The sequence below is a fragment of the Streptomyces sp. NPDC096132 genome (assembly GCF_044763345.1).
Lineage (GTDB): Bacteria > Actinomycetota > Actinomycetes > Streptomycetales > Streptomycetaceae > Streptomyces.
Genome location: NZ_JBIWGA010000030.1, coordinates 1 through 105,762 on the forward strand (window position 1 = coordinate 1; position 105,762 = coordinate 105,762).

The 105,762-nt window shown below is 71.0% G+C and carries 92 protein-coding genes, 1 pseudogene and 1 riboswitch; of the genes and pseudogenes, 41 read left to right on the forward strand and 52 right to left on the reverse strand.

Annotated features, from left to right (window positions below):
- Positions 1-282 precede the first annotated feature (282 nt).
- From ACIRF9_RS43360 to ACIRF9_RS43375, 4 genes are all read left to right on the forward strand, one after another.
- Complete coding sequence (locus ACIRF9_RS43360; protein ID WP_403834395.1) at positions 283-1,137, forward strand: SDR family oxidoreductase; 855 nt, start codon at positions 283-285, stop codon at positions 1,135-1,137.
- Between the two features lie 144 nt (positions 1,138-1,281).
- Complete coding sequence (gene rarD, locus ACIRF9_RS43365; protein WP_403834398.1) at positions 1,282-2,232, forward strand: EamA family transporter RarD; 951 nt, start codon at positions 1,282-1,284, stop codon at positions 2,230-2,232.
- Between the two features lie 151 nt (positions 2,233-2,383).
- Positions 2,384-2,848, forward strand: a complete 465-nt coding sequence (locus ACIRF9_RS43370; RefSeq protein ID WP_403834400.1) for a VOC family protein — start codon at positions 2,384-2,386, stop codon at positions 2,846-2,848.
- Between the two features lie 181 nt (positions 2,849-3,029).
- Entirely contained in the window at positions 3,030-3,983 is a 954-nt protein-coding gene (locus ACIRF9_RS43375) for a M28 family metallopeptidase (RefSeq protein WP_403834402.1), read from the forward strand.
- A gap of 21 nt (positions 3,984-4,004) precedes the next feature.
- On the opposite strand, the gene ACIRF9_RS43380 is transcribed toward ACIRF9_RS43375, so the two are convergent.
- Positions 4,005-5,219 (reverse strand): tetratricopeptide repeat protein, encoded by a 1,215-nt coding sequence (locus ACIRF9_RS43380; RefSeq protein ID WP_403834405.1) that lies wholly within the window; start codon positions 5,217-5,219, stop codon positions 4,005-4,007.
- Between the two features lie 189 nt (positions 5,220-5,408).
- On the opposite strand from ACIRF9_RS43380, the gene ACIRF9_RS43385 reads away from it, so the two are divergent.
- From ACIRF9_RS43385 to ACIRF9_RS43395, 3 genes are read left to right on the forward strand one after another with little or no spacing between them, the layout of a single operon-like run.
- Positions 5,409-5,969 carry a DUF6668 family protein gene (locus ACIRF9_RS43385; protein WP_403834407.1) on the forward strand — a complete coding sequence of 187 codons (561 nt, stop codon included), beginning with the start codon at positions 5,409-5,411 and terminating at the stop codon, positions 5,967-5,969.
- A 5-nt stretch (positions 5,970-5,974) separates the two neighbouring features.
- A complete protein-coding gene (locus ACIRF9_RS43390; RefSeq protein ID WP_403834410.1) occupies positions 5,975-7,279 on the forward strand; it encodes an amidase in 1,305 nt (434 codons plus the stop codon).
- Between the two features lie 44 nt (positions 7,280-7,323).
- Entirely contained in the window at positions 7,324-7,908 is a 585-nt protein-coding gene (locus tag ACIRF9_RS43395; RefSeq protein ID WP_403834413.1) for a flavodoxin family protein, read from the forward strand.
- Positions 7,909-7,915: 7 nt separating this feature from the next.
- Here the strand turns inward: ACIRF9_RS43395 and ACIRF9_RS43400 are convergent, their stop codons facing one another.
- The 4 genes from ACIRF9_RS43400 to ACIRF9_RS43415 form a co-directional block, all read right to left on the reverse strand.
- The gene (locus ACIRF9_RS43400; protein ID WP_403834416.1) at positions 7,916-8,821 is read right to left on the reverse strand and encodes an ABC transporter permease; all 906 of its coding nucleotides are present in this window, start codon (positions 8,819-8,821) and stop codon (positions 7,916-7,918) included.
- Positions 8,808-9,746, reverse strand: a complete 939-nt coding sequence (locus ACIRF9_RS43405) for an ABC transporter ATP-binding protein (protein ID WP_403834418.1) — start codon at positions 9,744-9,746, stop codon at positions 8,808-8,810. Before ACIRF9_RS43405 ends, ACIRF9_RS43400 begins: the two co-directional genes overlap by 14 nt.
- A 41-nt stretch (positions 9,747-9,787) precedes the next feature.
- Positions 9,788-11,059 carry an outer membrane lipoprotein carrier protein LolA gene (locus ACIRF9_RS43410; protein WP_403834421.1) on the reverse strand — a complete coding sequence of 424 codons (1,272 nt, stop codon included), beginning with the start codon at positions 11,057-11,059 and terminating at the stop codon, positions 9,788-9,790.
- A 274-nt stretch (positions 11,060-11,333) separates the two neighbouring features.
- A complete protein-coding gene (locus ACIRF9_RS43415) occupies positions 11,334-12,344 on the reverse strand; it encodes a polyprenyl synthetase family protein (RefSeq protein ID WP_403834424.1) in 1,011 nt (336 codons plus the stop codon).
- A gap of 408 nt (positions 12,345-12,752) precedes the next feature.
- Positions 12,753-12,979, forward strand: a riboswitch (cyclic di-AMP (ydaO/yuaA leader).
- A 3-nt stretch (positions 12,980-12,982) separates the two neighbouring features.
- On the opposite strand from ACIRF9_RS43415, the gene ACIRF9_RS43420 reads away from it, so the two are divergent.
- A complete protein-coding gene (locus tag ACIRF9_RS43420) occupies positions 12,983-13,453 on the forward strand; it encodes a transglycosylase SLT domain-containing protein (RefSeq protein ID WP_403834427.1) in 471 nt (156 codons plus the stop codon).
- A 47-nt stretch (positions 13,454-13,500) separates the two neighbouring features.
- Here the strand turns inward: ACIRF9_RS43420 and ACIRF9_RS43425 are convergent, their stop codons facing one another.
- Complete coding sequence (locus ACIRF9_RS43425; RefSeq protein WP_403834430.1) at positions 13,501-14,325, reverse strand: HAD family hydrolase; 825 nt, start codon at positions 14,323-14,325, stop codon at positions 13,501-13,503.
- 326 nt (positions 14,326-14,651) lie between these two features.
- Here ACIRF9_RS43425 and ACIRF9_RS43430 point away from each other — a divergent pair, with 326 nt between their 5' ends.
- The 6 genes from ACIRF9_RS43430 (at position 14,652) to ACIRF9_RS43455 (ending at position 21,947) form a co-directional block, all read left to right on the forward strand.
- Positions 14,652-15,716, forward strand: a complete 1,065-nt coding sequence (locus ACIRF9_RS43430; protein WP_403834432.1) for a GNAT family N-acetyltransferase — start codon at positions 14,652-14,654, stop codon at positions 15,714-15,716.
- 241 nt (positions 15,717-15,957) lie between these two features.
- Positions 15,958-17,256 (forward strand): glycosyltransferase, encoded by a 1,299-nt coding sequence (locus ACIRF9_RS43435; RefSeq protein WP_403834435.1) that lies wholly within the window; start codon positions 15,958-15,960, stop codon positions 17,254-17,256.
- 65 nt (positions 17,257-17,321) lie between these two features.
- A complete protein-coding gene (locus ACIRF9_RS43440; RefSeq protein WP_403834437.1) occupies positions 17,322-18,077 on the forward strand; it encodes a polysaccharide deacetylase family protein in 756 nt (251 codons plus the stop codon).
- Positions 18,078-18,195: 118 nt separating this feature from the next.
- Positions 18,196-20,073 (forward strand): hypothetical protein, encoded by a 1,878-nt coding sequence (locus tag ACIRF9_RS43445; protein ID WP_403834439.1) that lies wholly within the window; start codon positions 18,196-18,198, stop codon positions 20,071-20,073.
- 33 nt (positions 20,074-20,106) lie between these two features.
- Positions 20,107-20,595: a hypothetical protein gene (locus ACIRF9_RS43450; RefSeq protein WP_403834441.1), complete on the forward strand. Its 489-nt coding sequence runs from the start codon at positions 20,107-20,109 to the stop codon at positions 20,593-20,595.
- Between the two features lie 248 nt (positions 20,596-20,843).
- Entirely contained in the window at positions 20,844-21,947 is a 1,104-nt protein-coding gene (locus tag ACIRF9_RS43455; RefSeq protein ID WP_403834443.1) for a glycoside hydrolase family 26 protein, read from the forward strand.
- Between the two features lie 130 nt (positions 21,948-22,077).
- Here the strand turns inward: ACIRF9_RS43455 and ACIRF9_RS43460 are convergent, their stop codons facing one another.
- Together ACIRF9_RS43460 and ACIRF9_RS43465 are read right to left on the reverse strand one after the other, a co-directional pair.
- Positions 22,078-24,204 carry a lipopolysaccharide biosynthesis protein gene (locus tag ACIRF9_RS43460; RefSeq protein WP_403834597.1) on the reverse strand — a complete coding sequence of 709 codons (2,127 nt, stop codon included), beginning with the start codon at positions 24,202-24,204 and terminating at the stop codon, positions 22,078-22,080.
- Between the two features lie 124 nt (positions 24,205-24,328).
- Entirely contained in the window at positions 24,329-25,567 is a 1,239-nt protein-coding gene (locus ACIRF9_RS43465; protein WP_403834446.1) for a DegT/DnrJ/EryC1/StrS family aminotransferase, read from the reverse strand.
- A 274-nt stretch (positions 25,568-25,841) separates the two neighbouring features.
- On the opposite strand from ACIRF9_RS43465, the gene fahA reads away from it, so the two are divergent.
- The 8 genes from fahA (at position 25,842) to ACIRF9_RS43505 (ending at position 35,287) form a co-directional block, all read left to right on the forward strand.
- Positions 25,842-27,053 (forward strand): fumarylacetoacetase, encoded by a 1,212-nt coding sequence (gene fahA / locus ACIRF9_RS43470; RefSeq protein WP_403834600.1) that lies wholly within the window; start codon positions 25,842-25,844, stop codon positions 27,051-27,053.
- A 199-nt stretch (positions 27,054-27,252) separates the two neighbouring features.
- Complete coding sequence (locus tag ACIRF9_RS43475) at positions 27,253-28,191, forward strand: M56 family metallopeptidase (protein WP_403834603.1); 939 nt, start codon at positions 27,253-27,255, stop codon at positions 28,189-28,191.
- A 132-nt stretch (positions 28,192-28,323) separates the two neighbouring features.
- A complete protein-coding gene (locus ACIRF9_RS43480) occupies positions 28,324-29,112 on the forward strand; it encodes a GntR family transcriptional regulator (protein ID WP_403834449.1) in 789 nt (262 codons plus the stop codon).
- A 113-nt stretch (positions 29,113-29,225) separates the two neighbouring features.
- Positions 29,226-29,453 carry a ferredoxin family protein gene (locus ACIRF9_RS43485; protein WP_030347217.1) on the forward strand — a complete coding sequence of 76 codons (228 nt, stop codon included), beginning with the start codon at positions 29,226-29,228 and terminating at the stop codon, positions 29,451-29,453.
- A gap of 15 nt (positions 29,454-29,468) precedes the next feature.
- On the forward strand, positions 29,469-30,800 hold the full coding sequence (locus ACIRF9_RS43490; RefSeq protein WP_403834452.1) for an ABC transporter substrate-binding protein: 1,332 nt from the start codon (positions 29,469-29,471) through the stop codon (positions 30,798-30,800).
- Positions 30,797-31,660: an ABC transporter permease gene (locus ACIRF9_RS43495; protein ID WP_403834454.1), complete on the forward strand. Its 864-nt coding sequence runs from the start codon at positions 30,797-30,799 to the stop codon at positions 31,658-31,660. The genes ACIRF9_RS43490 and ACIRF9_RS43495 overlap by 4 nt, the downstream gene beginning before the upstream one ends.
- The gene (locus tag ACIRF9_RS43500) at positions 31,644-32,423 is read left to right on the forward strand and encodes an ABC transporter ATP-binding protein (protein ID WP_403834456.1); all 780 of its coding nucleotides are present in this window, start codon (positions 31,644-31,646) and stop codon (positions 32,421-32,423) included. The genes ACIRF9_RS43495 and ACIRF9_RS43500 overlap by 17 nt, the downstream gene beginning before the upstream one ends.
- A 110-nt stretch (positions 32,424-32,533) precedes the next feature.
- Complete coding sequence (locus tag ACIRF9_RS43505; protein WP_403834459.1) at positions 32,534-35,287, forward strand: fumarate reductase/succinate dehydrogenase flavoprotein subunit; 2,754 nt, start codon at positions 32,534-32,536, stop codon at positions 35,285-35,287.
- A gap of 170 nt (positions 35,288-35,457) precedes the next feature.
- Here the strand turns inward: ACIRF9_RS43505 and recQ are convergent, their stop codons facing one another.
- The 15 genes from recQ to ACIRF9_RS43580 form a co-directional block, all read right to left on the reverse strand.
- Positions 35,458-37,482, reverse strand: a complete 2,025-nt coding sequence (gene recQ / locus ACIRF9_RS43510) for a DNA helicase RecQ (RefSeq protein WP_403834606.1) — start codon at positions 37,480-37,482, stop codon at positions 35,458-35,460.
- A gap of 182 nt (positions 37,483-37,664) precedes the next feature.
- Positions 37,665-39,314 (reverse strand): NADH-quinone oxidoreductase subunit NuoN, encoded by a 1,650-nt coding sequence (gene nuoN / locus ACIRF9_RS43515; RefSeq protein ID WP_403834462.1) that lies wholly within the window; start codon positions 39,312-39,314, stop codon positions 37,665-37,667.
- Positions 39,311-40,882, reverse strand: coding sequence for an NADH-quinone oxidoreductase subunit M (locus ACIRF9_RS43520; protein WP_403834464.1), 1,572 nt, complete (start codon positions 40,880-40,882; stop codon positions 39,311-39,313). The genes nuoN and ACIRF9_RS43520 overlap by 4 nt, the downstream gene beginning before the upstream one ends.
- 5 nt (positions 40,883-40,887) lie before the next feature.
- Entirely contained in the window at positions 40,888-42,825 is a 1,938-nt protein-coding gene (nuoL, locus tag ACIRF9_RS43525) for an NADH-quinone oxidoreductase subunit L (protein ID WP_403834467.1), read from the reverse strand.
- A gap of 15 nt (positions 42,826-42,840) precedes the next feature.
- Positions 42,841-43,140, reverse strand: coding sequence for an NADH-quinone oxidoreductase subunit NuoK (gene nuoK, locus ACIRF9_RS43530; RefSeq protein WP_003974374.1), 300 nt, complete (start codon positions 43,138-43,140; stop codon positions 42,841-42,843).
- Positions 43,137-43,988 (reverse strand): NADH-quinone oxidoreductase subunit J, encoded by an 852-nt coding sequence (locus ACIRF9_RS43535; protein WP_403834469.1) that lies wholly within the window; start codon positions 43,986-43,988, stop codon positions 43,137-43,139. The genes nuoK and ACIRF9_RS43535 overlap by 4 nt, the downstream gene beginning before the upstream one ends.
- The gene (gene nuoI / locus ACIRF9_RS43540; protein WP_403834471.1) at positions 43,985-44,587 is read right to left on the reverse strand and encodes an NADH-quinone oxidoreductase subunit NuoI; all 603 of its coding nucleotides are present in this window, start codon (positions 44,585-44,587) and stop codon (positions 43,985-43,987) included. The genes ACIRF9_RS43535 and nuoI overlap by 4 nt, the downstream gene beginning before the upstream one ends.
- Positions 44,580-45,941 (reverse strand): NADH-quinone oxidoreductase subunit NuoH, encoded by a 1,362-nt coding sequence (gene nuoH / locus ACIRF9_RS43545; protein ID WP_403834474.1) that lies wholly within the window; start codon positions 45,939-45,941, stop codon positions 44,580-44,582. Before nuoH ends, nuoI begins: the two co-directional genes overlap by 8 nt.
- Positions 45,938-48,442 (reverse strand): NADH-quinone oxidoreductase subunit G, encoded by a 2,505-nt coding sequence (locus ACIRF9_RS43550; RefSeq protein ID WP_403834477.1) that lies wholly within the window; start codon positions 48,440-48,442, stop codon positions 45,938-45,940. Before ACIRF9_RS43550 ends, nuoH begins: the two co-directional genes overlap by 4 nt.
- Positions 48,439-49,788 carry an NADH-quinone oxidoreductase subunit NuoF gene (nuoF, locus tag ACIRF9_RS43555; RefSeq protein WP_403834480.1) on the reverse strand — a complete coding sequence of 450 codons (1,350 nt, stop codon included), beginning with the start codon at positions 49,786-49,788 and terminating at the stop codon, positions 48,439-48,441. Before nuoF ends, ACIRF9_RS43550 begins: the two co-directional genes overlap by 4 nt.
- The gene (gene nuoE / locus ACIRF9_RS43560; RefSeq protein ID WP_403834483.1) at positions 49,785-50,696 is read right to left on the reverse strand and encodes an NADH-quinone oxidoreductase subunit NuoE; all 912 of its coding nucleotides are present in this window, start codon (positions 50,694-50,696) and stop codon (positions 49,785-49,787) included. The genes nuoF and nuoE overlap by 4 nt, the downstream gene beginning before the upstream one ends.
- On the reverse strand, positions 50,693-52,030 hold the full coding sequence (locus tag ACIRF9_RS43565) for an NADH-quinone oxidoreductase subunit D (protein WP_403834486.1): 1,338 nt from the start codon (positions 52,028-52,030) through the stop codon (positions 50,693-50,695). The genes nuoE and ACIRF9_RS43565 overlap by 4 nt, the downstream gene beginning before the upstream one ends.
- Positions 52,027-52,827 (reverse strand): NADH-quinone oxidoreductase subunit C, encoded by an 801-nt coding sequence (locus ACIRF9_RS43570; protein ID WP_403834488.1) that lies wholly within the window; start codon positions 52,825-52,827, stop codon positions 52,027-52,029. Before ACIRF9_RS43570 ends, ACIRF9_RS43565 begins: the two co-directional genes overlap by 4 nt.
- Positions 52,824-53,378, reverse strand: coding sequence for an NADH-quinone oxidoreductase subunit B family protein (locus ACIRF9_RS43575; protein ID WP_055635348.1), 555 nt, complete (start codon positions 53,376-53,378; stop codon positions 52,824-52,826). The genes ACIRF9_RS43570 and ACIRF9_RS43575 overlap by 4 nt, the downstream gene beginning before the upstream one ends.
- Before the next feature lie 13 nt (positions 53,379-53,391).
- On the reverse strand, positions 53,392-53,751 hold the full coding sequence (locus ACIRF9_RS43580) for an NADH-quinone oxidoreductase subunit A (RefSeq protein ID WP_007383963.1): 360 nt from the start codon (positions 53,749-53,751) through the stop codon (positions 53,392-53,394).
- A gap of 724 nt (positions 53,752-54,475) precedes the next feature.
- On the opposite strand from ACIRF9_RS43580, the gene ACIRF9_RS43585 reads away from it, so the two are divergent.
- Complete coding sequence (locus ACIRF9_RS43585; protein WP_403834490.1) at positions 54,476-55,294, forward strand: C40 family peptidase; 819 nt, start codon at positions 54,476-54,478, stop codon at positions 55,292-55,294.
- A 72-nt stretch (positions 55,295-55,366) separates the two neighbouring features.
- Here ACIRF9_RS43585 and ACIRF9_RS43590 read toward each other — a convergent pair whose 3' ends face one another.
- Positions 55,367-56,686, reverse strand: a complete 1,320-nt coding sequence (locus ACIRF9_RS43590; protein WP_403834491.1) for a geranylgeranyl reductase family protein — start codon at positions 56,684-56,686, stop codon at positions 55,367-55,369.
- 97 nt (positions 56,687-56,783) lie between these two features.
- Between ACIRF9_RS43590 and ACIRF9_RS43595 the strand changes: the two genes are divergently transcribed.
- Together ACIRF9_RS43595 and ACIRF9_RS43600 are read left to right on the forward strand one after the other, a co-directional pair.
- Positions 56,784-57,299, forward strand: coding sequence for a GNAT family N-acetyltransferase (locus ACIRF9_RS43595; protein ID WP_403834494.1), 516 nt, complete (start codon positions 56,784-56,786; stop codon positions 57,297-57,299).
- Positions 57,300-57,444: 145 nt separating this feature from the next.
- Positions 57,445-57,759: a PASTA domain-containing protein gene (locus tag ACIRF9_RS43600; RefSeq protein ID WP_403834496.1), complete on the forward strand. Its 315-nt coding sequence runs from the start codon at positions 57,445-57,447 to the stop codon at positions 57,757-57,759.
- A gap of 244 nt (positions 57,760-58,003) precedes the next feature.
- Here ACIRF9_RS43600 and ACIRF9_RS43605 read toward each other — a convergent pair whose 3' ends face one another.
- The 4 genes from ACIRF9_RS43605 to ACIRF9_RS43620 all read right to left on the reverse strand — a co-directional run bounded on the left by ACIRF9_RS43605 (position 58,004) and on the right by ACIRF9_RS43620 (position 62,806).
- Positions 58,004-58,699 carry a demethylmenaquinone methyltransferase gene (locus ACIRF9_RS43605; RefSeq protein ID WP_403834499.1) on the reverse strand — a complete coding sequence of 232 codons (696 nt, stop codon included), beginning with the start codon at positions 58,697-58,699 and terminating at the stop codon, positions 58,004-58,006.
- A 44-nt stretch (positions 58,700-58,743) separates the two neighbouring features.
- A complete protein-coding gene (locus tag ACIRF9_RS43610) occupies positions 58,744-59,919 on the reverse strand; it encodes an acyltransferase (RefSeq protein WP_403834502.1) in 1,176 nt (391 codons plus the stop codon).
- Positions 59,920-60,006: 87 nt separating this feature from the next.
- A complete protein-coding gene (locus ACIRF9_RS43615) occupies positions 60,007-62,394 on the reverse strand; it encodes a bifunctional polysaccharide deacetylase/glycosyltransferase family 2 protein (protein WP_403834505.1) in 2,388 nt (795 codons plus the stop codon).
- A 19-nt stretch (positions 62,395-62,413) separates the two neighbouring features.
- Positions 62,414-62,806 carry a hypothetical protein gene (locus ACIRF9_RS43620; protein WP_403834507.1) on the reverse strand — a complete coding sequence of 131 codons (393 nt, stop codon included), beginning with the start codon at positions 62,804-62,806 and terminating at the stop codon, positions 62,414-62,416.
- Between the two features lie 307 nt (positions 62,807-63,113).
- On the opposite strand from ACIRF9_RS43620, the gene ACIRF9_RS43625 reads away from it, so the two are divergent.
- Positions 63,114-64,151: a chitinase gene (locus tag ACIRF9_RS43625; RefSeq protein WP_403834510.1), complete on the forward strand. Its 1,038-nt coding sequence runs from the start codon at positions 63,114-63,116 to the stop codon at positions 64,149-64,151.
- Between the two features lie 80 nt (positions 64,152-64,231).
- Here ACIRF9_RS43625 and ACIRF9_RS43630 read toward each other — a convergent pair whose 3' ends face one another.
- The 4 genes from ACIRF9_RS43630 to ACIRF9_RS43645 all read right to left on the reverse strand — a co-directional run bounded on the left by ACIRF9_RS43630 (position 64,232) and on the right by ACIRF9_RS43645 (position 68,724).
- A complete protein-coding gene (locus ACIRF9_RS43630; RefSeq protein WP_403834513.1) occupies positions 64,232-64,837 on the reverse strand; it encodes a hypothetical protein in 606 nt (201 codons plus the stop codon).
- Between the two features lie 7 nt (positions 64,838-64,844).
- Complete coding sequence (gene mqnC / locus ACIRF9_RS43635; RefSeq protein ID WP_403834515.1) at positions 64,845-66,044, reverse strand: cyclic dehypoxanthinyl futalosine synthase; 1,200 nt, start codon at positions 66,042-66,044, stop codon at positions 64,845-64,847.
- A 126-nt stretch (positions 66,045-66,170) separates the two neighbouring features.
- Positions 66,171-66,992, reverse strand: a complete 822-nt coding sequence (locus tag ACIRF9_RS43640) for a prepilin peptidase (protein ID WP_403834608.1) — start codon at positions 66,990-66,992, stop codon at positions 66,171-66,173.
- A gap of 13 nt (positions 66,993-67,005) precedes the next feature.
- Positions 67,006-68,724 carry a serine/threonine-protein kinase gene (locus ACIRF9_RS43645; protein ID WP_403834518.1) on the reverse strand — a complete coding sequence of 573 codons (1,719 nt, stop codon included), beginning with the start codon at positions 68,722-68,724 and terminating at the stop codon, positions 67,006-67,008.
- 141 nt (positions 68,725-68,865) lie between these two features.
- Here ACIRF9_RS43645 and ACIRF9_RS43650 point away from each other — a divergent pair, with 141 nt between their 5' ends.
- Complete coding sequence (locus tag ACIRF9_RS43650; protein WP_403834521.1) at positions 68,866-70,053, forward strand: Kelch repeat-containing protein; 1,188 nt, start codon at positions 68,866-68,868, stop codon at positions 70,051-70,053.
- A gap of 19 nt (positions 70,054-70,072) precedes the next feature.
- Here ACIRF9_RS43650 and ACIRF9_RS43655 read toward each other — a convergent pair whose 3' ends face one another.
- The gene (locus ACIRF9_RS43655; RefSeq protein ID WP_403834523.1) at positions 70,073-70,921 is read right to left on the reverse strand and encodes a menaquinone biosynthetic enzyme MqnA/MqnD family protein; all 849 of its coding nucleotides are present in this window, start codon (positions 70,919-70,921) and stop codon (positions 70,073-70,075) included.
- 286 nt (positions 70,922-71,207) lie between these two features.
- On the opposite strand from ACIRF9_RS43655, the gene ACIRF9_RS43660 reads away from it, so the two are divergent.
- On the forward strand, positions 71,208-71,411 hold the full coding sequence (locus tag ACIRF9_RS43660) for a cold-shock protein (RefSeq protein WP_004984723.1): 204 nt from the start codon (positions 71,208-71,210) through the stop codon (positions 71,409-71,411).
- Positions 71,412-71,540: 129 nt separating this feature from the next.
- On the opposite strand, the gene ACIRF9_RS43665 is transcribed toward ACIRF9_RS43660, so the two are convergent.
- Entirely contained in the window at positions 71,541-72,113 is a 573-nt protein-coding gene (locus ACIRF9_RS43665) for a helix-turn-helix domain-containing protein (RefSeq protein WP_403834526.1), read from the reverse strand.
- 68 nt (positions 72,114-72,181) lie between these two features.
- Here ACIRF9_RS43665 and ACIRF9_RS43670 point away from each other — a divergent pair, with 68 nt between their 5' ends.
- The 3 genes from ACIRF9_RS43670 (at position 72,182) to ACIRF9_RS43680 (ending at position 73,911) form a co-directional block, all read left to right on the forward strand.
- Positions 72,182-72,889 carry an AzlC family ABC transporter permease gene (locus ACIRF9_RS43670; protein ID WP_403834528.1) on the forward strand — a complete coding sequence of 236 codons (708 nt, stop codon included), beginning with the start codon at positions 72,182-72,184 and terminating at the stop codon, positions 72,887-72,889.
- Entirely contained in the window at positions 72,886-73,200 is a 315-nt protein-coding gene (locus ACIRF9_RS43675; protein WP_403834530.1) for an AzlD domain-containing protein, read from the forward strand. The genes ACIRF9_RS43670 and ACIRF9_RS43675 overlap by 4 nt, the downstream gene beginning before the upstream one ends.
- A 66-nt stretch (positions 73,201-73,266) precedes the next feature.
- On the forward strand, positions 73,267-73,911 hold the full coding sequence (locus ACIRF9_RS43680) for a class I SAM-dependent methyltransferase (RefSeq protein ID WP_403834533.1): 645 nt from the start codon (positions 73,267-73,269) through the stop codon (positions 73,909-73,911).
- Here the strand turns inward: ACIRF9_RS43680 and kstD are convergent.
- The 3 genes from kstD to ACIRF9_RS43695 form a co-directional block, all read right to left on the reverse strand.
- Complete coding sequence (gene kstD / locus ACIRF9_RS43685) at positions 73,908-75,695, reverse strand: 3-oxosteroid 1-dehydrogenase (RefSeq protein WP_403834535.1); 1,788 nt, start codon at positions 75,693-75,695, stop codon at positions 73,908-73,910. The two genes, ACIRF9_RS43680 and kstD, sit on opposite strands and share 4 nt — an antisense overlap.
- Before the next feature lie 163 nt (positions 75,696-75,858).
- Positions 75,859-76,350: a peptidylprolyl isomerase gene (locus ACIRF9_RS43690; RefSeq protein WP_403834538.1), complete on the reverse strand. Its 492-nt coding sequence runs from the start codon at positions 76,348-76,350 to the stop codon at positions 75,859-75,861.
- An 89-nt stretch (positions 76,351-76,439) separates the two neighbouring features.
- Positions 76,440-77,000 carry a DUF6817 domain-containing protein gene (locus ACIRF9_RS43695; protein ID WP_403834541.1) on the reverse strand — a complete coding sequence of 187 codons (561 nt, stop codon included), beginning with the start codon at positions 76,998-77,000 and terminating at the stop codon, positions 76,440-76,442.
- Positions 77,001-77,004: 4 nt separating this feature from the next.
- Here ACIRF9_RS43695 and ACIRF9_RS43700 point away from each other — a divergent pair, with 4 nt between their 5' ends.
- On the forward strand, positions 77,005-77,157 hold the full coding sequence (locus tag ACIRF9_RS43700) for a hypothetical protein (protein ID WP_403834543.1): 153 nt from the start codon (positions 77,005-77,007) through the stop codon (positions 77,155-77,157).
- A gap of 48 nt (positions 77,158-77,205) precedes the next feature.
- Here the strand turns inward: ACIRF9_RS43700 and ACIRF9_RS43705 are convergent, their stop codons facing one another.
- A complete protein-coding gene (locus ACIRF9_RS43705; RefSeq protein ID WP_403834545.1) occupies positions 77,206-77,670 on the reverse strand; it encodes an ATP-binding protein in 465 nt (154 codons plus the stop codon).
- Positions 77,671-77,794: 124 nt separating this feature from the next.
- On the opposite strand from ACIRF9_RS43705, the gene ACIRF9_RS43710 reads away from it, so the two are divergent.
- Together ACIRF9_RS43710 and ACIRF9_RS43715 are read left to right on the forward strand one after the other, a co-directional pair.
- Positions 77,795-78,661: a helix-turn-helix domain-containing protein gene (locus tag ACIRF9_RS43710; protein ID WP_403834548.1), complete on the forward strand. Its 867-nt coding sequence runs from the start codon at positions 77,795-77,797 to the stop codon at positions 78,659-78,661.
- A complete protein-coding gene (locus tag ACIRF9_RS43715) occupies positions 78,658-78,903 on the forward strand; it encodes a DUF397 domain-containing protein (RefSeq protein WP_403834551.1) in 246 nt (81 codons plus the stop codon). Before ACIRF9_RS43710 ends, ACIRF9_RS43715 begins: the two co-directional genes overlap by 4 nt.
- A gap of 1,005 nt (positions 78,904-79,908) precedes the next feature.
- Here the strand turns inward: ACIRF9_RS43715 and ACIRF9_RS43720 are convergent.
- On the reverse strand, positions 79,909-85,992 hold the full coding sequence (locus tag ACIRF9_RS43720; protein ID WP_403834554.1) for a DNRLRE domain-containing protein: 6,084 nt from the start codon (positions 85,990-85,992) through the stop codon (positions 79,909-79,911).
- 371 nt (positions 85,993-86,363) lie between these two features.
- Here ACIRF9_RS43720 and ACIRF9_RS43725 point away from each other — a divergent pair.
- From ACIRF9_RS43725 to ACIRF9_RS43735, 3 genes and pseudogenes are all read left to right on the forward strand, one after another.
- A pseudogene (locus tag ACIRF9_RS43725) lies at positions 86,364-87,159 on the forward strand (aminoglycoside phosphotransferase family protein).
- Positions 87,160-87,253: 94 nt separating this feature from the next.
- On the forward strand, positions 87,254-87,850 hold the full coding sequence (locus tag ACIRF9_RS43730) for an RNA polymerase sigma factor (RefSeq protein ID WP_403834556.1): 597 nt from the start codon (positions 87,254-87,256) through the stop codon (positions 87,848-87,850).
- Positions 87,847-88,926, forward strand: coding sequence for a CU044_5270 family protein (locus tag ACIRF9_RS43735; protein ID WP_403834557.1), 1,080 nt, complete (start codon positions 87,847-87,849; stop codon positions 88,924-88,926). Before ACIRF9_RS43730 ends, ACIRF9_RS43735 begins: the two co-directional genes overlap by 4 nt.
- Here the strand turns inward: ACIRF9_RS43735 and ACIRF9_RS43740 are convergent.
- The 4 genes from ACIRF9_RS43740 to ACIRF9_RS43755 form a co-directional block, all read right to left on the reverse strand.
- The gene (locus ACIRF9_RS43740) at positions 88,916-89,713 is read right to left on the reverse strand and encodes a HEAT repeat domain-containing protein (protein ID WP_403834559.1); all 798 of its coding nucleotides are present in this window, start codon (positions 89,711-89,713) and stop codon (positions 88,916-88,918) included. The two genes, ACIRF9_RS43735 and ACIRF9_RS43740, sit on opposite strands and share 11 nt — an antisense overlap.
- 1 nt (position 89,714) lies before the next feature.
- A complete protein-coding gene (locus ACIRF9_RS43745; protein WP_403834561.1) occupies positions 89,715-90,203 on the reverse strand; it encodes a hypothetical protein in 489 nt (162 codons plus the stop codon).
- Between the two features lie 33 nt (positions 90,204-90,236).
- Positions 90,237-92,162: an AMP-dependent synthetase/ligase gene (locus tag ACIRF9_RS43750; protein WP_403834564.1), complete on the reverse strand. Its 1,926-nt coding sequence runs from the start codon at positions 92,160-92,162 to the stop codon at positions 90,237-90,239.
- A gap of 314 nt (positions 92,163-92,476) precedes the next feature.
- Positions 92,477-93,811 (reverse strand): acetyl-CoA C-acetyltransferase, encoded by a 1,335-nt coding sequence (locus ACIRF9_RS43755; RefSeq protein WP_403834566.1) that lies wholly within the window; start codon positions 93,809-93,811, stop codon positions 92,477-92,479.
- 101 nt (positions 93,812-93,912) lie between these two features.
- Here ACIRF9_RS43755 and ACIRF9_RS43760 point away from each other — a divergent pair, with 101 nt between their 5' ends.
- The 3 genes from ACIRF9_RS43760 to ACIRF9_RS43770 all read left to right on the forward strand — a co-directional run bounded on the left by ACIRF9_RS43760 (position 93,913) and on the right by ACIRF9_RS43770 (position 97,627).
- On the forward strand, positions 93,913-95,238 hold the full coding sequence (locus ACIRF9_RS43760; RefSeq protein ID WP_403834611.1) for a 3-oxoacyl-ACP reductase: 1,326 nt from the start codon (positions 93,913-93,915) through the stop codon (positions 95,236-95,238).
- A complete protein-coding gene (locus tag ACIRF9_RS43765; RefSeq protein ID WP_403834569.1) occupies positions 95,238-96,089 on the forward strand; it encodes a MaoC family dehydratase in 852 nt (283 codons plus the stop codon). Before ACIRF9_RS43760 ends, ACIRF9_RS43765 begins: the two co-directional genes overlap by 1 nt.
- 218 nt (positions 96,090-96,307) lie before the next feature.
- Positions 96,308-97,627 (forward strand): DUF6716 putative glycosyltransferase, encoded by a 1,320-nt coding sequence (locus ACIRF9_RS43770; protein ID WP_403834571.1) that lies wholly within the window; start codon positions 96,308-96,310, stop codon positions 97,625-97,627.
- 355 nt (positions 97,628-97,982) lie between these two features.
- Here ACIRF9_RS43770 and ACIRF9_RS43775 read toward each other — a convergent pair whose 3' ends face one another.
- The 9 genes from ACIRF9_RS43775 to ACIRF9_RS43815 all read right to left on the reverse strand — a co-directional run bounded on the left by ACIRF9_RS43775 (position 97,983) and on the right by ACIRF9_RS43815 (position 105,157).
- Positions 97,983-98,624 (reverse strand): TetR/AcrR family transcriptional regulator, encoded by a 642-nt coding sequence (locus ACIRF9_RS43775; RefSeq protein ID WP_403834573.1) that lies wholly within the window; start codon positions 98,622-98,624, stop codon positions 97,983-97,985.
- Positions 98,625-98,662: 38 nt separating this feature from the next.
- Positions 98,663-98,983 carry a DUF4229 domain-containing protein gene (locus ACIRF9_RS43780; protein WP_403834575.1) on the reverse strand — a complete coding sequence of 107 codons (321 nt, stop codon included), beginning with the start codon at positions 98,981-98,983 and terminating at the stop codon, positions 98,663-98,665.
- Positions 98,984-99,067: 84 nt separating this feature from the next.
- Positions 99,068-99,592, reverse strand: coding sequence for a GNAT family N-acetyltransferase (locus ACIRF9_RS43785; protein WP_403834578.1), 525 nt, complete (start codon positions 99,590-99,592; stop codon positions 99,068-99,070).
- A 16-nt stretch (positions 99,593-99,608) separates the two neighbouring features.
- Complete coding sequence (locus tag ACIRF9_RS43790; protein WP_403834581.1) at positions 99,609-100,262, reverse strand: UdgX family uracil-DNA binding protein; 654 nt, start codon at positions 100,260-100,262, stop codon at positions 99,609-99,611.
- A gap of 84 nt (positions 100,263-100,346) precedes the next feature.
- Positions 100,347-101,510, reverse strand: a complete 1,164-nt coding sequence (gene mqnE / locus ACIRF9_RS43795) for an aminofutalosine synthase MqnE (RefSeq protein ID WP_403834584.1) — start codon at positions 101,508-101,510, stop codon at positions 100,347-100,349.
- A gap of 42 nt (positions 101,511-101,552) precedes the next feature.
- Positions 101,553-102,008: an Lrp/AsnC family transcriptional regulator gene (locus tag ACIRF9_RS43800; RefSeq protein ID WP_403834586.1), complete on the reverse strand. Its 456-nt coding sequence runs from the start codon at positions 102,006-102,008 to the stop codon at positions 101,553-101,555.
- Between the two features lie 68 nt (positions 102,009-102,076).
- Positions 102,077-102,739 (reverse strand): UbiX family flavin prenyltransferase, encoded by a 663-nt coding sequence (locus ACIRF9_RS43805; protein ID WP_403834588.1) that lies wholly within the window; start codon positions 102,737-102,739, stop codon positions 102,077-102,079.
- Between the two features lie 67 nt (positions 102,740-102,806).
- A complete protein-coding gene (mqnP, locus tag ACIRF9_RS43810) occupies positions 102,807-103,709 on the reverse strand; it encodes a menaquinone biosynthesis prenyltransferase MqnP (RefSeq protein WP_403834590.1) in 903 nt (300 codons plus the stop codon).
- Entirely contained in the window at positions 103,706-105,157 is a 1,452-nt protein-coding gene (locus tag ACIRF9_RS43815) for a menaquinone biosynthesis decarboxylase (RefSeq protein WP_403834593.1), read from the reverse strand. The genes mqnP and ACIRF9_RS43815 overlap by 4 nt, the downstream gene beginning before the upstream one ends.
- 88 nt (positions 105,158-105,245) lie before the next feature.
- Between ACIRF9_RS43815 and ACIRF9_RS43820 the strand changes: the two genes are divergently transcribed.
- Positions 105,246-105,632 (forward strand): PLD nuclease N-terminal domain-containing protein, encoded by a 387-nt coding sequence (locus ACIRF9_RS43820; RefSeq protein ID WP_403834594.1) that lies wholly within the window; start codon positions 105,246-105,248, stop codon positions 105,630-105,632.
- The last annotated feature ends 130 nt before the right edge of the window (positions 105,633-105,762 follow it).

Sequence of the window (105,762 nt, forward strand, 5' to 3'; positions counted from 1 at the left end):
TGGCCGACCAACTCGACACCGCCGTCGAACAACAGGGCAAGGGCGACCTCGCCGCACTCCTGGCCGGAGGCGACACCTGGACCGTCCTCGGCTGAGCCGCCGAAGGCGACCCCAAGAGGCGAGGCCCGGGACCGTTCAGCACATGGGTCCCGGGCCTTGTCGCAGGTCCAGCCTTACTTACCTCTGCACCAGTACCTTACTTTGAAGTGGGTACTTTCGCTGAGTTAGCGCCACTCTTAGGGTTAGTGGAGACCCGCAACCCCCACTAGGAGTTCCTGAGCCATGAGCATCGTCGTCACCGGAGCCACCGGACACCTCGGCCGCCACGTCGTGGAGCAGCTGCTGGAGAAGGTCCCGGCGGACCAGATCACGGCGGTCGTGCGCGACGAGGCCAAGGCCGCCGACTTCGCCGCCCGCGGCGTGAAGATAGCGATCGCCGACTACAACGCCCCCGAGACCTTCGACGGCCTGTTCGCGGCCGGCGACAAGGTGCTGCTGATCTCGGGCAACGAGTTCGACAAGGGCCGGCCGGGGCAGCACCAGGTCGTCATCGACGCCGCGAAGGCGGCCGGAGTCGCGCTGCTGGCGTACACCAGCGCGCCGGGCACGCTGCAGGCCGCGCTGGCCGACGACCACCGCGCCACCGAGCAGGCGCTGACCTCGTCCGGCGTGCCGTACGCGCTGCTGCGCAACGGCTGGTACCACGAGAACTACACCGAGCAGCTCGCGCCGGTCCTGGAGCACAACGCCGTCGTCGCGGCCGCCGGTGAGGGCCGGGTGTCCTCCGCCTCCCGCGCCGACTACGCGGCCGCCGCGGTCGCCGTGCTGACCGGCGAGGGCCACGAGAACAAGACGTACGAGCTGGGCGGCGACGAGGCGTGGAGCTTCGCGGAGTACGCGGCCGAGCTGAGCAAGCAGACCGGCAAGGAGATCGCCTACAACTCCGTGCCCGCCGAGGTGCTCGTCGGCATCCTGACCGGCGCGGGGCTGCCCGAGCCGTTCGCCGCGATCCTCGCCGGTGTCGACGCGTCGATCGAGAAGGGCGAGCTGGTCGTCTCCAGTGGCGACCTGTCCCGGCTGGCGGGCCGCCCGACCACCCCGCTCGCGGAGGCGATCACGGCCGCGCTCAAGGGCTGACACCCTTCCAGAGGTCCCCGGACGACCCCACCCCCGGCTGTCATGACCGTATGCCGATACGGGCATGACAGCCGGGGGTGCTCGGCGTTACCTTCGTGCACGCGTGCGTGGACGCGTACGAGGACGTGAGAAGGAGGGGCGCCCGTGGCCGGGTCGTCGAGGGGTGAGGGCCGGATAGGCCTGCTGAACGGCTTCGCGGCGTACGGGATGTGGGGGCTCGTCCCCCTGTTCTGGCCCCTGCTCAAGCCCGCCGGGGCGGTGGAGATCCTCGCCCACCGCATGGTGTGGTCCCTCGCCTTCGTCGCCGCGGCCCTGGCCGTCATCCGGCGCTGGGCGTGGGCCGGGGAGCTGCTGCGGCAGCCGCGCCGGCTCGGGCTGGTGGTGATCGCGGCGGCCGTCATCACCGTGAACTGGGGCGTCTACATCTGGGCCGTGAACTCCGGGCACGTGGTGGAGGCCTCGCTCGGGTACTTCATCAACCCCCTCGTCACCATCGCGATCGGCGTGCTGATCCTGAAGGAGCGGCTGCGGCCCGTGCAGTGGGCGGCCGTCGGCGTCGGTGTCGCCGCGGTGCTCGTGCTGACCATCGGGTACGGCCGTCCGCCGTGGATCTCCCTCTGTCTCGCCTTCTCCTTCGCCATCTACGGCCTGGTGAAGAAGAAGGTCAACCTCGGCGGGGTGGAGTCGCTCACCGCCGAGACCGCGGTCCAGTTCCTGCCCGCGCTGGGCTATCTGCTGTGGCTGTCGGCGCACGGCGACTCCACCTTCACCACCGAGGGCACCGGCCACGCGGCCCTGCTCGCCTCGACCGGCATCGTCACCGCGCTGCCCCTGGTCTGCTTCGGTGCGGCGGCGATCCGGGTGCCGCTGTCCACGCTGGGGCTGCTGCAGTATCTGGCGCCGGTCTTCCAGTTCCTGCTGGGCGTTGTGTACTTCGGCGAGGAGATGCCGGCCGAGCGGTGGGCCGGGTTCGGGCTGGTGTGGTTGGCGCTGGTGCTGCTGACCGCCGATGCGTGGCGCTCCGCGCGTCGGCCGAAGGGGGGCGTCGAGGTACGACAGGTCACTCAGGCGCCGTCCGCTGCGGTGGACGCCTGACCTGGGGGCTCCGCCCCCAGACCCCCGTTCGGCCCTGAACGGGCCTCGTCCTCAAACTCCCCCAGAGGGGGCACCCCCAGACGGGCTGATGTTGCAGGGCTCGGCCCAGATGCTCGGCTGAGTGTCAGTGGCTGCTGGTTAAGTGGGCCGTATGACTGAGACACCCGCGCCCGTTCACTGGAAGCTCGTCATCGATGCCGCCGATCCGCATGCGCAGGCCGACTTCTGGGCCGGGGCGCTGCACTACGCGGTGGAGGACAACAGCGCGCTCATCGAGCAGCTGCTGGCGGCCGGTGCGCTGCCGGGGGCGGCGACCGTGGAGTTCCACGGCCGGCCCGCCTTCCGGGACCTGATCGCCGTACGGCATCCGGAGGATCCGTACGACACGGGCAGCGGGACCGGGCTGGGGCGGCGGCTGCTGTTCCAGCGGGTCCCGGAGGCGAAGACCGTCAAGAACCGGCTCCATCTGGATCTGCACCCCGGGGCGGGACAGCGAGCCGCCGAGGTCGAGCGGCTGACGGCGCTGGGGGCGAGTGTCCTGCGGGAGGTGAAGGAACCGTCCGGGGAGTGGGTGGTGATGGCGGACCCGGAGGGGAACGAGTTCTGCGTGCACTAGGGCCTGTCGTTTGGACCCGGCCCCAGGGGGCGCCGAAGAGGGTCCCGGTGTCCGGTATGTGAATCCGCTGTCCAGTTACCGCTCTTGACGTGCCGTCAGCGGGCAGTTCACCATCCTGGGACCCCATTCACTGTGGAATCGCTGTGATCCGGCGGTTCCCGAGGAATTCGGAGCCCCCCACATGAAGCTCCTCTTTTCCCGGCGTACGGCCGCCGTCGGCGCCGCTTCGATTGTCATGCTCCTGACTGGAGGATCCATAGCGGGCGCGGCGCCCGCGCCCGGGTCCGCCGCGCTCGCCGCCGCTCCGGACATCCCGGTGGCGAACGTCAAGGCCCATCTGGCCCAGCTGCAGTCCATCGCCACCGCCAACGGCGGCAACCGCGCCCACGGCCGGACCGGCTACAAGGCCTCGCTCGACTATGTGAAGGCCAAGCTGGACGCCGCCGGATACACCACCACCATCCAGCAGTTCACCTCCTCCGGCCGCACCGGCTACAACCTGATCGCCGACTGGCCCGGCGGAGACACCAACCAGGTCGTCATGGCCGGATCCCACCTCGACAGCGTCACGTCCGGGGCGGGCATCAACGACAACGGCTCCGGTTCGGCGGCCGTCCTGGAGACCGCCCTCGCCGTGGCCCGGGCGAGCTACCAGCCCACCAAGCACCTGCGGTTCGCCTGGTGGGGCGCCGAGGAGCTGGGCCTGGTCGGATCGCGGTACTACGTCAACAACCTCTCCTCGGCGAACCGCTCCCGCATCAGCGGGTACCTCAACTTCGACATGATCGGCTCGCCGAACCCCGGCTACTTCGTCTACGACGACGACCCGACCATCGAGAAGACCTTCAAGGACTACTTCGCCGGGCTCGGCGTCGCGACGGAGATCGAGACCGAGGGCGACGGCCGCTCCGACCACGCGCCCTTCAAGAACGTGGGCGTTCCGGTGGGCGGCCTGTTCAGCGGTGCCGACTACGTCAAGACGGCGGCGCAGGCGGCCAAGTGGGGCGGCACGGCCGGGCAGGCCTTCGACCGCTGCTACCACTCCTCCTGCGACACCACCGCCAACATCAACGACACGGCCCTGGACCGCAACGCGGACGCCGCTGCGTACGCGGTGTGGACGTTGTCCTCCTGACCCCGGCCCTGCAGGCCCGCCCTACAGGCCCGCCTTGCGGGCCCGTTCGGCGAGCCGGACCATACGGGCGCGGGCCGACTCCAGCTGCTCGACGTCGTCGGCGGCCGGTCCGACCTCGGTGGTCAGCTCCGTCCACAGGCCGAGGAGCTCGGTCCCCAGGTTCAGACCCTGCAGGGGATCGCGTACGGCACGCCAGGCCGCGGCCGCGCTCTGGACGTTGCCGTACGCGGCCTCTCCGTCCCGGGCGCGGCGGCGGATCCGGGCCAGGTCGAGGGAGACGTGGAAGGCGCGGAGCGGGTCGCCCGCCAAGTAGGCGATGTACGCGCTGAGTTCACGGAGCCGGAGCACCTCGGGGTGCTCCGGCCCCAGCGTTCCCGAGGCCTCCAGCACGGTCCGCTCGGCAAGTCCGGCGGCCACGTCGATCCGGCCCGACCGCACGGCCTCATTGATCTGCGCCATCGGCTCCCCGAGGAGGGCGGGACCTCCGCCGTCGCCGGGGAGGGTGCGGGGGTCGTCCCCGAGGACCGCCTCCGCCACGGCGTCGAAACCCCGGGCGGGGGTGGGCTTGGGGTCGGCGTCGGAGCCGGGGTTGACGTCGGCGTCGGCGTCGGCCTGCGGATCGGGGGCGTGGGTGAGGAGAGGCTTGAGCGCCGGCTCGGGGGCCGGGGCGCGGTGGTCGGTGGCGGGCTCCGGGGCCGCGGTCGGCTCGGGCTCCGGGTGCCCGTCCATCGTCGGGGGCGGGCCGAAGACTCCCGTGGGGGCTACGGCCGTGCCGGGGGCCGGGGCCGAGGTCTGCGCCGGGGGCACGGACGGGAGATGGGTGTCGTCCCACGAGATGTCGTGCTGCGGGATGTCGTCCCGCGGTTCCGGTGCGTGCACCTGCCGTAGGACGTGGGTGGGCTTGTCCCGCCGCTCCGTCGGCGGGGTCGGCGTGTTGCGCAGGGGCTCGGCCGTGAAGTGGCTGGAGCCGTCGGGGTCGACGCGGAGGGGGACGACATAGCCGATGCGTTCGTCGTGGACCGTGGCGAGGACGGAATGTCCGGTGGCGAGGGCGATGCGATGGAGGTGACCCAGGACGGCGTGCTGGATCTCCTCGCCGTCGGTCGCCGTGACCGGTACACCGCCTATGGTCGCGGGTCCGCCCGCACGGACGTGGACGTCGAGCGGTGCGACCACGGCGGCCGGCCGCCCGGCGTGGTTCTGTTCCCGCTTCTTCTCGCGGCTGAGTCGAGACATCGGTTCCTCACTCGGATGCGTCGTCACGCTCCGGTCGTCCAGGTGCGCGTACGCGTACACGTACTGTTGAGTTTCTCCGCTCGCTCCCGGCCGCGGCGTCACCACGACGTCACAGCATCGTTCCAGGAACCCACGCCCGGCGTCCCGGGGGCGCCCCGGAGGACGGCGAACAGGAGGAGGGCCACGGCCATGCGGACGACGGGGACGACGGAGACGACGGAGGGTCAGCGGGGGTCGGGGCCGGGCGGGTCGGGGCAGCGGGGTCCGGAGATCTGGCTCCGCGGGCCGGTTCCCGTACCGGAGCCGGTACCGGGACCGTACGCGTCCGCCGCCACCGCCGCTCCCCGGCGCTTCTCCTGGCTGGCCACCCACGGCGGGGCCGGCGCCTCCACGCTCGCGGCGGTCTACGGCGGCCACGACTGCGGACGGGGCTGGCCCGCCCCCGGCGATCCCCCGTCCGTCCTGCTCGTGGCGCGTACCCACGCGGCCGGGCTGGAGTCCGCCCTGCGGGCCCTGGAGGTCTTCCGGCGCGGGGAGGCCCCGCCGGGGCTCGACCTGGACGCGGTGGTCCTGGTCGCGGACGCGCCGGGGCGGCTGCCGCGGCCGCTGGTGCAGCGGATGCGGGTCATCGAGTCGGTCATCGACGTCTACCGCGTCCCGTGGGTGCCCGAGTGGCGCCTCGGCGAGCTGGGCGGGGGGCCGCCCCGGGAGACGGAGGCACTGGTCCGGCTGACGGGGGTGAGACGCTGAGCGGGGTGACGCCGGGGGCGCCGCCGTCCGCGGTGGAGATCGCCTCGGCCGTACGGCAGGGGCGGCTGCGGGCCGTGGACGTGGTCACGGAGGCACTGCGGCGGATCGCGCGGGTCGACCCGTCCCTGAGCGCCTTCGCCGAGGTGTGGGAGGGCGAGGCGGTCGAACGCGCGCGTGCGGTGGATGTGCGGGTCGGCGCGGGTGAGCGGCTGCCGCTGGCCGGGGTGCCGATCGGGGTCAAGGGGCGGCACGGGCTGCGGGCGGCGGGGCCGTTGCTGGCCGCGGGGTGCGTGCCCGTGGGGATGACGGCGGTGCCTGGGCCCGGGACACCCTGGCAGACCTGGGGCCTCGGCGCGCACGGCCGGACCGTCAACCCCTGGCGGGCCGACCGCACACCGGGCGGGTCCTCGGCCGGGTCCGCGGCGGCGGTGGCGGCCGGGCTGGTGCCGCTGGCCACCGGCAGCGACGGCGCGGGCTCGATACGGATCCCGGCGGCCTGGTGCGGGGTGATCGGTCTGAAGGCGACGAACGGACGGCTGCCGTCCCCCGACCGTACGGGTCTCGCCGCACCCGGGGTGCTCGTGCGGTGCGCGGCGGACGCGGAGGCGTACTGGCGGGCGATGACGGGCACGGGGGCCGCGGAAGCGGTGCGTTCTGCGACGGCCGCGGGAGCGGAGCTGTCGACGACGGCCGAGGAAACGGCGCGTCCGACGACGGCCGCGGAAACGGCGCGTCCCACGGCGGCCGAGGAAACGGCGCGTCCCACGGCGGCCGAGAAAGCGGTGCGCTTCCCCGTCACCGCCCTCTTCTCCCCCGGCCTCGGCTTCGCCTCCTCCGTCCCCGATCCCGAGCCCCTGGCCCTCGCTCGGGCCGCCGTCGGGCGCCTCGCCGGCGCCGGGGTCGTACGGCTGCTGCCGGGCGACCCGCCGCTGCGGCTGGAGGATCCCGCACCCGCCTGGCTCGCGCTGCGGGGGCGGGCGGTGGCCGACCCGGGTGAGGCGGGGCGGATCCGGGAGGTGAACGATCGGCGGCTGGCCGCTCTCTTCGCCCGGGCCGACCTGCTGCTGACGCCGACCACACCGAACGCGGCGCACGGTCACGAGGGCCCCGGGAAGCGCTACTCGACCGCGCTGACCTGGGCGTTCAACCTGAGTGGGCATCCGGCGGTCAGCCTTCCGGCGGGGGTCGGCGTCGATGGCTGTCCGGTGGGGGTCCAGGTCGTCGCCGCGCGGGGGCGGGAGGAACTGCTGCTGGTGGTGGCGCGGGCGGCCGAGACCACTCTTCCCGGAAATCATTGCGTGCGCATATAGTGCAGGAGCGCGTTATCGCCGCACGCCGACTGTCTGGGGGATCCATGGACCGCCGTTTTCTGTTCGTACTGGGCAGCAGCCGTACGGAGGGCAACACGGAGGCGCTGGCCCGCCGGGCCGCCGAGCAACTGGGCCCCGGTGTCGAGCAGACGTGGATCAGCCTGGCCGAGTATCCGCTGCCCGAGTTCGAGGACCTGCGGCACGACAGCGACCACGTCCGGCCCACGGAGGGGAACCTCGCGCTGCTGCTCGACGCGACCCTGGCCGCGACGGACGTCGTCATCGCCTCGCCGCTGTACTGGTACTCGGTCTCCACCCACGTCAAGCGCTATCTGGACCACTGGTCGGGCTGGCTGCGCACCCCCGGCGTCGACTTCAAGGCGACGATGGCCGGGCGCACGCTCTGGGGCGTGACCGTGCTCGCCGACCCGGAGCCCTCCGTCGCCGATCCGCTGATCGGCACGCTCAACAACTCGGCCGCGTATCTGGGGATGTACTTCGGCGGGGTCCTGCTCGGCAACGGCAGCAAGCCCGGTGACGTACTCGGCGACACGGAGGCGCTGGCGGGTGCGAAGTCGTTCTTCGCGCGGGAGGCACCGCTCGCCCGCTACTTCCACGAGGCCGTCTGAGCGCGGGTCAGGCCGTGATGTCCTTCACCGTGAACCGCGCCCAGGCCGCCGAGCCGAACACCGCCGCGTACAGGGCCTGGAGGCCGAGGTTCTTCACCAGGTCGTCCCAGTAGACCGGGTCGCGGACCAGGTCGGCGAAGGACAGCCAGTAGTGGGAGAAGAGGTACGGCTGGATCGCGTGGAGCTGGGGGATCTGGTCGAGGATCTGGACCGTGATCAGCAGGCCCACGGTGGTCGCCATCGCCGCGATGCCGCTGCTGGTCAGCGTGGAGACGAACAGGCCCAGCGCCGCCACGCCGACCAGTGACGCGGCGACGACCAGGGCGATCAGCAGGGCCCGGCCCAGACCGTCGGCGAAGCTGATCGTCGTACCGGAGATGGTGGTGAGGTCCCCCAGGGGGAACAGCACTGCTCCGACGGTCAGCGCCGAGACCGCCACGACGAGGGTGGCCACCAGGCAGAAGGTGAGCACGGTCGCGTACTTGGTGAGGAGGAGACGGGTGCGGCCGGCGGGGGCGACGAGGAGGTAGCGCAGGGTGCCGGCGTTCGCCTCGCCGGCGATCGCGTCGCCCGCGACGACGCCGATCGCCATCGGCAGGAAGAACGGCAGGGTCGCGGCCAGCGCGGTGAAGACCAGGAACAGGCCGTTGTTGGTGACCTGGGCGATGAAGGCCGGGCCGCCCTCGCCTCCGCCGCCGGGTCCGCCGGGCGAGCTGTCGCCGGTCTCGATCTTCACGGTGATGCCGACCAGGATCGGCACGGCCGCCAGGACGCCCAGCAGGGCGAGGGTGCGCCAGCGGCGGAAGGTGATGAGGAGTTCGCTGCGGAGGAGACCGAGGGTCCACAGCGGGCCGGGGGCGCGTGAGGCGGTTGCCGGTGCCTCCGGTACGGCGTCGGCTTCAGCCTGCGACATCGAACCCCTCCCCCGTGAGTGCCACGAACGCGTCCTCCAGGGAGGCCCGTTCGACGGTGAAGCCGCGGACGCGGACGCCGGCCGTCACCAGGGCGGCGTTCACCTCGGCGAGATCGCGCTCCGGGGGCTCGGCGGCGACCCGGTCCTCTCCGACGGTCACGTCCGCCGCGCCCTGTTCCTTCAGCACCCGCTCCGCCTCGGCGGTGTCCGGCGTGGTCACCACCAGCCGGCCGCGCGCGCCCGCCGCGAGCTCGGCCACCGCGCCCTGTGTGATCAGCCGGCCCTGCGCCATCACCGCGGCGTGGGTGCACACCTGCTCGATCTCGTCGAGGAGATGGGAGGAGAGGAACACGGTGGTGCCGTCCGAGGCCAGCTCCCGCACCAGGGAGCGGATCTCCCGCATGCCCTGCGGGTCGAGGCCGTTGGTCGGCTCGTCGAGGACGAGGAGCCGGCGCGGCTGGAGCAGGGCGGCGGCGAGGCCCAGCCGCTGCTTCATGCCGAGCGAGTACGCCTTCGCCTTCTTGCCGGCCGCGGCCGTCAGCCCGACCCGCTCCAGCGCCGCGGCGACACGGGTGCGCCGGGTGCGGGGGTCGGCGGTCGGGTCGGCGGCGTCGTAGCGCAGGAGGTTGTCGCGGCCGGAGAGGAAGCCGTACAGGGCAGGCCCTTCGATCAGCGCGCCGACCTGCGGAAGCACTCTGCGCGCGGCCCGGGGCACGGGCTGCCCCAGGACGCGCGCGGTGCCGGACGTGGGCTCGATCAGGCCCATCAGCATGCGGATCGTGGTGGTCTTGCCGGAGCCGTTCGGGCCGAGGAAGCCGAAGACGCTGCCCGCCGGGACGGTGAGGTCCAGGCGGTCCACGGCGAGCTGGCCGCCGCGGTAGCGCTTGGTGAGGGCGTGGGTGTGGATGACGGGTTCGTCGGTCATGGGCTCCCCCTTCATCCACCGTCCACCGGCTCCGTAGGTACTTACTTCGCCGAGTCCGCCGCCTTCACCAGGGCGTCCTTGGTGACGGCGCCGACGTAGACCTTGCCGTCGTCGGTGACCAGGGCGTTGATCAGGCGGGTGGAGAAGACGGTACCGGAGCCGAACTTGCCGCTCACCTTGTCGCCGAAGGAGCCGAGGAAGCCGCTCAGCGCGCCGCCGGCGTCCGAGCCGAGTTCGGAGTTGAGCTCGGAGTCCGAGGGGACGCCCTTGCCGCCGGTCTCCAGGACGGCGACGGAGGTCCAGCCCTCGCCGAGGACGTCGAAGCCCTCGGCCTCCTCGGCGGGGGTGAGGCCGTCGAGGCCTTCGAGGTCCTTGGCGAGGTCCTCGTCGGACGCGCCCGGCTTGCCGGAGTGCTCCGACGTCGCCCCGGCGTCGTCGGCCTCGGTGACCTTCGCGCCCTTGGGCGGGGTGAAGTCGAAGGTGGAGGCGGCCGGCTTGGCGAAGGTCACCTGGGTGAAGCCCGCGTCCACGACGGCGGCGCCGCCGCTCGCCGGGGTCAGCGTGAACTTCAGCGGCAGCCCGGTCTTCGCGTCCACCGCCACGCTGATCGCGCCGACCGTGGAACCGGACTGCTTCGGCTTGATCTGCAGCTTGTAGGCGTCGCGGCCCGCCACGTGCACGGTGCCGTCGACGGTGACGGACGTGGTGTCGTCGACCGCCTTGAGGGCGTCCTCGGTGAGGTCCTTGGGCGTGGCCGGTACGGGGGTCCGAGCCCCGTCCTTCGCGCTCTCGTCGGTGGTGGAGTGGTAGACCTCGTTGGAGGCGCTGTCGTAGCCCCAGACGTCCTTGCCGTTGTGGATGAGGCTGTACTCGGCGGCGTTCTCCAGCAGGGAGAGCTTCTGCCGGTCGGGGCCGTCGGCGGCGACGCGCAGGGTGTGGGTGCCGGAGGCGAGTTCGGTGAGCTTGGCCGAGGGGTCGGCGGACGATCCGTCACCGCCGTTGCCCGCGGCCCCGGAGAGCAGTCCGCTCTCCAGCCCGCCGAGGTCGGGCAGGCCCAGGTCGGTGCTGATCTTCACGGTGCCGGACAGCTGCTGCACGTCCGAAGCGGCGATCTTGTCGAGGAGCTGCTGGGCGGTGATCTTCGGCAGGTCCGGGTCGCCGGAGTCGGCGAGCGCCGGGACCAGGCCGATCGTCGCCGCGGCGACGCCGATCACGGTCACCGGGACGACGTACCGCACGGCCTTGCGCCGCCCGACGCGCAGGTCGTCCGTCTCCTCGGCGGTCATGCTGTCGTCGGATGCGTTCGGTGCCATGTGTGCCTTACCTCCGTCGTCGGCGGCGGCTGGTCATCTCACGTTGAACGTCCCCACCCCGTGCCGCCATTCTCACCCGAATCGGTGAGGAGTGGTGTTTTCCGTGATTCCCATCTGACCAAATGCCCCATGAGGAAGCGTCAACCCATGGACTCAACTCCGCGTACACCTGCGGTATGACACGGAGGACGACGGGGTCCCCCGACCCGTAGGGGTCGCCGCCCCGAGCGTGGCCGGCGACCGCGGGAGCGGGGGTGAGGTCGGCGTCGGCGGGTCAGCCGGCTCGGTGGACCACCGCGTCGCAGAGTCCCATGAGGGCCACCTTCGCGTCGCACTCCGTGAGCGGTGCCAGCGCGGCCCGTGCCTCCTCGGCGTAGCGCACCGTGTCGCGGCGGGCCTGCTCCAGCGCCGGGTGGGCGCGCAGGGCCGCGACCGCCTCGGCGAGCTTGGCGTCGTCGCTCAGGTCGGAGTCGAGGAGCTCGCACAGCGCGATGTCCTCGGGCAGCTTCTGCTGGGCCGCGCGCTCGCGCAGCCGCAGCACCGGAAGGGTGGGGACGCCCTCGCGCAGGTCCGTGCCCGGTGTCTTGCCCGACTCGTGGGAGTCGGAGGCGATGTCGAGGACGTCGTCGGCGAGCTGGAAGGCGACGCCGAGCCGCTCCCCGTACTGGGTCAGTACGTCCACCACCGTCTCGTCGGCGCCCGACATCATCGCGCCGAAGCGGCAGGACACCGCCACGAGGGAGCCGGTCTTGCCGCCGAGCACGTCGAGGTAGTGGTCGACCGGGTCACGGCCGTCGACCGGGCCCGCCGTCTCCAGGATCTGGCCGGTGACCAGCCGCTCGAACGCCTCCGCCTGCACCCGCACCGCCTCGGGGCCGAGGTCGGCCAGGATGTGCGAGGCGCGCGCGAAGAGGAAGTCGCCGGTGAGGACGGCGAGCGAGTTGCCCCAGTGGGCGTTCGCGCTGGGCACCCCGCGCCGCACCGCGGCCTCGTCCATCACGTCGTCGTGGTACAGAGTGGCCAGATGGGTGAGCTCGACCACGACGGCCGAGGGGACGATCCCCGGCGCGTACGGGTCACCGAACCGCGCCGCGAGCATCACGAGCAGCGGCCGGAACCGCTTCCCGCCGGCCCGCAGCAGGTGCTGGGCCGCCTCGGTGATGAACGGCACCTCACTCTTGGTGGCCTCGAGCAAGCCTTCCTCGACAGCCGCCAGTCCGGCCTGGACATCGGCTTCGAGAGCCTGGTCCCGCACGTTCAGCCCAAACGGCTCGACGACGGTCACGAGGGGTCTCCTGTCTGCTGGTGTCTACAAGCGACTACGCGGTTTGTCGATAGGTCTCTGCGCTCACTCAAGTCAGCGTATCCGGTCATGTTTCGATCACCGCGAGCCCCCACGGTGACAGCCCGGACAGGCCCTATGAGAAGGGGCACCCCTTAAGCCGCCATCTGGGTTTATTGCCCGATTCACCCCTCTTGTGATCGCTGGTGAGTTGGCTCACTCGCCCGGCCCAACCGCCCCCCTTCCGGTTCCCCTTCGCGGCGCCCCGACACCTCGTGCCGCTCAAGCGAGTTGACACTTTGCAGCAACAAAGGATCAAGCACCTCATAGAGCACAGATCAAGGTCAATAGGGGTGAACTGTGAATCCGCCACTTGTTCCGGACATGTGCTCTCGCATACGTTCCCGGCCTGTCGGGCGGACGCCGAATCCTGCCACCGCCCGGACACCCACCGAGAAGACCACGGCAGGAGCGGGGGAACCAGGTAAGTCGCCGCACCCGATGCGCCCGGCCATGTCTCTGGACATGTACCGGACACAACGGGACGGCTCGGGGTGAAGTCGTGTCCGCGAGGACACGGCCGGGCAGCTCCCGCCCGAACCCGACAGCTCACCTCGCAGGCGACGGAGAGGAACTTCGCCATGCCCGCTCAGCCCCGCCGCTCCCGCCGCCTCGCCCGCACGCTCGCCGTCGCCGCCACCGGCGTCACCGTGCTCGCCCTCCCGCTCTTCGGCGCGACCGCCGCCTCCGCGGCCACCCCGACCGTGACCACCGCCACCAGCCTCGGCTACGCCAACAACCTCGACGGCTGGATCCGCGCGTCGCTCCAGGTCATGGCGCAGCACGGGATCCCGGGCACCTACAACGGCATCTACCGCAACGTGATGCGGGAGTCCTCGGGCAACCCGTCCGCCGTCAACCTCTGGGACTCCAACGCGGCCGCCGGCACCCCGTCCAAGGGCCTGCTGCAGGTGATCGACCCGACCTTCAACGCGTACCACGTGTCCGGCACGTCGTGGGACCCCTACGAGCCGGTCGCGAACATCACCGCCGCCTGCAACTACGCGGCCGCGCGCTACGGCTCGATCGACAACGTGTTCGGCGCGTACTGAGCCGAGCCGCTACGGATAACGTGTTCGGCGCGTACTGAGCCGAGCCGCTACGGATAGAGACGTTCGAGGACGACGGCCACGCCGTCGTCCTCGTTCGGCGTCGTCACCTCGTCGGCCACCGCCTTCAGCTCCGGGTGGGCATTGGCCATCGCGACACCGCGGCCGGCCCAGTCGAACATCGGGATGTCGTTGGGCATGTCCCCGAAGGCCAGGGTGTCCTCGGGCCGCAGGCCCAGATGCTCGGCGGCCAGGGCCAGCCCCGTCGCCTTGGTGATCCCGCACGGCTGCAGCTCCACCGTGCCCGGCCCCGACATGGTGACGGTGGCGAGCGAGCCGACCACCGAACGGGCCGTCGCCGCCAGTTCGTCGTCGGACAGGCTGGGATGGCGCAGCAGCACCTTGCTGATCGGCTCGCACCACAGGTCGTCGCGCCGCTCCACGCGCAGGGCGGGCAGGGTCGGGTGCGGCATCCGGTAGCCCGGCTCGATCAGCGTCAGCCCGTCGACGCCGTCCTGGTCGACGGCCGCGTACACCTGCCCGACCTCGGCCTCGATCTTGCCCAGCGCGGTCTCCGCGAGTTCCCGGTCCAGGGTGACCGACCACAGCAGACGGTTCGCGCCGGCGTCGTACAACTGCGCGCCCTGTCCGCACACCGCGAGCCCCCTGCTGTGCAGGCGGTCGAGCAACGGGCGTACGCGGGGCGCGGGGCGGCCGGTCACCACCAGGTGGCGCGCCCCGGCGGCCGCCACCCGCGCGAGCGCGTCGAGCGACCGGTCGGAGAACGTGTCGTCGCCGCGCAGCAGCGTTCCGTCCAGGTCGGTGGCGATGAGGGAGTACGCGGTGCGCTCGGCGTATGCGATGGGTGCGGCCATGATCAGAGAATACGGATCCCGCACCCGCCGGACTCGACCTGAACCGGACCAGGACGGAGTCCGGCCCTCTTGTGTCAACTCCCCTTCTTTTGTTGACCGATCGCTGTTGATGCCCGGGATGGAGGGGATCGGCCGGGCGAGAAATGGCGAGAGTGGCGAGAAATGGCTTTCCACCGCATCGCCGGGTAGCGACCGGTTAAAGGCCTCTGTACCGGTTGGCAACAACATGCTTCGCTACCTACCGTGCGCCCGGTCTGGAGCGGTACCGTCCATGTGTCCAGGGGGGACTTGATCGGGGGGTCAGGTTGAGCAGTGGGCGTATCCGTGTGCTGAGGCCGGAGGATCTCGGCGAGGGGGAACGGGAGCGGTGGCGCGCGCTGCGCGCCATGTCGACCGCGCCGCGCAACCCCTTCATGGAACCGGAGTTCACCGACGCCGTGGGCCGCGTGCGGTCACGCGCGCGTGTGGCGGTGGTGTACGAGGGGCGCGAGCCGGTCGGCTTCCTGCCCCATGAGCGCGGCGGGCTCGGCCAGGGCCAGGCCCTCGCGTACGGCGTCTCGGACGCGCAGGGCGCCGTACTGGCGCCGGGCCTCGGGCTGAACGTCGACGAACTGATGCGGGGTTCTTCCCTGTCCAGCTTCGCCTTCGACAACCTCGAGGCGGAACAGGGGCTGTTCGTGCCGCACGCGGCCGCGGAGTACACCTCCTACGTCATCGACGTGGAGAAGGGCTACGAGACGTACGAGTCCGTCCTGCGGGCCCAGTCGCCGAAGTTCCTGAAGACGACCCTCGCCAAGGAGCGCAGGCTCGGCCGCCAGGTCGGCGAGCTGCGGTTCGTGTTCGACGAACGCGACCCGGCCGCGCTGCGCACCCTCATGGCGTGGAAGTCGGCGCAGTACCGCAGGACCGGGCGCCGGGACCGGTTCGCGCAGGACTGGATCACCCGTCTCGTGCACACGCTGCACGAGACGCGCGCGCCGGAGTGCTCCGGCACACTGTCCGTCCTCTACGCCGGCGGCGAGCCGATCGCCGCCCACTTCGGGCTGCGGTCGGCGACCGTCCTGGCCTGCTGGTTCCCGTCGTACGACACGGAGTTCTCGAAGTACTCGCCGGGTCTGGTGCTGCATCTGCGGATGGCCGAGGCGGCCGCCGCCGAGGGGATCGGCCTGCTCGACCTGGGGCGGGGGGCGGCCGAGTACAAGGACTCGCTGAAGACGGGGGAGATTCCCGTGTACGAGGGAGCGTGGACGCGTCCGGGGGTGGGCGCCGCGCTCCACTGGCTCAGCCGTGAGCCGTCCCGCCGCGCGCACCACTTCGTACGCGGCCGGCCGAGGCTCGCGGCCCTGGCCGCACGGACCTTGAAGGGCGCGGGGCGGCTGCGCCGTTCCTGACAGCCAACACGACCGGGACGGGCCACACGGCCGCGACGGCCACACAGCCGGGACGGCCGGACAGTCGGGACGGCCGGACAGTCGGGACGGCCGGACAGTCGGGACGGCTGGACAGTCGGGACGGCCGGACAGTCGGGACGGCCACACGGCCTGGACGGGCCGGACGGCCGGGACGGGCCGGACGGCCGGGACGGGCCGGACGGCCTGGACGGGCCAGACGGTCATGACACAAGGGGGGTTCATGTTCCGCGCGACACGTGCACAACAGGAGATCCAGGAGTTCCTCGGCATCAGACCGGTGCAGATCGCCGAGCTGGAGCTGGACGACGGGGGCGGGCCGAAACCCGGACCGGGCAGCCCGCCCGTCACGCACGGCGAGGTGTTCGTGCTGGTGAGGAGGGGTGGCCGGCCGGTGGGGACGCTTCTCGGGCACATACCCGAGGGCGCCGATCCGAGGACGGTCCTCGTCGGCCTGACGGCCCGCCTGGCGGCGGCACCCGCTCCCGCGGCGGCCGTGCCGGGCGTGGTGCCGGCCACCGTCGTCATCGCCACCCGGGAACGCTCCGAACAGCTCGCCCACGCCCTCGACTCCCTCCTCGCCCAGGACCACCCGGACTTCGAGATCGTCGTCGTCGACAACGCGCCGGTGACGGACGCGACCCGGGAGCTGGTCGAGCGCAAGTACGCCGAGCGCGTGCGGTACGTGACCGAGCCGGTGCCCGGTCTCGCCGTCGCGCACAACACGGGTGTCGCGGCCGCGCACGGCGAGGTGATCGCGTTCACCGACGACGACGTCGTGGCCGACCCGCGCTGGCTCACCGAACTCACCACGCCCTTCGCCGCCGACCCCGGCCTCGGCTGCGCCACCGGCCTGATCCTGCCGGCCCGGCTGCGCACCCCGGCCCAGGTCCTGCTGGAGAGCCACGGCGGCTTCGCGAAGGGCTTCGCGCCCCGCACGTACGACCCCGCCGACCCGCCCGCCGGCGAGCCGCTGTTCCCGTTCACCGCGGGCCGTTTCGGCTCCGGCGCCAACATGGCCTTCCGTACGGACGCCCTGCGCGCGGTCGGCGGCTTCGACCCGGCGACCGGCGCGGGCACGCTCGCGCGGGGCGGCGACGACCTCTACGGGTTCGTCCGCGTCCTCGCCGCGGGTCACCGGCTGCACTACACGCCGTACGCCCTGGTCTGGCACCACCACCGGGAGACCTGGCGCGACCTGGAGACCCAGGCGTACGGCTACGGCGCCGGCCTCACCGCCTACCTCACCGCGATCCTCGTCAACCGCCCCGGCCTGCTCCCGGCGTTCCTGGCCCGGCTGCCCCGGGGTCTGGCGTACGCGCGGACGCTGACCGCGAGCCGGGAGGCACTGACGACCGGGGCCGGCCCGGCTGGGACGGCAGCAGAAGGCGCGCCCGGTGGGCACGACGACCGCACGCATACCTGGCCCGGCCGGCTGTCCCGGCTCCAGCGGCGCGGCATGCTGTACGGCCCGGTCGGCTATCTGCGGGCCCGGCGCGCGCTGCGGGGGGCGGCGCGATGACGGCGGGGGCGCACAGAGACGGGCCCTGCACGGCCGCCATCCCGGTGTTCCTGTACCACGCCGTGATGGAGGAACCGCCGGACTGGATCGCCGAGTTCACCGTCAGTCCGAAGCAGTTCGGCGAGCATCTGGACGCCGTCGTCGACAGCGGCCGTACGCCCGTCACGATCAGCGCGCTCGCCGACCACCTCGCGGGCCGGGCGCCGCTGCCGCCCCGGCCGGTGCTGCTCACCTTCGACGACGGGTTCGCCGACCTGCCCGGTCCGACCGCCGAGGCGCTGGCCGGGCGCGGGCTGCCCGCCACGGCCTACCTCACCACCGGCGCCATCACGGCGGGCGGGCGGAGTCTGCTGCCGCCCGCGCCGATGATGACGCTGGAGCAGGCGGCGGGGCTGGAGCAGTACGGCATGGAGGTCGGCAGCCACACCGTCACCCACGCCCAGCTGGACACCCTCGCGCCCCGGGCGCTCGCGCGGGAACTGCGGGCGTCCCGCGCGGTGCTGGAGGACGCCCTCGGTCACCGCGTCCGCCATCTCGCCTATCCGCACGGCTACAACAGCGGCCGGGTGCGGCGGATGGCGGCCGCCGCCGGGTACGAGACGGCCACCGCCGTACGCCACGCGCTCAGTTCGGACCGCGACGAGCACTACCGCATCGCCCGGCTCATCGTGCGGCGGAGCCACACCGTCGCCGATGTCGAGGGCTGGCTGGCGGGACGCGGGGCGCGAGTGGCCCCGTACCGGGACGGGGCGAGGACGGTGGGCTGGCGGTGGTACCGGTGCGCCCGCGCCGTCGTACGAGGGCCGGTCTTCGCCGGCTGAGGCGCCGCCCCGGGGTCCCGCTGAGGTCCCTGAAGATCCCGTTGAAGATCGATCTGACTGTTTTGATGTGAAAAACAGACGTAATTCCTATAGTTGGCCTGGGGGAGGGAGCCTCGGCATGCAGCAACATGTGTCCGTACCGAGCACAGAGAGCAGCGTGCAGCCCCCTCCCGGCCTCGCCACCGGCGGTGACCGCGGGCCGTGGCGTCTCCCGCGCCGTGCGCCCGACGCCGGGCTGCTGACGCTGCTGCTGGCCAGCGGGCTGTGGGGGTACTCCCTGCCCCGCATCGGCTTCCGGGAGATGGGCGACTACGGCCTGCTGGACAAGCTCCCGGTCGCCTACTACCTGTCGCTGCTGGTCCTCACCGCGGGCTTCGTCCTCAGTCTGCGGCGCGCGGGCACCGCGCCCTGGTGGCCGGCCGCGCACTGTGCCGCGCTGCTGTTCGCGCTCAAGGCGCCACCGGCGATCCTCTACGACGCGATCCGCTACCCGTGGGCCTCCAAGCACGACGCCATCGTCGACACGCTGCTCGCCAACGGTGAGCTGCGGCCGGGCGCGGCACTGTCGGGCAACATGTCGGCGTACGACCAGTGGCCGGGCTTCTTCACGCTCAACGCGGGGCTGGTGCGCGCCTTCGGCGTGGAGAGCGCCGCCGCGTACGCGAACTGGGCGCCGATCGTCGTCGGTCTGCTGATGATGCCGGTGCTCGTGCTGATCTACCGCACGTTCTGCGAGGACTGGCGGCTGATCTGGACCGCCGTGTGGATCTTCCAGCTCGCCAACTGGGTGGGCCAGGACTACTTCGCCCCGCAGGCCCTCGCGTACCTGCTGCATCTGACGGTCCTCGCGGTGGTGCTGCGGCACTTCGTGCGGCCCGGTTCCGCCGGACGGCTGCGCGACCGCACCTTCCTCGACCCGGTGGCCGCTCCCGTGCCGCCGCCGACGGGGAACCGGCAGCGCGCGATCTGCGTGGTGATCCTCGCCCCGCTGATCGCCGCCATCAACGCCACGCACCAGCTCACCCCGGTGATGCTCACCATCTGTCTGCTCGCGCTCAGCTTCACCCGCCGCTACCGCAACTACGGGCTGCTGATCGTCGCCGCGCTGCTGATGCTCACCTGGGACCTGACCATGGGGCGGCCGCTGTTCGTCGAGACGCTCGCCACGATCAGGAAGTCGATCGGCGAGCTGACGCAGAACTCCCGCGCGGGCTACGCCGGCCAGCTCACCGGGCCCGGACCCGAACTCGCGGGCACCGCCAACGTGGTGATGGTGCTCCTGGTCGCCGTGCTCGCCGGGACCGCCGTCGTGCTGCGGCGCCGGCTGACCCGCAGCGCGCTGCCGCTGCTGCTGGTGTCCGTCGCCCCGGTACCGCTGTTCGCCGTCAACGACTACGGCGGCGAGATGCTCTTCCGGGTGTACCTGTTCGCCCTGCCCGGTGCGGCCTTCTTCGCCGCCGCCACGCTGGTGCCCGCGGTCGCGGGAAGCCTTCGCACCAAGGCGCGGGCACGGTGGCGCAAGACCTCGGCGTTCGTCCTGCCGGCCGTGCTGCTCGTACTGCTGGCCGGCTTCCTGCCGTCGTACTACGGCAAGGAGCGGATGTTCTACACGCCGCCCGAGGAGACGGCGCTGGTCACCAGAACCCTCGACCACGCCCCCGACGGCTCGCTGATCCTCGCCACCAGCGGCTCCTTCCCGCAGGCGCTCCACCGCTACGACCGGCTCGACCACTGGTTCTTCGCCGAACAGCCGCTGGCCGAGAACGAGAAGATGCTGAAGGACCCGGTCTCCTACCTCGCCGACGGCATCCCGCGGGGCGCCAGGGCGTACGTCGTCCTCACCCGCACGCAGGACATCTACGCCGCCGGGGAGGGCCTGCTGCCTGCCGGCGGCTTCGAGACCCTGCGGTCGAAGCTGTCCGCCTCACCGCTCTTCAGGACCGTCGAGAGCCATCCGTACGGCGTCGTCCTGGAGTACCGGCCGGCCGCCCGATGACTGACCACGATCCATGACCCCAAGGTGATCGAAGTGACGAGCACAGACTCCGCGGACATCGGCAACACCGGCGACCTCGCCGACCCCGGCAGCGGGGACACCGAGGGGACCAAGGGCATCCGGGTCACCTCGACGCGGCTCAGAGTCCTGGTCGGGGCCTCGGGCTGGCTGGCGCTGGCCGCCACCGCCGTGCCCGGGCCCTCTCCGCTGCGCTGGATCCCGGTGCTGCTGTTCGTCCTGTTCGGCCCGGGCTGCGCGGCGCTGTACCCGCAGCCGGGCGGGCTGGCCTCCGGGGCCCGGCTGGAGGCGGTCGCGCTCGCCGCGCCGATCAGCCTCTCGCTCGGCGTGCTCGCCGCCACCTCGCTGTTCCTGGTGGAGGGCTTCTCGATGATCGCCTTCCTCGTCTCGCTCGCCGCCTTCACCACGGTCACTGCGGCCCTGCCGGGCCTGCCGCTGCCCGCCGCGCGGCGCGGCGCGGTCGAACCCGCACGGCGCAGGTCCTCCGGCGGTAGCGGCACATGACCGGAAGGCACCGGCGGCACGGGGCACGCGGGCCGTCCGGGTCGCAGGGGGCAAGGGACAGCGGGACATGGGACAGCGAAGCAAGGAACAGCGAAGCAAGGAACAGCGAAGCAAGGAACAGCGAAGCAAGGGACAGCGGGGCAAGGGACAGCGGGGCAAGGGACATTCGGGTCGACCTGGGGAGCGGTGTGCGGGGCCGGACGGGGAGCGGCGTGCGGGGTGTGATCGGCAGCGGTACGGGGGGTGACATGGGGGGCGCGAGGCGTTCGTACACGGCCGTCGTCCTGGTGGCGGTGGCCGCGCTGCTCGCCGGGCTCGGCATCTGGGCCAGCCGCCCCGACGACCGTGAGTCCGCGGGGGACCCCCTGCCGGACAACGCGGCCTCGGGCGCGCTGCCCACCGGCGCCTGCGCCCCCACCGACACACTGGTCCCGCCCTGCGGCGCCTGGTGGGGCGCCGCCGTGCCGTACGCCGCGAACGGCTCCCTCAAGGACGCCGTGCTCGGCTTCGAGAAGCGGATCGGGCGCAGGCTCGACCTCGTCTACAACTACCACGACATGTCGGGTACGAAGCTCGACGGCGAACTCCTCACCCCCGATGAACAGGACCTCGGCCGGGACAGACTGCTCATGCTCGCCTGGGAGTCCACCGTCTGGACCGAACCGCACCACGAGAACTGGACCGAGACCCAGCTCGGCTGGAAGAACATCGCCTCGGGGAAGTACGACGAGAAGATCCTCGATCCGCAGATCCGCCGCATCAAGGCCTACGGCAAACGCGTCTTCCTGTCCTTCGACCAGGAGACCGACGCCCGTATCAAGGAAGGCGCCGGCACCCCGGAGGAGTTCGTCGCCGCGTACCGCCATCTGCGCGACCGTTTCCGGGAACTGGGCGCCGACAACGTCGTCTGGGTGTGGACCGTCTCCGGCTACCTCGGCAGCGCGAAGGACATGAAGGCGCTGTACCCCGGGGACGAGTACGTCGACTGGATCGCCATGGACCAGTACAACTACTACCAGTGCCACGGCACCAGCGACTGGAAGGACTTCCTGCGCAGCCAGCGGCCCAGCTACGAATGGCTGCGCGAGAACGTCACCGACGACAAGCCGGTCATGCTCGCGGAGTACGCCACCGCACCCGACGCGGACAACCCGGTGCGCCAGCGCGACTGGTACACCCAGATCCCCGCCGCCGTGAAGAAGCTCCCCGAGGTGAAGGCGCTGGTCCACTGGAACCGGCCGACCTCCGACGAGGCCGCGTGCGATCTGACCGTCAACGACGGCCAGGGTCTGGAGGGCTACCGGGAGGCGGGGAAGAACGGCTACTTCCATCAGCCCGTCCCGCCCCGCTGACGCGGACGGGAGCGGCTGTCAGGAGCGGCTGTCAGGGGTGGCGGGCCCGGCGTACGCCGACGGTTCAGGGGTGGCGGGCCCGGCGTACGCCGACGGTTCAGGGGTGGCGGGCCCGCACGGCTCTGACGGTTCAGGGGTGGCGGGCCCGCACGGCTCTCCCGTGCAACGACAGGAACACGACGGCGAGGACGAGGACGGCGAGCAGGGGCAGGCACACCGGCGCGAGTTCCTGCCGCCACACCCAGCCGCCCAGCGCGAGGAGATACAGCACTCCCCAGCGCCCCGGCCACGTCAACCGCCCGCCCACGCGCGCGAGCAGCAGCCACAGCGGTACGAGACAGAGCAGATGCGCGACCGACGGCACCCACCGCAGCAGCAGTTCGGGCTCGGCCGGCCCCAGCCCTTCCGCGAGGAAACCGGCCGCCCGCGTGTACACCTCCTCGCCGACCGGCTGCGGCTCCCAGCCGAAGGCCACGGGGACGGCGTGCAGGGCGAGCAGCACGGACGCCAGCGCCGCTCCCGGCAGCCGCACATCGCGCGCGGCACGCAGCGTCACCGAGCCGACGAACACCACGAGCAGCACCCCGCCCGCCACGAGCGCCGCGGGCGGCAGCGCCGCCAGCATGTGACGCCCGGTCAGTACGTCCTCGTAGGGTCCGTCGAGCCAGGGCAGTCCGTGCAGTGCCGTCCAGAAGACCGCGGTGGCCACGCCGAGCAGCCCCCACAGGGCGCCTGAGATCCACCGCTCCCGGGGCCCGGCCGCCCCCGACCTGTCCCTCCCGCCCCGCCGGGGCGCCCTCTGCTCGCTCTCCGCGCCGCCCTGTCCCGCGCCGGACGGCTGCGGCCGCGCGATCAGCGCCAGGGTGTCCGCCTGCAGCGCCTCCCGTTCGTATCCGGGACGCCCGATGAACAGGGTGACCGTGTCCTCGTCGACACTCTCCCGCTCGTACGCCGCCCGGAGCGCCCAGGTCGTGCCGTAGCCGGCGGTGGCGTTCAGCCGCGCCAGGCGGGTGCCCTGGGCGGCCGGGGCGGCGGAGGACCGGCCGGCGGGCAGGCTGTCGCCCCGGCGCAGCGCGGCACGCAGGCCCACGACCGAGACTGCGGCGATCAGCGTCATGCTGATCAGCACCGCCCAGCCGGCACCCGCGATCCCGGTCGGCGCGAACAGCACGGCCGCGCTGCCCAGCACCAGCGTGCACATCGCGCCCTGGAGCGCGGCGAGCACCCCGGTGCGGCCCTGCACCCGCAGCACCCCGATGTACAGCTCGACCACGACCCGGGGCAGCGCCCCGGCTGCCAGCAGCCGCAGCACGGTGGTGCCGTGCTCGGCGTAGTCCTCGTGGAACGGCGTGAGGATCTGCGGGGCGAACACCACCAGCACCAGCACGACCGGCACCAGCAGCAGGGTCATCCGGCGCAGCGCCCCGCGGACGCCGTCGGCGAGCTGACGCGGGTCGTGCGAGGCGTGGGCGGTGAGGGAGGAGGCCATGTTGATGGCCATGAACTCCATCGTGCCGCCGACGGTGTACGCGACGTAGAAGTAGCCGTTCTCCGCCGCGCTGAAGCGGATCGCGACCATCACCGGCAGCAGGTTGATCATCGCCAGGCTGAACAGCGCGCCCAGTGAGTCCCCGGCCAGGAAGCGGCCCATCTCCCGCAGTTTCGGTGGCTCCAGGTCGCGGTCGGCGGCGGCCTGTCGCGGGATGAGCCTGCGGAAGATCAGCCACCCCAGCGGCAGCGTGGAGAACGCGATCGCCGCCGCCCAGGACACGAAGATGCCCAGCACCGGCAGTGCGGTCGCGAAGACGACCAGCAGGATCAGCTTGCCGACCGAGAACACCGCGTTGCCGACCGGCACCCAGCCCGACCTGCGCAGTCCGGTGAGCACCCCGTCCTGGAGGGTGAGCAGCGCCCACGCCACGCACGCGACGACGAACGCCGCGCCCGCCGCCGGCGTGCCCAGGGGCGCGTAGGACGCCCCCCACAGGTCGAGTGTGAACAGGAAGCCGGCGGCGGCGATGGCGACGACCACCGAACTCGCCGCGTACGCCCGCCACACCAGCGATCCGGTCGCCCGTCCCGCGCGCGGGACGAAGCGGACGACGGCGCCGATCATCGTGGTCGCCGTGATGCTGGCGAGCAGCCGCATCGCGGCGATCGCCGCCGAGCCCTGGCCGACGGCCTCCTCCGAGTAGTAGCGGGCGGCTACCAGCCAGAAGCCCAGGCCCAGCACCGCGGAGACGCCGGTGCTGAGCATCAGGAAGTAGGCGTTCTTGAACAGCGAGTCGCTGCCGTGGCCGCCGTCGGCCGGGGCCGGCCGGTTCGTCTCCTTTCCGGCGGGCGGTGCCGGGCGCTCGGGCACCTGGATCTCGGCCTGCGTCTCAGCCACGGGTCGGTCCCAGCCCTCCCGGTACCTCGGCCGGCCGCACCTTGGCGTCGTCCAGCGCCTCGATGATCCGCCGGGCCCGCAGCGGGTCCACGGGCAGCGCGTGCCGCGCGAACCAGCGGGCCCCGGCCGGGTCGGGCGACGGGTCGGTGAACCCGTCCCCCGCGTAGTCGTCCAGCGGCGGGTCGTACAGGTATCCGACGACGATGCCCCGCCGCGCGAGCGCCGCCCTCGCGGCGTCCCGGTCGGCCACGAACAGGGGCACCCGGAAGAGGGGTTGGGCGAGGACCGGTCCGGCCTTGCTGTGCGGTCTCGCCCACGGCGTGGACAGCAGCAGCTCCGTACCGGCCCGGTACGCGGCCAGCACCCCGTCCAGGCGGTCCAGCCTGCGCCCGATGCGCCCCAGCCGCAGCGGACCGGACCGCAACCGGTAGTCGTGCATGTCGACCCGCACCCAGGAGTCGTGCGCGCCCAGGTCCGGCGCCGCGGCCACGGCCCGGGCCAGCTCCTGTGGACGCAGCGGCATCCGGATCTCCTCGCGCTCCATCAGCCCGAGCAGCCGCATGGTGGCCCAGGCCGCCCGCCGCAGCCTGAGCCCGCGCACGGTGGCCTCCGCGTACGGCCGGGCCGTGTAGGCGAGTTCCGCCGTGAGCCTGCTGGGCAGCAGCAGGTCCTCGCAGGTCTTCTCCAGTGCGTCGCGCAGCCCCGGGTCGGCGAAGGACAGGAAACCCCCGGCCTTGGCGCCGACGTGCTTGGAAAGGCTGAAAACGGAGGCGTCCCCCCAGGCCCCGACCGGTCTTCCGCCCACCGCGCTGCCGATCGCGTGGGCCCCGTCCTCGAACAACGGGATGCCCAGCGCGTCGCACTTCTCCCGCAGCGTCGGCGCGTCGTCCGGGTTGCCGTACAGATTCGTCGTGAGCACGGCGGACAGCGAGCCCCACACCTCGTCGGGCACGGCGTCGACGTCGATCGACGCGTCCAGCGGGTTCAACGGCGCCTGCACGGGCCTCAGCCCGGCCGCGAGCACCACGAAGAAGATGACGTCGTCGTTGACCGGCGACATCAGCACCCTGCCGCCGGGCGGGCACCAGTGACGCAAGGCCACGAACAGCCCGAATCTGCACGACGGTACATACACGCATTCCCGGCCGAGTCTGCCGCGCATGGTCTCCTCCAGCCGCTTCGGCCGTGAACCATGCCGCGCCGACCCGAGGCCGGCCTCCCCTTTGGCCATCCGCCCCCCAGGTGTGCCGTGGGAAAGCCCCCTCCCCGAGGCCTTCCAGCACCCGCTCAGAGTGTCCCCTTTCGCACCGCTCCGTCAAGATTGCGGACCCGCCCGGGGGCGACTTCCAGTAAGCAAGCGGAAGCGGAGAGCTTCCGTCGGGGGCCCCGCGGGTCTCGCCCCATGCCTCCCGGCCGAGGTCGGCCGTAACGTGTGGCGCGGCTCCCCGCACCCGCGGAGCCCACGCGAGCACGACATGGCGAGCACGAAAGAGAGGCAGTACCCGATGCCCCCCTTCGACTTCCCCGAGGGCGACCCCTTCGGTCCGCACAACCTTCCCTACGGCGTGTTCTCCCTCTCCGGCTCGGCGGAACGGACCGTCGGTGTGCGGCTCGGCGACCACGTCCTGGACGCGGGCGCGGCGGCCCGCGCGCTCGGCTCGCCGCACGCCCCCCTGCTCGCCCGACCGACCCTGAACCCTCTGTTGGCGGCGGGCCCCACCACCTGGTCGGAGGTCCGGCGCACCCTGACGGAGGGGGTCACCGGCCCGGCGCACCGCGCCGCCCTCGAACCGCTCTTCCACCCTCTCTCCGCGGTGACCCTGCACCTGCCCTTCGAGGTCGCGGACTACGTCGACTTCTACGCCTCCGAGAACCACGCACGGAACGTCGGACAGATCTTCCGCCCCGACGCGGCGGACTCCCTCACCCCGAACTGGAAGCACCTGCCGATCGGTTACCACGGCCGGTCGGGCACGGTGGTCGTCTCCGGCACGGACGTCGTGCGCCCGTCGGGCCAGCGCAAGGGCCCCGCCGATCCCGCACCGGTGTTCGGCCCGTCCGTCCGCCTCGACATCGAGGCCGAGGTCGGCTTCGTGGTGGGCGTGCCGTCGGTGATGGGAGAGCCGGTGGACGCGGGCGCCTTCCGGGACCATGTGTTCGGCCTCTGCCTGCTCAACGACTGGTCCGCCCGGGACCTCCAGGCCTGGGAGTACGTCCCCCTCGGCCCGTTCCTCGGCAAGTCCTTCGCCACCTCGGTGTCGGCCTGGATCACCCCGCTGGAGGCGCTGGAGGAGGCGCGCGTGGCCCCGCCGCGGCGCACGCACCCCCTGCTGCCCTACCTGGACGACGCGGACCGGGAACCCGCCGGCTACGACCTGCGCATCTCGATCGCGATCAACGGCCACGTCGTGTCCGAACCCCCCTTCTCCACCATGTACTGGACCGCCGCCCAGCAGCTCGCCCACATGACGGTGAACGGCGCCTCCCTGCGCACCGGCGACCTGTACGGCTCGGGCACGGTCAGCGGCCCGGCCGAGCAGCAGCGCGGCTCCCTGCTGGAACTGACCTGGAACGGCCGCGACGCCCTGGAACTCCCCGAAGGCAAGCGCACCTTCCTGGAGGACGGCGACGAGGTGACCCTGTCGGCGTGGGCTCCGGGCCCGGGCGGCCTCCGGGTGGGCCTGGGGGAGGTGAGCGGGCGGATCGTGGCGGGGTGACGGCCTGCTCCCGACAGGCTGACTCCGGCGGTCACCGCCGTCATACTGGCGGCGGGCACGGTCCTCGTGCCGGGCCCGCCGCACGTCCGTCGCACCACCGGCCGAACCTCCGCCCGCGGAGCCGGGCCCCACGCGACCCGTTGCGTCCCCCGCCCGTCCTCGCCGACCAGGATCCGGAGCCCATGGCATGACCGATGGCATGACCGTCTGCCTGGTCCTGTTGAGCGCCGTCGCGCTGACGGCCGCCGTGCCGGCCCCGCGTGCGCTGACCCGGGCCGAGTGGCCCGAGCGGGAGCCGGTGGTGGCGCTGTGGGTGTGGCAGTGCCTGGTCGCCACGGTCCTGCTGTGCTGTCTGTCGGCGCTGGTGCTCGGCGCCGCGGCCGTCTTCCACACAGTCCGCGCCCAGGTCTTCGCCCCCGCGCCGCCCGGGGTGACCGAGGCGTACGACCTCTCCGCCGCGCCGCCCTGGGCGGCGGCGCTCACCCTGCTGCTGGCCTGCGGGGCCGCCTGGACCACCGCGATGCTGGCCCGTGAACTCGTCGAGGCGCGCCGACGCCGCGGCCAGGCCCGCGCCCACCTGCGGGAACGCGCCCCCGACCTGCCCGCGGGCCTGCCGTCCGCCCGCGGCCCGCTGCTGGTGCTGGAGGACGAGTACCCCGACGCCTGGTGGATGCCCGGCAACCCACCCCAGCTGATCGTCACCACCGGCGCCCTGCACCGCCTCACCTCCCACCAGTTGGACGCCGTCCTCACCCACGAGCGCGGCCACGCCCGCGCCCACCACGACTGGCTGCTGCACCTCTCGACCGCCCTGGCCACCGGATTCCCCCGCATTCCGCTCTTCTCCCATTTCTGCGACCAGACGCACCGCCTGGTCGAACTCGCCGCCGACGACACCGCCTCCCGTCGCTGCGGTCACCTGACCACCGCCCTGGCCCTGATCGAGCTGAACCAGCACCGAGGCGTCCTGTCCTGCGCCTCCAGCAACCGCCTCCTCGGCGAACGCGTCGACCGGCTCCTGGAGCCGCCGCCCCGGCTCGGCCGCAGACACCGCGCGCTGACGACGGCCGTGGCGGGGCTGGTGCCCCTGCTGCCCCTGCTGATCGCCTTCGCGCCGGGCCTCAACGCCCTGGCGTGACCCGGGCGCGGCAGTGGCAGATCTTGCCGCTCCCCCAGAGAAACACCAGGTCAGCGCGCCATCTGACGCCTTGAAGACTGGCGCAACACTTCCGCAACACCACTATCCCTACCGGATAGGTATGGTCCGTCCATGCCGCCCAACGACCGCGTCCGCGACCACGCCGGACAAGGCGCGACCACCGTCGCCGCCCACCGCGCGCGGCGCCGGCTGCGTGCCGACCAGGCGCGGCAGCTCGCCGATCTGCTCCGCCGCCAGCTGCTGACCGGCGGCTTCCCGGCGGGCACGCTCCCTCACGAGTCGACCCTCGCCACCGAGTACCAGGCCTCCCGCAACACCGTGCGCCAGGCGCTCGACCTGCTGCGCGCCGAAGGCCTGGTCGAGCGCCTCCCCGGCGTGGGCACGGTCGTCGTCGCCGAGAAGTACCCGCACGGCCTGGACCGGCTGATGGGTCTCGCGGAAACCCTGCACGAACACGGTCGCGTCACCAACGAGGTCCGCACCATGGGCCCCGTCCCCGCGCCCGCCCCGGTCGCCGACCGCCTCCGGGTGTCCCCGGGCGCCGATGTGCTGTACATCGAACGCCTGCGCCGCCTCAACGGCCTCCCCCTCTCCCTCGACCTCACCTACATCCCGCTCGACATCGGCACCGCCCTGCTCGGCGCCGACCTGGAGAACACCGACGTCTTCCGCCTCCTGGAAGCCATCACCGGCCAGCGTCTCGGCCACGCCGAGATCACCCTGGAGGCGGTGAACGCCGACGCCAACTCCGCCGCCGTACTGGAGGCTCCGCGCGGCGCCGCCGTCCTGATGCTGGAACGCCTCACGCACCTCGCCGACGGCCGGCCGGTCGACATGGAGTTCATCCGCTTCCGCGGCGACCGCATCGCGATGAGCGGCCTGCTGCACCGCTCCCTCTGACTCCCCTTCCTGTCCTCTCCGCGCCCTTACCCCTTCATCGTTCGGCACGCCCTCACCGGTTCACTGCCGCGCCGGATTTCTCAGAAAATCTCGGTACTTATCTGGAGACAGCCATGCCCTTGGCGCCCCAGCGGGCCGATGTGCCCGTGACCATCGACGAGTCGAAGTGCATCGACGGCTGCACGCTCTGTGTGGACATGTGCCCGCTGGACTCCCTCGCCATCGACGAGAGCAGCGGCAAGGCGTACATGCACGTCGACGAGTGCTGGTACTGCGGCCCGTGCGCGGCCCGCTGTCCCACCGGAGCCGTCACGGTCAACATGCCCTACCTCCTCCGGTGAAAGGCCCGAACTCCCATGAAGTCCACAGCGCCGGCCGCGTCGGCCGCCCTCCTTCTCCTCCCGCTCACCGCCTGCGGCGGCAGCGCCGAGGCCGGTGACGGCTCCACGGTCACCGTCACCGTCGGCTACCAGTCGAAGACGATCAACACCGTCACCGCCGGCACCCTGCTGCGGTCCCTCGGCTACTTCGAGAAGCAGCTCAACGCCCTCCACGACGGCCACACGTACAAGGTCGACTGGCAGGACTACGCCACCGGCGCCCCCATCACCGCCCAGATGACCGCCGGGAAGATCGACATCGGCTCGATGGGCGACTTCCCGCTCCTCATCAACGCGGCCCGCGGCAAGCAGCTCGGCAAGCCCACCCATCTGGTCTCGGTCACCGGCTACAACCTCCGCGGCGGCCTCAACACCATCGTCACCGCGCCCGACTCCAAGCTGACCTCCCTCGCGGACCTCAAGGGCAAGAAGGTCTCCACCAGCGTGGGCTCCGCCGCCGACGGCACCCTCGTACGGGCCGGAATCGACCCGAACAAGGGCATCGAGAAGCTCAACCAGCAGCCGGCGGTGGGTGCGTCCGCCCTCTCCGCGGGCAGCGCGGACGCCCTCTCGCAGTTCGTGGCCTGGCCGGGCCTGCTCGCCTACCAGGGCAAGGCGAAGGCCCTGTACGACGGCGCCCAGCTGGACCTGCCCACCTTCCACGGCGTCACCGCCCGCGAGGACTTCGCGAAGAAGCGCCCGGCCGTCCTGGAGGCGTTCCTCAAGTCCCAGGCGGAGGCCACCACGTACCTCAACGAGCACCCCGTCGCCGCCGCCGAGAGCGTCGCGAAGGCCACCGGACTGCCCGCCGAGGTCGTCTACCTCTACAACGGCACCCACGGCATCTCCACCTTCGACCCGGCCGTCAAGCCGGAGCTGGTGTCCGCGCTGAAGGAGGACGTGTCCGTCCTGAAGGCGGCGAAGCTGACCGGGGACGTCGACGTGGACTCCTTCGTCGACGACCGGTACGCGAAGAAGGCGCTCGGCTCGTCGTACGCCGAGCAGCTCGCCGCGAAGCCCCCGGCGGCCGCGAGCGAGGTGTGGCCCAAGGGCGCCGAGGCGACCCAGACCTTCAAGACGCCCGCCGAGCTGCTGGCGTACGTCGCCGGACACAGGGACGGCATCCGCGCCGCCTATGTCCCCGACGCCACCACCGGCACCCTCTGGTTCGCCGACAAGGCGGTCTGGGTGGCCGACGGCAAGGATCTGCTGCCGTTCGTCGCACCGGCGACCGCGCAGGCCTACGTCGACGCCCACGACGGTGCCCGTGTCGTCCCGTACGCCGACGCGCTGGGGCAGGCGTCGTGACCCGGTATGTGCTGCGGGCGGCCTCGGTGGCGGCCGCCCTCGGCCTGTGGCAGCTGCTGACCAGCCTGGACGTCGACCTCTGGCTGCGCTTCTCGCAGTTCCCGACCGTCACCGACGTCGCCCACGCCTTCGCCGACCGGCTGACCGGCGCCGACTACTGGACCGACCTCACCGACAGCCTCACCCGTATCCTCACCGGCTTCCTGCTGGCCGCCGTCCTCGGTGTGGCCACCGGCGTGCTCGTGGCGCGCTCGCGGCTCGCCGAGGACCTGCTCGGCCCGCTCCTCGAGGTCGTCCGGCCCATCCCCGCCATCGCGCTCGTCCCCGTCGCGATCCTCCTCTTCCCCTCCAACGAACAGGGCATCGTCTTCATCACCTTCACCGCCGCCTTCTTCCCCGTGCTGGTCTCCACCCGGCACGCGGTCCGCGCGCTGACCCCGGTCTGGGAGGAGGCGGTGCGCACCATGGGCGGCGGCCGGTGGCGCATCCTCGGCTCGGTCGTCCTGCCGGGCGCGCTGCCCGGCATCTTCGGCGGCCTGTCCGTCGGCATCGGCGTGTCGTGGATCTGTGTGATCTCCGCCGAGATGATCTCCGGCCAGTACGGCGTCGGCTACCGCACCTGGCAGGACTACACGATCGTCAACTACCCGGGCGTGTTCGTCGGCATGGTCACGATCGGCGTGCTCGGCTGGCTCACCTCCACGGCCGTGGAACTCCTCGGCCGCCGCCTCACCCGCTGGCTCCCCCGCACCTCGTACGTGCCCGGGATCCGGCCCCCGCGGCAGCCGCGCGGCACCGTCACCCCCGTACCCACCGGGTCCCGGACCGAGAAGGACGTACCCCATGACCAGCTCGTCTGACGTCCGCCCCGTCTCCCGCCCGGTCTCCCGCGCCGGGGCGGCACTCGCCCTGCGCGACGTCACCCTCGGCCGGCCCGGCGCGCCCGTCCTGGACGGCGTCGACCTCGACATCGCCCCCGGCGAGATCCTCACCGTCGTGGGCCCGTCCGGCTGCGGCAAGTCGACGCTGCTGCGCACCCTGGCCGGGCTGCTGTCCCCGCTCGGCGGCCAGGTCACCCAGGACGCGCGCCCGCTGACCGGCCCCGCCGCGGACCGGGCGCTGGTCTTCCAGGAGGACGCCCTGCTGCCCTGGCGCACCCTGCGCGCCAACGTCGAACTCCCGCTGGCCATCCGTGGCGTGCCGCGCGCCGAGCGCCGTGCGCAGGCCGCGTCCTGGCTGACCCGGGTGGGACTCGCCGAACACACCCGCCAGTTGCCGCACCGCGTCTCCGGCGGACAGCGCCAGCGTGCGCAGTTGGCCCGCGCGCTGGCGGGTGCGCCCCGCGCCGTCCTCATGGACGAACCGTTCGGCGCGCTCGACGCCCAGACCCGCGCCGGCATGCAGGACCTGCTGGTGGAGGTGCTGCACGGCACGGGCGCGACCGTCGTCTTCGTCACCCACGACGTGGACGAGGCCCTGTTCCTCGGCGACCGCGTGGCCCTCCTCGGCGCGGGCCGCCTCCTCTCCGTACGGGACGTGCCACGCCCGCGGGACCGCGCCAACCACGACGATCCGGCGCGCGTGGCACTGCGCCGCGAGGTCCTCTCCTCGCCGAGCGACTGATCCTCCCTGAGCACCCGCCCGGCGCCGAGCACCTGCCCCGCGCCGAGCATCTGATCCGCGCCGAGCAACCGACGCATCCGAAGCCTCTGAAGCATCCGAAAGGCACCCCGGTGGACACCCCTCTGCAGATCCCCGCGCTCACCGACGCCGAAGAGCTGACCTGCGACGTCCTCGTCATCGGCGGCGGCACCGCCGGCACCATGGCCGCCCTGACCGCCGCCGAGCACGGCGCGGACGTCCTGCTCCTGGAGAAGGCCCACGTCCGCCACTCCGGCGCGCTGGCCATGGGCATGGACGGCGTCAACAACGCGGTCATCCCCGGCCGTGCCGAGCCCGACGACTACGTCGCCGAGATCACGCGGGCCAACGACGGCATCGTCGACCAGTCCACCGTCCGCCAGACCGCGACCCGCGGCTTCGCCATGGTGCAGCGGCTGGAGTCCTACGGCGTGAAGTTCGAGAAGGACGAGCACGGCGAGTACGCGGTCCGCCAGGTCCACCGCTCCGGCTCCTATGTGCTGCCGATGCCGGAGGGCAAGGACGTCAAGAAGGTCCTCTACCGGCAGCTGCGGCGGCGCGAGATGCGGGAGCGGATCCGTATCGAGAACCGGGTGATGCCGGTGCGGGTGCTCACCGCGGAGGGGCGGGCCGTGGGGGCGGTCGGCTTCAACACGCGTACCGGCGCGTTCGTCACCGTCCGCGCGGGCGCGGTGATCCTCGCGACCGGCGCCTGCGGCCGCCTCGGCCTGCCCGCCTCCGGCTACCTCTACGGCACCTACGAGAACCCCACCAACGCGGGCGACGGCTACGCCATGGCCTACCACGCGGGCGCCGAGCTCACCGGCATCGAGTGCTTCCAGATCAACCCGCTGATCAAGGACTACAACGGTCCCGCCTGCGCCTACGTCGCCAACCCCTTCGGCGGCTACCAGGTCAACCGGCACGGCGAACGCTTCGTCGACTCCGACTACTGGTCGGGCCAGATGATGGCCGAGTTCGCGGCGGAGGTCGCGAGCGACCGCGGCCCGGTGTACCTGAAGCTGAGCCACCTCCCGGCGGAGTCGATCTCCGCCCTGGAGTCGATCCTGCACTCCACGGAGCGTCCGACACGCGGGACCTTCCACTCCGGCCGGGGCCACGACTACCGCACCCACGACATCGAGATGCACATCTCCGAGATCGGCCTGTGCGGCGGCCATTCGGCCTCGGGCGTACGGGTCGACGACCACGCCCGTACGACCGTCCCCCGGCTGTACGCCGCCGGGGACCTGGCCTGCGTCCCGCACAACTACATGATCGGCGCGTTCGTCTTCGGAGAGCTCGCCGGCGCCGACGCGGCCCGGTACACGCCCTACGAAGGGGAGTTGCCCGCCGAGCAGCTGCGGGAGGCGCACGAGCTGGTCTACCGCCCGCTGCGCCACCCGGACGGCCCGCCGCAGCCCCAGGTCGAGTACAAGCTGCGCCGCTTCGTGAACGACTACGTGGCCCCACCGAAGTCGGGCGCGCGGCTGTCGCTGGCCCTGGAGGCGTTCGAGCGGATGCACGACGACATCGCGGAGATGGGCGCGCGCACCCCGCACGAACTGATGCGCTGCGCCGAGGTCACGTTCATCCGCGACTGCGCGGAGATGGCCGCGCGTGCCTCCCTGGCCCGCACGGAGTCCCGCTGGGGCCTCTACCACGACCGCCTCGACCATCCGGAGCGCGACGACGCCTCCTGGTTCCACCATCTCGATCTGCACAAGTCCCCCTCTGGTGCGATGGAGTTCACGGCCCGGCCCGTGGCCCCCTATCTGGTTCCGGTCGACGGGTTCACTCCGGTCGGTGGCCCCTCCCGGTGGCTCGGCGAGGTGCACGCCGAGCAGGTGGCCACGGCCGGCTCCCGGGACGTGGCCCCGGTGGCGGCAGGGCCGACGTCCGCCCGGGCCGCCGAGTCCGTGGACCGCGGCGACCCGCACGGAGCGGCCTCACCCCGGCTCCTCGGCCTGCTGGCGCTGGCCGACGAGGAGCCCGAACTGGGCGCCTTGGAGCCCTACTTGACCGACAGCGATCCCGCCGTGCGGCGGACGGCCGTCTCGGTCCTCACCGAGACCGCGCCGCCCGGCACGGGGCAGGCGCTGGCCGGTGCCCTGGGTGACGCCGACGGCGAGGTCCGCGCCGCCGCAGCCGCCTCACTGCGCGAGCTGGTCGAGACGCTCCCGCCCGAGCCGACCCTGCGCGACGCCCTCACCGGCGCGCTCGACGAGCCCGACCCCGTGGTCCGCGCCGCCGCCCTCGATGTGCTGCGGGCACTGCGGCTGGGCGACGCCGAGCTGTTCGCCGGCGCCCTGGACGACCCGGACGTCGCCGTCCGCATCGAGGCCGTCCGCGCCCTGGTCTCGGTGGACGCGGTCGCCCCGCTGGCCCGGGCCGCGGACGACCCTTCCCGGGAGGTCCGCGTCACGGTGGCCAAGGCGCTGGCGGGGGTGGGCACGACCTCCCTCCCGGCGGTGGCCCACGAGCTGCTCACCAGCACCCTGGACCGGCTCACCGAGGACACCGACGCCCTGGTCCGGGGCGCCGCCTACGCCGCGCTGAGCACCACCGGCTGCCCGGCCGCGCCGGCCGCCCGGGCCGTGGCCGCCCTGGCCGACCCGGCCTGGCAGGTGAGGTCCGGCGCCGCGACGGCCCTGTCCGCAGCCGCGCCCCAGGTGGCGGTGCCCGCCCTGGCCAAGGCCCTCGGAGACCCGAACGCCGACGTACGCAAGGCCACCGTCCTGTCCCTGACCCACCACCGCCACACCGAGGACGCCCAAGCGGCCCTGGCCACGGCCACATCGGACTCGGACGCGGACGTCCGGGCGTACGCGGCACGGGCGTTGTGAGACTGCCACCGCCCACGTGACCATGGGGGCCACCGCCCACGTGACCATGGGGGCCACCGCCCCGTGCCCCCGTGGGGGCCACCGCCCCCGTGACCCGTGGAGGGCCACTGCCCTCCTGGCCCGTGGGCGCCACCGCAGGCCGGCCCGTTCAGGACCGGCGTCGCGGTCGGCTATATCCAGTCGTCCGGCTCCGGCTCCGCGTCCATCTCCGGCCAGTGGTCGTCCTCGGCGGCGGGCCGGCCCTCAGCGCCGGGCTCAGCGCCGGCCTCCGGAGTCGAGCCCGGCGCACCGCCCAGTTCCGCCAGTGCCGCGACGACGCCCTCGCCGTAGGTCGCGAGTTTCTTCTCGCCGACCCCGTTGATGCCGCCCAACTGCCGCACCGACGTGGGCCACATGGTGACGATCTCCCTGAGGGTGGCGTCGTGGAAGATGACGTACGCCGGGACGCCCTGCTCGCGGGCCTGCTCGGCGCGCCAGGCGCGCAGGGCCTCGAAGGCGGGCAGCAGCTGCTCGGGCAGTTCGGCGGCAGCAGCCTTGGGCTTGGCCTTGCCGGAGGAGGACGCCCCCGACGAGCCCGACGCCTTCGGTGTCACCGGCTTCTTCGGCTCCTTGCGCAGCGGCACCTCCCGCTCGCGCCGCAGCACCGTGCCACTGGCCTCGGTCAGCACCAGAGTGCCGTACTCACCCTCGACCGCGAGCAGTCCCTGTGCCAGCAGCTGCCGGACGACACCCCGCCATTCGCCCTCGGCGAGGTCCTGGCCGATGCCGAAGACGGACAGCTGGTCGTGGTCGAACTGGATGACCTTGCCCGTGCGCTTGCCCAGCAGGATGTCGACGATCTGCACCGCGCCGAACTTCTGTCCGCGCTCCCGCTGGAGCCGCACCACCGTCGACAGCACCTTCTGGGCGGCGATCGTGCCGTCCCAGGTCTCCGGCGGGGTGAGGCAGGTGTCGCAGTTGCCGCAGCCCGCCGGGTCCGGCTCCTGGCCGAAGTAGGCGAGGAGCTGGCCGCGACGGCACCGGGCGGTCTCGCACAGCGCGAGCATCGAGTCCAGGTGGGCGCCGGCCCGGCGGCGGAACGCCTCGTCGCCCTCGCCGGACTGGATCAGCTTGCGCTGCTGTATGACGTCGTTGAGGCCGTAGGCCATCCAGGCGGTCGACGGAAGGCCGTCACGGCCGGCGCGGCCCGTCTCCTGGTAGTAGCCCTCGATCGACTTGGGCAGGTCGAGGTGGGCGACGAAACGGACGTCCGGCTTGTCGATGCCCATGCCGAAGGCGATGGTCGCGCAGACCACCAGGCCTTCCTCGCGCAGGAACCGGGACTGGTGCGCCGCACGGGTGCCCGCGTCCAGGCCCGCGTGGTACGGGACCGCCTCGACGCCGTTACGGGAGAGGAACTCGGCGGTCTTCTCGACCGAGTTGCGCGAGAGGCAGTACACGATGCCCGCGTCGCCCGCGTGCTCCTCGCGCAGAAAGCTCAGCAGCTGTTTCTTGGGGTCGGCCTTCGGCACGATCCGGTACTGGATGTTGGGCCGGTCGAAGCTCGCCACGAAGTGCCGGGCGGCCGGCATGTTCAGCCGCTGGGTGAGCTCCTCGTGCGTGGCGCGGGTGGCCGTGGCCGTGAGCGCGATGCGGGGGACGTCCGGCCAGCGCTCTCCGAGCAGGGAGAGGGACAGGTAGTCCGGGCGGAAGTCGTGGCCCCACTGGGACACGCAGTGCGCCTCGTCGATGGCGAAGACCGAGATCTTGCCGCGGGAGAGCAGATCGAGCGTGGAGTCCAGGCGCAGCCGCTCCGGCGCCAGGTACAGCAGGTCCAGCTCGCCCGCGATGAACTCGGCCTCGACCATGCGCCGCTCGCCGAAGTCCTGCGTGGAGTTCATGAACCCGGCGCGCACGCCGAGCGCCCGGAGCGCGTCCACCTGGTCCTGCATGAGCGCGATCAGCGGGGAGACGACCACTCCCGTACCGGGTCTGACCAGGGCCGGGATCTGGTAGCAGAGCGACTTGCCGCCGCCGGTCGGCATGAGGACGACCGCGTCCCCTCCGGCCACCACATGCTCGATGACCGCTTCCTGCTCGCCCCGGAAGGCCTCGTACCCGAAGACCCGGTGCAGCGCTGCCAGTGCCTCGCTGTCCGTCCGCCCCGGTGCCCCGGTGATCCCTGTCATCTCGCTGATCCCACCCGTCCCGCCCATCGCCTCGTCCCCCGTACGTCGTCCCTCGACCACTGCCTCCACGATAGGGGTCCGGACTGACAGCGCCGGAGTTATCCACAGGCCCGTTCGGGTCACCCTGTGTATAACTCCCGTCGCCCGAAGACGGCGGTGGGCCCGGTCCTCTCCCAGGGACCGGGCCCATCGCGTGTGCACCGCTCAGGTCAGCGCACGAACACCCCGGCCTGGTTCGCCAGGTCCAGGAAGTACTGCGGTGCCACACCGAGCACCAGTGTGACCGCGACGCCCACGCCGATCGCCGCCATCGTCAGCGGCGACGGGACGGCGACGGTCGGGCCCTCGGGCTTCGGCTCGCTGAAGAACATCAGCACGATCACGCGGATGTAGAAGAACGCGGCGATCGCCGAGGAGATCACACCGACCACGACCAGCGGCGCGGCCCCGCCCTCGGCGGCCGCCTTGAACACGGCGAACTTCCCGGCGAACCCGGAGGTCAGCGGGATACCGGCGAAGGCCAGCAGGAACACCGCGAACACGGCCGCCACCAGCGGTGAGCGCCGGCCGAGCCCCGCCCACTTGGACAGGTGCGTCGCCTCGCCGCCCGCGTCGCGGACGAGCGTGACCACCGCGAACGCGCCGATCGTCACGAAGGAGTACGCGGCCAGGTAGAAGAGGACGGACGAGACGCCGTCGGGGGTGGTCGCGATGACACCCGCGAGGATGAATCCGGCGTGCGCGATCGACGAGTACGCCAGCAGCCTCTTGATGTCGGTCTGGGTGATCGCGACGATCGCTCCGCCCAGCATGGTGATGATCGCGACGCCCCACATGACCGGCCGCCAGTCCCAGCGCAGGCCGGGCAGGACGACGTAGAGGACGCGCAGCAGGGCGCCGAAGGCGGCCACCTTGGTCGCCGCGGCCATGAAGCCGGTGACCGGCGTGGGCGCGCCCTGGTAGACGTCGGGCGTCCACATGTGGAACGGCACCGCGCCCACCTTGAACAGCAGGCCCATGACGATCATCGCGGTGCCGATGAGCAGCAGCGCGTCGTTGCCCATGGTGTCGGCGAGCGCCGGGTTGACGTTCTTCACGGTGCCGTCGACGACCTGCGAGATCGTCGCGTACGACACGGAGCCGGCGTACCCGTACAGCAGGGCGATGCCGAAGAGGGTGAACGCGGAGGCGAACGCGCCGAGCAGGAAGTACTTGACCGCGGCCTCCTGCGACATGAGCCGCTTGCGGCGGGCCAGGGCGCACAGCAGGTACAGCGGGAGCGAGAAGACTTCCAGGGCGATGAAGAGGGTCAGCAGGTCGTTGGCCGACGGGAAGACCAGCATGCCGGCGACCGCGAACAGCAGCAGCGGGAAGACCTCGGTGGTGGTGAAACCGGCCTTGACCGCGGCTTTCTCGCTGTCGCTGCCGGGTACGGAGGCCGCCTGGGCGGCGAAGGAGTCGACCCGGTTGCCGTGCGCCTCGGGGTCGAGGCGGCGTTCGGCGAAGGTGAACAGGCCGACGAGGGCGGCCAGCAGGATCGTGCCCTGCAGGAAGAGGGCCGGTCCGTCGACCGCGATCGCGCCCATCGCCGCGATGCGTGCCTTCGTGGTGCCGTACCCGTCCGCGGCGAGTGCGACGACCGCGGCGAACGCGGCGGCCAGCGCGACGACGGACACGAACAGTTGTGCGTAGTAGCGGTGCTTGCGCGGCACGAACGCCTCGACGAGCACCCCGACGACCGCCGCGCCGACGACGATCAGGGTGGGCGACAATTGCCCGTATTCGATCTTGGGCGCGTCGATCTTCGCGATCGGCTCGGCCGCAGTTGTCCACAGGCTGTGGACGGCTGATGCGCTCACTTGGCCGCCTCCACCTCGGGCCGGGGGTCCTTCTCATGTACGTCGGACAGGGTCTGCTGGACCGCCGGATTGACGATGTCCGTGACGGGCTTCGGATAGACGCCCAGGAAGATCAGCAGCACGATCAGCGGGGCGACGACCAGTAGCTCACGCGCGCGCAGGTCGGGCATCGCGGAGACCTCGGGTTTCACCGGGCCGGTCATCGTCCGCTGGTAGAGGACGAGGGTGTAGAGCGCGGCGAGCACGATGCCGAAGGTCGCGATGATGCCGATCGCCGGGTAGCGCGCGAACGTGCCGACCAGGACGAGGAACTCGCTCACGAAGGGCGCGAGCCCGGGCAGCGACAGCGTCGCCAGGCCGCCGATCAGGAAGGTGCCGGCCAGCACCGGGGCGACCTTCTGCACTCCGCCGTAGTCGGCGATGAGCCGCGAGCCGCGCCGGGAGATCAGGAAGCCGGCGACCAGCATCAGGGCGGCCGTCGAGATGCCGTGGTTGACCATGTAGAGCGTCGCGCCGGACTGGCCCTGGCTGGTCATCGCGAAGATGCCCATGATGATGAAGCCGAAGTGGGAGATCGACGCGTACGCCACCAGCCGCTTGATGTCGCGCTGGCCGACGGCGAGCAGCGCGCCGTAGATGATGCTGATCAGCGACAGGACGAGGATGGCGGGCGTCGCCCACTTGCTGGCCTCCGGGAACAGCTGGAGGCAGAAGCGGAGCATCGCGAAGGTGCCCACCTTGTCGACCACCGCCGTGATCAGGACGGCGACCGGGGCGGTGGCCTCCCCCATCGCGTTGGGCAGCCAGGTGTGCAGCGGCCACAGCGGCGCCTTCACCGCGAAGGCGAAGAAGAAGCCGAGGAACAGCCAGCGTTCGGTGTTCGTCGCCATCTCCAGCGAGCCGCTGGCCCGGGCCTCGGCGATCTCCGTGAGCGAGAAGCTCCCGGCCACCACGTACAGCCCGATCACCGCGGCCAGCATGATCAGCCCGCCGACCAGGTTGTAGAGCAGGAACTTCACGGCCGCGTACGACCGTTGCGTCGACGCCGTCTCCTCGCCGTGCTCGTGGGCCCGGTCCCCGAAGCCGCCGATGAGGAAGTACATCGGGATCAGCATGGCTTCGAAGAAGATGTAGAAGAGGAAGACGTCGGTGGCCTCGAAGGAGAGGATCACCATCGCCTCGACGGCCAGGATCAGGGCGAAGAAGCCCTGTGTGGGCCGCCAGCGGCGGCTGCCGGTCTCCAGCGGGTCGGCGTCGTGCCAGCCCGCCAGGATGATGAACGGGATCAGCAGCGCGGTGAGCGCGATGAGGGCCACCGCGATGCCGTCCACGCCCAGTTCGTAGCGGACCCCGAAGTCCTTGATCCAGGAGTGGGATTCGGTGAGCTGGTAGCGGCTGCCGTCCGGGTCGAAGCGGACCAGGATCGCGATCGCCAGGGCAAGGGTGCCGAGCGAGACGAGCAGGGCGAGCGACTTGGCGGCGTTGCGCCGGGCGGCCGGGACGGCGGCCGTGGCGACCGCCCCGATCGCCGGGAGCGCCGCCGTCGCTGTCAGCAGAGGAAAGGACATCGGTATCAGACCGCCCTCATCAGCAGGGTCGCGGCGATGAGAAGCGCCGCACCGCCGAACATCGAGACCGCGTACGACCGCGCGAAGCCGTTCTGCAGTCGGCGCAGCCGTCCGGAGAGGCCGCCGACCGAGGCCGCCGTGCCGTTGACGACGCCGTCGACCAGGGTGTGGTCGACGTAGACCAGGGAGCGTGTGAGGTGCTCACCGCCGCGGACCAGGACCACGTGGTTGAAGTCGTCCTGGAGCAGGTCGCGGCGGGCGGCCCGGGTGAGCAGCGACCCGCGCGGGGCGACGACCGGGACCGGGCGGCGGCCGTACTGGGCGTAGGCGATGGCCACGCCGATCACCAGGACCACCATCGTGGAGAGGGTGACGGTGAGGGCGCTGACCGGCGAGTTGCCGTGCGAGTGGCCGGTGACCGGTTCGAGCCAGTGCAGGAAGCGGTCGCCGATGCTGAAGAAGCCGCCCGCGAAGACCGACCCGACGGCCAGCACGATCATCGGGATCGTCATGACCCTGGGCGACTCGTGCGGGTGCGGCTCGTGCCCGTGGCCCGCGGCGGAGCCGCTGTCAGACGCCGTGGGCTGCCAGCGCTTCTCGCCGAAGAACGTCATCAGCATCACCCGCGTCATGTAGTACGCGGTGATGGCCGCGCCCAGCAGGGCGCATCCGCCGAGGATCCAGCCCTCGGTGCCGCCCTTGGCGAAGGCCGCCTCGATGATCTTGTCCTTGGAGAAGAAGCCGGACAGGCCCGGGAAGCCGATGATGGCGAGGTAGCCGAGGCCGAAGGTGATGAAGGTGATCGGCATGTACTTCCGCAGGCCGCCGTACTTCCTCATGTCGACCTCGTCGTTCATGCCGTGCATGACCGATCCGGCGCCGAGGAACAGCCCGGCCTTGAAGAAGCCGTGCGTCACCAGGTGCATGATCGCGAAGACGTAACCGATGGGGCCGAGGCCCGCGGCCAGCACCATGTAGCCGATCTGCGACATCGTCGAGCCGGCCAGGGCCTTCTTGATGTCGTCCTTCGCGCAACCGACGATCGCACCGAAGAGGAGCGTGACGGCTCCGACGACCGTGACGACGAGCTGGGCGTCGGGCGCGCCGTTGAAGATGGCCGCGGAGCGGACGATCAGATAGACGCCGGCGGTCACCATGGTCGCCGCGTGGATGAGGGCGGAGACCGGGGTCGGGCCCTCCATGGCGTCCCCGAGCCAGGACTGCAGCGGCACCTGGGCCGACTTGCCGCAGGCCGCGAGGAGCAGCATCAGGGCGATGGCGGTGAGCCTGCCCTCCGTGGCGTCACCGGCGAGACCCGGCTCTTCCTCCGTGCCGAGCAGCGGGCCGAAGGCGAAGGTCCCGAAGGTGGTGAACATCAGCATGATGGCGATCGACAGACCCATGTCGCCGACGCGGTTGACCAGGAAGGCCTTCTTCGCCGCGGTGGCCGCGCTGGGCTTGTGCTGCCAGAAGCCGATGAGCAGGTAGGAGGCGAGACCGACGCCCTCCCAGCCGACGTACAGCAGCAGGTAGTTGTCGGCGAGGACGAGCAGCAGCATCGCCGCGAGGAACAGATTGAGGTAGCCGAAGAAGCGGCGGCGCCGCTCGTCGTGCTCCATGTACCCGACCGAGTACAGGTGGATCAGCGAGCCGACGCCCGTGATCAGCAGCACGAACGTCATCGACAGCTGGTCCAGGCGGAAGGCGACGTCCGCCTGGAAGCCCTCGACCGGGATCCAGGTGTACAGGTGCTGGGTGAGCGTCCGGTCGTCGGCGCTCCTGCTGAGCAGGTCGCCGAAGAGGACGAGGCCGAACACGAAGGAGACGGCCGCGAGGAGCGTGCCGATCCAGTGGCCGACGGTGTCGAGCCGGCGGCCGCCGACCAGGAGGACGGCCGCTCCGAGCAGGGGCGCCGCGATCAGCAGCGCGATCAGGTTCTCCACGATTCTTCCGACCCCTTACAGCTTCATCAGGCTGGCGTCGTCGACCGAGGCCGAGTGGCGGGAACGGAACAGCGACACGATGATCGCGAGTCCCACCACGACCTCCGCGGCGGCGACGACCATCGTGAAGAAGGCGATGATCTGGCCGTCGAGATTGCCGTGCATCCGGGAGAAGGCGACGAACGCGAGGTTGCAGGCGTTGAGCATCAGCTCGATGCACATGAACACGACGATCGCGTTGCGCCTGATCAGCACGCCCGTCGCGCCGATCGTGAACAACAGCGCGGCGAGGTAGAGGTAGTTGACCGGGTTCACTTCGACGCCTCCTCGGTCCGCCGGGAGTTCCGCTTGAGCTGCGGCGGCTCGGTCGCGCCCCGCTCCAGGCGGTCCTCGGCGCGCTGTTCCAGCGCCTTGAGGTCGTTCAGCGCCTCGGTGGACACGTCACGGATCTGGCCGCGCTCGCGCAGCGTGCTGCTGACCGTGAGCTCCGACGGGGTGCCGTCGGGCAGCAGGCCCGCGATGTCCACGGCGTTGTGCCGCGCGTACACGCCGGGCGCGGGCAACGGCGGTACGTGCTTGCCTTCGCGGACGCGCTGTTCGGCCAGCTCCCGCTGGGTCTTGGCGCGCTCGGTGCGCTCGCGGTGGGTGAGCACCATGGCGCCGACGGCGGCCGTGATCAGCAGGGCGCCGGTGATTTCGAAGGCGAAGACGTACTTGGTGAAGATGAGGGCGGCGAGGCCCTCCACGTTGCCGTTCGCGTTGGCCTGGGAGAGGCCGGTGAACTCCGTCAGGGAGGCGTTGCCGATGCCGGCGATCAGCAGGATGCCGAAGCCGAGGCCGCACACCAGGGCCAGCCACCGCTGGCCCTTGATGGTCTCCTTCAGGGAGTCCGCCGCGGTGACACCGACGAGCATCACCACGAACAGGAACAGCATCATGATCGCGCCGGTGTAGACGACGATCTGCACGATGCCCAGGAAGTAGGCGCCGTTGGCCAGGTAGAAGATCGCCAAGATGATCATGGTGCCGGCCAGGCAGAGCGCGCTGTGCACGGCCCTCTTCATGAAGACGGTGCACAGGGCGCCGATCACCGCGACGGTGCCGAGGACCCAGAACTGGAAGGCCTCGCCGGTGGAGGTGGAGTACGCGGCGAGCTGGCTCATGCCTCCACCTCCTCTTCGGAGGGCTTCTCACCCTTGGAGACGGCCACCTGGCGCTCGGTACCGGGCGCGGCCTCGGTGACCAGGCCCCGGTAGTAGTCCTGCTCGTCCGTCCCCGGGTAGATCGCGTGCGGCGTGTCGACCATGCCGTCCTCGAGGCCGGCCAGCAGCTGCTCCTTGGTGTAGATCAGGTTGGCGCGGCTGGAGTCGGCGAGCTCGAACTCGTTCGTCATCGTCAACGCGCGCGTGGGGCACGCCTCGATGCACAGGCCGCACAGGATGCAGCGGGCGTAGTTGATCTGATAGACGCGCCCGTACCGCTCGCCCGGCGAGTAGCGCTCCTCGTCGGTGTTGTCCGCGCCCTCGACGTAGATCGCGTCCGCGGGGCAGGCCCAGGCGCACAGCTCGCAGCCGACGCATTTCTCCAGGCCGTCCGGATGGCGGTTGAGCTGGTGCCGTCCGTGGAACCGCGGAGCCGTGGTCTTCTTCTGCTCCGGGTACTGCTCGGTCAGCCGCTTCTTGAACATGGCCTTGAAGGTCACGCCGAAGCCGGCCACGGGGTTCTGGAAACCGGGCTTGGTCTCCTTGGGCTCCTCAGCCATCGGACGCCTCCTTTCCATCCAGCGATCCGTCACTGACAGTGTCCGACCCGCCACTGACAATCAGCTCCCGCTCCCGGCGCGGACTGCGCCTGGGCACCGGCGGAAGCTCCTGTCCGGGCAGCGGCGGTACGGGGAACCCGCCCGCCATCGGGTCGAACCCGGCGGGCTCGGCGGGCGCCTGCGCCTCCTTCGCTCCGCCGCGGAACATGTCCACGAGGAAGGACAGCAGCAGCAGGACCAGGACACCGCCACCGACGTAGAGGGCGATGTCGGCGAAGTCGTAGTTCTCGTTGCGCAGGGTCCGCACGGTCGCGACGAGCATCAGCCACGTCACCGACACCGGGATGAGGACCTTCCAGCCGAGCTTCATCAGCTGGTCGTAGCGGACGCGGGGGAGCGTGCCGCGCAGCCAGATGAAGAAGAACAGCAGCAGCTGCACCTTGACGACGAACCAGAGCATCGGCCACCAGCCGTGGTTCGCGCCCTCCCAGAAGGCGCTGATCGGCCAGGGTGCCCGCCAGCCGCCGAGGAAGAGCGTGGTCGCCACGGCCGAGACCGTCACCATGTTCACGTACTCGGCGAGCATGAACATCGCGAACTTGATCGACGAGTACTCGGTGTTGAAGCCGCCGACCAGGTCGCCCTCGGACTCCGGCATGTCGAACGGGGCACGGTTGGTCTCGCCGACCATCGTGACGATGTAGATGATGAACGAGACCGGCAGCAGGAGGATGTACCAGCGGTCCTGCTGCTGTTCGACGATCGTCGACGTCGACATCGACCCCGAGTAGAGGAACACGGAGGCGAACGCGGCGCCCATGGCGATCTCGTACGAGATCATCTGGGCGCAGGAGCGCAGGCCGCCCAGCAGCGGGTAGGTGGATCCGGAGCTCCAGCCCGCCAGGACGATGCCGTAGATGCCGACCGAGGCGACGGCGAGGATGTAGAGCACCGCGATCGGCAGGTCGGTGAGCTGCATCGTGGTGCGCGTGCCGAAGATCGAGATCTCGTTGCCGGCCGGGCCGAAGGGGATCACCGCGATCGCCATGAAGGCCGGGATGGCCGCGACGATCGGCGCGAGGACGTACACCACCTTGTCGGCGCGCTTGACGATGACGTCTTCCTTGAGCATCAGCTTGATGCCGTCGGCGAGCGACTGGAGCATGCCCCAGGGCCCGTGCCGGTTGGGGCCGATGCGCAACTGCATCCAGGCGACGACCTTGCGCTCCCACACGATGGAGAACAGCACGGTCACCATCAGGAAGGCGAAGCAGAACACCGCCTTGATCACGACCAGCCACCAGGGGTCGCGGCCGAACATCGAGAGGTCTTCAGCGGCGAGGTACGGGCTCATGCCTCCACCTCCTTGGGGGCTTCGGCGGCCGGCGTCGCCGGACCGATGCGGACGAGGGAGCCGGGCGTGGCCCCGGTGTCGGAGGCGACGCCCCCGCCGGTGGAGTTCAGCGGGAGCCAGACCACCCGGTCGGGCATCTCGGTGATCCGCAGCGGGAGTTCGACCACTCCGTGGGAGCCGGTCACGGCAAGGAGTTCGCCGTCCTTGACGCCCGCTTCGGCGGCCGTGGCGGCCGACACGCGTGCGCGTGCGGCGTGCCGCGTCCCGGCGAGCGCCTCGTCGCCCTCCTGGAGGACGCCCTGGTCGAGCAGCAGCCGGTGCCCTGCCAGTACGGCCTCCCCCGCGGCGGGCCTCGGCAGCACCCCCGACGTCTCCAGGGGTTCGGTGCCGCGCGGGCCGTCCCAGGCGCCGAGCCGGTCCAGCTCCGCGCGCGCGGTGCGCAGGTCCGGCAGACCCAGGTGGACGTCCATGGCGTCGGCGAGCATCTGCAGCACGCGCGCGTCGGACGAGGCCAGGCGGCGGGTCATCTGGTCGGGCTTGAGCGCGGCCTCGAAGAAGCGGACCCGGCCTTCCCAGTTGAGGAAGGCGCCGGCCTTCTCGGCGACCGCCGCGACGGGCAGGACGACGTCCGCGAGCCGCGTGACCTCGCCGGGCCGCTGCTCCAGCGACACCACGAAGCCCGCCTCGGCGAGCGCCTCACGCGCGCGTGCCGGATCGGGCAGGTCGGCGACCTCCACGCCCGCGACGAGCAGCGCCTGCAGTTCGCCGCCCGCGGCGGCCTCGACGATCGCCGCGGTGTCGCGGCCGTAGCGGTGCGGGAGTTCGGCGAGCCCCCAGGCGGCCGCGACCTCCTCCCGCGCGCGCGGGTCGGTGGCCGGGCGCCCGCCCGGCAGCAGCGACGGCAGCGCACCCGCCTCGATCGCGCCCCGCTCCCCCGCCCGGCGCGGGATCCACACCAGCGAGGCCCCGGTGGCGTTGGCGGCCCGTACGGCGGCCGTCAGGCCTCCGGACACACCCGCCAGCCTCTCCCCTACGACGATCACCGCGCCCTCGGTGCGCAGCGCCTCGGCGGCCCTGCTGCCCGACTCCTCCAGGCCGACGCCACCGGCGAGCGCGTCCAGCCACTCGGTCTCGGTGCCCGGAGCGGCCGGCAGCAGGGTCCCGCCCGCCTTCTCCAGGCCGCGCGTGGCGTGCGTGGCCAGCGAGAACACCTTCTGTCCGTGCTTGCGCCAGGCCTTGCGCAGCCTCAGGAAGACGCCGGGCGCCTCCTCCTCGGACTCGAACCCGACCAGCAGGACGGCGGGCGCCTTCTCCAGCGAGGTGTACGTGACGCCCGTACCGTCGAGGTCACGGCCCCGGCCGGCCACCCGTGCCGCCAGGAAGTCGGCTTCCTCGGTGCTGTGCACACGCGCGCGGAAGTCGATGTCGTTGGTGGCGAGCGCGACGCGCGCGAACTTGCTGTACGCGTACGCGTCCTCGATGGTGAGCCGGCCACCGGTGAGCACGCCGGTCCTGCCGCGCGAGGCGAGCAGCCCCTGCGCGGCGATCTGCAGCGCCTCCGGCCAGGACGCCGGTTCCAGGTCGCCCTCCGCGTTGCGCACCAGGGGCGTCTCGAGCCGGTCGCGCTGCTGCGCGTACCGGAACGCGAACCGCCCCTTGTCGCAGATCCACTCCTCGTTGACCTCGGGGTCCGGAGCCGCCAGGCGCCGCATGACCTTGCCGCGCCGGTGGTCGGTGCGGGTGGCGCAGCCGCCGGAGCAGTGTTCGCACACCGAGTGCGAGGAGACCAGGTCGAAGGGGCGGGAGCGGAATCGGTACGCCGCCGAGGTCAGCGCGCCCACCGGGCAGATCTGGATGGTGTTGCCGGAGAAGTACGACTCGAACGGGTCGCCCTCACCGGTGCCGACCTGCTGCAGCGCGCCCCGCTCGATCAGCTCGATCATCGGGTCGCCGGCGACCTGGTTGGAGAACCGGGTGCAGCGGGCGCACAGCACGCACCGCTCGCGGTCGAGCAGCACCTGTGTGGAGATCGGGACGGGCTTCTGGTAGGTCCGCTTGCGGCCCTCGAAGCGGGACTCGGCGTTGCCGTGCGACATCGCCTGGTTCTGCAGGGGGCACTCGCCGCCCTTGTCGCAGACCGGGCAGTCCAGCGGGTGGTTGATGAGGAGCAGCTCCATCACACCGTGCTGGGCCTTCTCGGCGGCCGGCGAGGTGAGGTGGGTCTTCACCACCATCCCGTCCGTGCAGGTGATGGTGCAGGACGCCATCGGCTTGCGCTGGCCCTCGACCTCGACGATGCACTGGCGGCAGGCGCCGGCCGGGTCGAGGAGGGGGTGGTCGCAGAAGCGGGGGATCTCGATGCCGAGCTGCTCGGCGGCCCGGATGACCAGGGTGCCCTTGGGCACGCTGATCTCCGCGCCGTCGATCGTCAGCGTCACGAGGTCCTCCGGCGGGACCGCCGCCTCTCCCCCTCCCGTGGGAGCGCTGGTGGTCACGGTCATGCGTTCACCTCCGGGCGGTCGGCCCAGGCCGTCGACTTCGCCGGGTCGAAGGGACAGCCCCGGCCGGTGATGTGCTGCTCGTACTCCTCGCGGAAGTACTTGAGCGAGGAGAAGATCGGCGAGGCGGCGCCGTCGCCGAGGGCGCAGAACGACTTGCCGTTGATGTTGTCGGCGATGTCGTTCAGCTTGTCGAGGTCGGACATCGCGCCCTTGCCGGCCTCGATGTCACGCAGCAACTGCACGAGCCAGTAGGTGCCTTCGCGGCACGGGGTGCACTTGCCGCAGGACTCGTGGGCGTAGAACTCGGTCCAGCGGGTCACGGCACGCACCACGCAGGTCGTCTCGTCGAAGCACTGCAGAGCTTTGGTGCCGAGCATGGAACCCGCGGCACCCACTCCTTCGTAGTCAAGAGGGACGTCGAGGTGCTCGTCGGTGAACATCGGGGTCGAGGAGCCGCCCGGCGTCCAGAACTTCAGGCGGTGGCCCGGTCGCATGCCGCCGCTCATCTCGAGGAGTTGACGGAGGGTGATGCCGAGCGGGGCCTCGTACTGGCCGGGGCTGGCGACATGGCCGCTGAGCGAGTAGAGCGTGAAGCCCGGGGACTTCTCGCTGCCCATCGACCTGAACCATTCTTTCCCGTTTTGCAGGATCGCGGGAACTGACGCGATCGACTCGACGTTATTCACCACAGTCGGGCACGCATAGAGGCCCGCGACGGCAGGGAAAGGGGGACGCAGCCGCGGTTGACCACGGCGGCCTTCGAGGGAGTCCAGCAGCGCGGTCTCCTCACCGCAGATGTACGCGCCCGCGCCCGCGTGCACGGTGAGTTCGAGGTCGAGTCCGCTGCCCAGGATGTTCTCGCCGAGGTAGCCCGCCTCGCGGGCCTCGCGCACGGCCTCGTGCAACCGCCGCAGAACGGGGACGACTTCACCACGCAGATAGATGAAGGCATGCGACGACCTGATGGCATAACACGCGATCACAATGCCCTCGATGAGGCTATGCGGGTTCGCGAAGAGGAGCGGGATGTCCTTGCAGGTGCCCGGCTCCGATTCGTCGGCGTTGACAACTAGATAGTGCGGTTTTCCATCACCCTGGGGAATGAACTGCCATTTCATTCCCGTCGGGAATCCCGCGCCGCCGCGCCCGCGCAGACCGGAGTCCTTGACGTACGCGATCACTTCGTCCGGGGACATGGCGAGCGCCTTGCGGAGCCCCTCGTATCCTTCGTGCCTTCGGTAGACGTCCAGCGACCAGGACCTCTCCTCGTCCCAGAAGGCCGACAGCACGGGTGCGAGCAGCTTCTCGGGGCTGCTGCCTTTCAGCTCGGGTGCCAAGGTCATCACTCCCCCTCCTCGGCGATGGGCCCTGCCGGGTGGGCGGGGTCGGAGGCCGATGTGTCCTGCGGCGCGTCATGCGAACTGAGGTGCTCGGCCGGCGACGGCTCGTGCGGTGTCGCGTCGCTCGGCACGCTGTCCTGCGGTCCGGACGCGACCCTGTCCTGCGGTTCGTCGTGCGGCCCGCCGTCCCGCGGGTGGACCACGCGCGCGGCCGGCGTCTCTCCCCTGGACAGGCGGAGGCCCACCAGTGACGCCGGTCCCGCGCTGCCGCTCGCCTCGACGGCGCCGTCCCGCTCGTCGGGGAAGCCCGCCAGGATCCGGGCGGTCTCCTTGAAGGTGCACAGCGGCGCCCCGCGCGTGGGCGAGACGGTGGCTCCGGTCCGCAGGTCGTCCACCAGGCGCTTCGCGCTCTGCACGGTCTGGTTGTCGAAGAACTCCCAGTTGACCATCACGACCGGCGCGAAGTCGCAGGCCGCGTTGCACTCGATGTGCTCCAGGGTGATCTTTCCGTCGTCGGTGGTCTCGCCGTTGCCGACGCCGAGGTACTCCTGGAGCGACTCGAAGATCGCGTCGCCGCCCATCACCGCGCAGAGGGTGTTGGTGCACACCCCCACCTGGTAGTCGCCGCTCGGCCGGCGGCGGTACATGGTGTAGAAGGTGGCGACCGCGGTGACCTCGGCCGTGGTCAGGCCGAGGACGTCCGCGCAGAACTGCATCCCGGTGCGCGTGACGTGTCCCTCCTCCGACTGCACGAGATGCAGCAACGGCAGGAGCGCGGACCGGGAGTCGGGGTAGCGGGCGACGAGCTCGCGCGCGTCCGCCTCCAGCCGGGCCCGGACGTCGTCCGGGTAGGCGGGCGCGGGCAGTTCGGGCATGCCCAGGCTGACGCCCCGCTCGGAAGAAGAGGTGGTCACCGGTCGACGCCTCCCATCACGGGGTCGATGGACGCGACGGCGACGATGACGTCGGCGACCTGGCCGCCCTCGCACATCGCCGCCATGGCCTGCAGGTTGGTGAAGGACGGGTCCCGGAAGTGGACCCGGTAGGGGCGGGTGCCTCCGTCGGAGACGGCGAGCACCCCGAGCTCGCCCTTGGGCGACTCGACCGCCACGTACGCCTGTCCCGGCGGTACGCGGAAGCCCTCGGTGACCAGCTTGAAGTGGTGGATCAGGGCCTCCATGGAGGTGCCCATGATCTTCTTGATGTGGTCGAGGGAGTTGCCCAGACCGTCCGGTCCCAGGGCGAGCTGGGCGGGCCAGGCGATCTTCTTGTCGCCGACCATGACCGGGCCGGGCTGGAGCCGGTCCAGGCACTGCTCGACGATCCTCAGCGACTGCCGCATCTCCTCGAGCCGGATCAGGAAGCGGCCGTAGGAGTCGCAGCTGTCCGCGGTCGGGACGTCGAAGTCGTACGTCTCGTAGTCGCAGTACGGCTGGGACTTGCGCAGGTCGTGCGGCAGACCGGTGGAGCGCAGGATCGGGCCGGTGGCGCCGAGGGCCATGCAGCCGGCCAGGTCGAGGTAGCCGACGTCCTGCATACGGGCCTTGAAGATGGGGTTCCCGGTGGCGAGCTTGTCGTACTCGGGGAGGTTCTTCTTCATCTTCTTCACGAACTCGCGGATCTGGTCCACCGCGCCGGGCGGCAGGTCCTGGGCGAGTCCGCCGGGGCGGATGTACGCGTGGTTCATCCGCAGGCCCGTGATGAGCTCGTAGATGTCGAGGATCATCTCCCGGTCGCGGAAGCCGTAGATCATGATCGTGGTGGCGCCGAGCTCCATGCCGCCGGTGGCGATGCACACCAGGTGGGAGGACATCCGGTTCAGCTCCATCAGGAGCACCCGGATGATCTTGGCTCGCTCGGTGATCTGGTCCTCGATGCCGAGGAGCTTCTCGACGGCGAGACAGTAGGCGGTCTCGTTGAAGAAGGACGTCAGGTAATCCATGCGCGTCACGAACGTGGTGCCCTGCGTCCACGTGCGGTACTCGAGGTTCTTCTCGATGCCGGTGTGGAGGTAGCCGATGCCGCAGCGGGCCTCGGTGACCGTCTCGCCCTCGATCTCCAGGATCAGGCGGAGCACCCCGTGGGTGGAGGGGTGCTGGGGTCCCATGTTCACGACGATGCGCTCGTCGTCGGCGCGTGCCGCGGACTGGACGACCTCGTCCCAGTCGCCACCGGTGACCGTATATACGGTGCCCTCGGTGGTCTCGCGCGCCGAGGCGGCTGAGGCTGCTGACTGCGTGCTGCTCACGAGTACGACCTCCGCTGGTCCGGAGCCGGGATCTGGGCGCCCTTGTACTCGACGGGGATGCCGCCGAGGGGGTAGTCCTTGCGCTGCGGATGGCCCTGCCAGTCGTCCGGCATCATGATCCGCGTCAGGGCCGGGTGACCGTCGAAGACGATCCCGAAGAAGTCGTAGGTCTCGCGCTCGTGCCAGTCGTTGGTCGGGTACACCGGGACCAGGGACGGGATGTGCGGCTCGGCGTCCGGGGCGCTGACCTCCAGGCGGATGAGCCGGTTGTGGGTGATCGAGCGCAGGTGGTAGACGGCGTGCAGCTCGCGCCCCTTGTCGTTGGGGTAGTGCACGCCGCTCACTCCGGTGCAGAGCTCGAAGCGCAGGGCCGGGTCGTCGCGCAGGGTGCGGGCGACGACGGGCAGGTGGGCGCGCTCGATGTGGAAGGTGAGCTCGCCGCGGTCGACGACCGTCTTCTCGATCGCGTTGTCGGGGAGGAGGCCCTGCTCCTCCAGTGCGCCCTCCAGCTCGTCGGCGAGCTCGTCGAACCAGCCGCCGTAGGGCCGAGTGGCCGGGCCGGGCAGGCGGACGGAGCGGACCAGGCCGCCGTAGCCGGAGGTGTCGCCGCCGTTGTTGGCGCCGAACATGCCGCGCTGGACGCGGACCTCCTCGCCGCCCTGGCCTCGCTGGCCGGGGAGGTTGGAGGCGGAGAGGTCCTTCTCGGGGTTCACCCCGTTCGCGGAACCGTTCACGCCGTCGGCGCCCTTCCCGCCGCCGGCGCCGCTCGCGCCGTTGGTGCCGTTCGCGTCGCTCACCGCAGCAGCCCCTTCATCTCGATCGTGGGCAGGGCCTTGAGCGCCGCTTCCTCCGCCTCGCGGGCCGCCTCCTCGGCGTTCACGCCCAGCTTGGAGTTCTGGATCTTGTGATGGAGCTTGAGGATCGCGTCCATCAGCATCTCGGGGCGCGGCGGGCAGCCGGGGAGGTAGATGTCGACGGGGACGATGTGGTCGACGCCCTGGACGATCGCGTAGTTGTTGAACATGCCGCCCGAGGACGCGCACACGCCCATGGAGATGACCCACTTCGGGTTCGGCATCTGGTCGTAGACCTGCCGCAGCACCGGCGCCATCTTCTGGCTGACCCGGCCGGCGACGATCATGAGGTCGGCCTGGCGCGGGGATCCGCGGAAGACCTCCATGCCGAAGCGGGCCAGGTCGTAGCGGCCGGCGCCGGTGGTCATCATCTCGATGGCGCAGCAGGCGAGGCCGAACGTGGCGGGGAAGACGGACGCCTTGCGCACCCAGCCCGCGGCCTGCTCGACGGTGGTCAGCAGGAATCCGCTCGGCAGCTTTTCTTCGAGTCCCATGACTAGTGGCCCCTCAGTCCCATTCCAGGCCGCCGCGCCGCCATACGTACGCGTACGCGACGAAGACGGTGAGCACGAAGAGCAGCATCTCCACGAGCCCGAAGACACCCAGGGCGTCGAAGGTGACGGCCCAGGGGTAGAGGAAGACGATCTCGATGTCGAAGACGATGAAGAGCATCGCCGTCAGGTAGTACTTGATGGGGAAGCGCCCGCCGCCGGCCGGCGTGGGGGTCGGCTCGATACCGCACTCGTAGGCCTCGAGCTTGGCGCGGTTGTACCGCTTCGGCCCGATCAGCGTGGCCATGACCACGGAGAAGATCGCAAAGCCTGCCCCGAGGGCTCCCAGTACGAGGATGGGCGCATACGCGTTCACCGCTCCTCGCTCCTCTCAGTCGGCACTGACTGCTGGCGATGGCGTCGGACTCACATCAGCCCCACCGGTCCCACGAACCTCGCCCGTCCCGACGAAGATCGCGAACATGTGAAGCAGGTCACAAGCCCAACTGCCTCGCATCTTATGCCCGCCACTCTGTGATCTGCGACACGGGGTATTCCACAAGCTTTGTGATCTCCACCACCTGACGAAGGATCATGAAGTCATATCAGCAATGATCTTCGTACTGGAAGCGTCAGAGTGATCACAAGAAGTGACATTTACGCTCGTCACCGCAGGCCGCGAAGGGCGTCTCTATATCAAGAGACTTCCCTTGCATGCAAATTGGCGATGGACGTGACGGCTTGATAGAGGCACGCATTCACACATCAGGGGGAGACCGGGGGCGGGTGTGGACGCGTGCACGCGTTCACGAGCGGAGCGAGGGCGCCGCCGGAGTCGATCTACGCGCGTGACGCGGCCCCACCGGTGACCGTTCCGTGACCTCCGCCACATCGATGAGAGACCTCTGAGAACCGGGCTTGGCCAACGATCCCAACCGGTGGTAGGCCGAGGGCAATTCGGACGTAACAACGAAAGGCCATGATCACAGGCCTGATCGCCCGTGTCCGCAATGTCCGTTACGGCGTCAATAAAGAGTGGCGTGAAGGATGTTCGGAGGCTCCGTTGAACAAATGTGGCGCAGCACACGTTTCTTGAAGGTATGGAGGAGCCCCTGATACCGGTAGGACTCATGTCCCACACCGCTCACATACGCAGCCACCGGAAACCCCGCCGCAGCGCGTCGACGATCGCGATGCGGGCCGGAGTCGCCAGTGGTGTCCTCGGCACGCTGGCCGTCGCCACGGCGGCCGGTTCGGCCAACGCCGCCGAGCCGGTGACCCAGACGCTCGAACTGCCCGTGTTCACGGGCGATCTGGCCGCCCAGGTGGCGCAGTCCGCGGAGGCCACGCAGCAGGCCGCCGCGAACTACCAGCTCGAGGCAGAGCGCGACGCGGCCGCCGCAGCGGCGGCCAAGGAGGCCAAGAAGGACCTCGCGGCCGCCAAGAAGGCCGAAGCGAAGAAGAAGGCCGAGGAGGCCCGTAAGGCCGCCGCCGAGGCCGCCTCCCGTTCCGCGGGACGTTCCACCCTCTCCACCTCCACGACGACCGCCTCGGCGCCCGCCAGCGGCAGCGTGGCCACCGTCATCGCCTTCCTCAAGGCGCAGGTGGGCGACGCGTACGTCCTGGGCGGCACCGGCCCCAACGCGTGGGACTGCTCGGGCCTCGTCCAGGCCGCCTTCAAGCAGGTCGGCGTCGACCTGCCGCGCGTCTCCGAGGACCAGTCGATGTCCGGTACCGATGTCTCCCTGTCCAACCTGCAGGTCGGCGACATCCTCTACTGGGGCGCCAAGGGTTCCGCCTACCACGTGGGCGTCTACATCGGGAACGGCCAGTACCTGGACGCGGCCAACCCCTCCAAGGGTGTCGTCATCCAGCAGCTGTCCGGATACCCGGCGACGGGTGCGGTGCGCGTCCTCTGAGACACGCCGTCACCGCACGCGCACACACGTAAGGGCCGCAGCCGCTCGGGGGCTGCGGCCCTACGCGTCGTCTCAGGCCTTCGGGGCCACCTTGCTCAGGCCGTTGATGATGCGGTCCATCGCGTCGCCGCCCGTCGGATCGGTCAGGTTGGCGAGCATCTTCAGGGTGAACTTCATCAGCAGCGGGTGGGTCAGGCCGCGCTGGGTGGCGATCTTCATGACCTTCGGGTTGCCGATGAGCTTCACGAAGGCTCGGCCCAGCGTGTAGTAGCCGCCGTAGGTGTCGGCGAGGATCCGCGGGTAGCGCTGGAGGGCGAGTTCGCGCTGGGCGGGGGTGGCGCGGGCGTGGGCCTGGACGATGACGTCGGCGGCGATCTGCCCGGACTCCATGGCGTAGGCGATGCCCTCGCCGTTGAAGGGGTTCACCAGGCCGCCGGCGTCACCGACCAGCAACAGGCCCTTGGTGTAGTGGGGCTTGCGGTTGAAGGCCATGGGCAGGGCGGCGCCGCGGATCGGGCCGGTCATGTTTTCGGGGGTGTAGCCCCAGTCCTCCGGCATGGACGCGCACCACGCCTTGAGGACCTCGCGCCAGTCGAGCTCCTTGAAGGAGTCGGAGGTGTTCAGGACGCCGAGACCGACGTTCGACGTGCCGTCGCCCATGCCGAAGATCCAGCCGTAGCCGGGCAGCAGCCGGTCCTCGCCCGGGCCGCGGCGGTCCCACAGCTCCAGCCAGGACTCCAGGTAGTCGTCGTCGTGGCGCGGGGAGGTGAAGTAGGTGCGGACCGCGACGCCCATGGGACGGTCCTCGCGGCGGTGCAGGCCCATCGCCAGCGACAGCCGGGTGGAGTTGCCGTCGGCGGCCACCACCAGCGGGGCGTGGAAGGTGACTTCGCGCTTCTCCTCGCCCACCTTGGCGTGCACGCCGGTGATCCGGCCGGTGCGGTCGTCGACGATCGGGGCGCCGACGTTGCAGCGCTCGTGGAGGCGCGCGCCCGCCTTCTGGGCCTGGCGGGCGAGTTGCTCGTCGAAGTCGTCGCGCTTGCGGACCAGACCGTAGTCGGGGAAGGAGGCGAGATCCGGCCAGTCCAGCTGGAGCCGTACGCCGCCGCCGATGATCCTGAGCCCCTTGTTGCGCAGCCAGCCGGCCTCCTCGGAGATGTCGATGCCCATGGCCACGAGCTGCTTGGTGGCACGCGGGGTGAGGCCGTCGCCGCAGACCTTCTCGCGCGGGAACTCGGTCTTCTCCAGCAGGAGTACGTCGAGTCCGGCCTTGGCGAGGTAGTAGGCGGTCGTGGAACCGGCCGGCCCCGCGCCGACGACGATGACATCGGCGGTGTTCTCGGCGAAACGCTCGGAGGCGGACTCGGCGTGGGGCTCGCTCTCGACGGTCACGGCGGGATCTCCCCAAGTTCGGAATCTACGTGCCGACCGGCACTGGACATGGGCAGTCTATGCAGCAGAATTGATCACCCGGCTGAAGGGCTGCCCCGTGAACCGAGCTCTCCCCGTAGTACGGCTGCGCGTCCCCACGGACGAGGACGCGGTCGCCTGGCACCGGGTCTTCGACCACCCGGACGTCATGGAGTTCCACGGCGGCAGATCCGCCGAGCTCTCCGCCTACGAGGAGCTGACCGCCCGCCAGCGCCGGCACGACGCCGAGCACGGCTTCTGTCTGTGGACGATGCTCGACCAGGACGACAAGGTCATCGGGTTCACGGGCGCCCAGCCGTGGCCCGGGGAGTGGGGTCCCAAGGGCGAGATCGAGATCGGCTGGCGGCTCGGGCGGGAGCACTGGGGGCGGGGGTATGTGACGGCGGCCGCGCAGATGACGCTGGAGCGGGTGCGGTCGGCGGGCGTGCCCGGGGTGGTGGCCATGGTGGACGCGAACAACGCCCGGTCGATCGCCGTCACCCGGCGCCTGGGGATGCGGCTCGCGGAGGTCTTCACGACCCCGGAGTCGAAGCGGGAGGGGCACTGCTACCGGCTGGACCTCCAGCCCCGGTGACACCGCCCTGCCACAGCGCCGGTGACGCTGAGTAGTCGAAAGCCACGGAAAGACACTCAGCGCTTCCGGACGGCACACCCGTGCGGTTACCCTTCCAGTACCGCTGGGGGTGACATCTGTGCTCATACCACCCAAAACACCCGAAGTGCGCGTCCCACGGTTCGTCGGCCTGATGGCCGTGGACGCGCGCGAGGCGGCCACGGCGCACGGCGTGCTGCTGGCCGCTCCGGACCGGCCCGACTTCCACCGAGCCGTGGTCGACTACGTCGTACGGCAGTACCCACCACCCGGGGTGGAGATACCGCGCGGGGCCGTGGTCACCGTGTGGTTCGACTTCGTCGAGGGCGAGGGCGGCGGAGGCGCGGGCGTACGGGAGCCACGTGTGCCGCGACCGGGCGGAGGCGGGCTGCAGCGCGAGCTGGACCGGCCCGGCGATCCCTACGAGCCGCTCGCACTGTAGGCGGCTCGGGCCGGGCGGCTAGGGGGTGTTGTGAAAGTCCCGTGCGGTGCCCGCGGTGTCCGGTGCGTGCCCTGGGGGTCCCCCCGGCCGAAGGCTGGGGGAGTGCCGGACGAAGGCCCTCGTAGCGGAGCTACTTGGGCCTTTGGCCGGTGCGGCGGTGGGGGTACCTCCCGCTCGAGCGAAGCCGAGAGTGGGGGAGCGTGCCGGGCGCCGTGGGCGCTGTGCGGGACTTTCACCACACCCCCTAGGCCTCCTTGAAGCCCCGGTGCAGGGTCACCACCCCGCCGGTGAGGTTGCGCCAGGCCACCTTGGACCAGCCGGCCTTCCGCAGCCGCTCGGCCAGCGCGGGCTGGTCGGGCCAGGCGCGGATGGACTCGGCGAGGTAGACGTACGCGTCCGGGTTCGAGGAGACCGCCCGGGCCACCGGGGGCAGGGCGCGCATCAGGTACTCGGTGTAGACCGTGCGGAAGGGCGCCCAGGTCGGGTGCGAGAACTCGCAGATCACCACCCGGCCGCCGGGCCTGGTCACCCGGTACATCTCGCGCAGGGCCGCGTCGAAGTCCTGCACGTTGCGCAGGCCGAAGGAGATCGTGACGGCGTCGAAGACGTCGTCCTTGAACGGCAGCCGCGTCGCGTCACCGGCCGTGAACGGCAGCCAGGTGTGCTTCTGCTTGCCGACCTGGAGCATGCCGAGGGAGAAGTCGCAGGGGACGACGTAGGCGCCGGTCTGCGCGAAGGGCAGGGAGGAGGTGGCCGTGCCCGCGGCAAGGTCCAGGACCTTCTGCGCCGGGCGGGCGTCGACCGCCTTCGCGACCTCCTTGCGCCACCTCCGGTCCTGGCCGAGCGACAGCACGTCGTTCGTCAGGTCGTACCGTTCCGCCACGCGGTCGAACATCGAGGCGACTTCGTGGGGCTGCTTGTTCAGGGAAGCGCGGGTCACGTCGCCATTCTTGCAGCCCACCCCCACGGGACCGCCGCGCACCCTCAGGGAAGAAGGCGCGGCTTCTTCTTCGCCGCCACGTCCTCCACCCACCCGCACAGCAGGACGAACACCGCGATCAGCACCCAGGCGACCCCGAACATGAACCACTGGCTCTCCAGCGGCAGGTACTTCTCGAACGCGGGTACGTTCCAGAACTGGTCGATCAGGGGGACGGCGAGGATCAGGGCGATCTGGTGCCAGAGGTAGATCGTGACCGCGCGCGCGTTGAAGACGGTGACGAGCCGGTTCGTCCGGCGGAAGCGGGTCAGCCGGGCGAAGTCGATCCGGAAGAACGCCTTCGCCCACATCAGCAGCATCACGCAGCCCGCCGACCAGTAGGCCTGGGCGAGCGGGTTCTCGTCCAGGTCGTAGGTGCCGAAGTCGGCCTGGTGGGTGAAGGCGTACCAGCCGCCGAAACCGATCGCCGCGAGCGAGAGCGTGACGACAGCCGCCGGCTTCATCCGCTCCAGGACGCCATCGCGGTGCGCGAAGCCGAGCATCCAGCAGAAGAGGTACGTCGACAGGTCCCACAGGACGGTGCCGAAGCGGTTGTCGGGGCCCGACCAGACGAAGTTCAGGACCAGGATCGGGGTCAGGGAGAGCGCGAGGACCGGGAGGGGAGCGAGGCGGAAGACCCGCAGGAGGAGGGGGGACAACAGGACGAACCAGAGGTATGTGCGCAGGTACCAGAGGATCTCCCAGGCCTGCTCGCCCCAGGCGTTGCCCGGGGGGTCGCCCAGCGGGACGATCCAGTAGACGATCTGCCAGCCCGGCATCCAGTCGTGGATGAGCATGCCGAGGACGACGAAGGCGCCCCAGAACCAGAAAGGGGGGAGGAGGCGGCGGAAGCGGCTCCTCACCACCTTCGGTGCCGGGCGCTCAAGGGACTTTGCCATCAGGGTGCCGGCCAGGCCGAACATGATGCCCATGGAGGGGAAGACCATGCCGGCCCAGGCCCAGCCGAAGGTGTGGTACGTGACGACCCTGATCAGGGCGAGGGCTCTGAGGGTGTCGAAGTAGCGGTCCCTTGCAGGGGGCTTGGACCGGCTGACCTCTGTTGCATCAGCACCCGGCGCTGCAGGCTGTGCCCACCCTCCCCCACTCTCGGCTTCGCTCGAGCGGGGGGACCCCCATCGCCCTGCGGAACGATTGCCCACAGCGGTACCAGCAGTCAGCATGGCCCCGTCAGCGGCAGCAGCCGTACGCACGGCCCCGTCAGCGGCAGCAACCGTGCGCACGGATCCGCCCCGTCGGTGCGATCCCATTCAGCTCACCCCCGCCGGAGTCCCGACCTCTCCGGTCCGCTTCAGTTTTTGCCAGCGGAGGCGGCCGCCGGTGAGGGCGGTGATGCAGGAGTGGATGAGGACGAGGTACATCATCTGGCGGTAGGCCAGTTGCTGGAGCGGCATCATCAGGAGATAGCGGTACTTCTCGCGGTCCAGGCGGAACGCGTACGCCGCGCAGCCCAGCTGCACGCCGAGGACGGCGAACCAGGCCAGCAGGGCCGCCTGGAAGTCGACGAAGATCATCGAGTAGACGGTGAACACGTCGATCAGCGGGGCGAAGACCGGCGTGATGATCTGGAAGAGGACCACCAGAGGCATGCCGACGCGGCCGAAGCGGCCCGAAGGGCCCTTGTCCGTAAGGGACTTGCGGTGCTTCCACAGCGCCTGCATGGTGCCGTAGGACCAGCGGTAGCGCTGGGACCACAGCTGCTTCAGGGAGCCCGGCGCCTCCGTCCAGGCCTTGGCGTGCTCCTGGTAGACGACCTGCCAGCCCGCGCGGTGCATGGCGATGGTGATGTCGGTGTCCTCGGCGAGGGTGTCCTCGCTCATGCCGCCGACCTCCAGCACGGCGTCGCGGCGGAACGCGCCGATCGCGCCGGGGATGGTCGGCATGCAGCGCAGCAGGTCGTACATACGGCGGTCGAGGTTGAAGCCCATCACGTACTCGATGTGCTGCCAGGCGCCGATGACGGTGTTGCGGTTGCCGACCTTGGCGTTGCCGGCGACGGCGCCGACCTTCGGGTCCGCGAAGGGCTGCACCAGCTGGTGCACGGCGTCCGGCTCGAAGACGGTGTCGCCGTCCATCATGATGACGATGTCGTAACTGGCGTTGCGGACACCGTTGTTGAGCGCGGCGGGCTTGCCCGCGTTCTCCTGCCGGATGACCCGGACGTTGTACATGCCGAGCTTGTCGGCGGCGGCGCGCGCGATCTCGGAGGTGCCGTCGGTCGAGCCGTCGTCGACCACGATGACCTCGATCGGATGGGTGCTCTGCGCCAGTGACTCCAGCGTGTTGGCGATGCACTCCTTCTCGTTGTACGCCGGGACGATCACGCTCACCGGGCGGGTGACCGTCGGCCCCCAGCTGAAGCGGCGCTTGTTGCGCAGGCGGTAGTGGCGGCGGGCGAGGATGAGCATCATCCCGAAGCGGCCCATGACCGCCACGCCCACGACCATCAGCCCCACCGACAGCGCCGGGACCGTCCACTCGGCCAGCGCGACCGCCGCGATGAGCGCCTTGCCCTCGTAGAGGGTCACTCCGGAGGCCTCGCGGTGGGCGGCCTGGAGGGGGTTGCGCGCGGCGCTCGTGCCGGTGCCGGCGTTGCCGTTCCCGGCGTTCCCGTTACCCGCGTTGCCGTACCCGGTGCCCTCGCCGTTCGGCACGCCACCGGGCTGCTGGCCGGCCTGCTGTCCCGCCGCGGCCCCCGCGCCGGAACCGGAAGCCTGCTGCCCGCTCGCGTTCGCCGCGCCCGCGCTCTGCCCGGCGTTCTGCTCCTGCAGCACACCGCTGATGGTGGTGAAGGTGTACCCCTTCGCCTTCATCTTCTTGATGTACGTCGGCAGCGCCTTGATGGTCTGCGACCGCTCGCCGCCCGCGTCGTGGAAGAGCACCGAGGCACCCTCGCCGTCGTCCGGCGTGGCCCACTTGATGATCTTCGAGACGCCCGGCTTCTTCCAGTCGTCGCTGTCGGTGTCGACGAAGACACTGGTGTAGCCGTCCTCGCCGAGCTCCTGGTAGACGGGCCAGCTGTAGTTGTCGATGGCATCCGTCTCGGAGGAGTACGGGGCACGGAAGAGCGTGGTGGTGATGCCGGCCGCGCCGGCGAGCGCGAGCTGGGTCTGCTCCATCTCCCGGTCGACGCGGGCGTCGCTCTGGTACGAGAGGTCGACGTGGGTGAAGGTGTGGATGCCCACCTCGTTCCCGTCGTCGACCATGTCCTTCACGATGCTCGGGTAGCGGGAGACCATCGAGCCCACGACGAAGAACGTGCCGGGTACGTCGTACTCCTCGAGGATCTCGAGGACCTTGGGCGTCCAGGTCGGGTTCGGGCCGTCGTCGAAGGTCAGCGCGATCGTCTTGTCCGGGACGGAGACAGTCGTCGCCTGGCCGCCCCGGAAGGTGAGGATCGGGCCGCCGTCGAGGACGTCGTCGGGGACCTTGCTGGAGCTGGCGCCGGTGCGTACGCGCTGGTCGCCGCCGACCTCGGCGCGCAGATAGCCGTCGAGCAGCATCACGCTGGTCAGCGCGAGCAGGAGCAGCAGGGCGAGGATGACACGCGGTTTCTGCAGCGCCGCGGCCTTGCCCGCCGCCCGCTTCATGCGGGTGGGGGCGCGGCGGCGCCCGCGGGAGGGAATCGTCGTGGTCATGGCGGTGGTGGCGGTCCCGTCAGTTGGCGGAGGCGGAGGCGGACGGGGAGGCCGTGCCGGTGGGCAGCGCGGAGGGGGCCGCGCCGCCCGGCGCGCCGACCTCGTAGCCGATGCCTCCGTTGGGGCGGATGCCGCCCCCGGGTCCCTGACGGTTCTGGCCGCCACCGCCGAACGGCAGCAGCGAGGACGGCGTCAGGGACGTGCCCCAGCCCATGAAGGCGGCGCCGAGGACGACCGCGTAGGCGAAGCAGCCCACGCCGAGAAGGATGCCGACACGGCGCAGCAGCTTGGACCTGCGTCCGGAGTTGTCCACGAACACGGGACCGTCGGCGGCGTTGCCGCCGCGTTTGCGACGGCGACCGCGAACGGCGTCATGACTATCGACGGCAGGCTCGGAAGACTCGGAATGCATTCCCCGGATATTAGGGAGTCTTTATGTGTCAGGAACCCGGAAATCCTTGTGAGAGTCCCATGAGAAACTCCTTAACCTGTCTCTTCCCTGAGAGTTTCCCAGAAATCCTGCGCGGACGGCTCCGAATGAGGGAGGGTTGAATGCCCCTCTTGAGGGGGTGATTGTCCGTTTTTGCAGTGGCGTGTCCGTGACGTTCCTGTACGTTCACTGTTCAAAATTTGTGCGTCATCATGTGAGACATTTTCACTTGGAATACGTACTCCTATTTTCCCCTGAGACACAAATCACGAGAGCTGGTGCATGCGCAATGAGGAGTTTCCTGAAGCCGATGGCCGGGCTCAGTTGCCTGTTTGCCCTGGCCACGGCGGGGTGCTCCGCTGGGTCCGACGGGACCACGGACGCGGCGCCCGAGCCACCCGAACAGAGCTCGGCGTCCCCCTCCGCCACGGCTTCGGAGGCGGACTCCTCCGGTACCGCCTACGCCCCGTACGTCAGCGCGACGGAGGCCTCCGACAACGACTCCGCGGGCTCGCCGACGACGTACAACCTGGCCTTCGTCATCTCCGACGGCAGCAGCTGTACGCCGGAGTGGAACGGGGCGAACGCCGTCGACGACTCGACGGTCGCGTCCCGGATCTCGGCGCTGACGGACTCGGGGGCCACCGTCCGCGTCTCGTTCGGCGGGGCCTCCGGCAAGGAGCTGGCGTCGACCTGTGACAGCGCGTCGGCGTTGGCGAAGGCGTACGGCGAGGCGCTCGACGCGGCCGGCTCCACCCAGGCCGACTTCGACATCGAGGGCGACGAGCTGACCGACTCCGACTCGGTGGCCCTGCGCTCGAAGGCGATCGCGCTGCTCCAGGAGGAGCGGTCCGACCTGGAGGTCTCCTTCACGCTCCCGGTGATGCCGTCCGGCCTGGACGACGACAGCATCGCCCTGCTGAACTCCGCGAACAAGTACGACGTCCAGGTCTCCACGGTCAATCTCATGACGATGAACTACGGCGAGTCGTACACCGGGGACATGGGCTCGTACGCGATCACCTCGGCGAAGGCCGCGCAGGCTCAGCTGCGGGACGTGTTCGGCACATCGGACGAGACCGCGTGGAAGGCGATGGCGCTGACCTCGATGCTCGGGACGAACGACGTCGACAACGAGACGTTCTCCTTGGCCGACGCGGCCGAGGTGCGGACGTTCGCCGAGGAGAAGGGGATCGCGTGGGTGTCGATGTGGGCGACGTTCCGGGACCAGCAGTGTGAGGACGGGACGGACACGGACGACGCGCTGACCAACTGCAGTGGGGTGGAGCAGAGTTCGGGGGCGTTCGCGGAGGCGTTCTCGGGGTAGGGCTCGGGGGGTTCGGTTCTGTGCCGAGTGCGGGTCCGTGGGGGCTGGTCGCGCAGTTCCCCGCGCCCCTGAGAGGCGGCTCAGCGCCGCCGGTACACCAAGCGCCCCCCGACCACCGTCGCCACGCAGGTCGCCGCCCCGCAGTCGGCGAGGCCGGCCTCGTCCGGGACGTCGAAAACGGCGAACCGGGCGGCGGAGCCCCGCTCCCTCGGGGGTGCGAACTCCACCGGCAGGCCGCAGGCGTACGGGTCCAGGGAGGGCACACCGGCGGGGCGCCCGATCCGGCCGACGACCGCCAGGCCGGAGCGGTGCACGGCGTCCCGTACGGCGCGGTTGCGGAGTTCCTCGCAGGCGGCCGCGATCGTGCCGTTCGCCAGCATGCGCTGCACCCCGCGCCGGGCGCTGGCGCCCCAGCGGGCGTCGTCCATGGCCAGAGCCGCGAGCGCGTCCCCGGTCAGCGGTTCGGTACCGAGTTCGTCGGCCTCGCGCGGATCGGGGTGGTACGCCTCCTCCAGCAGCTCCGTGCCGTGCGGGTTGACCAGTCCGGGGGTGAGGATGCCGGGCCACCGGCGCACGCGCGCCCGTGGACACTCGGCGACCAGCTCCTCCAACGCGCCCGCCGCGGCGATCCACGCGCCGTCGACGGCGAGCGCCCGCCCCTGGGAATCGGCGTGAATCGTCAGCAACGCGGCCCTAGTTGGAGGTGAGGAGCTTCAGCTCGGGGTGGGCCGTGCCGCCCTCGATCGCGGTGGACGAGATGTGGGACATGACCCGCTCGTCGACGGGGTCGTTCGCCGGGTCGTCGTGGACGACGAGGTGCTCGTACGTGGTCGAGCGCTGGGCGGGCACACGGCCCGCCTTGCGGATCAGGTCGATGATCTCGAGGCGGTTGGAGCGGTGCTTGGCGCCGGCCGAGGAGACGACGTTCTCCTCCAGCATGATCGAGCCGAGGTCGTCCGCGCCGTAGTGCAGGGAGAGTTGGCCGACCTCCTTGCCGGTGGTCAGCCAAGAGCCCTGGATGTGCTGGATGTTGTCCATGAACAGCCGGGCGATGGCGATCATCCGCAGGTACTCGAAGAGCGTGGCCTGCGTGCGCCCCTTCAGGTGGTTGTTCTCGGGCTGGTAGGTGTACGGGATGAAGGCGCGGAAGCCGCCCGTCCGGTCCTGTACGTCGCGGATCATGCGCAGGTGCTCGATGCGCTCGGCGTTGGTCTCGCCGGTGCCCATGAGCATGGTGGAGGTGGACTCGACGCCCAGCTTGTGCGCTGCTTCCATGATCTCCAGCCAGCGCTCGCCGGACTCCTTGAGGGGCGCGATCGCCTTGCGGGGGCGCTCGGGGAGCAACTCCGCCCCGGCGCCCGCGAAGGAGTCCAGGCCGGCCGCGTGGATCCGGGTGATGGCCTCCTCGACGGAGACGCCGGAGATCCGCGCCATGTGCTCGACCTCGGACGCCCCCAGCGAGTGGATCACCAGCTGCGGGAACGCCTCCTTGATCGCGGCGAAGTGCTTCTCGTAGTACTCGACGCCGTAGTCCGGGTGGTGCCCGCCCTGGAACATGATCTGGGTGCCGCCGAGTTCGACGGTCTCGGCGCAGCGGCGCAGGATGTCGTCGAGGTCGCGGGTCCAGCCCTTGGCCTTGTCCTTGGGGGCCGCGTAGAAGGCGCAGAACTTGCACGCCGTGACGCACACGTTCGTGTAGTTGATGTTCCGCTCGATGATGTACGTCGCGATGTGCTCGGTCCCGGCGTACTTACGGCGGCGTACGGCGTCGGCGGCGGCGCCCAGCGCGTGCAGGGGCGCGTCGCGGTAGAGGTCGAGCGCCTCCTGCGGGGTGATCCGCCCACCGGCGGCGGCGCGGTCGAGGACGGACTGAAGGTCGGCCTTCTCGGTCACCGGGAGCGTCCCTTTCGTCAAGGGTTAATAGGAACAGGGCGCCAAGCGCCTTCGAAACAAGGGTGGTGGTGGGAGACGGGTGGGCGGACCGAATCAGCCTACGCCAGCCCGTCCGCGCACCTCACCTCAGGCCGAGTACGCGCCGATCAGCAACCCGACGAAGGCCCCCGCGAGCATGAACGGCCCGAACGCGATCGCCGTCCGGCGCCCGGCGCGGCCCGCGACGACGAGCGCGCCGCCGTACAGCGCGCCCAGCAGGAACGCGGCGAACGTGCCCAGCATGACGGTCGGCCAGCCGTACCAGCCGAGGACGGCGCCCGTCCCGAGGGCCAGCTTGACGTCACCGAAGGCGAGGCCGGCCGGGTTGATCAGGTGCAGCACCAGATGGGCGGCGCCGAGGACCAGCGCGCCCAGCAGGGCCGCCGTCCAGCTCCCGGCGTGCTCGGGCAATAGCGCGACCGGGCCGAGGAGGGCGAGGGCGGCGGCCGCGAGGGGGAGGGTGAGCGGGTCGGGCAGCCGCTGCACCCGCAGGTCGACGACGGCCAGCAGCACCCCGACCGGCGCGAGCAACAGCCAGACGCCCAGCTCGGGCCGGAGCCCGGTGGCCGCGCCGAGCGCGGCACAGACGACGGCGGTGACGGCGGGAAGGAGCAGCGCGCCGGGAGCGTACGAGGGGGTCGGGGGCACCGTTGAGAGCCGACCGGCGTCCGCGGTCGCCGGAGGGGGTGCCGGCAGGGGCGGAGACGAGCGAGCACACGGCCCGCATCGCGCCGCCCCCAGCCATCCCCGTACCGGATGCCCGGCCGGGCACGCGGCGCGCCAGCCGGCGTCCGCCTCCTCCGACGGCACGGAGAAGCGGTAGGCGGCCCTCGGCAGCAGTGCGCCCGTCAGCACGCCCCACAGGGCGGCGAAGGCGGTCACCGTGAGGTCGCTGGGCGGTGTGGTCATCATCGAAACGCCCCTACCGTACCTTGGACATGCGCGCCGTCGGATTGCCTTCCGCGCTGCTGTCCGACGTGTACGTCAGGTCGTCGCCGGTCGGGGTGAACCGGATCGTGTGGGGCTCCGGATTGCAGCCGGCGTGGTTGTTCTCGGCCCCCACCGAGTCGGCGACGACCTCCTTCTCCGTCACCTTCTTCAGCGTCAGCGCGTCGACGCAGACCCCGCCGAGCAGATCGGTCTGGCGCAACTCGCCGAGCTTTTCCCCGACGTCGGCCCGCTTGAGGGTCACCCGGAAGGTGCCCATGGGGAGCGTGCCGCCCAGACCGCTGCCCTCGCCCTCCCAGGTGCCGACGTACCGCGCGGGCAGTGCGGTGGGCGCCTCGCCGTCGACGGGGCTGGACGCGGCCGTCGGAACCGAGGAGTGGGCGCCGCTCGCCGTGTCGGAGTTCGTGTCGCCGCCGTCGGCCGGCAGGAGGTCGAACACGAAGACCGAACCGACCGTCACCGCGGCCAGCGCCCCCGCGACCGCCAGCGCGACGGTGCAGCTCAGCCGCCGTCCGCGCCCGCCCTCCCCCGGCGCCGCGGCGGCCGACACGGTGACGGACACCTTCCCGGGACGCTCGGCGGACACGTTCCCGGGACGCTCGGCGGCGGCAACGGCACCGCCACCACCGGTTTCCGGCCGGGCGTCCCGTGGCGCGGGCAGGTCCACCGGCGTCGCGGGGCTCGCGTCCATCACCGGCGGCGGCCCGAACTCCCCCACGGTCACGGGCGCCCCCGCCCCCACCGACGCGCTGCTGAACCCGACCGGCCCGGACGCGACGACGTCGGCCCCCGCGGCCTCCAGATTCAGCAGCTGTACGGCGCTCCGCCCGACCTGTTCGACCAGCGCACCCGGCAGCCACCCGCCCGCCACCAGCCGCGCCGCCCCCTCCGGAGCGAGCCGCCGGGCCACCTCGCCGGGGGCCGGTCGCGCCGACGGGTCCTTGGCCAGGCAGGCCTCGACCACGTCCCGCAGCTCGCCCGCAGCCAGGTCCCCGAGCGCCGGCTCCTCGTGCACGACCTTGTAGAGCAGCGCGGCCGACGAGTCGCCGGGGAAGGGGGGTTCGCCGGTCGCCGCGTACGCCAGCACCGCGCCGAGGGAGAAGACGTCGGCCGCGCCGGACACGCCCTTGCCGAGGATCTGCTCGGGGGCCATGTAGCCGGGCGAGCCGACGGAGACGCCGGTCGAGGTGAGCGAGGCCGTGCCGTCCGTCGCGCGGGCGATGCCGAAGTCGATGAGCAGCGGGCCGTCGACGGTGAGCAGCACGTTGGACGGCTTCACGTCCCGGTGCACCAGGCCCAGCTCGTGCACGGCCGCCAGCGCCTCCGCGAGCCCGGCCCCGAGCACCCGTACGGTGTGCTCGGGCAGCGGCCCCTCGGCGGAGGCGACGGCGGCGGCCAGCGACGGTCCGGCCGCGTACGCCGTCGCCACCCAGGGCACGGCCGCCTCCGGGTCCGCGTCCAGCACCGGCGCGGTCCACGCGCCGCCGACCCGCCTCGCGGCCTCGACCTCGCGCCGGAAGCGGGCACGGAACTCCTCGTCGAGCGCGAGGTGCGGGTGCACGATCTTCACGGCGACCGTGCGGCCACCGGCGCTGCGGCCCAGATAGACACGGCCCATCCCGCCGGCGCCGAGCCGGCCGAGCAGCCGGTAGGGCCCGACGGCGGTGGGTTCGTCGGCTCCCAGCGGCTGCATGACGTTCCCCTCTCCCCGTACACATAAGCATTAGGTCGTATAAGCGATTCATCGCCGTGCTCTGAAAACCCCCGGGGCAATGCTGGCACTGATCCTGACGGACAGTCGCCGGTACGGAAGGACAGAGCAACAGTGAAGATCTTGAGAAGGCCCGCCCCACCCGGGCGTTCGGGCAGACGTCGGCTCGCCGTCGCCGTACTGACCCCCTTGTTCGCCCTGACACCCACGCTCGCGGACGCGCAGGGGGCCTGGCTGACGGTGAAGCCACTGGGCACCGCCCGTTCCCACCTGGCGGCGGCGACCGCGCCGTGCCCCTCCGGCTTCTCCGGTCACAAGGACTCGGACACCTGTGTGTACGCGATCGGCGGCACCTCCAACGGCACCAACGTGCTGGACTCGGTCGAGGCCTACAACCCCGCCACCAACACCTGGATCACCGTGGCATCGCTCGGCACCCCCCGCCGCGACCTGGCAGCCGCGACCGCCCCCTGCCCTGGCAGTGGCGGCGAACACAACAACGGCAACGGAAACGGGAACAACGGCGGCAACAACAACGAGAAGCACAACAGAATCTGCGTGTACGCATACGGCGGCACCTCCAACGGCACCAACACGCTGGAGACGGTCGAGGCCTACAACCCCGCCACCAACACCTGGACGCCCGTTACGCCGATGGAGACCGCGCGCAGAGAGCTCGCCGGCGCGTCCGCCCCCTGCCCGAAGGGGATCTCGGGTCACAAGGACTCGGACACCTGTGTGTACGCGATCGGCGGCACCTCCAACGGCACCAACGTGCTGGACTCGGTCGAGGCCTACAACCCGGCCAAGAACAAGTGGGAGGAGCTGGCCGACCTGCCGACCGGCCGCAGCGGGGCGGCCGCGGCGGCCGCGCCCTGCCCCTCCGTCGTCACCGACCACCCGGAAACCTGCGTGTACGCGCTGGACGGATCGCCCACGGCGCAGAGCCAGGCGGTCGCCTACATCCCCACCGCCAACGTGTGGGCGACCCTGCCCGTCCTGCCCACCGCCCGCAAGGGGCTCGCGGCGGCGGCCGCCCCGTGCCCCGCCGACCGGAAGCAGGGCTGTGTGTACGGGGTGGGCGGCACCGTCGCCGGCACTCCGGTGGGCGCGACGGAGGCCTACCACCCCGCGGTGAACGTGTGGTCGACGCTGCCCCCGCTGCCCACCCCCCGCACCAACCTGGCCGCCGCGACCGCCCCCTGCCCCAAAGGTCTGCACCGGACCTGCGTCTACGCGATCGGCGGCGAGAGCACGAACGGACAGCAACTGAAGGTGCTGAAGACGGTGGAGGCCTTCGCCATCGAGTAGCGACACCGCCCCCGCCCGCTCAGGGCCGCAGCAGTTCCACCTTCACGTCCGCCGGGAAGCCCGTCGTCGGGCCGACCCGGCGGGCGAACTCCGCGACCGCGCTCAGCTGCGGTGCGCCGAAGCGGAAGTCCAGAGTCGTGAAGTACTGCTCCAGCACCCGCTCGTCGAACGCCTCCCAGCGGGCCGCCTGCTCGGCGACCTTGCCGACCTCGTCCAGGGAGAGGTTGCGGGAGGCGAGGAAGGCCTGGTGGACCTCGCGGGTGATGTCCGGCCGTCGTTCCAGGTAGTCCCGGCGGGCCGCCCAGACGGCGAACACGAACGGCAGCCCGGTCCACTCCTTCCAGAGCGTGCCCAGGTCGTGCACCTGGAGCCCGTAGCGCGGCCCGTCGAGCAGGTTGGCCCGCAGCGCCGCGTCGCCGATGAGGACGGCCGCCTCCGCCTCCTGCATCATCAGGCTGAGGTCCGGCGGGCAGGTGTAGTACTCGGGCCGGACGCCGAAACGGTCCGCCAGCAGCAGCTGGGCCAGGCGTACGGAGGTGCGCGAGGTGGAGCCGAGGGCGACGCGGGCGCCGTCCAGCTCCTCCAGGGGGGCCTGCGAGACGATCACGCAGGACATGACCGGGCCGTCGCAGCCGACCGCGATGTCGGGGAAGGCGACCAGGTCGTCGGCGTTCCTGAGGAACTCGACCAGGGTGATGGGCCCGATGTCGAGGTCTCCCTGCACCAGCTGCTCGCTGAGCTTCTCCGGGGTGTCCTTGGTGAGCTCGAAGTCGAGGAGCGTGCCCGTTCTCGCGAGCCCCCAGTACAGGGGCAGGCAGTTCAGGAACTGGATGTGGCCTACGCGCGGCCGGGTGCGAGAATTGTCCACATCGCGAGACTAGACCCGGTGGAGTACCCTTCGAACTCCGACCCCCCGGGTCAACCCCTTCACCGGATGTTCAAACGTCCGGGTGACGTGATCTTGACCTCTATTGCTTTCGGCTGCCCGCGTGCTAGGCTCGCCGCAAGTTGCAGTTTGGTTTCCCTTGCAGTACAGAGCCTGCGGAGCATGTAACCGCGGGCTCTTGACATTTTCAGACGTATGCATTGTGCGGCACTGCTTTCACACTTGCAGGTTCTGGAGCAGGGCAACCCTTTGAGCCCAAGGAGGGCTTATGGCTACCGGAACCGTGAAGTGGTTCAACGCCGAAAAGGGCTTTGGCTTCATCGCCCAGGAAGGCGGCGGCCCCGACGTCTTCGTCCACTACTCCGCGATCAACGCCACGGGTTTCCGTTCCCTCGAGGAGAACCAGCAGGTCTCCTTCGATGTGACGCAGGGCCCGAAGGGTCCGCAGGCGGAGAACGTCACCCCCGTGTGACGATCTCCCCCCTGTGATCGCAGTCTGAAAGCAGTACCCAAGGAGCCCCGCGCCATCCGGCCGGGGCTCCTGCCTTTGTTCTTCTTTCGTTCGCCGGAAATTCACACGTGCCGCTTCACACGTGCCGCTTCACACGTGCTGCATCACGAGCACGAAGGTCGTCCCCGGCACCAGCGCCTCGTACGCATGGGGGATGTCACCCCGATAGGTCAGATAGTCCCCCGGCTCCAGTTCGACGCTTTCTCCGACCGGCCCCGCCTTCACCCTTCCCGTGCTCACGATCAGATGCTCGACCGTGCCGGGAATGTGTGGCTCCGACACCCGGGCGGCGCCCGGCTCGGCCCGCAGGTGGTAGATGTCCCGGCGGGCGCCCGGCGGACTCGCCGACAGCAGCGTCGCCACGTACGGCGCCTGCTCCGAGGCGACCGTCGGCCCCTCCCCCGCCCGGATCACCCGTAGGGCGGGCGCCGGCGGCTCGACCAGCGCGCTGAACGGCACGCCCAGCGCCACGCCCAGCGCCCAGATCGTCTCCATGCTCGGATTGCCGCTCGCCGCCTCCAGTTGCGAGAGCGTGGACTTCGCGATGCCGGCCCGTTTGGCCAGCTCGGTCAGGGAGAGCCCGGCACGGGTGCGCTCACGCCGCAGGGAGGCGGCGATCCAGTCCAGGGGCAGGCGGGAGGGCGGGGGCGCGGCGTCGGACATGTCGTTCGCTCCATCGGTACGTTCGTTCGCCTTGACGAACAGGGGCCATTCTGTTCATTGTAGAAAACATGCGTTCGCCTCAACGAACACCTCGCGCAGTCCCACCCTCCGATGGCCGCATTGGTCCACTTGTCCGCGACAGCTCACTCGTCTGGGTGGCGTCCGGGGTGATCGGCCTCTCCTTCGGGGCGATCTCCGTGGCCGGCGGACTGCCCGTCTGGGTGCCCGTCGTGATGTCCCTGGTGGTGTACGCGGGCTCCGCCCAGTTCAGCGCCGTCGGGGTGCTGCTCGCCGGGGGCGGGCCGCTCGCCGCGGTGGCCACCGGCCTGCTCCTCAACACCCGTACGGCCGCATTCAGCCTCGCGGTCGCCGACCTCCTCGGCCCCGGCCGCGCGACCCGCCTGCTCGGCGCCCATCTGGTGACCGACGAGACGGTCGCCTTCGCCCTCGCCCAGTCGGACCCGGCACGCCGCCGGGCCGCCTTCTGGATCTCCGGCATCGGCCTGTTCGCCGTGTGGAACGCGGGCGTCGTCACCGGCGCGCTCGCCGGGACCGCGCTCGGCGACACGGCCACGTACGGCCTCGACGCCGCCTTCCCCGCCGTACTCGTCGCCCTGGTCCTCCCCGCCCTGCGCGAGGACGCCCGGCTGCGCCGCCCGGCGGCCCTCGGCGCGCTCCTCGCCCTGGCGGCCACACCCGTCCTGCCGGCCGGGGTCCCGGTGCTGCTCGCGCTCGCCGGGCTCCTGCTGTACCGCCGTACGGAGGCCGCCCGATGAACGCGACGGTCGCGATGATCCTGGCACTGGCGGTGGGCACGTACGCCTTCCGGCTGGTCGGGCCGGCGCTGCACGGACGGGTCGAGCTGCCCGCCCGGATGCAGGAGCTGTTGTCCGCGGGGGCCGTCGTCCTGCTCGTCGCCCTGCTGGCCACCGGGGCACTGACCGAGGCCGGGGGCTTCGCCGGCTGGGCGCGCCCGGCCGGGGTGCTGGTGGGGGCGGTGCTGGCCTGGAGGCGGGCGCCGTTCGCGGTGGTGGTGCTGGGGGCGGCGGTGACGGCGGGGGTGCTGCGGGCGGTGGGCGTGGCTTAGGGCCCTGGCCAGAAACCGCCCCGGATCTCCGTCGGCTGTCAGTGGGGCCGGTTAGGGTCCCCGGCCATGACCACCTCCGACTTCCTCACCGCCACCCGCACCTTCTACGACGCGATCGCCGAGGACTACGCCGAGCGCTACCGGGACGAGCTCGCCGAGAGGCCGCTGGAGCGGGCCGTCCTCACCGCGTACGCCGAGCTCGTCGGGGCGGGCGGCCGGGTGGCCGACCTCGGGTGCGGCCCCGGCCGGACGACCGGCTTTCTCGCCTCACGCGGGCTGGAGATGTCCGGCCTCGACCTCTCGGAGTCGATGCTGGCGATCGCGCGGCGCGAGAACCCGGGGATCCGCTTCGAGCAGGGCTCGATGCTGCAGCTCGACCTTCCCGACGGGCAGTTGGCCGGGGTCGTCTCCTTCTACTCCTCCATCCACACCCCTGTGGACGAACTGCCCGCCCTCTTCGCCGAGTTCCACCGCGTGCTCGCCCCCGGCGGCCATCTGCTGCTGGGCTTCCAGGTCGGCGACGAGCCCCGCCACTTCGACCGCCCCTGGGGCCACCCGGTCACCCTCGACTTCGAACGCCGCCGACCGGAGCGGATGACCGAGCTGCTGACGGCGGCCAGCTTCACTCGACTATCGTGCACGGTGCGCGAGGCGGTCCCCGCCTTCGGCGAGTCGACCCCGCACGCCTTCCTCATCCTGCGCAAGCCCTAGAGGACCCCGGCCAGATCCAGCGCCGCGATGTACCCGAACGTCATCGCGGGCCCGATCGTCGAACCGGCGCCGGCGTAGCTGTGTCCCATCACGGCCGCGCTGGCGTTCCCGGCGGCGTACAGCCCCCGGATGACCGAGCCGTCCTCGCGCAGCACCCGCGCCCGGGCGTCGGTGCGCAGGCCGCCCTTGGTGCCGAGGTCGCCGGGGACGATCCGGAAGGCGTGATACGGGGGCAGCCAGAGCGGGGCGAGGCAGGAGTTGGGGAGGACGGTCGGGTCCGTGTAGTAGTGGTCGTAGACGCTGTCGCCGCGCTTGAAGTCGGCGTCCTTGCCCTTCAGGGCGAGGGAGTTGAAGCGGTCGACGGTGGAGCGGAGGGCGGCGGCCGGGACGCCGATCGCGGAGGCCAGGGCGTCGAGGGTCCAGGCCTTGTGGGCGGCGCCGGAGGTGTACCAGTCGGCGGGAAGGGCGAGCGTCGGGGCGACGTCCTTGAAGAGGTACCGGTTGCGGTAGTTCTGGTCGACGATCAGCCAGGCCGGGATGTCGGGCGCGGTCGGATTCCGGTCGTACATGACGTGCACGACATCGCTGTAGGGCGCGGCCTCGTTGACGAAGCGCGCACCGGCCTGGTCGATCAACAGGCCGCCGGGGAGGGTGCGTTCGGCGAGGCAGAAGTAGGGTTCGCCGGGGAGCGGGATCGCCGGGCCCCACCAGGCGTCGTCCATCAGCGCCAGCGCCCCGCCGGCCCGCTGCCCGGCCCGGATCCCGTCCCCGGTGTTCTCCCGCGCCCCGACCGTCCACTCGGTGCCGATCGGCTGCCGCTGGTACTGCGCCCGCATGGCCGCGTCGTGCTCGAACCCGCCGGAGCCGACCACGACCCCGCGCCGGGCGCGTACGAGACCGGCGGCGCCGTCGCGCGTGACGACGGCCCCGGTGACGGCGCCGCCCTCCACTCGCAGATCAGTGAGCGGGGTGTTCAGCCACACCGGCACCTGGGCGGCCAGCAGCCCGGCGCGCAGGCCCGCGGCGAGCGACTGCCCCATGGTGAGCGGCTTCTGCCCGAGCAGCGCGGCCTTCGTGCCCCGCGCCAGGCACTCGACGGCGACGGCGGCTCCCTTCGCCGTGACGGCGGAGAGGGCGAGCCACTTGTAGTCGGCGCTGAAGACGACCATGCCCGCAGGGACCGCCAGGTACGGCGGGTTGAGGCGGGCGAGTTCGGCGCCGAGGACGTTGCCGTCGAGCTGGTCGGGTTCGATGGACCGCCCGTTCGCGAGGCCGCCCGGCAGCTCGGGGTAGTAGTCGCTGTACCCCTCCATCCAGCGGAAGCGCAGCGGGCTGTGGGCCATGACGAGGGAGAGCATGGCGGGGCCGTGCGTGAGGAACGCGGCCTGCCGGTCGGCGGGGACGTCCGCGCCGACCACGGCGGCCAGGTACGTGGCGGCCTTGGCGGGGGTGTCCGGGACGCCGGCGGCGAGGATGACGGGGTTGTTGGGGATCCAGATCCCGGCGCCCGAGCGGGCGGCGGATCCGCCGAAGGTGGCCGCCTTCTCCACGACGACGCAGCTCAGACCCTGTTTCGCGGCGGTCAGCGCGGCGGTCATCCCGGCGGCGCCGGAACCGATGACGACGACGTCGTAGGTGCCGAGGAGGGGGAGGTCGGCGGCCTGCGCCGGGCGGGGCACGGCGGCGAGGGCGAGGCCGGCGCCGGCGCTCGCGCCGAGGACGGTCCTGCGGCGGGGGTGCCGTCGTTCGGGTTGACGTCTCACGGGGTCCGCGCTCGTGGCCATGGCCGCTCCCAGACATAAGGACGGGTCCTGGACAGGTCTTGGTCAGGTCCTGGACGGGTCCGGAATGTCGCGCGGGGGTCTTGTGAAGTCAAGGGCCGTGCGGAGGGCGGGGCCCGGAAGGGGCGCCCGCCCGCCGCACTGCTGTGGTGCTGTCTCAGACGTCTCAGACGGTGCCGGAGGCCGCGATGGTGACCTTGGCCGAGGTGCGGCCGGACTGGCTGCCCAGGCCCTCGATCGTCTTGACGATGTCCAGGCCCTCGACAACCTCGCCGAAGACGACGTGCTTGCCGTCCAGCCAGGGGGTCAGAACGGTGGTGATGAAGAACTGCGAGCCGTTGGTGTTGCGGCCGGCGTTCGCCATGCTGAGCAGGCCCGCACGGTCGTGCTTGAGCTGGAAGTTCTCGTCCTCGAACTTCTCGCCGTAGATGCTCTTGCCGCCGGTGCCGTCGCCCCGGGTGAAGTCGCCGCCCTGGAGCATGAACTCCGGGATGACGCGGTGGAAGGACGAACCGGCGTAGCCGTAGCCGTGCGCGCCCGTGGCGAGCTCGCGGAAGTTGCGGGCGGTCTTGGGCACGACGTCGTCGTACAGCTTGAAGACGATGCGCCCTGCGGGCTTGTCGTTGATGGTGATGTCGAAGTAAACGTTCTCGCTCATGAGGCCCATAATTCCTCGGTTCGGCCGTGGACCGGTAATCCGGCACGGTGGGCAGCCGCCCGGAGGCCGCGCGTGGCCCTAGGACAGGCCTACGCCTGGGCCCCGCCCAGCACCACCCGGCAGTCCTCGCGGGCCGCCTCGCTCAGCAGCGGGCCGAAGCGGTTGAACAGGGCCGACAGCTGCGGGCCCCACCGCTCGCGGAAGGCGGGATCGTGGGCGGCGAGGTCGATCTCGTTCGCCGCGGTGAGCTCCGCGAAGTCGGCGAGCGCGGGTGGCGCCGGGGTGAGGACGGCGCCGGTGAAGCGGTCGTGGAAGGGGGAGTCCGGGCCCGTCAGCGTCGGATACGTGGCCTTCCGGTCGCAGGAGGCGTAGAAGTACACGGCCGCCTCGGCCTCACGACCGATCACCTCGGCGGCCTCGGTACGGCGGGCCGGCGGCAGCAGCGCCTCGGGGAAGCCGTCGGTGCCGTAGAGGGCGTGGCAGAGGCCGGCCAGCTGGAGGGCGGGGCGGGCGTGCCAGTCTGCAAGTCGGGAGCGGACGCGGCGCAGATGGGCGAGGAGGGTGCCGCCGGGGTGGGTCATGTCCTCGGCGCCCAGGCCGGTCAGCAGGTCCTCGGCGCGGGCGATGCGTGAGTCGTCGTCGTAGGTCACGGAGGTGAACCTTTCCCTCGAACTCCCGCTCAACCCGGGCAACTCGGCCGGTAGCGTGCCCGGGGTGAGCGACGAAGCCGTACGACTGTCTCCCGTCCGTGAGGACGATCTGCCGGTGCTGGAGCGGTTCCTGTTGGATCCCGGGGCCGCGGGATAGAGGCCGACACGGAACTGGAGAACCTGGCCGGTGGCGGGACGTCGTTTCCTACGGCGTTCTCCGGGACGACACGCTCTGAGGCAGCTGCATCTCGGCCCACACCGTCTTGCCCACGTTCCGCTCCGTGACTCCCCAGGCGGTGGCCAGGACGGTGACGACGATCAGCCCCCGGCCGCCCTCCGAATCCGCCTCCCGCACGATCCGCAGCCCGCGGTCGCCCCGCGCGTCGCTCACCTCGACACGGAGCGTGTCCTCCGCGAGGAGCAGCAGCCGCAGCTCGAAGTCCCGGCCGGGTACGCGCCCGTGCGTGACGGCGTTGGCGGCGAGCTCGGCGACGATCTGCTGAGCGGTGCGGCTCGCCTCGCCGTCGTACGGGTGGCCCCACTCCACGAGCTGCTGCTGCGTGAGGCGCCGGGCGAGACGGGCACCGCGGGGGGTGGAGCTGAGACGCAGGGTCATCTCCCCTAGGGGATAAATCGGGGTGGGGGTCTGGGTGGAGATTTCGGAGTTCACCTGACTGAGCGTGGCCGCTTGTATCTACCCTGGCCAGGGGCGACTTGGCGACTCTGTGTAGCCGTACGGCTGCGGTGGGGTGCGTGTACGGGTCGTCGACCGTGAGCACGAAGGCGTGAGGGCGGTGACGTACGTGACGGATGAGCGCAGGCCGGAGACACCGGCGGAGGCCGACGGGACGACAGGGCTGCTGACGGCTCTGGGCAAGATGCTGAAACTCCTGCGCGAGCGGAAGGGGTTGACGCAGAAGGAGTTCGGCGAGCTGGTGGGGTACGGGCCGGATGCCATCTCCGCGATGGAGCGGGGGGTACGGACGATCCGGCCGGAGGTGCTGGAGAAGGCGGACGAGCTCTTGGAGGCCGGGGGGCTGTTGTTGCAGGCGATCCCGGAGCTGAGGGAGGCGATGGCCAAGGTTCGGACGCGGCATCCGGAGTGGTATCGGGGGTATGCGGCGCTGGAAGCGGAGGCGGTCGAGCTGCACCACTACTGCAGTTATGCGATGCACGGCCTCCTACAGACTGAACAGCACGCTCATGCGGTGTTCGCAAAGCGACGGCCCGTCATGAACGAGGAGATGATCGAGAAGCGGGTTGCCGACCGGCTCGAACGGCAACTGCTCTTCGAACGCTGGCCTTCGCCAATCATCAGCTACGTGCTGGAAGAAGTCGTGCTGGACAGGCCAGTCGGCGGGCGGAAGGTCCATGCTGAACAGCTGCGTCGCCTGCTGCATGTCAGTGCCAACCGGAACGTCGAGCTTCAGGTGATGCCGACCGGCGTGGAGGAACACCCCAACATGGACGGCTCGTTCAACCTGCTGATCCCCAAGAAGCATGCCCAGGTGGCGTACACGGAGATCCAGGGATACCCCCGGCTGATCACCGACCCGGAGGAGGTCCGGAAGATCGCCGACCGCTATGGAATCATGCGAGCAATGGCTCTCTCGCCCAGAGAGTCACGGGTGTTGATCGAGAAGAAGCTGGAGGAGCTATGAACAGCGAGAAGCTCACCTGGTTCAAGTCCAGCTACAGCGGTGGCGAGGGCGGCGATTGCGTCGAAGCCGCCTACACCTGGCGCAAGTCCACGCACAGCGACGGCGGCGGCGGCGAATGCCTCGAAGTCGCCACCTGCCCCCACACCATCCACATCCGCGACTCCAAGCACCCCACCGGCCCCCACCTCACCCTCTCCTCCCCCGCCTGGGCCGAGTTCCTCGTCTTCGCCGCCGGCCGCTGACAGCGAAGGGCCCGCCGATGGTGAGCGGCCACCAGGGGGACCCCTGCCTCTATGACGGCCGCCCTCGCGTACGCGAGCCGGCACCCCGGCGACGATCCCTCATCCCACCGGCTGTCCGGCGCTGAACGTCCTTGCGGTGCTGTACGACCACCAAGACTGCGAACAGCGCGGGAAAGACCGCGAGCCGCAAGACGCCCCCCGCCAGATCGCGTTGCCGCTCGCTGTCGGTGAGCCACGCCCAGAGCGCACCACCGGTGCAGAGCACCACGGACAGGGAGAGCAGCAGCACGGCCGCTCTCCCCGCCGCGGTCGACATGAACCGACTCACTCGCCCACCCTTCCGTACCGCCGGAAGTGCAGCTGGGCCGTGATGACGGCCACAGCCTCAAGGACGGGGGACGCGCAGAGCAGCAACAGCCTCACGGTTCTCTCATCTTCCTGGAAGATCCAGACGGTCAAGCCGAGAAGCCATACGCAGATCCCCGCGACCCCGAAGGCCAGCGAGGCCCTGCCCACGGACGATGAGCGGAACGGTCTGGCAGCCGGTCGCCGGGTCCGGCTCCCCCTCGACGGTCTACTGGTGCCTGGCACAGGCGGGCACCAGGACATAGGGCTTCACAGTCGTCGTTCCTCTCTTGGAGAACGTGGGCTGTCGTGGATCCTCCTGCCATCAGCCGCTGACGGCGACGGGCCCACCGCCGGTGCGACGGTGGGCCCGGGCTCTCAGGACCTCCGACACTCAGTCAGAGGATTCGCTCTCCGCGTCCTCGAGTGATTCGAGTTGCCGGTGATGGAGCCGCGCGAGAGGAATACCTGATGCCACGACGACAGCGGCCGCAAGTATGAGGTACCGCCCGCCGGATGATCCCTGGTCCCAGGAGAGCACCACCCACACGGCTCCCCCGATCACCATGGCCACGCCCGTCAAACAGAGGGCGACGGACATCCTGCCAGGCAGGGAAGAGAAGATGGATCTCTTGGACGATGTGTTTTCCATGCCCGTCCTCACTGATGCCAGACGTATGCGTACCCGGTGTGGTAGCGAACTATTTTGATCCCTCTCCTGGGCCAGTACTTGAGAAGCCAGAGGATGTACTGGCCGAAGGCGGCAGCGGCCGCGGCGACCACCGCTCCCGCTCCCCAGGAGGCGGCCACACTGGCATGGGCGATGGTTTGGAGATACCCGGCAACCGTACCGATCGCCGGACTGGTGAGAGTAAGCAGGTCCGCCAGCATGTTCGCATGCCTGCGCTTCAGCTTGATGACGCATTTCGTCCAACCGCAGGAAAACCCGGTCTTGTTGTACTTCTTGATGGGCTTTCGGCCGTCAAGGTCGTACTTGTTCACCGGGTCCGTGGGATACCCGTAGGCATTCGGCCCGGCGCCGTACACCGGATCCACGCTGAGGAAGCGTCCTGTCGCGGGGTCGTACAGACGCAGGCCCATGAGGGTCAGTCCGCTGAGGGTGCGGGTCGACCTCTGGTGGCTGCCCAGGGCTCCGTAGGTGGTGGCCGCGGTGTCCGATGACGGGTTGCCGTACTCGTCGTAGTGCTGGACCGTGCTGGCCACCGCGGTGTCCAGGGGCTGCTGGACGGCGATGTCGCCGTGCAGGTTGGCGAGTTGCAGCACGATGTCGCCGGTCGCCGAGGAGGTGGCGGCGAGGGTGCCCGTGATGTCCGTGATGTTGCGGCTGACGGTGCTGTCGGTCTGGGCCCAGGCCGGGCTGTCTCCGATGTTGCCGTAGTGGTTGGTGATGGTGCCGCTCGTGCTCCACGTCCCGTCGGTCGCCTGGGTCTGGGCCGTCTGGACGGCGAGCCGTCCGGCGGCGTCCAGGGTCCAGGCGTTGCGGCTGGTGCCGAGCGTCTCGGACGCGACCAGGTCGTTGGTGTAGTACGCCAGGGTGGTGCTGCCGCTGGTGGTGGTGCGGCCGAAGGCGTCGTAGACGTGGTCGGAGTCCACCAGGCGGTCGGCCGAGTCGTAGGTGTACGACGTGGTGGCCGTGGTGGCGTCGTCGGTGCTGCTGTCGCAGTCGTCGGACGAGGTGTTCAGCGCGGTGCGATTGCTGTTCGCGTCGAAGGTGTAGGCACGGCTGGTGCAGCCGGTGCTGGTGGTGTCGGCGGCCTGGGTGAGGCGGCCTGCGCTGTCGTAGGTGTAGTCGGTACGAGTGGTGGAGCCGTTGGTCTGTGTGTGGCCGGCCTGGCGGCCGTCGATCGTGTGGCCGGCGGTGTCGGAGACGACGGTGGTGCCGTCCGAGGTGGTGTAGGTGCGGCCGGTCGTCTGTCCGGCCGGGTCGGTGGTGATCGTGAGGGTGTAGGCGCCGGGCAGGGTCTCGGAGGTGAGGGTGCCGTCGGCGTCGTAGGAGGCGGTGAAGGAACCTGCGACGGAGTCCGTCATGGTCTTGAGACTGCCTGCGGTGCCGTAGGCATAGGTGACGGTGGACGGGGCCGAGTCGGTGGTCTTCACCGGTCGGTTCAGGACGTCGTACGCGGTGGTGGTGGTATTGCCCGCTCCGTCGTCGTACGAGGTCTGGCGACCCAGGTCGTCGTATCCGTTGACGATGATCTGCCCGTTCGAGGAGCGGGTGGCGATCTGCCCGTTGTCCTCGTCGTAGGTGATGGTGGTGGCCGGTGTCTGTTCGCCCTTGCCGCCGGTGACGGTTGTACCGGTCGGGCGGCCGGCCTCGTCGACCGTGGTGGCGGTCGTACGGGTCACGTCGTTCGCGGTTTCGGTTTGGGTGGCGACCTGGCCCCAGCGCTCGTAGGTGTAGACAGTGGTGACTGCTTCGGTGGGGTTGTCTCCGCCGCCGGTGATCGCGGCCGCGGGCGACGTGCGGCACAGCAGACCGTCCCACTCGACGGAGGCACAGGTACCGGCGGCGTCCGCGTCGTAGTAGGTGTACACCAGTGTGCCCGCGTCGGAGCCCGAGGAGCCGGCAGTGCGGCTGGTGGCCACCCGGCCGGCGTCGTCGTAGGTTCGCACCGTGGTGACGGGCTCGCCGCCAGTGCTGGACTTCTGTCCGCCGGTGGACCAGTCATAGGTCGCCGTGGACACCGTGGTGTCGGCGTCGGTGGCGTAGCCGGGAAGCGCGGCGCCGGTGGTGACGGTCGTCACGAGGTCCGAGACGGTGGCGCCGGCGGGCTTGTTCTCGTCGTAGGTGTACGACGTGTGCGTGCGTGCCGGCATGACCGTGCCGGCTGCCAGAGTGGACTCGGCGGTGGTACCGGCCAGTTCTGCGGTGAGGGTGACCTCGTGCAGTGGGCCGTACTCGTCGGTGAGGCGCTGCCCGTCCGTCGAGTACACCGACACCGTGGCCAGTTGCCGGGCACGGTCGGTGGTGGACAGGTCGGTCAGGCCCAGCTGTGCGAGCACGTCCGAGGCGCCTGACGAAGTGCCGAGGGCCAGCTCGCGGTTGGTGGCGGTGAGTTCGGCGACCGTGTTGCCGTACTCGTCGTACTCGGTGGTGGTGACGGAGCCACCGGGAGAGGCCGTGTTGGTCTCGTCGCCGTTCGCATTGATGTAGGTGAGGGTGGCGCGGCCGTATGAAGAAGCCGTCAGCTCGCTTCCGGTGTGGGAGGCGGGGACACTGTCAGCAGGGAAGACGGCGGTGGCGTCGGTGGGCGCGTCGTCCTGGGCCCAGGTGGCCACAGTCGTGGCGTCCATCTGGTACGGCGCGGTCGTCCCGGACAGTGGCACGTCGTAGACGACGGAGGTGACCGCTGTGCCCGAGGTGGTCGTGTCCGACCCCTCGGCCAGCGCCGGGCGGGACGCCCTGAGCAGCATGCCCGCGCCCGCGGTCAGGGCGGAACCGGCCTTGCCGTAGGTGAACGTCCAGGGGAGTTCACCGGCCGGGGTGAGCGTCTCGACGCGGCCGTCGGAGTCGTATCCGTACTGCGTCTTCAGTGCGGGGCTGATCCGCGGGTCCCACACCTGGCGGAGCCGTCCGGAGGAGCCGTAGGCGTAGGAGGCGAGGGTCTCGGCGGTGGCGGCGGAGGCACCCGGAGTGGTGGCCCACAGCCTGATCGCCTTGACCTGGCCCTTGTAGTCGCCGACCACGCTGTCGGTGGCGGTGGTGGAGTCCGCGTAGACGAACTCCAGGACCCGGCAGCCCTTCGTCGACCGGGTCGTCTGGCAGGTGGTGGCCGCGACCGCACCGGTCGGGGAGACCACGTACTTCGGGCGGGCCAGCGCGCCCGTGTCATCGGTCTCCGAGAAGACGGTGACGGTCGAGTCGTCCACCGCGGTGGCCGTGGTGGACAGCGTCCAGGTCGGGACCGTGGTCGCCGCCTTCTCGAACACAACGGTGGTCGCGTCGGTGTCGGCCAGAACGAACGTCTCGCCGGACAGAGAGCCGGTCAGGGTCAGTGTCTCCGCGCCCGTCTCGGGCTGCCAGCCGCCGCCCGAGGTCGCGGTGAAGGCGATCGTGCTGCCGTCCGCGGACAGCAGCTCCACCGAGGTGCCGGACGTCTCGCGGAGCTGCGTGTAGTCGCTGACCGCACCGGTGATCGAGGAGGTCCAGCCGGGACCGAAGATCTCCGCCTGTCCCTCGGTGTCGGTGTCGTTGGCGCGGGAGGAGTACGTGCGCTCCACGCTCGCCTCGAACGCCGAAGCGTCGGTGGCCGAGAGGGTGTAGTCACCGGTCAGCTGGTTGACCTCGCCCGGTCCGACAGCGGCGGTGGGCGCGGTGCCCGCGTCGCGGTCGAGGGTGACCTCGACGGTCTGGGAGTGGCCGGTGGTGCTGCCGTCGGTGAAGGCGGCGCGCAGTTCGATCACGCCGTCCTCGTCCAGCGAGGCGACGGTGTTCCACACCAGTGTGGTCGCGGTGCCGGCGGTGACGGCGACCGGCCAGGAGGAGACGCTCTGACCGGAGGCGGTGATGTCGTCCACCGGCACGGTGTGCCAGGAGTCCTCCTCGCCTCGCCGGTACTGCCACGTGACCCCGCTGTAGCTGGTCAGGCCCTTGGCGGCGAGGGTGAGGCGGCGAGCGGTGTCGTCGCCGTCCTGCGGGGACAGGATGGCCGCGCCGTCGGCCCCGACGCCGAAGCTGTAGGCGGTGGTGGCGGTGGAGAGGTTCCCGCCGGAGTCGACCGTGCGGGCGTAGAGCGTGTGCCAGCCGTTCGCCGGGTCGATGGAGACATTCTGCGCATCGCCGCCGGTGCCGTTGGTGGTGTCCAGCTTCTTGTTCGGCAGCGAGGAGTCGTCCAGACCCCAGTGGTAGCCGGCGCCGTCGGAGGACGAGGTGTCGATCGTGCAGGACACGGCGCTGGAGGCCTTCGCCGTCCAGCCGTTCTCCGTGTACGTGTCACAGGTGACCGTCGGCGCGGCGGGCTTGCCGGTGTTCATCACGAAGGTCGTGTAGCCGGACCAGGAGCCGTAGTCCGTGCCGTCGTACGCGCGCGCCCGGTAGCGCAGGTGGACGCCGGCCGGGAAGGCGGAGGCCGAGGGAACGGTGAGCGTGGAGGTGGAGCCGGAGGCCACCGTCTTGCCGTACGCCGTGTAGGAGTATGTGGTGTCCGCGTAGGCCGGGTCGGCCGTGATCTCGTACTGCGCCTGGGCGTTGGCGCCGTCCGCGTCGGTGACCTTCGACGACAGCGTCGGGGTCAGCGACGTGACGTAGCGCTTGCCGTTGTAGGCGTTGACCTGTGACGGTGAGATGGCGGTGGAGCTCGGCACCGCCGGATAGGAGTTGTACGTCACCGTCAGGTGCGGCTCGGTGGAGCCGTCGCCGGAGACGTAGTTGGCCGAGCGGAAGCGGCGCCAGGTCAGCGAGTCGGTCTCGCTCGCGCCCGCGATCCGGATGCCGTAGTTGGACGATCCGTCCGCCCAGGCCTGGACGATGGCGTCGATGTCGAAGTTCATCGTGCCGGCGGGACAGTCGGACGAGTAGCCCTTGGCCGCGGTGTTGGTGATCGCGCCGGTCGAGGTCGTGGAGGGCTGGTCGGACCAGGTGATGTCCGAGGACGACCAGGACGAGGTGATCCGCCGTACCTGCGTGCCGGCTCCGGACGTCGAGCAGGTCGACGAGTAGTACGAGTACAGCGCCAGGTTGGTGTCGGTGATGTGCTTGCCCTTGAACGCCGACACGTCGAACTTCAGGTAGGAGCGGGCCTTCGTCGTCCCGGCATCGTACGTGCCCGACTTCAGCTCGGCCGAGGAGACCTGCGAGTCGGTGTAGTTGGTGGCCACCCAGGTGTCCGTGGTGACGGCGAGGGTGGAGGTCGGGTCGACGGTGACCGGATAGGTGAGGTCCTGCGCGAAGTAGTCCGCGTCGGGCGTCAGGATCAGGGTCTGCGAGCCGTCGTCGGCCGTCTCGACCTTCGTGGCCACCTTCGCCTGGTATCTGGACTCACCAGAGGCGCTGTCCTTGCTGGAGTCCCACATCATCGGTGCCGGAGCCTCGGCGACCAGCTTGCCGTCGGTGTCCTTCAGCAGCAGGTGGCCGGAGTCCGCCACCGACAACGTCAGGCCCTTCAGCGCCAGGGGTATGCGGTACTCCGGAGCCGAGTCTGGCGCCTTGTCCAGGAGGATATTCTGGCTGAAGCCCTGGGCGAGCGCGGTAACGGTGAGGGTCTGGTCGTCACCGAGGTCGTAGGACGCGGTGTCGTCCTCCACCGACGGGGTCGGGAGCTTCGACTCCCAGCCCAGACCGAAGGACTTGCTCCCCTTGGTCACGGACGCCAGCGCGGTGTCTCCGCCATCGGAGACATCGATGTCCGCCGCCGCCACATCCGGCGTCAGCGACGCACCCGTGTCCGACAGAGCCGTGTCGATGTCCCGCCAGACACCTCCCACCTGCTGCCGCACAGGCCCGGCGTAGGTGGACGTCTGCAGTTCCCCGCTGGGCAGCGCGTACGTCGTCGAGGTCGCGGTCCGCTCCGACGTCACCTCGATCTTGCGGTCCTGCAGACGGGCCATCAGCAGCGCCGCCGCCACCGAATCGGCCGCCGATGCGGTCGACTTCGTGTCGGATGCGGCGGTCACCTGTGTCGTTTCGAGGTCGCCGACAGCAAAGGCCATCCCCGATTCCAGTGACACGAGTACCGCCTCGGCCGCGAGCACGGCGGCCGTCGCCAGCGCCGTACGTCTCAGCAAAGCGCGCGAACTTCTCGCTCGCCCCCCTGAGACCGGGAAGAACCGTCTCCCCCTGAGTCTCATTCACCACTCCTGCTGTTACTTCGTGACGCCCACTGCGAAACGAAGGACCTGATCAAAAGTCAGGAATCTGTGAAGAGATGTCATCGGCCAGGTCACAGCACGATCAAAAGAACACCATGGAGCTTTCCTCGCTCTTGACTCAACTGGACGAAGAAAAAAGGGCGGTCCGAAGTCCATGAACAACCAGTGCTTTCCCTGTACGACATATCAACCAGAGACCGATCAGTCGCGCGAATGCGACAGTGCACGGGGCCTGCCGAAGCAGTGCTCATTGTTATTCGCTTGTGACACCTTGCGAGAATGGCGACGTGATCGATATTCCGAAGTCGTTCGTCCGACATACCAAAGAACAGGAAGGCGACGCCGGGACACGCTGGATGGCCGGGTTGCCCTGAGCCCGATGCCTTCGCCGCCTGGGACGGGCGCGGGGCCGTACGGCTGTTCGCGCGTGACGACCCGCGGTTCGCGATGCTGCTGGAGCGGGCCCGGACCACGTCCCTCGCCGAGGTGGAGGACATCGACGAGGTCGCCGTCGTCGCGGGGAGGATCAGCCGCAGGCTCGCCGTGCCGGCACCGACGGGGCTGCCCCGGATGCGGGACATGGCCATCGAGTGGGAAGAGGAACTCCGGCTGGACCGGGACGAGTTGGCGCACTCCGTCTCCGACCGGTCCGTCGACGCCGCCCTGGCCACCGTACGGGAGTTGGGGCCGTCGCAGCCCGATCTCCTCGTCCATGGCGATCTGCACGCGCGGAACATCCTGCGCGGCGAGCGCGAGCCGTGGCTGGCCGTCGATCCCAAGGGGTGGGTGGGGGACCCGGCGTACGACGCGGGCACCCTCCTCAAGGCGCTCTCCCTGCGCTTCCTGCACCTCGGCGACCCCGGCGACCTGCGTCGGGCCGCTCACCGGATCCTGGACCTGTTCGCCGAGGCCGCCGGGCTCGATCGCGAACGCGTCGGGCGGTGGGCGCAGTTCCAGGTCGTGCAGGCCTGTTTCTGGGGTCGGCGGCACGGGTTCCGGCGCGCACGCCGTGGTGCCGAACTGGATCGCGTCATCCGCTTCGCGGACCGGCTCGCGGAGGTGCTCACCCCGGGGCGCGCGTGAGCCGTGGGGATTCCGTGAACCCGATTCCCGTCAGTCGGCAAGTGCTGAGTGAACGCTGTGCACTTCCTCTGGCCCTGCGACCCACGGACCGTCCATGACTGACTCCGATGCCGTACTGATGGCGGCGTCGCTCGACGAACCCGAGCGCTTCGCGGTGCTGTTCGACCGCCATGCGCCCACCATCCACCAGTACGTCGCCCGACGCCTCGGGCGGGACGCGGCCGACGACGTCACCGCGGAGACCTTCCTGACGGCCTTCCGGATCCGCGCCCGCTACGACAGCGAGCGGGCCGGTGTCCGCCCCTGGCTGTACGGCATCGCCGCCAAGCTGATCAGCCGGCACCGGCGGGAGGAGGTGAAGGCGCTGAGGCTGCTCGCCCGCACCGGGCACGACCCGGTGGCCGAGAGCTGGGCCGACTCCGCCGACGACCGGGTGGCCGCGCAGGCCGTCTCCCGGCCCCTGGCCAAGGCGCTGGCCAGGCTCTCCGAGGGCGACCGGCACGCCCTGCTGCTGTTCGCCTGGGCCGACTTCACCTATCTGGAGATCGCCGAGGCCCTGGACATCCCGGTGGGCACCGTACGGTCCCGGCTCAACCGGGCCCGCCGGAAGCTGCGCGCGGCGACGGGCGTGCACAGCCCTTTCAACGAACCGTTCGAACCGCAGCAGCTCCCGGAAGGTGACCTCGTATGAACGACGTGAACGAGCCGGCCGTCGTCCGTGCCCTGCGCGCCGACGCCCCTCTCCCCGACAGCGGGCGTCTCGCGCCCCAGCGGGCGCTGCTGAGCGAGGCGGTCCGGCGGGAGGCGGCCGGGGAGAGCGCCCTCGCCGTACGCGCCCGGCCTCCCCGGCGACGGATCGTCCTGGTGGCCGTCGCCGCGTCCCTCGTCGTGACCGGCACCCTGGTGGCCGTCCTCCCCGGCGACGGCCCGACCGCCCCCGGTACCACCGCCGCGCAGCCCCCCGCCTCGGGCGGCCATCTGCTGTCCGCCCGGGCCTCCGCCGACACGCTCGAACTGGCCGCCGCCACGGTGGAGAAGCTCGGCGCCACCGAACCCGGACCCAAGCAGTGGGTCTACGAGAAGTCCACGTCGATCGGCGACGACGGCACCACGGGAGAGCACTGGACCCGCTGGGACGGCACGGGCGAGGCCTGGCTGCCCGGTCATCCGCGCGGCACCGAGGACCTGGAAAACTTCGACCCGGACAAACTCCAGGTCTGGTACGGACCGAACCAGGAGGAGAAGTGGAAGAAGGAGGGCTACGACGACCGCTCGCAGCGCCAGTTCTACCGCTTCCTCGCGACCCTCCCCAGCGATCCCGACCGCATGCTGGCGGCCATCCGCAAGGAGCATGCCATCGGTGACATCGAGGGCGAGACACAGGCGCAGCGCGACTGGCGGGAGATCGACGTGCTGTACCGGTCGGTGCTGATCCCTCCGAACGCGCAGGCGGGACTCTTCCGAGCACTCGCGAAGATCCCCGGGGCCCGGGTGGAGACGGGCATCAAGGACCCCATCGGGCGCCGGGCCATCGGCGTGATGGTGAACTACGCCGAGCCCTCCCCCTCGGGCCACCAGGGCAAGCAGGAGCTGTACTTCGACCCGGAGACGTACGCCTACCTGGGCGAGGAGAGCAACGCCGCGCCGTTCCCGACCGACGGGGACGGGCCCCCGATGTCACCCGATGCCCTCGCCGACATCGAAGTCCGCAACGCCTGGGGAGTCGTCGACAAGCCCGGCGAGCGCCCGAAGACGGCTACTCCCTGACCGCCTCCACCGCCTCCCGCACCTCCCCCACCGGATCATCGGCGAGGCGGTCCAGCAGTTCGGCGACACCCGGTGTGGACCAGCCGGCGACCGCCCACACCAGTTCCTCCCGCACGGTCGGGTCGGGATGGTCGGTGAGCCGGGCGAGGGCGGGCAACGGTCCGCGTCGGCGTCGCGCGAACCAGTGCAGTACCTCCCGCAGGACGACCGGATCCCCGGGGTCACCGGCCCCGGCGAGCCGGGCGAGCAGCTCCCTGGGCGGCGGTGGGGGACCGTCCAGGGGGTGCGGGTGCCGCTCGCGCAGGCGGCGGCCGCCGTACTCGCCGCGCACCCGGCAGCCGAGGCAGGTGCAGGGGCGGGTGCCGTGGGCGTCCGGCCAGTGGCGCCAGCCCACCACCTGGGGAGCCCGGCGCACCCGGTGGATCTCGCCCGGCCGCACCGCGCGCGGCAGGAACACCTCCCACCCGCGCGGATCGTCCAGCGCCGCGACCCGCCGCACGGCCTCGGCCGCGGTGACGGCGGCCTGCGCCTCCCGTGCCCGGTCCGTGTACCGCCCGACCAGCACCGGCTCACCGTCGTCCAGTCGTAGGTGCACGGCCACCAGCCCGCCCCGGCTGCCCGAGCGGGCCAGCTCCCGCAGCCACTGGTGGGTGAGGGTGTACGAGGGCAGCACCGGGAAGCAGTAGACCCCGCGCAGCCCGCCCTGCCCGTGGCTCACCGCACGGATCCCGGCCCGGCGGATCCGGGGCGCGTCGCCCGCCGAGGTCAGGTGTACGAACCTCGCCATGTCACGTCACCCCGAGGGCGAGGGGAGCCTCCCCCAGCGGGTCCTGCGCCGGCAGCACGGGCGCAGCCAGCGCCGCCTCGTACGCCTCCCGGTCGAACTCGAACGGGCCGATGGGCAGCTCGCCCCACTCCTCGCGGTACGGCTGCCGGAAGGCGGACCAGGTGACCGTCGTGGAGGTAACCCCGATACGGGCCTGCAGTGGCCAGCACTGCCAGATGCCGCAGGGGCAGCCGAGGAGGGGAGCCCGGTCGGCCGCGCTGAGGAAGTGGTCCTCCGCGAAGTCGCGGACGCCCAGGCCGTCGTGCTGGCGCCAGAGGAACTCCGCCGACTCCCGCTCCTGGTCCTCGTACTCGTCCTCCAGTTCCGGCCGCCACGGCTCCCGTGTCGCCCAGGCCGCGTGCGCGCGCAGGTCGGTGCCGTCGACGCGGATGCCCCAGAGGGGCTCCTCCGCCGGGTACTGGAAGAACTCGATGCCGTTCACGACCGGCATCCTCCCCACCTGGGGCCCCTCCCCGCGAGCTCATTACTGTCCGTACAGCTCCTCCACCTGGTCCGCGAAGTCGCGCAGGATGGTCTGTCTGCGGAGTTTCATCGAGGGGGTGAGATGGCCCGCCGTCTCGGTGAAGTCCGCCGGCAGGATGGTGAACCGCCGGATGGACTCCGGTCTCGACACGAGCTTGTTGGCCTCGTCGATCGCTCGCTGGAGTACGGCGTTCAGTTCCTCGTCGCCGATGAGGAGTTCGGCGGGGACGGGGTGTTTGCCGTTCATGTTGCGCCAGTGGGTGAGGCCGTCGGGGTCGAGGGTGAGGAGCGCGGAGACGTAGGGGCGGCCGTCGCCGAGGACCATGGCCTGGGAGATCAGGGGGTGGGAGCGCAGCCAGTTCTCCAGGGGAGCGGGGGCGACGCTCTTGCCGCCCGCCGTGATGATCATTTCCTTCTTGCGGCCGGTGATCGTGAGGTAGCCCTCGTCGTCGAGTTCGCCGATGTCGCCGGTCGGCAGCCAGCCGTCGGGGGCGGCGGGGACGACTCCGCCGGCCGCCGGGTCCCAGTAGCCGCGCAGGACGTGGTCGCCGGCGATCAGGATCTCGCCGTCGGCGGCTATGCGGATCTTCGTGCCCGGCAGGGGCCAGCCCACCGTGCCCAGGCGTGGCTTCAGCGGGGGTGTCACCGTGGACGCCCCCGTCGTCTCCGTCAGGCCGTAGCCCTCGTAGATCTCGATGCCCGCGCCGAGGTAGAAGGAGGACAGCCGGCGGCCCAGCGGGGAGCCGCCGCAGATGGCGTGGCGGACGCGGCCGCCCATGGCGCCCCGGATCCGGCGGTAGACGAGCGGGTCGTAGAAGGTGCGGGCGGCACGGAGGGTGGCGCCTGGGCCGGAGCCGGTGCCGGTCTTGTGGGCCTCGACGGCCTCGCCGTAGCGGCGGGCGACGGACACCGCGCGGTCGAAGGTGGAGAGGCGGCCGCCGGCCTCGGCTTTCGCGCGGGCCGTGTTGAAGACCTTCTCCAGCATGTAGGGGATGGCGAGGAGGCACGTCGGCCGGAAGGCCGCGAGGTCGGGCAGGAGGTCATCGGCCTTCAGGCTGGGCGCGTGGCCCAGCCGGACCCGGGCGCGGACGCAGGCGATGGCCACCATCCGGCCGAAGACGTGGGACATGGGGAGGAAGAGGAGGACGGAGAGCTCGTCGCCCTTCGCGTCGTCCTGCGCCTTGAAGACGGGGTAGAGGAGTTCGATCGCGTTGTCGACCTCGGCGAAGAAGTTGCCGTGGGTGAGCGCGCAGCCCTTGGGGCGGCCGGTGGTGCCGGAGGTGTAGATGAGCGTGGCGAGGGTGTCGGGGCCCAACACCCCGCGCCGGACCGCCACTTCGCCGTCGGACACATGCTGCCCCGCCTCCGCGAGCCGCTCCACGTGGCCCTTCTCCATGACCCACATGTGCTGGAGGTCGGGCAGCCGGTCGCGTTCGGGGCCGAGGGCGGCGGCCTGGGCGACCGTCTCGGTGACGAGGGCGACCGCGCCGGAGTCCTGGAGGATCCAGCGGGTCTGGAAGACGGAGGAGGTGGGGTAGATCGGGACGGTGACCAGGCCGGCCGCCCAGGCGGCGAAGTCCAGCAGCGTCCACTCGTACGTCGTGCGGGCCATGATGGCGATCCGGTCGCCCGGCACCAGCCCCTCCGCGATCAGTCCCTTGGCCACGGCGTGCACCTGGGCGGCGAACCGTTCCGCCGTGATGTCCGTCCAGGTGCCGTCCTGTTCCCTGCGGCTGAGGACCACCGCCTGTGGGGCGGCGGAGGCGTTGTCGTAGGGCAGGTCGGCGAGCGAGCCGTGGGTGACCGGCACGGCGAACGCCGGTACGGATGCCTCCCGTACGGCACCGTCCAGCCGCCGCGTCTCGGGTTCCACGAGGGCGGGGGGAGCGTCGTCGAAGTCGGTGGAGGTGGCGTAGGGCGTGGACACGGGCGGCTCCCTGGGCGTGCAGCGATAAAAAACTGCTTGCTGCATGACGTACGTGCCTCGGGTATGGAGGCGTTCACCGGGATGGCCCTGAAGACAGGGGTTACCACCGGTTAGGTAGGGGATCGTACGGCGTTGGCGTGGGGGGCTTGTGCGTGTTCGGGGATGATCCGGGGTCGGGGCTGTGCAACCTCGGGGGTTATGTGAGGACCGTTCAGTTTCCTTGAGCCCGGCCCCGGATGGGCCTCAGGGCTCCGCCCGGACGGCACTCAGGGCTCCCGCCCGGATGGCGCTCAGGGCTCGGCCCCGGGTGGCGCTCAGGGCCGTTCGAGGATCGCCGTCACTCCCTGCCCGCCCGCCGCGCAGATCGAGATCAACCCCCGCCCGGGGACGCCCCGTTCGGCGAGCAGCTTGGCCAGCGTGGCGACGATCCGCGCGCCGGTCGCCGCGAAGGGGTGCCCGGTCGCCAGCGAGGACCCGGCCACGTTCAGCCGCTCCCGGTCCACCGGCGCCAGCCCCTGCTTCTCCCAGGCCGCCAGCGTGGCCAGCACCTGGGAGGCGAAGGCCTCGTGGATCTCCACCAGGTCGAAGTCCTCGATGCCGAGGCCGGTCCGCTCCAGCATGCGCGGGACGGCGTACGCGGGCGCCATGAGCAGACCGTCCTCGCCGCCTGCGACATCGCCGTGGACGAAGTCGACGGCCGCCGTCTCGTACGCGGTCAGGTAGGCCAGCGGTTCCAGGCCCCGTGTCTCGGCCCACTCCTCCGAGGCGAGCAGCACGACCGCCGCGCCGTCGGTGAGGGGGGTCGAATTGCCCGCCGTCATGGTGGGGCTGGGCCCGTCGGCGCCGAACACCGGCTTCAGCGCGGCGAGTTTCTCCACCGTCGAGTCCGGGCGCAGGTTCTGGTCGCGGGCCAGGTCGTGGAAGGGGACGACCAGGTCCGCGAAGAAGCCCCGTTCGTACGCGGCGGCCAGCCGCTGGTGACTGGTCGCCGCCAGCTCGTCCTGGGCCTCGCGCTCGATGCCCCAGGCGCGGGCGGTGACCGCCGCGTGCTCGCCCATGGACAGGCCCGTGCGCGGTTCGGCGTTGCGCGGGACGTCGGGGACCAGCTGGCCGGGCCGGATCTGCGCGAGGGCCTTGAGGCGGGCGCCCGTCGACTTGGCGCGGCGCGCCTCCAGGAGGATGCGGCGCAGCCGGTCGTTGACGCCGAGCGGGGCGTCGCTCGCGGTGTCGGCGCCGCCGGCGATCGCCGACTCGGTCTGGCCGAGGGCGATCTTGTTGGCGGCGGCGACGACCGCCTGCAGGCCGGTGCCGCAGGCCTGCTGGATGTCGTAGGCGGGGGTCCTCGGGTCCAGCTTCGAGCCGAGGACGGTCTCCCGGGTGAGGTTGAAGTCCCGGCTGTGCTTGAGGACGGCGCCGGCGACCACCTCGCCGACGACTCCGGGCACGTCGAGCCCGTAGCGCGTCGCCAGTCCGTTGACCGCCGCCGTCAGCATCTCCTGGTTGGAGGCGGTGGCGTACAGGCCGTCGGCGCGGGCGAAGGGGACCCGGCTGCCGCCGACGATCGCGACGCGACGGGCGCGCGGGGGTTCGAGGGCGGGCTTCCGCGCGCCTCTCAGATAGGTCACCTTCGACGGCTCCGAGGTACTCATCTCGACCTGCTCCTCACCCTTGACCTAGACTTACCCCCGGTAACCTTACTCCGGAGTAAGCAATTCCCGTTGATGCCGCGCCCGTGGGAGACGAGACGAACATGGCCGACCGCTATCTGGGTTTCACCGCCACCGCACCCGGTCGCTTCCTCACCCGACGGCTCGGCCTCCCGCAACCCGCGGTGCTCCGGCGCTGGTCACCCGAACAGCCCTGTCTCACAGGCAACCTGCTTCACCTTACGGCGGGTAAGTCCCTCGCTGTCGATCTTGCGCCGGTCCTCTCCCGCACCGGCCTCCCCCTCGGCGCCGCGGACCCCGCCGCCGTCGTCCTGGACGCGACCGGCGTCCGGGACGTCGACACCCTCGCCGAGGTGCACGCGGCCCTGCATCCGGTCGTGCCGTCGGTCGCGGCGAGCGGCCGGATCGTGGTGCTGGGCTCGCCCCTGGACGCGGACGACCACCACCGGGCGGCCGTGCAGCAGGCCCTGGAGGGGTTCACGCGCTCGCTCGGCAAGGAGATCGGGCGCGGCCGGACCGTGAACCTCGTACGGCTCACCGACGCGAGCGCCGCCGAGTCGACGTTGCGCTTCCTGCTCTCCCCCAAGTCGGCCTACGTCAGCGGGCAGGTGATCGAGGTGGGCGCCGGACAGCAGGACGCGTACGACTTCGAAGACCGCCCCCTCACCGGCCGCACCGCCCCCCTCACCGGCCGCACCGCCCTCGTCACCGGCGCCGCGCGCGGTATCGGCGAGGCGGTCGCCGAGACCCTGGCCAGGGACGGCGCCCATGTCGTCGTACTCGATGTGCCGCAGGCCGAAACGGACGCCCGCCGGGTCGCCGAGCGGCTGGGCGGGCGGGCCCTCGCGCTCGACATCACGGCCGCCGACGCGGGCGAGCGGATCGCCGCCGAACTCCCCGACGGACTCGACGTGTTGATCCACAACGCGGGGATCACCCGGGACCGGCGGCTGGTCAACATGCCCGCCGACCGCTGGAGTTCCGTCCTCGACGTCAACCTCGGGAGCGTGCTGCGCACCACCGACGCGCTGCTCGCCAAGGGCACCCTGCGGCCGGGCGGGCGGATCGTGGCGACCGCCTCCATCGCCGGGCTCGCGGGCAACGCGGGGCAGACGAACTACGGCGCGAGCAAAGCGGGCGTGGCCGGGCTGGTCCGGGCCCTCGCGCCGCGCGCGCTCGACGCGCACGGGGTCACGGTGAACGCGGTCGCGCCCGGCTTCATCGAGACGAAGATGACGGCCGCCGTGCCGCTCTTCATCCGTGAGGCGGGCCGCCGGATGAACTCCCTCGCGCAAGGAGGGCTGCCGGCCGACGTCGCCGAGACGACCGCCTGGCTCGCGCACCCCGCGTCCGGGGCGGTCAACGGGCAGGTCGTACGGGTGTGCGGCCAGAGTCTGCTGGGGGCGTGATGGCCACGACCTCCCTGGGGCTCTCGCTCGCCCGCGGGGCGCTGCGCTCCCCCTTCAAGCACCCCCGCCCCGGCGTCGCCTTCGCCGGCCGCCGGCTCACGCTCGGGGACCTGCGGGTCGACCTCACCCGGCTGGCCGCCTACGAGCGGGTCTGCGGCTTCCCCACCGGCGAGGACTCCCTGCCGGTCACCTATCCGCACGTCCTGGGCTTCCCCCCGGCCATGGACATCATGAGCCGGGGCGACTTCCCGCTCCCGCTGCTCGGCCTGGTCCACACGTCGATCGAGATCACCCGGCACCGGGCGCTCGCGGCGGGCGGGCTGTACGAACTCGCCGTGCGCGTCGACCGGTTGGCCCCGCACCGGCGCGGCACGGAGGCGTTCGTGGTCACCGAACTCAAGGAGGCCGGGGAGGTGGTGTGGGAGTCCACGAGCACCTATCTGGCCCGGCACCGCACGGATGCCTCCCCCGCCTCCCCCGCCTCCTCGGCACCGGGGGAACCGGAGCCGGCACCGCTGCCGGTCCTCGACGAGTGGCGGCTCGGCGCCGACGTGGGCCGCCGCTACGGGGCCGCCTCCGGCGACCGCAACCCCATCCACCTCCACCCGCTCACCGCCCGCCTCTTCGGCTTCCCCCGCGCCATCGCCCACGGCATGTGGACCGTCGCCCGCTGCCTCGCCGCCCACGGCACCCCGCCGGCCGTACGGGTCCGGGCGGAGTTCCGGGCGCCGGTGCTGCTGCCGGGTACGGTGGCGTTCGGCTCGGACGGGATACGGTTCGAGCTGCGCGGGGTCGGGGAGGCCTCGTCCCGGCTCCATGTGAGCGGGCGGGTGGACCGGCTCGCTCCTTGAGGACCGACGACCGGGACGCATGAACTTCCGGCGAACAGTCGGTGACCGGAAATGGCTCCCCGTGGGCAACTCCCCCTCCTCACCGGGCCCTTGTCAGGACACTCATAGGCGACACCCAGCCGTCCCAGCCGACGTTCAGAAACCCCTCATGCCGCCCTCAGACGCCCTTCCTAGCCTCGGCGCACCCCCGCGCACCCCGCCAGGAAGGCCCCTGAGCCATGTCTGTCACCTCTCCCGCTTCCCTCTTCTCACCCGCCTCCAGACGGATCGCCGTGGTCGCGGACTCGGACACCCGGTGGAAATGGGGCGCCTCGGTGGCCCGGGAGCTCGCCCCCTCCCACGCCCTCGACGCCGTCTTCCTGCGCGGCCGCTCCACCCCGACCGAGCGGCAGCTCGCCGAGGTGGGGATCGTGCCGGACACCCGGCGCGTCCTGTCCACCTCCGACCTGGTCGACGACGAGGAGCTGGCCGCCGTCGACGTGGTCGTCCTGGCCGTCTCGGGCGGCACGGTCCTGGCGCTCACCCACGCGCTGGGTCTGGCCTGGGAGGGGCGAGAGCGGCGGCCGGTGACCGTCAGCGGCTACGTCGGGGTCGTCTACGAGAAGATGGTCGACGGTCTGATGACCCGCGCCGGCACCGACGTCGTCCTCGCCAACTCCGCCTACGACGCCGACCGGTTCGCCCGCGCCTTCGACTCCGTCGGCGTGGACCCGGCCTCGGTCGTGGAGTGCGCGCTGCCGTTCCTCGGGGGCGAACCCCATCGGCCGTCCAGGGACCGGCCGTTCACGCTCACCTTCGCCGTGCAGCCGTCCGTGCCCAAGGACCGGGAGGCACGGCTGCATCTGCTCGGGCGGGCCGCCCGGCACGCCCGGCGCCATCCCGAGCGGGAGGTGCTGATCAAGCTGCGCAGCCTGCCCGGCGAGCAGACCACCCACGTCGAGGCCGACCCGTACCAGCTCCTCGTCGAGGAACTGCCGGAGCCGGCCCCCGCCAACCTCAAGCTGGTCTACGGCAACATGGCCGAGGTCCTCGACCGCACCGACCTGCTGGTGACGGTCAGCTCCACGGCGGCCCTGGAGTCCATGCACCGGGGCATCCCGACCGCGATCCTCACCGACCTCGGCGTCCGCGAGGCCCACGGCAACCACTACTTCCTGCACTCCGGCTGCCTCGCCTCCTGGGACGACCTCGACGCCGGTGCCCTGCCGCGGCCCCTGCCTGAGTGGGCGGCCGCACAGGGCATCGGCAAGACCGACCCGTACGCCGCGGCCCGCGCCCGCCTGACCCACCTGCGCACCGCCGGCCCCCTCCCGCCCATGCGGCCGTACTACACCCCGAGCTCGGCGGGCGCCTACCTCGGCCCCCTCCTGGAACGCCACGGCCTCGACGAGAAGGGCCGCCCACTCGCCACACCGACCACCGCTTCCGGCCGCACGGGCCGAGCCGTCCGCCGAGTCGCGGCCCACGGCGCCCGCAAGCTCTACCGAATGGGCTACCAACGAGTGGCCCCGGCACTACGGCGGTGGGGGGCGGCCTGAGCCGACGGACGGGCGGGGCGGTCCGGGTCCTCAAGCGGGCGGGCGGCCTGAGCAGCCCGGGTATCCAGGCTGGCGAGGCGGCCCGAGCCCCCAGGCCGGCGAGGCGGCCTGAGCACCCTGAATCCCCTAGCGGACGGGGCGCCTGGGCGGCCCAAGCCAACAGGCAGGCGAGGCGGCCCGGGCCTCCAGGCAGGCAAGGCGGTCGAGCGCCCTCAACCCCCGGACGGACGGGGCGCCCGGGCGGTCCGAGTACTCAGACAGGCAGGGCGGCCCGGGCGGCCTGCGCCGTGAGGCAGGTGGGGCGGCCCGGGCGGCCTGCGCTGTCAGGCGGGCGGCTTCCGCGCGGGGCGGGGCCTCAGGCCGGTGGGGTCCAGTTGTGGCCCTCCATCAGGTTGCCCAGGCCCGCCCAGGCGAAGTTCATCAGGGTTGCCGCCGACTGGCGGGCTGTGATGCCTTCGGTGGCGTTGGCCCAGGCGGCGAGGGACTCGGCGGCGCCTACGAGAGCCTCGGCGAGGCCGGCGACCTCGCGTTCGGGGAGGTCGGGATCGCGGTGGGCCTCTCTGGCGGCGACGGCGATCAGATGGGTGACGAACGCGACGATCTCCTCGCGCATCGCGGCCGCCTCCGCGGCGAACGTCTCGCCGTGGGTACGGGCCTGGAGATGCACCACGGACCACGCGTGCGGGTGGGCCGCGGTGTGCGCGAAGAACGCCAGCAGGCCGTCCCAGAGCTGACGGTCGGCCGGCAGGTCGGTACGGACACCGGAGCGCACCGCGTCCACCAGCGCCCGCGCCTCCCGGCGGATGCAGGCGGTGAAGAGGTCTTCCTTGGAGTTCAGGTACAGGTACACCAACGGCTTCGACACGCCCGCCAGTTCGGCGATCTCGTCCATGGACGCGGCCATGTACCCCCGCTGCCCGAAGATCTCCACGGCGGCGTCCAGCATCTGCTGCTCACGGACCGCACGCGGCATCCGCTTGGTCTTCACGGCACCCATGGGGCAAGCCTAGTTGGACCAGGCCTGAGTGAACTCCGTCAGGTGGCCTGACTCTGCGCCTGGGCGGCCTCGCCCTGGGCGTGGGCGGAGTCGACCGCCTCGTCCTCCTGGGAGCGGTTGGCCTCCAGGTTGGCCTTCATCCGGTCCACCCGCTGCACGACGCTCACCGAGGCGCGGTCGCGCTCCTTGCGCAGGACGACGAAGCTGATCGGCGCGGAGACCACCAGCGCGAGCAGGATGATCCACATGCCGTTGGAGTCGCCCAGGCCGCGCGGCAGCACGCCCGAGTAGACCAGGCCCCAGACGACCACGAGGCAGCCGGCGAAGACGCCGAGGCGCATCAGTGTGTAGCGGAGCATGTCAATCCACTCTTCCGTTTCCAAAAGGGGCCGTCGTCCAGTGAAGCACGCCGGGATGCCGATCTTGCAGCCGCCCCCGCGGCCTCACGTCAGCGACAGCAGCATCGTGATGTCGTCGCGGTCGTCGCCGGGCGCGACCCGGATGGCGGCGGGCACCCTGCCGACCTCCTTGTAGCCGCAGGAGGCGTAGAAGCGCTCCAGGCCGAGTCCGCCCCGGCAGCCGAGCCGTACGGCGTCTATGCCGTCGAATCCCCGGGCCGCGTCGGCGGCCGCCGCCAGCAGGTCACGGCCGTACCCCTTGCCCTGGTGCCGCGGGTGGACCATCACCGTGTACAGCCACACCCAGTGCTTCTGCAGCCGGTGTGTGTTGAAGGAGAAGAAGGCGGACGCGGCCACCTCCCCCGCCCCGTCCTGTCCGACGAGCAGCCGATGCCGCCCCTCGGCCATCGCCGCGAGGTGCGTGACCAGGTCGGGCCGGACCTCGTCACGCGTCACGGGCGGCACGAAGCCGACGGCTCCCCCGGCGTTGGAGACATCGGTCCAGAGGTCGAGAACGCCGTCACGGAGGGCGGGGGTGACAGCCGGATCGAGAGTGAAAGTAAGGGCCACTCCAGCATCGTACGACTTACGAAAGTACTCGTGCCGCCACTTTCAGATCCTCGACCAGCCCCCGGTAGGCGGCCTCGCGGTCGTCGGCGCGCAGGACGGACGACGGGTGGACGGTCGGCACGAGCCGCTCCCGACGCCCGTGGATCTCCTCCTCCAGAACCGTCCCGCGCACCTCGGTCACCCGGAACGACGACCCCAGCAGCGCCTTGCCCGCGGTCGCCCCCAGCACCACGATCAGCTCGGGCTCGACGACCGCCAGCTCGGCGGCGAGCCACGGCCCGCAGGCGGCCGTCTCCCTCAGGCTGGGCGCCTTGTGGATCCGCCGCTTACGGGGCTCGGACTGGGTGAACTTGAAGTGCTTGACGGCGTTGGTGACGTACGCGTCGCCGGGGTCGATCCCGGCCTCCGCGAGTGCCCGGTCGAGCAGCTTCCCCGCGGGGCCGACGAAGGGTTTCCCCTGCCGGTCCTCCTGATCACCGGGCTGCTCACCGACGAGCATGACCCGGGCGTGTGCGTTGCCCGCACCGAACACGGTCTGCGTGGCGTCCCGGTGCAGGGGGCAACCCCGGCAGCTCGCCGCTGCCTCGCGCAACCCGGTGAGGGTCCGCCGCTCAGGCAGGAAGGGCTCGGCGGTGTACTGATCCTCAGGTGCGCTCGTGCGGGAACTCACGGCCACCGAGTAACCCCGGGCGAGTAACCCAACCCAGGGGCGCGGGGAACTGCGCGACCAGCCCCCCACGACCCGCAGCCAAGATCAAACCCGCATCGGCTGCGGCGACTCCCTCCGCGCCGCGTCCGGACCGTCGTACTCCCGGATGATCTCGTACCGGGTGTTCCGCTCCACCGGCCGGAAGCCCGCGTCCCTGATCAGGTCCAGCAGATCCTCACGCGTCAGCTTGTTCGGCGTGCCGTAGTTGTCCGCGTCGTGAGTGATCTTGTACTCGACGACCGAGCCGTCCATGTCGTCGGCGCCGTGCTGGAGGGCCAGTTGGGCGGTCTGGACGCCGTGCATGACCCAGAAGACCTTGACGTGCGGGACGTTGTCGAACAGCAGCCTCGACACCGCGAAGGTCTTCAGCGCCTCCGCACCGGTCGCCATCTGCGTCCGCGCCTGGAGCCGGTTGCGTACCTTCCCGTCCTTCATGTCCACGAAGTCGTGCTGGTAGCGCAGCGGGATGAAGACCTGGAAGCCACCGGTCTCGTCCTGGAGCTCGCGCAGGCGCAGGACGTGGTCCACCCGGTGCCGCGGCTCCTCGATGTGGCCGTAGAGCATCGTGCACGGGGTCTTGAGCCCCTTCTCGTGCGCGAGGCGGTGGATGCGGGACCAGTCCTCCCAGTGGGTGCGGTGGTCCACGATGTGCTGGCGGACCTCCCAGTCGAAGATCTCGGCGCCACCGCCGGTCAGCGACTCCAGGCCGGCGTCGATGAGCTCGTCGAGGATCTCCGACGCCGACAGACCGCTGATCGTCTCGAAGTGGTGGATCTCCGTCGCCGTGAACGCCTTCAGGGAGACGTTCGGCAGGGCGGCCTTCAGCTCGCGCAGCGAACGCGGGTAGTACCGCCAGGGGAGGTTCGGGTGCAGGCCGTTGACGATGTGGAGTTCCGTGAGGTTCTCGCTCTCCATCGCCTTGGCGAGCTTGACGGCCTCCTCGATGCGCATCGTGTACGCGTCCTTCTCCCCCGGCTTGCGCTGGAAGGAGCAGTACGCGCAGGAGGCCGTGCACACGTTGGTCATGTTGAGGTGGCGGTTGACGTTGAAGTGGACGACGTCGCCGTTCTTCCGCGTCCGCACCTCGTGCGCGAGCCCGCCCAGCCAGGCCAGGTCGTCCGACTCGTACAGCGCGATGCCGTCCTCACGGGTCAGCCGCTCACCGGCCCTGACCTTCTGCTCCAGCTCGCGCTTGAGCCCGACGTCCATGGGGTTCAACCTTTCTACGACAACGACTGACCAACCGTACGCTCAGACTTCGTCGGGAAGGTCCCCGACCCGGTTCTCCCACTTGGTGGAGAGCACGATGGTGGTACGGGTCCGGGAGACGCCCTTGGTCCCGCTGAGCCGCCGGATGATCTTCTCCAGCCCGTCCACGTCGTTCGCCCGCACCTTGAGCATGAACGAGTCGTCGCCGGCGATGAACCAGCAGTCCTCGATCTCGCTGAAGTCCTTCAGCCGGTTCGCCACCTCCTCGTGGTCGGCGGCGTCGGAGAGGGAGATGCCGATGAGGGCGGTGACGCCGAGGCCCAGCGAGGCGGCGTTCACCGTGGCGCGGTAGCCGGTGATGACTCCGGCCGCCTCCAGCCGGTTGATGCGGTCGGTGACGCTGGGTCCCGACAGGCCGACGAGGCGCCCCAGCTCCGCGTAGGAGGCCCGGCCGTTCTCCCGCAGGGCCTGGATGAGCTGCCTGTCCACCGCGTCCATGCGAATCGAAGCCTTCCGATCAAAGTTCTTGAAGAGATGAGAGGTACTGCGACGTACTCAGATGGCGCTCACGTGGCCCGGGTTCCGTTCGTGCCGCCCAGCTCGCCCTCCCACCGGCGGTACAGCCCGTGCGCGACCCCCGCCGCGTCGAGCACCCGTCCGGCGACGAAGTCGACCAGGTCCTGGATGTGGGTGGCGCCCGCGTAGAAGGCGGGCGAGGCGGGCACGACGCTCGCGCCGGCGTCGTCGAGCGCGACGAGGTGCCGGAGGGTCTGGCCGTTCAGCGGTGTCTCCCGTACGGCGACCACGAGCCTGCGCCGCTCCTTGAGCGTCACGCTCGCGGTCCGCTGGAGCAGGTCCTTCGACAGCCCGAGGGCGACACCGGCGACGCAGGCGGTCGAGGCCGGGACGATCAGCATGCCCTTGGCGGGATACGACCCGGAGGACGGCCCCGCCGCCAGATCCCCGGCGGCCCAGTACCGCACCCGGTCGCCGTCGAGGTCCACGTCGAAGGTGCCCGGCTTGCCGTCGGCCCCCCGTGCGAGCCATTCCCGCAGGTCGTCCCGCCAGTGCGCGTCCCGGAAGGAGATCCCGGTCTCGTCGAGCAGCGTGAGCCGCGAGGCCCGGCTGACCACCAGGTCGACGCTCTCGCCCCCGGCGAGCAGCGCCCGCAGCACAGCGGCGGCATACGGCGTACCGGACGCCCCGGACACCCCCACGATCCAAGGCACGCGCTGCGTTTCTCCTGCGTTCACACCTTGAGCGTACCGGCGAACGTGGGGGTACTCAGGACCGGCACTACACCGTGAGGCCGCGCACCAGCAGGTCGACGAGGGCGCAGACGAACAGGCTGATGCCGATGAAACCGTTCGTCGAGAAGAACGCCCTGTTCAGCCGGGACAGATCATGAGGTCGCACGATCGAGTGCTCGTAGACGAACGCGCCCGCGACGATCAGCAGCCCGAGCCAGAAGAAGGCGCCGGCGCCGGTGGCCGCCGCGTACCAGACGAACAGGGCCGTCGTGACGGCGTGGCAGACCCGCGCCGCCCAGATCGCCGCCGGGATGCCGAAGCGGGCCGGGACCGACATGACGCCGATCTCGCGGTCGGTCTCGACGTCCTGGCAGGCGTAGATGAGGTCGAAGCCGCCGATCCAGATGCCGACGGCGAGACCGAGGATGACCGCCTCCCAGGACCACTCGCCGGTGATCGCCAGCCAGCCGCCGACCGGACCCATGGCCTGGGCCAGGCCCAGGATGGCCTGGGGGAAGTTCGTGAAGCGTTTGCCGTAGGGGTAGACGACCATGGGGATGACCGCCACCGGCGCCAGGGCCAGGCACAGCGGGTTGAGCATCGCCGCCGAGCCCAGGAAGATCGCGACCGCGATCAGGGCGCCCGTCCACGCGTGCTTCACCGACATCGCGCCGGTGACCAGCTCGCGGTGGGCGGTGCGCGGGTTCCTCGCGTCGATCTCCCGGTCGATGATCCGGTTGACCGCCATGGCGAAGGTGCGCAGGCCGACCATGCAGATGGTGACCAGGAGCAGCCGCCCCCAGTGGATGTTCCTGTCCTGCTGGAACATCGCCGTCAGGGCGGCGATATAGGCGAAGGGCAGCGCGAAGACCGAGTGCTCGATCATCACCAGCCGCAGGAAGGCCTTGGTGCGTCCCGGCTGCGGGAGGGCTGCGGAGGCGGAGCTCACAGGCCGTACTCCTTCCAGCGGCGGTCGACCTTCGCCGCCGTGTCGGGGTCGGGGAGCACCATGTCGGGCCAGCCGCCGTCCCGCGTGTACCCCTCCTCCGGCCACTTCTTCGTCGCGTCGATGCCCGCCTTGCCGCCCCAGAACTGCTGGTAGGAGGAGTGGTCGAGGTGGTCGACGGGGCCTTCGACGACCGTGAGGTCACGGGCGTAGTCCGTGTTGCCGAGGGCCCGCCAGGCGACCTCGTGCAGGTCGTGGACGTCGCAGTCGGAGTCGACGACCACGATCAGCTTGGTCAGGGACATCATGTGGGCGCCCCAGATCGCGTGCATGACCTTCTGCGCGTGCTTGGGGTACTTCTTGTCGATCGAGACGATGGCGCAGTTGTGGAAGCCGCCCGCCTCGGGGAGGTGGTAGTCCACGATGTCCGGGACGATGATCTTCAGCAGGGGAAGGAAGAAACGCTCCGTCGCCCGGCCCAGCGGACCGTCCTCCGTCGGCGGACGGCCGACGACGATCGACTGGAGCAGCGGGCGCCTGCGCATCGTCACGCAGTCGATCGTCAGCGCCGGGAAGGGCTCCTGCGGGGTGTAGAAGCCGGTGTGGTCGCCGAAGGGGCCCTCCGGCAGCATCTCGCCGGGCTCCAGCCACCCCTCCAGGACGACCTCGGCCTGCGCGGGCACCTGCAGCGGGACCGTCTTGCAGTCGACCATCTCGATCCGCTTGCCCGCGAGGAACCCGGCGAACAGGTACTCGTCGATGTCACCGGGGAGCGGGGCGGTGGAGGCGTACGTCACGGCCGGCGGGCAGCCGAAGGCGATGGCGACCGGCAGCCGCTCGCCCCTCCTCGCCGCCACCTGGTAGTGGTTGCGGCTGTCCTTGTGGATCTGCCAGTGCATGCCGATCGTGCGCTTGTCGTGGCGCTGGAGGCGGTACAGCCCGAGGTTGCGGATCCCGGACTCCGGGTCCTTGGTGTGGGTCAGGCCGAGGTTGAAGAAGGAGCCGCCGTCCTGCGGCCAGGTGAAGAGGGCGGGCAGCTGCTCGAGGTCCACCTCGTCGCCGTGCAGGACGACTTCCTGCACCGGCGCGTCCTTCACCTTCCTCGGCGGTACGTGCGCCATCGCGCCGAGCTTGCCGAACGCCTCGCGCACGCCCACGAACCCGTGCGGCAGTTCGGGCCGCAGCAGGCCGCCGATCTTCTCGCTGATCTCGCCGTACGACTTCAGGCCGAGCGCCTTCAGCAGCCGCCGGTCGGTGCCGAACACGTTCATCGCGAGGGGCATGCTCGACCCCTTCACGTTCTCGAAGAGGAGAGCGGGGCCGCCGGACTTCTGGACCCGGTCGACGATCTCCCCGACCTCCAGATACGGATCGACCTCTGCCTTCACGCGCTTGAGGTCGCCTTCGCGCTCCAGTGCCCTGAGCAGGGAACGAAGATCGTCGTAAGCCATGTGTCCAAGTATCGGCCACCGGCTACCCTGACCCCGTCACCGGGGCGGCCTCACGCCCTGTCGCCGTCTTCTGGGAGAACCCGCCACCATGCTCAGGTATCTGCCGTTCCTGCTGGTCCTGGCGCTGTGGATCTACGCGTTCATCGACTGCCTGAACACCCCGGAGGAAGAGGTGCGGGGGCTGCCGAAGGTGGTGTGGGTGCTCATCATCCTGCTCTTCGGCGAGGTGTTGGTCGGTCCGGTCGCCTGGCTGGTGGCGGGCAAGGTGCGGCACGCCCCGGCGGGCGGCGCCGCCGCCGGCGCCCCTGGCGGGACATGGGTCGCGCCCGACGACAACCCCGAGTTCCTCAAGTCCCTCAAGGACGAGAAGGCCAAGGACGACGAGCAGCTCCTCAAGGACTGGGAGGCCGATCTGCGCCGCCGCGAGGAGGAGCTCAAGCGCCGCGAGACCGGCGAGGAGCCCAAGGAGGGCTGAGCCGCCCCACCGTCTCACAGCCGGAGAAGGGGGGGGGGGCGGCCGCCGGTCCCCGGCCGGCCACCCCGGGGGTGGGCCGGGGCCCCCCCCCGTGATTGAGTGGGAGCCCCACAACCCGAAAATAGATAGC

What these genes read in the sequence shown, in the direction of transcription:
- ACIRF9_RS43360 (WP_403834395.1), top strand. Translation starts at nt 283, where the DNA reads ATGAGCATCGTCGTCACCGGAGCCACCGGACACCTCGGCCGCCACGTC.
- ACIRF9_RS43370 (WP_403834400.1), top strand. Translation starts at nt 2,384, where the DNA reads ATGACTGAGACACCCGCGCCCGTTCACTGGAAGCTCGTCATCGATGCC.
- ACIRF9_RS43375 (WP_403834402.1), top strand. Translation starts at nt 3,030, where the DNA reads ATGAAGCTCCTCTTTTCCCGGCGTACGGCCGCCGTCGGCGCCGCTTCG.
- ACIRF9_RS43380 (WP_403834405.1), bottom strand. Translation starts at nt 5,219, where the DNA reads ATGTCTCGACTCAGCCGCGAGAAGAAGCGGGAACAGAACCACGCCGGG.
- ACIRF9_RS43385 (WP_403834407.1), top strand. Translation starts at nt 5,409, where the DNA reads ATGCGGACGACGGGGACGACGGAGACGACGGAGGGTCAGCGGGGGTCG.
- ACIRF9_RS43395 (WP_403834413.1), top strand. Translation starts at nt 7,324, where the DNA reads ATGGACCGCCGTTTTCTGTTCGTACTGGGCAGCAGCCGTACGGAGGGC.
- ACIRF9_RS43400 (WP_403834416.1), bottom strand. Translation starts at nt 8,821, where the DNA reads ATGTCGCAGGCTGAAGCCGACGCCGTACCGGAGGCACCGGCAACCGCC.
- ACIRF9_RS43405 (WP_403834418.1), bottom strand. Translation starts at nt 9,746, where the DNA reads ATGACCGACGAACCCGTCATCCACACCCACGCCCTCACCAAGCGCTAC.
- ACIRF9_RS43410 (WP_403834421.1), bottom strand. Translation starts at nt 11,059, where the DNA reads ATGGCACCGAACGCATCCGACGACAGCATGACCGCCGAGGAGACGGAC.
- ACIRF9_RS43420 (WP_403834427.1), top strand. Translation starts at nt 12,983, where the DNA reads ATGCCCGCTCAGCCCCGCCGCTCCCGCCGCCTCGCCCGCACGCTCGCC.
- ACIRF9_RS43425 (WP_403834430.1), bottom strand. Translation starts at nt 14,325, where the DNA reads ATGGCCGCACCCATCGCATACGCCGAGCGCACCGCGTACTCCCTCATC.
- ACIRF9_RS43435 (WP_403834435.1), top strand. Translation starts at nt 15,958, where the DNA reads ATGTTCCGCGCGACACGTGCACAACAGGAGATCCAGGAGTTCCTCGGC.
- ACIRF9_RS43440 (WP_403834437.1), top strand. Translation starts at nt 17,322, where the DNA reads ATGGAGGAACCGCCGGACTGGATCGCCGAGTTCACCGTCAGTCCGAAG.
- ACIRF9_RS43445 (WP_403834439.1), top strand. Translation starts at nt 18,196, where the DNA reads ATGCAGCAACATGTGTCCGTACCGAGCACAGAGAGCAGCGTGCAGCCC.
- ACIRF9_RS43455 (WP_403834443.1), top strand. Translation starts at nt 20,844, where the DNA reads ATGGGGGGCGCGAGGCGTTCGTACACGGCCGTCGTCCTGGTGGCGGTG.
- ACIRF9_RS43460 (WP_403834597.1), bottom strand. Translation starts at nt 24,204, where the DNA reads ATGCTCAGCACCGGCGTCTCCGCGGTGCTGGGCCTGGGCTTCTGGCTG.
- ACIRF9_RS43465 (WP_403834446.1), bottom strand. Translation starts at nt 25,567, where the DNA reads ATGGCCAAAGGGGAGGCCGGCCTCGGGTCGGCGCGGCATGGTTCACGG.
- fahA (WP_403834600.1), top strand. Translation starts at nt 25,842, where the DNA reads ATGCCCCCCTTCGACTTCCCCGAGGGCGACCCCTTCGGTCCGCACAAC.
- ACIRF9_RS43475 (WP_403834603.1), top strand. Translation starts at nt 27,253, where the DNA reads ATGACCGTCTGCCTGGTCCTGTTGAGCGCCGTCGCGCTGACGGCCGCC.
- ACIRF9_RS43480 (WP_403834449.1), top strand. Translation starts at nt 28,324, where the DNA reads ATGCCGCCCAACGACCGCGTCCGCGACCACGCCGGACAAGGCGCGACC.
- ACIRF9_RS43485 (WP_030347217.1), top strand. Translation starts at nt 29,226, where the DNA reads ATGCCCTTGGCGCCCCAGCGGGCCGATGTGCCCGTGACCATCGACGAG.
- ACIRF9_RS43490 (WP_403834452.1), top strand. Translation starts at nt 29,469, where the DNA reads ATGAAGTCCACAGCGCCGGCCGCGTCGGCCGCCCTCCTTCTCCTCCCG.
- ACIRF9_RS43500 (WP_403834456.1), top strand. Translation starts at nt 31,644, where the DNA reads ATGACCAGCTCGTCTGACGTCCGCCCCGTCTCCCGCCCGGTCTCCCGC.
- recQ (WP_403834606.1), bottom strand. Translation starts at nt 37,482, where the DNA reads ATGGGCGGGACGGGTGGGATCAGCGAGATGACAGGGATCACCGGGGCA.
- ACIRF9_RS43520 (WP_403834464.1), bottom strand. Translation starts at nt 40,882, where the DNA reads ATGTCCTTTCCTCTGCTGACAGCGACGGCGGCGCTCCCGGCGATCGGG.
- ACIRF9_RS43535 (WP_403834469.1), bottom strand. Translation starts at nt 43,988, where the DNA reads ATGAGCCAGCTCGCCGCGTACTCCACCTCCACCGGCGAGGCCTTCCAG.
- nuoI (WP_403834471.1), bottom strand. Translation starts at nt 44,587, where the DNA reads ATGGCTGAGGAGCCCAAGGAGACCAAGCCCGGTTTCCAGAACCCCGTG.
- nuoH (WP_403834474.1), bottom strand. Translation starts at nt 45,941, where the DNA reads ATGAGCCCGTACCTCGCCGCTGAAGACCTCTCGATGTTCGGCCGCGAC.
- ACIRF9_RS43550 (WP_403834477.1), bottom strand. Translation starts at nt 48,442, where the DNA reads ATGACCGTGACCACCAGCGCTCCCACGGGAGGGGGAGAGGCGGCGGTC.
- ACIRF9_RS43575 (WP_055635348.1), bottom strand. Translation starts at nt 53,378, where the DNA reads ATGGGACTCGAAGAAAAGCTGCCGAGCGGATTCCTGCTGACCACCGTC.
- ACIRF9_RS43585 (WP_403834490.1), top strand. Translation starts at nt 54,476, where the DNA reads ATGGAGGAGCCCCTGATACCGGTAGGACTCATGTCCCACACCGCTCAC.
- ACIRF9_RS43610 (WP_403834502.1), bottom strand. Translation starts at nt 59,919, where the DNA reads ATGCTGACTGCTGGTACCGCTGTGGGCAATCGTTCCGCAGGGCGATGG.
- ACIRF9_RS43615 (WP_403834505.1), bottom strand. Translation starts at nt 62,394, where the DNA reads ATGACCACGACGATTCCCTCCCGCGGGCGCCGCCGCGCCCCCACCCGC.
- ACIRF9_RS43620 (WP_403834507.1), bottom strand. Translation starts at nt 62,806, where the DNA reads ATGCATTCCGAGTCTTCCGAGCCTGCCGTCGATAGTCATGACGCCGTT.
- ACIRF9_RS43625 (WP_403834510.1), top strand. Translation starts at nt 63,114, where the DNA reads ATGAGGAGTTTCCTGAAGCCGATGGCCGGGCTCAGTTGCCTGTTTGCC.
- ACIRF9_RS43640 (WP_403834608.1), bottom strand. Translation starts at nt 66,992, where the DNA reads ATGACCACACCGCCCAGCGACCTCACGGTGACCGCCTTCGCCGCCCTG.
- ACIRF9_RS43645 (WP_403834518.1), bottom strand. Translation starts at nt 68,724, where the DNA reads ATGCAGCCGCTGGGAGCCGACGAACCCACCGCCGTCGGGCCCTACCGG.
- ACIRF9_RS43660 (WP_004984723.1), top strand. Translation starts at nt 71,208, where the DNA reads ATGGCTACCGGAACCGTGAAGTGGTTCAACGCCGAAAAGGGCTTTGGC.
- ACIRF9_RS43665 (WP_403834526.1), bottom strand. Translation starts at nt 72,113, where the DNA reads ATGTCCGACGCCGCGCCCCCGCCCTCCCGCCTGCCCCTGGACTGGATC.
- ACIRF9_RS43670 (WP_403834528.1), top strand. Translation starts at nt 72,182, where the DNA reads ATGCGTTCGCCTCAACGAACACCTCGCGCAGTCCCACCCTCCGATGGC.
- ACIRF9_RS43675 (WP_403834530.1), top strand. Translation starts at nt 72,886, where the DNA reads ATGAACGCGACGGTCGCGATGATCCTGGCACTGGCGGTGGGCACGTAC.
- ACIRF9_RS43680 (WP_403834533.1), top strand. Translation starts at nt 73,267, where the DNA reads ATGACCACCTCCGACTTCCTCACCGCCACCCGCACCTTCTACGACGCG.
- kstD (WP_403834535.1), bottom strand. Translation starts at nt 75,695, where the DNA reads ATGGCCACGAGCGCGGACCCCGTGAGACGTCAACCCGAACGACGGCAC.
- ACIRF9_RS43690 (WP_403834538.1), bottom strand. Translation starts at nt 76,350, where the DNA reads ATGAGCGAGAACGTTTACTTCGACATCACCATCAACGACAAGCCCGCA.
- ACIRF9_RS43715 (WP_403834551.1), top strand. Translation starts at nt 78,658, where the DNA reads ATGAACAGCGAGAAGCTCACCTGGTTCAAGTCCAGCTACAGCGGTGGC.
- ACIRF9_RS43730 (WP_403834556.1), top strand. Translation starts at nt 87,254, where the DNA reads ATGACTGACTCCGATGCCGTACTGATGGCGGCGTCGCTCGACGAACCC.
- ACIRF9_RS43735 (WP_403834557.1), top strand. Translation starts at nt 87,847, where the DNA reads ATGAACGACGTGAACGAGCCGGCCGTCGTCCGTGCCCTGCGCGCCGAC.
- ACIRF9_RS43740 (WP_403834559.1), bottom strand. Translation starts at nt 89,713, where the DNA reads ATGGCGAGGTTCGTACACCTGACCTCGGCGGGCGACGCGCCCCGGATC.
- ACIRF9_RS43745 (WP_403834561.1), bottom strand. Translation starts at nt 90,203, where the DNA reads ATGCCGGTCGTGAACGGCATCGAGTTCTTCCAGTACCCGGCGGAGGAG.
- ACIRF9_RS43755 (WP_403834566.1), bottom strand. Translation starts at nt 93,811, where the DNA reads ATGAGTACCTCGGAGCCGTCGAAGGTGACCTATCTGAGAGGCGCGCGG.
- ACIRF9_RS43760 (WP_403834611.1), top strand. Translation starts at nt 93,913, where the DNA reads ATGGCCGACCGCTATCTGGGTTTCACCGCCACCGCACCCGGTCGCTTC.
- ACIRF9_RS43765 (WP_403834569.1), top strand. Translation starts at nt 95,238, where the DNA reads ATGGCCACGACCTCCCTGGGGCTCTCGCTCGCCCGCGGGGCGCTGCGC.
- ACIRF9_RS43770 (WP_403834571.1), top strand. Translation starts at nt 96,308, where the DNA reads ATGTCTGTCACCTCTCCCGCTTCCCTCTTCTCACCCGCCTCCAGACGG.
- ACIRF9_RS43775 (WP_403834573.1), bottom strand. Translation starts at nt 98,624, where the DNA reads ATGGGTGCCGTGAAGACCAAGCGGATGCCGCGTGCGGTCCGTGAGCAG.
- ACIRF9_RS43780 (WP_403834575.1), bottom strand. Translation starts at nt 98,983, where the DNA reads ATGCTCCGCTACACACTGATGCGCCTCGGCGTCTTCGCCGGCTGCCTC.
- mqnE (WP_403834584.1), bottom strand. Translation starts at nt 101,510, where the DNA reads ATGGACGTCGGGCTCAAGCGCGAGCTGGAGCAGAAGGTCAGGGCCGGT.
- ACIRF9_RS43800 (WP_403834586.1), bottom strand. Translation starts at nt 102,008, where the DNA reads ATGGACGCGGTGGACAGGCAGCTCATCCAGGCCCTGCGGGAGAACGGC.
- ACIRF9_RS43815 (WP_403834593.1), bottom strand. Translation starts at nt 105,157, where the DNA reads ATGGCTTACGACGATCTTCGTTCCCTGCTCAGGGCACTGGAGCGCGAA.
- ACIRF9_RS43820 (WP_403834594.1), top strand. Translation starts at nt 105,246, where the DNA reads ATGCTCAGGTATCTGCCGTTCCTGCTGGTCCTGGCGCTGTGGATCTAC.